At 56.1% G+C, this 115,343-nt stretch carries 99 protein-coding genes and 2 tRNA genes (2 of these 101 running past the window's edge); 59 read left to right on the top strand and 42 right to left on the bottom strand.

The features are described from left to right. Positions 1 to 842, bottom strand: the 5' end (the start) of a protein-coding gene (locus IE099_RS08975; protein ID WP_189569579.1) for a PilV family protein. 2,926 nt of this gene lie to the left of the window's left edge; only the first 842 of its 3,768 coding nucleotides appear in the window; its start codon is at positions 840 to 842; its stop codon lies beyond the left edge, outside the window. A 553-nt stretch (positions 843 to 1,395) separates the two neighbouring features. Between IE099_RS08975 and IE099_RS08970 the strand changes: the two genes are divergently transcribed. From IE099_RS08970 to IE099_RS08930, 9 genes are all read left to right on the top strand, one after another. Continuing rightward, the gene (locus IE099_RS08970; protein WP_189569578.1) at positions 1,396 to 4,719 is read left to right on the top strand and encodes a LamG-like jellyroll fold domain-containing protein; all 3,324 of its coding nucleotides are present in this window, start codon (positions 1,396 to 1,398) and stop codon (positions 4,717 to 4,719) included. 235 nt (positions 4,720 to 4,954) lie between these two features. Continuing rightward, complete coding sequence (locus IE099_RS08965) at positions 4,955 to 7,615, top strand: hypothetical protein (protein WP_189569577.1); 2,661 nt, start codon at positions 4,955 to 4,957, stop codon at positions 7,613 to 7,615. A 4-nt stretch (positions 7,616 to 7,619) separates the two neighbouring features. Next, positions 7,620 to 8,291, top strand: a complete 672-nt coding sequence (locus IE099_RS08960; RefSeq protein WP_189569576.1) for a hypothetical protein — start codon at positions 7,620 to 7,622, stop codon at positions 8,289 to 8,291. Beyond that, positions 8,288 to 9,271, top strand: a complete 984-nt coding sequence (locus IE099_RS08955) for a prenyltransferase/squalene oxidase repeat-containing protein (protein ID WP_189569575.1) — start codon at positions 8,288 to 8,290, stop codon at positions 9,269 to 9,271. Before IE099_RS08960 ends, IE099_RS08955 begins: the two co-directional genes overlap by 4 nt. A 3-nt stretch (positions 9,272 to 9,274) precedes the next feature. Next, complete coding sequence (locus IE099_RS08950) at positions 9,275 to 10,858, top strand: hypothetical protein (protein ID WP_189569574.1); 1,584 nt, start codon at positions 9,275 to 9,277, stop codon at positions 10,856 to 10,858. Next, the gene (locus IE099_RS08945) at positions 10,845 to 12,383 is read left to right on the top strand and encodes a hypothetical protein (protein ID WP_189569573.1); all 1,539 of its coding nucleotides are present in this window, start codon (positions 10,845 to 10,847) and stop codon (positions 12,381 to 12,383) included. The genes IE099_RS08950 and IE099_RS08945 overlap by 14 nt, the downstream gene beginning before the upstream one ends. Beyond that, entirely contained in the window at positions 12,380 to 13,747 is a 1,368-nt protein-coding gene (locus IE099_RS08940) for a hypothetical protein (protein WP_189569572.1), read from the top strand. Before IE099_RS08945 ends, IE099_RS08940 begins: the two co-directional genes overlap by 4 nt. A gap of 117 nt (positions 13,748 to 13,864) precedes the next feature. Next, entirely contained in the window at positions 13,865 to 15,079 is a 1,215-nt protein-coding gene (locus tag IE099_RS08935) for an aminotransferase class V-fold PLP-dependent enzyme (RefSeq protein ID WP_189569571.1), read from the top strand. 100 nt (positions 15,080 to 15,179) lie between these two features. Next, the gene (locus IE099_RS08930) at positions 15,180 to 15,596 is read left to right on the top strand and encodes a SufE family protein (RefSeq protein WP_189569570.1); all 417 of its coding nucleotides are present in this window, start codon (positions 15,180 to 15,182) and stop codon (positions 15,594 to 15,596) included. A gap of 7 nt (positions 15,597 to 15,603) precedes the next feature. Here the strand turns inward: IE099_RS08930 and IE099_RS08925 are convergent, their stop codons facing one another. Then, the gene (locus IE099_RS08925; RefSeq protein WP_189569569.1) at positions 15,604 to 16,173 is read right to left on the bottom strand and encodes a DUF937 domain-containing protein; all 570 of its coding nucleotides are present in this window, start codon (positions 16,171 to 16,173) and stop codon (positions 15,604 to 15,606) included. A gap of 159 nt (positions 16,174 to 16,332) precedes the next feature. On the opposite strand from IE099_RS08925, the gene rplI reads away from it, so the two are divergent. Continuing rightward, the gene (rplI, locus tag IE099_RS08920; protein ID WP_189569568.1) at positions 16,333 to 16,797 is read left to right on the top strand and encodes a 50S ribosomal protein L9; all 465 of its coding nucleotides are present in this window, start codon (positions 16,333 to 16,335) and stop codon (positions 16,795 to 16,797) included. Between the two features lie 127 nt (positions 16,798 to 16,924). Here the strand turns inward: rplI and IE099_RS08915 are convergent, their stop codons facing one another. The 3 genes from IE099_RS08915 to hisA are packed head-to-tail and all read right to left on the bottom strand — an operon-like array spanning position 16,925 to position 19,628. Continuing rightward, positions 16,925 to 18,508, bottom strand: a complete 1,584-nt coding sequence (locus IE099_RS08915; protein WP_189569567.1) for an NAD(P)/FAD-dependent oxidoreductase — start codon at positions 18,506 to 18,508, stop codon at positions 16,925 to 16,927. After that, positions 18,505 to 18,858: an acyl-CoA thioesterase gene (locus tag IE099_RS08910; RefSeq protein ID WP_189569566.1), complete on the bottom strand. Its 354-nt coding sequence runs from the start codon at positions 18,856 to 18,858 to the stop codon at positions 18,505 to 18,507. Before IE099_RS08910 ends, IE099_RS08915 begins: the two co-directional genes overlap by 4 nt. Then, positions 18,855 to 19,628, bottom strand: a complete 774-nt coding sequence (gene hisA, locus IE099_RS08905) for a phosphoribosylformimino-5-aminoimidazole carboxamide ribotide isomerase (protein WP_189569612.1) — start codon at positions 19,626 to 19,628, stop codon at positions 18,855 to 18,857. Before hisA ends, IE099_RS08910 begins: the two co-directional genes overlap by 4 nt. Before the next feature lie 76 nt (positions 19,629 to 19,704). Here hisA and IE099_RS08900 point away from each other — a divergent pair, with 76 nt between their 5' ends. From IE099_RS08900 to IE099_RS08870, 7 genes are all read left to right on the top strand, one after another. Next, on the top strand, positions 19,705 to 20,787 hold the full coding sequence (locus IE099_RS08900) for a formylglycine-generating enzyme family protein (RefSeq protein WP_229809449.1): 1,083 nt from the start codon (positions 19,705 to 19,707) through the stop codon (positions 20,785 to 20,787). 122 nt (positions 20,788 to 20,909) lie between these two features. Continuing rightward, positions 20,910 to 22,181: a porin gene (locus IE099_RS08895; RefSeq protein WP_189569564.1), complete on the top strand. Its 1,272-nt coding sequence runs from the start codon at positions 20,910 to 20,912 to the stop codon at positions 22,179 to 22,181. 99 nt (positions 22,182 to 22,280) lie between these two features. Next, complete coding sequence (locus tag IE099_RS08890; RefSeq protein WP_189569563.1) at positions 22,281 to 22,787, top strand: FMN-binding protein; 507 nt, start codon at positions 22,281 to 22,283, stop codon at positions 22,785 to 22,787. After that, entirely contained in the window at positions 22,784 to 23,530 is a 747-nt protein-coding gene (locus tag IE099_RS08885; protein ID WP_189569562.1) for a PepSY domain-containing protein, read from the top strand. The genes IE099_RS08890 and IE099_RS08885 overlap by 4 nt, the downstream gene beginning before the upstream one ends. Continuing rightward, entirely contained in the window at positions 23,527 to 24,396 is an 870-nt protein-coding gene (locus IE099_RS08880) for an FAD:protein FMN transferase (RefSeq protein ID WP_189569561.1), read from the top strand. Before IE099_RS08885 ends, IE099_RS08880 begins: the two co-directional genes overlap by 4 nt. 86 nt (positions 24,397 to 24,482) lie before the next feature. After that, positions 24,483 to 27,836, top strand: coding sequence for a hypothetical protein (locus IE099_RS08875; protein ID WP_189569560.1), 3,354 nt, complete (start codon positions 24,483 to 24,485; stop codon positions 27,834 to 27,836). A 20-nt stretch (positions 27,837 to 27,856) separates the two neighbouring features. Continuing rightward, on the top strand, positions 27,857 to 31,387 hold the full coding sequence (locus tag IE099_RS08870) for a hypothetical protein (RefSeq protein ID WP_189569559.1): 3,531 nt from the start codon (positions 27,857 to 27,859) through the stop codon (positions 31,385 to 31,387). Positions 31,388 to 31,419: 32 nt separating this feature from the next. Here the strand turns inward: IE099_RS08870 and IE099_RS08865 are convergent, their stop codons facing one another. Then, the gene (locus tag IE099_RS08865) at positions 31,420 to 32,394 is read right to left on the bottom strand and encodes an AEC family transporter (protein WP_189569558.1); all 975 of its coding nucleotides are present in this window, start codon (positions 32,392 to 32,394) and stop codon (positions 31,420 to 31,422) included. Positions 32,395 to 32,447: 53 nt separating this feature from the next. After that, on the bottom strand, positions 32,448 to 33,779 hold the full coding sequence (locus IE099_RS08860; protein WP_189569557.1) for a DUF1552 domain-containing protein: 1,332 nt from the start codon (positions 33,777 to 33,779) through the stop codon (positions 32,448 to 32,450). Positions 33,780 to 33,897: 118 nt separating this feature from the next. Here IE099_RS08860 and IE099_RS08855 point away from each other — a divergent pair, with 118 nt between their 5' ends. After that, positions 33,898 to 34,341 carry a LysM peptidoglycan-binding domain-containing protein gene (locus IE099_RS08855; protein ID WP_189569556.1) on the top strand — a complete coding sequence of 148 codons (444 nt, stop codon included), beginning with the start codon at positions 33,898 to 33,900 and terminating at the stop codon, positions 34,339 to 34,341. Between the two features lie 146 nt (positions 34,342 to 34,487). Continuing rightward, complete coding sequence (locus IE099_RS08850) at positions 34,488 to 35,222, top strand: BlaI/MecI/CopY family transcriptional regulator (RefSeq protein ID WP_189569555.1); 735 nt, start codon at positions 34,488 to 34,490, stop codon at positions 35,220 to 35,222. Positions 35,223 to 35,402: 180 nt separating this feature from the next. On the opposite strand, the gene IE099_RS08845 is transcribed toward IE099_RS08850, so the two are convergent. Then, positions 35,403 to 35,561 carry a hypothetical protein gene (locus tag IE099_RS08845; RefSeq protein WP_189569554.1) on the bottom strand — a complete coding sequence of 53 codons (159 nt, stop codon included), beginning with the start codon at positions 35,559 to 35,561 and terminating at the stop codon, positions 35,403 to 35,405. Between the two features lie 47 nt (positions 35,562 to 35,608). On the opposite strand from IE099_RS08845, the gene IE099_RS08840 reads away from it, so the two are divergent. From IE099_RS08840 to IE099_RS08830, 3 genes are all read left to right on the top strand, one after another. Then, positions 35,609 to 35,683: transfer RNA gene (locus IE099_RS08840), tRNA-Glu, on the top strand. 204 nt (positions 35,684 to 35,887) lie between these two features. Next, complete coding sequence (locus IE099_RS08835) at positions 35,888 to 37,744, top strand: cation:proton antiporter (RefSeq protein ID WP_189569553.1); 1,857 nt, start codon at positions 35,888 to 35,890, stop codon at positions 37,742 to 37,744. A gap of 30 nt (positions 37,745 to 37,774) precedes the next feature. After that, positions 37,775 to 38,170 carry a VanZ family protein gene (locus IE099_RS08830; RefSeq protein ID WP_189569552.1) on the top strand — a complete coding sequence of 132 codons (396 nt, stop codon included), beginning with the start codon at positions 37,775 to 37,777 and terminating at the stop codon, positions 38,168 to 38,170. A 51-nt stretch (positions 38,171 to 38,221) separates the two neighbouring features. On the opposite strand, the gene dnaB is transcribed toward IE099_RS08830, so the two are convergent. Then, a complete protein-coding gene (gene dnaB, locus IE099_RS08825; protein ID WP_189569551.1) occupies positions 38,222 to 39,676 on the bottom strand; it encodes a replicative DNA helicase in 1,455 nt (484 codons plus the stop codon). Between the two features lie 207 nt (positions 39,677 to 39,883). On the opposite strand from dnaB, the gene IE099_RS08820 reads away from it, so the two are divergent. The 3 genes from IE099_RS08820 (at position 39,884) to trmD (ending at position 43,176) form a co-directional block, all read left to right on the top strand. Then, on the top strand, positions 39,884 to 41,866 hold the full coding sequence (locus IE099_RS08820) for a c-type cytochrome (RefSeq protein WP_189569550.1): 1,983 nt from the start codon (positions 39,884 to 39,886) through the stop codon (positions 41,864 to 41,866). A 109-nt stretch (positions 41,867 to 41,975) separates the two neighbouring features. Next, complete coding sequence (locus tag IE099_RS08815) at positions 41,976 to 42,449, top strand: type II secretion system protein (protein WP_189569549.1); 474 nt, start codon at positions 41,976 to 41,978, stop codon at positions 42,447 to 42,449. Between the two features lie 55 nt (positions 42,450 to 42,504). Then, positions 42,505 to 43,176: a tRNA (guanosine(37)-N1)-methyltransferase TrmD gene (gene trmD, locus IE099_RS08810; RefSeq protein WP_189569548.1), complete on the top strand. Its 672-nt coding sequence runs from the start codon at positions 42,505 to 42,507 to the stop codon at positions 43,174 to 43,176. A gap of 7 nt (positions 43,177 to 43,183) precedes the next feature. Here the strand turns inward: trmD and fmt are convergent, their stop codons facing one another. The 3 genes from fmt to IE099_RS08795 form a co-directional block, all read right to left on the bottom strand. Next, positions 43,184 to 44,119 (bottom strand): methionyl-tRNA formyltransferase, encoded by a 936-nt coding sequence (gene fmt, locus IE099_RS08805; protein WP_189569547.1) that lies wholly within the window; start codon positions 44,117 to 44,119, stop codon positions 43,184 to 43,186. 9 nt (positions 44,120 to 44,128) lie between these two features. After that, positions 44,129 to 44,755, bottom strand: coding sequence for an adenylate kinase family protein (locus IE099_RS08800; protein WP_189569546.1), 627 nt, complete (start codon positions 44,753 to 44,755; stop codon positions 44,129 to 44,131). Between the two features lie 66 nt (positions 44,756 to 44,821). Next, complete coding sequence (locus IE099_RS08795) at positions 44,822 to 45,502, bottom strand: YiiX/YebB-like N1pC/P60 family cysteine hydrolase (protein WP_189569545.1); 681 nt, start codon at positions 45,500 to 45,502, stop codon at positions 44,822 to 44,824. 120 nt (positions 45,503 to 45,622) lie between these two features. Between IE099_RS08795 and IE099_RS08790 the strand changes: the two genes are divergently transcribed. Then, positions 45,623 to 46,474, top strand: a complete 852-nt coding sequence (locus tag IE099_RS08790) for a TerC family protein (RefSeq protein WP_189569544.1) — start codon at positions 45,623 to 45,625, stop codon at positions 46,472 to 46,474. Between the two features lie 224 nt (positions 46,475 to 46,698). On the opposite strand, the gene sucB is transcribed toward IE099_RS08790, so the two are convergent. From sucB to IE099_RS08770, 4 genes are all read right to left on the bottom strand, one after another. Continuing rightward, positions 46,699 to 48,147 carry a dihydrolipoyllysine-residue succinyltransferase gene (sucB, locus tag IE099_RS08785; protein ID WP_189569543.1) on the bottom strand — a complete coding sequence of 483 codons (1,449 nt, stop codon included), beginning with the start codon at positions 48,145 to 48,147 and terminating at the stop codon, positions 46,699 to 46,701. A 12-nt stretch (positions 48,148 to 48,159) separates the two neighbouring features. Continuing rightward, entirely contained in the window at positions 48,160 to 50,961 is a 2,802-nt protein-coding gene (locus IE099_RS08780; protein ID WP_189569542.1) for a 2-oxoglutarate dehydrogenase E1 component, read from the bottom strand. 130 nt (positions 50,962 to 51,091) lie between these two features. Further along, a complete protein-coding gene (locus IE099_RS08775; RefSeq protein ID WP_189569541.1) occupies positions 51,092 to 51,589 on the bottom strand; it encodes a GumC domain-containing protein in 498 nt (165 codons plus the stop codon). A 201-nt stretch (positions 51,590 to 51,790) separates the two neighbouring features. Then, complete coding sequence (locus tag IE099_RS08770; protein WP_194598380.1) at positions 51,791 to 52,084, bottom strand: hypothetical protein; 294 nt, start codon at positions 52,082 to 52,084, stop codon at positions 51,791 to 51,793. 120 nt (positions 52,085 to 52,204) lie between these two features. Between IE099_RS08770 and msrA the strand changes: the two genes are divergently transcribed. Together msrA and IE099_RS08760 are read left to right on the top strand one after the other, a co-directional pair. Continuing rightward, positions 52,205 to 52,855: a peptide-methionine (S)-S-oxide reductase MsrA gene (gene msrA, locus IE099_RS08765; protein WP_189569539.1), complete on the top strand. Its 651-nt coding sequence runs from the start codon at positions 52,205 to 52,207 to the stop codon at positions 52,853 to 52,855. Positions 52,856 to 52,874: 19 nt separating this feature from the next. Then, positions 52,875 to 53,123, top strand: coding sequence for a hypothetical protein (locus IE099_RS08760; RefSeq protein WP_189569538.1), 249 nt, complete (start codon positions 52,875 to 52,877; stop codon positions 53,121 to 53,123). A 5-nt stretch (positions 53,124 to 53,128) separates the two neighbouring features. On the opposite strand, the gene IE099_RS08755 is transcribed toward IE099_RS08760, so the two are convergent. After that, on the bottom strand, positions 53,129 to 53,608 hold the full coding sequence (locus IE099_RS08755; RefSeq protein ID WP_189569537.1) for a YehS family protein: 480 nt from the start codon (positions 53,606 to 53,608) through the stop codon (positions 53,129 to 53,131). Between the two features lie 339 nt (positions 53,609 to 53,947). On the opposite strand from IE099_RS08755, the gene IE099_RS08750 reads away from it, so the two are divergent. Next, positions 53,948 to 55,003 carry a PA14 domain-containing protein gene (locus IE099_RS08750; protein WP_189569536.1) on the top strand — a complete coding sequence of 352 codons (1,056 nt, stop codon included), beginning with the start codon at positions 53,948 to 53,950 and terminating at the stop codon, positions 55,001 to 55,003. Positions 55,004 to 55,233: 230 nt separating this feature from the next. Here IE099_RS08750 and IE099_RS08745 read toward each other — a convergent pair. Next, positions 55,234 to 55,308: transfer RNA gene (locus tag IE099_RS08745), tRNA-Gly, on the bottom strand. 127 nt (positions 55,309 to 55,435) lie between these two features. Between IE099_RS08745 and trpC the strand changes: the two genes are divergently transcribed. Next, on the top strand, positions 55,436 to 56,239 hold the full coding sequence (gene trpC, locus IE099_RS08740) for an indole-3-glycerol phosphate synthase TrpC (protein WP_189569535.1): 804 nt from the start codon (positions 55,436 to 55,438) through the stop codon (positions 56,237 to 56,239). Next, on the top strand, positions 56,240 to 56,704 hold the full coding sequence (locus IE099_RS08735; protein WP_189569534.1) for a hypothetical protein: 465 nt from the start codon (positions 56,240 to 56,242) through the stop codon (positions 56,702 to 56,704). A gap of 14 nt (positions 56,705 to 56,718) precedes the next feature. On the opposite strand, the gene IE099_RS08730 is transcribed toward IE099_RS08735, so the two are convergent. Together IE099_RS08730 and IE099_RS08725 are read right to left on the bottom strand one after the other, a co-directional pair. Continuing rightward, the gene (locus IE099_RS08730; protein ID WP_189569533.1) at positions 56,719 to 57,435 is read right to left on the bottom strand and encodes a hypothetical protein; all 717 of its coding nucleotides are present in this window, start codon (positions 57,433 to 57,435) and stop codon (positions 56,719 to 56,721) included. A gap of 39 nt (positions 57,436 to 57,474) precedes the next feature. After that, the gene (locus IE099_RS08725) at positions 57,475 to 58,263 is read right to left on the bottom strand and encodes a DUF1194 domain-containing protein (protein ID WP_189569532.1); all 789 of its coding nucleotides are present in this window, start codon (positions 58,261 to 58,263) and stop codon (positions 57,475 to 57,477) included. Positions 58,264 to 58,441: 178 nt separating this feature from the next. Between IE099_RS08725 and IE099_RS08720 the strand changes: the two genes are divergently transcribed. From IE099_RS08720 to IE099_RS08705, 4 genes are all read left to right on the top strand, one after another. Continuing rightward, the gene (locus IE099_RS08720) at positions 58,442 to 59,089 is read left to right on the top strand and encodes a hypothetical protein (RefSeq protein ID WP_189569531.1); all 648 of its coding nucleotides are present in this window, start codon (positions 58,442 to 58,444) and stop codon (positions 59,087 to 59,089) included. Positions 59,090 to 59,093: 4 nt separating this feature from the next. Then, on the top strand, positions 59,094 to 59,627 hold the full coding sequence (locus tag IE099_RS08715) for a YbjN domain-containing protein (protein WP_189569530.1): 534 nt from the start codon (positions 59,094 to 59,096) through the stop codon (positions 59,625 to 59,627). A 447-nt stretch (positions 59,628 to 60,074) separates the two neighbouring features. Further along, positions 60,075 to 62,558, top strand: coding sequence for a DEAD/DEAH box helicase (locus tag IE099_RS08710; RefSeq protein ID WP_229809448.1), 2,484 nt, complete (start codon positions 60,075 to 60,077; stop codon positions 62,556 to 62,558). Between the two features lie 6 nt (positions 62,559 to 62,564). Then, the gene (locus IE099_RS08705) at positions 62,565 to 63,311 is read left to right on the top strand and encodes a carbohydrate-binding family 9-like protein (protein ID WP_189569528.1); all 747 of its coding nucleotides are present in this window, start codon (positions 62,565 to 62,567) and stop codon (positions 63,309 to 63,311) included. A gap of 674 nt (positions 63,312 to 63,985) precedes the next feature. Here the strand turns inward: IE099_RS08705 and IE099_RS08700 are convergent. Both IE099_RS08700 and clpB read right to left on the bottom strand, forming a co-directional pair. Next, a complete protein-coding gene (locus tag IE099_RS08700) occupies positions 63,986 to 64,258 on the bottom strand; it encodes a Precorrin-3B methylase (RefSeq protein ID WP_189569527.1) in 273 nt (90 codons plus the stop codon). 93 nt (positions 64,259 to 64,351) lie between these two features. Beyond that, positions 64,352 to 66,928 (bottom strand): ATP-dependent chaperone ClpB, encoded by a 2,577-nt coding sequence (gene clpB, locus IE099_RS08695; RefSeq protein ID WP_189569526.1) that lies wholly within the window; start codon positions 66,926 to 66,928, stop codon positions 64,352 to 64,354. A 216-nt stretch (positions 66,929 to 67,144) separates the two neighbouring features. On the opposite strand from clpB, the gene IE099_RS08690 reads away from it, so the two are divergent. Next, complete coding sequence (locus IE099_RS08690; RefSeq protein ID WP_189569525.1) at positions 67,145 to 67,894, top strand: hypothetical protein; 750 nt, start codon at positions 67,145 to 67,147, stop codon at positions 67,892 to 67,894. 3 nt (positions 67,895 to 67,897) lie between these two features. On the opposite strand, the gene IE099_RS08685 is transcribed toward IE099_RS08690, so the two are convergent. From IE099_RS08685 to IE099_RS08675, 3 genes are read right to left on the bottom strand one after another with little or no spacing between them, the layout of a single operon-like run. Further along, positions 67,898 to 68,284, bottom strand: a complete 387-nt coding sequence (locus IE099_RS08685) for a gamma-glutamylcyclotransferase family protein (RefSeq protein ID WP_189569524.1) — start codon at positions 68,282 to 68,284, stop codon at positions 67,898 to 67,900. 3 nt (positions 68,285 to 68,287) lie between these two features. Then, entirely contained in the window at positions 68,288 to 69,367 is a 1,080-nt protein-coding gene (obgE, locus tag IE099_RS08680) for a GTPase ObgE (protein ID WP_189569523.1), read from the bottom strand. A 49-nt stretch (positions 69,368 to 69,416) separates the two neighbouring features. Further along, positions 69,417 to 70,799 (bottom strand): hypothetical protein, encoded by a 1,383-nt coding sequence (locus IE099_RS08675; RefSeq protein ID WP_189569522.1) that lies wholly within the window; start codon positions 70,797 to 70,799, stop codon positions 69,417 to 69,419. Between the two features lie 127 nt (positions 70,800 to 70,926). Here IE099_RS08675 and moeB point away from each other — a divergent pair, with 127 nt between their 5' ends. Continuing rightward, positions 70,927 to 72,012, top strand: a complete 1,086-nt coding sequence (moeB, locus tag IE099_RS08670) for a molybdopterin-synthase adenylyltransferase MoeB (RefSeq protein ID WP_189569521.1) — start codon at positions 70,927 to 70,929, stop codon at positions 72,010 to 72,012. 4 nt (positions 72,013 to 72,016) lie between these two features. Here moeB and IE099_RS08665 read toward each other — a convergent pair whose 3' ends face one another. The 9 genes from IE099_RS08665 to IE099_RS08625 form a co-directional block, all read right to left on the bottom strand. Then, positions 72,017 to 72,541 carry a DUF3592 domain-containing protein gene (locus IE099_RS08665; protein ID WP_189569520.1) on the bottom strand — a complete coding sequence of 175 codons (525 nt, stop codon included), beginning with the start codon at positions 72,539 to 72,541 and terminating at the stop codon, positions 72,017 to 72,019. 76 nt (positions 72,542 to 72,617) lie between these two features. After that, positions 72,618 to 73,721, bottom strand: a complete 1,104-nt coding sequence (locus tag IE099_RS08660; protein WP_189569519.1) for an aminopeptidase — start codon at positions 73,719 to 73,721, stop codon at positions 72,618 to 72,620. Continuing rightward, positions 73,718 to 73,909, bottom strand: coding sequence for a hypothetical protein (locus tag IE099_RS08655; protein WP_189569518.1), 192 nt, complete (start codon positions 73,907 to 73,909; stop codon positions 73,718 to 73,720). The genes IE099_RS08660 and IE099_RS08655 overlap by 4 nt, the downstream gene beginning before the upstream one ends. 58 nt (positions 73,910 to 73,967) lie before the next feature. Then, positions 73,968 to 75,275: a DUF58 domain-containing protein gene (locus IE099_RS08650; RefSeq protein ID WP_189569517.1), complete on the bottom strand. Its 1,308-nt coding sequence runs from the start codon at positions 75,273 to 75,275 to the stop codon at positions 73,968 to 73,970. Between the two features lie 2 nt (positions 75,276 to 75,277). Beyond that, a complete protein-coding gene (locus tag IE099_RS08645; RefSeq protein ID WP_189569516.1) occupies positions 75,278 to 76,324 on the bottom strand; it encodes an AAA family ATPase in 1,047 nt (348 codons plus the stop codon). Continuing rightward, on the bottom strand, positions 76,321 to 77,472 hold the full coding sequence (locus IE099_RS08640) for a DUF4350 domain-containing protein (RefSeq protein ID WP_189569515.1): 1,152 nt from the start codon (positions 77,470 to 77,472) through the stop codon (positions 76,321 to 76,323). The genes IE099_RS08645 and IE099_RS08640 overlap by 4 nt, the downstream gene beginning before the upstream one ends. Continuing rightward, positions 77,469 to 79,055, bottom strand: a complete 1,587-nt coding sequence (locus tag IE099_RS08635; RefSeq protein ID WP_189569514.1) for a hypothetical protein — start codon at positions 79,053 to 79,055, stop codon at positions 77,469 to 77,471. The genes IE099_RS08640 and IE099_RS08635 overlap by 4 nt, the downstream gene beginning before the upstream one ends. Beyond that, positions 79,042 to 79,989 carry a stage II sporulation protein M gene (locus tag IE099_RS08630; RefSeq protein ID WP_189569513.1) on the bottom strand — a complete coding sequence of 316 codons (948 nt, stop codon included), beginning with the start codon at positions 79,987 to 79,989 and terminating at the stop codon, positions 79,042 to 79,044. The genes IE099_RS08635 and IE099_RS08630 overlap by 14 nt, the downstream gene beginning before the upstream one ends. A 23-nt stretch (positions 79,990 to 80,012) precedes the next feature. After that, positions 80,013 to 80,726 (bottom strand): RDD family protein, encoded by a 714-nt coding sequence (locus IE099_RS08625; RefSeq protein ID WP_189569512.1) that lies wholly within the window; start codon positions 80,724 to 80,726, stop codon positions 80,013 to 80,015. 93 nt (positions 80,727 to 80,819) lie between these two features. On the opposite strand from IE099_RS08625, the gene IE099_RS08620 reads away from it, so the two are divergent. After that, a complete protein-coding gene (locus tag IE099_RS08620) occupies positions 80,820 to 81,260 on the top strand; it encodes a DUF805 domain-containing protein (protein ID WP_189569511.1) in 441 nt (146 codons plus the stop codon). A 13-nt stretch (positions 81,261 to 81,273) separates the two neighbouring features. Here IE099_RS08620 and IE099_RS08615 read toward each other — a convergent pair whose 3' ends face one another. Further along, entirely contained in the window at positions 81,274 to 83,982 is a 2,709-nt protein-coding gene (locus tag IE099_RS08615; RefSeq protein ID WP_189569510.1) for a PVC-type heme-binding CxxCH protein, read from the bottom strand. 142 nt (positions 83,983 to 84,124) lie between these two features. Between IE099_RS08615 and IE099_RS08610 the strand changes: the two genes are divergently transcribed. From IE099_RS08610 to IE099_RS08590, 5 genes are all read left to right on the top strand, one after another. After that, on the top strand, positions 84,125 to 84,520 hold the full coding sequence (locus IE099_RS08610) for a TM2 domain-containing protein (protein WP_189569509.1): 396 nt from the start codon (positions 84,125 to 84,127) through the stop codon (positions 84,518 to 84,520). Between the two features lie 85 nt (positions 84,521 to 84,605). Then, a complete protein-coding gene (locus tag IE099_RS08605) occupies positions 84,606 to 86,030 on the top strand; it encodes a Fic family protein (RefSeq protein ID WP_189569508.1) in 1,425 nt (474 codons plus the stop codon). Positions 86,031 to 86,151: 121 nt separating this feature from the next. Next, the gene (locus IE099_RS08600; protein ID WP_189569507.1) at positions 86,152 to 87,378 is read left to right on the top strand and encodes a saccharopine dehydrogenase family protein; all 1,227 of its coding nucleotides are present in this window, start codon (positions 86,152 to 86,154) and stop codon (positions 87,376 to 87,378) included. Between the two features lie 227 nt (positions 87,379 to 87,605). Further along, on the top strand, positions 87,606 to 89,186 hold the full coding sequence (locus IE099_RS08595; RefSeq protein ID WP_189569506.1) for a hypothetical protein: 1,581 nt from the start codon (positions 87,606 to 87,608) through the stop codon (positions 89,184 to 89,186). An 8-nt stretch (positions 89,187 to 89,194) separates the two neighbouring features. Continuing rightward, positions 89,195 to 89,764, top strand: coding sequence for a glycine cleavage system transcriptional repressor (locus IE099_RS08590; RefSeq protein ID WP_189569505.1), 570 nt, complete (start codon positions 89,195 to 89,197; stop codon positions 89,762 to 89,764). A 756-nt stretch (positions 89,765 to 90,520) separates the two neighbouring features. Here the strand turns inward: IE099_RS08590 and dnaN are convergent. Further along, on the bottom strand, positions 90,521 to 91,618 hold the full coding sequence (gene dnaN, locus IE099_RS08585; protein ID WP_189569504.1) for a DNA polymerase III subunit beta: 1,098 nt from the start codon (positions 91,616 to 91,618) through the stop codon (positions 90,521 to 90,523). 99 nt (positions 91,619 to 91,717) lie between these two features. Beyond that, on the bottom strand, positions 91,718 to 93,202 hold the full coding sequence (dnaA, locus tag IE099_RS08580; protein ID WP_189569503.1) for a chromosomal replication initiator protein DnaA: 1,485 nt from the start codon (positions 93,200 to 93,202) through the stop codon (positions 91,718 to 91,720). A gap of 535 nt (positions 93,203 to 93,737) precedes the next feature. Between dnaA and IE099_RS08575 the strand changes: the two genes are divergently transcribed. The 11 genes from IE099_RS08575 to IE099_RS08525 all read left to right on the top strand — a co-directional run bounded on the left by IE099_RS08575 (position 93,738) and on the right by IE099_RS08525 (position 107,910). Beyond that, on the top strand, positions 93,738 to 95,054 hold the full coding sequence (locus tag IE099_RS08575; protein WP_189569502.1) for a hypothetical protein: 1,317 nt from the start codon (positions 93,738 to 93,740) through the stop codon (positions 95,052 to 95,054). Then, positions 95,051 to 96,412 carry a hypothetical protein gene (locus IE099_RS08570; RefSeq protein WP_189569501.1) on the top strand — a complete coding sequence of 454 codons (1,362 nt, stop codon included), beginning with the start codon at positions 95,051 to 95,053 and terminating at the stop codon, positions 96,410 to 96,412. The genes IE099_RS08575 and IE099_RS08570 overlap by 4 nt, the downstream gene beginning before the upstream one ends. A 130-nt stretch (positions 96,413 to 96,542) precedes the next feature. Further along, on the top strand, positions 96,543 to 97,535 hold the full coding sequence (locus tag IE099_RS08565) for an AAA family ATPase (RefSeq protein WP_189569500.1): 993 nt from the start codon (positions 96,543 to 96,545) through the stop codon (positions 97,533 to 97,535). 64 nt (positions 97,536 to 97,599) lie between these two features. Continuing rightward, on the top strand, positions 97,600 to 98,448 hold the full coding sequence (locus IE099_RS08560; protein ID WP_189569499.1) for a DUF58 domain-containing protein: 849 nt from the start codon (positions 97,600 to 97,602) through the stop codon (positions 98,446 to 98,448). Continuing rightward, on the top strand, positions 98,445 to 99,224 hold the full coding sequence (locus tag IE099_RS08555; RefSeq protein ID WP_189569498.1) for a hypothetical protein: 780 nt from the start codon (positions 98,445 to 98,447) through the stop codon (positions 99,222 to 99,224). The genes IE099_RS08560 and IE099_RS08555 overlap by 4 nt, the downstream gene beginning before the upstream one ends. A 3-nt stretch (positions 99,225 to 99,227) precedes the next feature. Continuing rightward, positions 99,228 to 100,142 (top strand): vWA domain-containing protein, encoded by a 915-nt coding sequence (locus IE099_RS08550; protein ID WP_189569497.1) that lies wholly within the window; start codon positions 99,228 to 99,230, stop codon positions 100,140 to 100,142. Between the two features lies 1 nt (position 100,143). Further along, on the top strand, positions 100,144 to 101,097 hold the full coding sequence (locus IE099_RS08545) for a VWA domain-containing protein (RefSeq protein ID WP_189569496.1): 954 nt from the start codon (positions 100,144 to 100,146) through the stop codon (positions 101,095 to 101,097). Positions 101,098 to 101,136: 39 nt separating this feature from the next. Further along, the gene (locus IE099_RS08540; RefSeq protein ID WP_189569495.1) at positions 101,137 to 101,721 is read left to right on the top strand and encodes an outer membrane protein assembly factor BamD; all 585 of its coding nucleotides are present in this window, start codon (positions 101,137 to 101,139) and stop codon (positions 101,719 to 101,721) included. A 152-nt stretch (positions 101,722 to 101,873) separates the two neighbouring features. Beyond that, positions 101,874 to 105,581 carry a hypothetical protein gene (locus IE099_RS08535; protein WP_189569494.1) on the top strand — a complete coding sequence of 1,236 codons (3,708 nt, stop codon included), beginning with the start codon at positions 101,874 to 101,876 and terminating at the stop codon, positions 105,579 to 105,581. A gap of 50 nt (positions 105,582 to 105,631) precedes the next feature. Next, positions 105,632 to 106,699, top strand: coding sequence for a PEP-CTERM sorting domain-containing protein (locus IE099_RS08530; RefSeq protein WP_189569493.1), 1,068 nt, complete (start codon positions 105,632 to 105,634; stop codon positions 106,697 to 106,699). Between the two features lie 143 nt (positions 106,700 to 106,842). Further along, positions 106,843 to 107,910, top strand: coding sequence for a PEP-CTERM sorting domain-containing protein (locus tag IE099_RS08525; RefSeq protein ID WP_189569492.1), 1,068 nt, complete (start codon positions 106,843 to 106,845; stop codon positions 107,908 to 107,910). Positions 107,911 to 107,938: 28 nt separating this feature from the next. Here the strand turns inward: IE099_RS08525 and IE099_RS08520 are convergent, their stop codons facing one another. After that, positions 107,939 to 108,415 (bottom strand): hypothetical protein, encoded by a 477-nt coding sequence (locus tag IE099_RS08520; RefSeq protein WP_194598379.1) that lies wholly within the window; start codon positions 108,413 to 108,415, stop codon positions 107,939 to 107,941. A 296-nt stretch (positions 108,416 to 108,711) separates the two neighbouring features. Here IE099_RS08520 and purN point away from each other — a divergent pair, with 296 nt between their 5' ends. Further along, positions 108,712 to 109,329, top strand: a complete 618-nt coding sequence (purN, locus tag IE099_RS08515; protein WP_189569611.1) for a phosphoribosylglycinamide formyltransferase — start codon at positions 108,712 to 108,714, stop codon at positions 109,327 to 109,329. Here purN and IE099_RS08510 read toward each other — a convergent pair. The 4 genes from IE099_RS08510 to IE099_RS08495 form a co-directional block, all read right to left on the bottom strand. Then, complete coding sequence (locus IE099_RS08510; RefSeq protein WP_189569610.1) at positions 109,277 to 109,966, bottom strand: SanA/YdcF family protein; 690 nt, start codon at positions 109,964 to 109,966, stop codon at positions 109,277 to 109,279. The two genes, purN and IE099_RS08510, sit on opposite strands and share 53 nt — an antisense overlap. Positions 109,967 to 109,989: 23 nt before the next feature. Next, complete coding sequence (locus tag IE099_RS08505; protein ID WP_189569490.1) at positions 109,990 to 110,940, bottom strand: diacylglycerol/lipid kinase family protein; 951 nt, start codon at positions 110,938 to 110,940, stop codon at positions 109,990 to 109,992. Then, positions 110,937 to 111,494: a Maf family protein gene (locus IE099_RS08500; protein WP_189569489.1), complete on the bottom strand. Its 558-nt coding sequence runs from the start codon at positions 111,492 to 111,494 to the stop codon at positions 110,937 to 110,939. The genes IE099_RS08505 and IE099_RS08500 overlap by 4 nt, the downstream gene beginning before the upstream one ends. Positions 111,495 to 111,566: 72 nt before the next feature. Next, positions 111,567 to 112,055: an EVE domain-containing protein gene (locus IE099_RS08495; protein ID WP_189569488.1), complete on the bottom strand. Its 489-nt coding sequence runs from the start codon at positions 112,053 to 112,055 to the stop codon at positions 111,567 to 111,569. 139 nt (positions 112,056 to 112,194) lie between these two features. Here IE099_RS08495 and IE099_RS08490 point away from each other — a divergent pair, with 139 nt between their 5' ends. From IE099_RS08490 to IE099_RS08475, 4 genes are all read left to right on the top strand, one after another. Continuing rightward, the gene (locus IE099_RS08490) at positions 112,195 to 112,569 is read left to right on the top strand and encodes a hypothetical protein (RefSeq protein WP_189569487.1); all 375 of its coding nucleotides are present in this window, start codon (positions 112,195 to 112,197) and stop codon (positions 112,567 to 112,569) included. 170 nt (positions 112,570 to 112,739) lie between these two features. Further along, positions 112,740 to 113,975, top strand: coding sequence for a TolC family protein (locus IE099_RS08485; protein WP_189569486.1), 1,236 nt, complete (start codon positions 112,740 to 112,742; stop codon positions 113,973 to 113,975). 16 nt (positions 113,976 to 113,991) lie between these two features. Continuing rightward, the gene (locus IE099_RS08480; RefSeq protein WP_189569485.1) at positions 113,992 to 115,149 is read left to right on the top strand and encodes an efflux RND transporter periplasmic adaptor subunit; all 1,158 of its coding nucleotides are present in this window, start codon (positions 113,992 to 113,994) and stop codon (positions 115,147 to 115,149) included. Beyond that, positions 115,142 to 115,343, top strand: partial view of an efflux RND transporter permease subunit gene (locus IE099_RS08475; protein ID WP_189569484.1) — the 5' portion only. The gene runs 2,957 nt beyond the window's last position; only the first 202 of its 3,159 coding nucleotides appear in the window; the start codon lies at positions 115,142 to 115,144; its stop codon lies off the right edge, out of view. The genes IE099_RS08480 and IE099_RS08475 overlap by 8 nt, the downstream gene beginning before the upstream one ends.

Raw genomic sequence — 115,343 nt, 5'->3', positions numbered from 1 at the left:
GCAAGGTCATGATAATACTCCTCGAGAACATCCTTGGAGATTTGTGACGCCAATGGGGTCGTGCCGATGGTGAAAACCTTGTTGGTGGTCTCCGAGTTCGACTCCCAATCCAGCTCTTCAATGGCATCCAATCCATATACCCCGGGGGTGCCGGAACGAATGAGGTGATCGCCGACCTTAATCTCGGGACGATTGCCCGTCTGGTCACCCGCAGTGGCCCAGTCACGCACACCTAGGGAAACCTTGGAGCCATTCTCGCTCACCCACCACGCGTAGCTTCCCCCTTCTTTCTCTCCATTCTTCTCGATGGGCACTCGACCCGCCTTAACCTGGCGGTCAGGGTCACTTCCAACTGTTCCGTCCGCCACCATAGCAATGGTATTGTTCAAAGAACTTCGGTCGAAGAAGCCTTCTTGCTCCAACGCCTTGTCATCGGAATTGGAAACCAACCAGCGGCGAAAGGCCCCCTGGCTCTCATAGTCAATCTTCTTCCCGAGGCCATCCGCAGACCCTAATTCGCGAGGATCCTCCCTCGCCTCCCACACGCCAGTGTAGTGACGGGAGGTTTCCAGTGAATCATCAAAGATCCCTGCCGGCGCCGTGATGAAGCGATCACGACCGACGGTCTTTTGAAGTTCGCCAATCGCGATCATGAGGCCCAATCTGGCATTCGCTTCGGCCTCCTGACGGGAGCTCCCTGCCTGACTACTCCGAATCGTGGCTGCAGACAGCGTTAAGAGACCGACTGAAATCAAGGAAAGCAACACCAGCATAGTGACTGTTGCGATGAGAGAAAAACCTTGCTGAGACCGTCTAGGTTTATGGCCGCTACGTGAGTTCATAATGGGTTGAAATGGTTTCATGAGCGCATTCGGCTCGTGAGATTACAATGTAACTGCAAGCTAGATACAAAAGTGGACATTTTTTTTTCGGCCTCTTTGAATTCAACACGAAATACCGGATGGTCTGACTGGTTACTGCTTTCCGACGAAACCTTTGCCCTATTTTTCTGGTCAAAATGTTTAAAAAGCTCCGGCCCTTCTCCAAATCGAAGTTCCGCAAGGCATTTTCGGCCAGAAACAAAACGATCTCTTCCGCTCGAGACCACTTTCTCAGCGAAGCTTCCCGCCCCTTCACGATCTCAGGTCAGCCCTACTCCCGAGCCGCCTGCATCTAACATTCCCTTTCTTCGCAATCCTAGAAATTTGGAGACATACCCATTTTTAAGATTGAAATGCGTCCAATCTGTTGGCGGTGCGGCAGTAACAACCTAGCCGCTCTGCCGAAGGACTAATTTGCGTAATTTCGTGATCTTACCCAATTAGTCTCGAAGCATTTGGAAAAGAGCGAGTTGAGAAAATTGGCAGTCCGACTGTCACATACACGACAAAAACCATGAAACCTAAACGAACCTCAGCTGTCACAATGGCAGTCCTCGGCGCTTTCGCGTCATCATTTACTCAAACCATTGCCGCACCCATTGATGATTTGGTCGGCTATTGGAATTTTAACCAAGTTGACGGGGACTTCGAGGTCCCGAACCTGGCAACGGGAACGGCGGGCACAGCAGGAACTGCAGAATACGTCTCATCCGGAGACCCCACTTGGGAGCTTGGGCCCCTGTGCGGTCATGTCAGCCTCAGTGGGGCGACCGAAGACTACTTCAGCATCCCCAGCTTGGGAAGCGGCATTGAGGGCTCCAACGCCATCACCATTATGGCATGGTTCCGGGTCGATAGTGATGCCGCTACTGGCGAGCCGCGTGGCATCATGGTGACTCGCGATACCAACGACGGCAATGGCAACAATCGCCTCTACGGAATCGAGCACGATCTCAATCGCTTCGACGGCCGAATCAGCGGCGATTCCACAAAGAGCGCAGACGGTAGCGTAGCGGTGGGAACATGGTACCACGGCGCGGTCGTCTACGATGGCGTCAATCGAACAGTCTACCTCGACGGCGTGGAAGTGAACTCCGACGTACAGGGAGGCGCTCTGGATACCATCACCACTTCGGGAGAATGGCTGGTCGGCTTCGACCCAGCGACCTCGGACCGCCAGTTCGTGGGTGATATCGACGAAGTCGCCGTTTTTAATAGCGCGATCGACGCTTCTACGATTGCCAGCATCGCGACAAAGGATTTGGACGGCAACCCTGCCAACGACCTCGCCTTCACGATTGATCCCACCTATGCTTCGATCGCCAACCCCGACAGTGATGGCGATGGAATGTGTGATACTTGGGAGGAACTTTTGTTGGGTGATCTGACCCAGAACGGGACCGACGACTTCGATAGCGACAATCTGTCAAACGCCAATGAGATGAATGTTCATTTCACGGATCCCGGCATTAATGACACCGATGAAGACAATCTTCTGGATGGCGAAGAAGTGACCGGGAGCCTCAACCCATTCCCAATCGGCTCGCCCAATGCGGCAACCGATCCCCTCAACCCCGATAGTGACGGTGACGGCTTGTCGGACGGCTCCGAGCTTCTTGATACAATCGATTCCACCTTTGTCACCGACCCGAATTCCGCCGACACTGACGGAGACGGATTCAACGACTTGGATGAGTTCAACATCGGAACAGATCCCACTGATAGCGCTGATTTCCCTGACTTTTATCCCAACTTGATCGGATACTGGCCTCTGGACAATGCCAACGGGACAGTGGCTGTCGACAAGTCGGGTCAGGTCCCAGACGGACCAATCCAAAACGCCAACGGCCTGACCTGGAAGCTCTCCACAGGCGCGGGAGACGGAATCTGTGGATACGCGGACCTTGCGGGAGAAAATAATACCTTCTTCAAAATCGATCCCATCGCTGGACTGGAAAGCTCTTCTCCCCAGTTTACGATTATGGGGTGGATTAAGCCCCGTCAGGCAGGTTACCTCGGAATCTTTATGACCCGCGAGGTGACTGATAACAACGGCACCGGACGCAACTATGGCTTGGGAATCGATGGCTCCCCCAACCGGGCTCTGGAAGCACGGATTTCCGGTCAAGCACTGGATTCCGGCACCAACGATTTGACCTTGGGCCAATGGCATCATGTCGCGGTCACTTTTGACGGCTCCACTGCCACCACTTATCTCAACGGCAATCAACTCGCATCGAGCGCCTTCAACGGCGTTTCGGAGATCACCGACTCCAATGCCTGGGGCCTGGGTGCGGACGGCACCAACGGCAGCCGCCGCGTCAACGCCTGCTTGGACGATTTCGCCATGTTCAACGCAGCCCTTCCCTCCGGCCTCATCAATGGCATCTATGAATCAGGAATCGCCGGAAACAACCTTCTTACCAACTTCACCTCGGCTCCAGAGAGCCTGAAGGTGGACGACACCGATGGTGATGGGGTTTGCGACCAGTGGGAACTGGACCTCATCGGCAACTTGGATAGTGACTTCACCTCGGGGTCTGATATCGACGGAGATGGAATTGACGACGTCGACGAGCTCGATTTGTCCTTCACCAATCCAAATGACCCCGATTCAGATGATGACGGAGTCTCCGACGGGGATGAGTATTTTGGCGACGCCAATGGCGCTTTCGGCAATGAGCCCACCGACCCTAATGATCCAGATTCCGACAATGACGGAATTTCCGACGGTGTCGAAATGGGAGTGGAAGGCGTAACCAGCAACGGCTTTATCACCGACCCGAACTCCCGGGACACTGACATGGACGGAGTTTCCGACCCCAATGAGATTACTGCCGGGACGGACCCGGACAACGCGGCTAGTGTGAATTTGCCGACTATCAGCGGAACTCTGCTTTCCTATTATAGCTTCGACGAGGGAGAAGGAATCATCGCGGCTGACACCGCTCCGGCACCCGCGTCGACCGCGCAGGAAACAGCCAACCAAATCGGTTCCATTGCCTGGGACACCTCTACACCACTGATCGGCAACGCCTCCTTGAGCCTGCCAAACACCGGCGCACCGGACACCAGCATGGTTGTGGAAGATCCTTACGATAGCTCCACTACCGCCTTCACCATCTCGATTTGGGTCAACGCCAACTCTCTTGGCAATGGCGCTCGCGGAGGCATCATCAACCATCGCGGGACCACGGGAACCGAGTTCTGGGGAATTTCCAACAAGGCAGATGGAGGCTCTGATTATCGCATTGCCAACAATGGAAGCTCCGTCTCTCAGGGCACGTTCAAGACCGGCGTCTGGCAGCACGTGGCCATCACATGGGATGGAACAACCGGCAGCGCGCAGACTTATGTTGATGGCGCCCTTCAGAATGAGCGGACTGGAGTTTCCTCGACCTTCGAGGCAACCACAGCTCTGTGGACAATCGGTGACGATCCTTGTTGCGGTGACCGCGAATTCCGTGGGCGCATGGACGACTTGGCCTTCTTTGGTGAGGTTCTCAGTGCCACCGACATCGAGGCGCTCGCTGATGGAGGTCGGGCCGGTTACTCCGCTCTCGAGATGCTCAATGGCGTGGTTGCCCCTGCTGGCGACATCGAGATTGTCAGTGTAAGTGCCAACGTCCCGGCCGCCGATGACGCGACCATCACTTGGAACTCTGCGGGCGGCGCTGCCTCCTACAACGTGATTTCGACAACCGATCTCTCGCTTCCTTACGCGAGCTGGACAGTCGAAAACGCCAACATTGCCAATGGCGGAGCAACCACCAGTTTCACCGACACCGGAGTGCTGGGAGGAACTACGAAAAAGTTCTACGTCATTCGCGAAAACTAGATTTTTCTAACTGAAATCAGAAAAACACTGCAAATGGCCTCTGGAGGAAACTCCAGGGGCCATTTTTTTCGGGCTCAGCCCAGAACTTCAACTGTGTTCGCATCTAGAAAACGAGCTGCATTTTCGACAAGAGGTGCGATGATGAGTCGTAGTCAGTTTTTCAGGGATCTTGTTCACCCAATTTTCCCGCTGGCGCACGCTTTGCTTCTCTGAGAACCTAACTGCATTCTTCCCTATGTCTGAACCCACCGGAACCGATCAGCTCGCCGCGGAAATTCCGCCCGAATTGCACAAGCAATTGCAGGAATTCCGGCGTCATCTCTGGCGCGCCAAGATGGTCGAAGCGATTCTAGCTGGCTTCTTCGGCCTGCTCCTTTCTTTCCTGGTCGTTTTTGCTCTGGATCGCCTGATGCCGACTCCGGGCTGGCTTCGACTGGTCATTCTCATTGCCGGCACCTCACTTTTCGCCTTTTTCGCACCTTATTGGATCCACCGTTGGGTTTTGAAGAACAGGCGGGAGAATCAGTTGGCCCGTCTGATTTCCCAAAAGTTTCCGCGCCTCGGTGATCGCTTGCTCGGGGTTCTCGAGCTTTCTGGTCAATCGGAATCCGCAGCCTCCCTCTCCCCCGCTCTCCGCGCCGCTGCCACCCGCGATGTCGCCGCCGCAGCTGCCAAGCGCGACTTTTCGGAAGCGCTCCCCAGTAACCGGAACCGCACGGGTCTGATTGTCGTCTCCGCCCTGATTCTCTTGGCTGCGGGAGCCTTCGTGACCCTCCCCAAAGCGGGTCTCAATGCCCTGCAACGCTGGTTGATGCCCCTTTCGGACACTCCTCGCTACACCTTAACAAAGTTCGATTCCAAGCTTCCCAATCAAATCGTCGTCCCTCTCGGCGAGCCATTCGAGCTTGAGGTTGGACTCGCCAAAGACTCGGAGAAAAAGCCAGCCAATGCCCGCGCCCGCTTGAGCGGCCAGTCGTGGCTGGAAAGCACTCGTGATGAAAATCGCTATCGCTTCGAATTTTCGGGCCAGCAGAAGGAAAGCAGCATTTCACTTTCTGCCGGCGATGCCCGGGCGCGGGTGAAAGTCATTCCCACTCTCCCTCCAACCTTGGAATCCGTGGACGCCATGATCGCCCTCCCCGAGTATCTCGAGCTCCCCGACCGCCAGATCGATGTTCGTTCGGGCACTCTCGCGATTTTGCAAGGCAGCTCTGTCAGCTTGCACGCGAATGCCTCTCGCGACTTGGCCTCGGGTCAGCTGGAGGTCCGCGACCTCCCCTCGGCTGCTCAGCCCGCTGAGGAGGAATCCGCCCCTGAACCCGCACAACCGGTCAAGATGTCGGCCAACGCCAAGGGCCGTCGCGCCAGCTATCCCGCCCTGGACATTGCAGAGAACATCCGCGAAGTGCGTCTTTCTTGGGTCGACAAATTGGGATTAGCTGGAACGGAAACCTTTCGCCTGCGATTGGAGCCCCTGACGGATGAGGCCCCCACGGTCTATATTCAAGGAGCCCAAAGACAAATCGCCATTCTTCCTGAGGAAACCCTAGAATTCGAAGTCACCGCCCAGGACGACTATGGACTGAAAACCTTCGGTCTCGAGTGGCAGGGCGAGTTCACCAAGCCCAGCCCGGACAGTCCGGCGAAGGGCGAAATGGAATTGGCTCCCGGCGGGCCTGCCGAGAGCCAGCTCGTCGCGCCTGCGGCCTTTTCCCCCGTGGTCTTCGGCATCGAACCGCAGAAGCTGACCCTGCGAGCCTTTACCGAGGACTATCTCCCCGACCGCGAGCGTTCCTATTCCCAACCCATCGAAATCTATATCCTGACCCGCGATGAGCATGCCCAGATGCTGAAGGATCGTTTCGACCGGGCGATTGGCGAGCTGGAAGATGCCGCGCGCGAAGAACAGAATAACCTGGACGAGAACAAACGCATCGAGCGTCTCAGCGACGAGGACCTGCAAGCACCTGAGAATCAAGACCGCCTGGAAAAGCAGCGTGCAGCCGAGCAGGAAAATGTGGAAAAGATGGAGAAGCTCAATGAGGAGATGGAGAAGCTTTTCCAAGACGCTCTCCGCAACGGCGAAATCGAACCAGAGACCATGAAAAAGCTCTCCGAGACCGGACAGCAACTCAAGGAACTCTCCGAGGAAGACCTTCCCGAAGTGGAAGAACAGCTCAAAAAGGCTCAGGACCAACGCTCAACGCCGGAACAATCCAAGAAGGACCTCAAGGAGGCCACCGAGAAACAAGAGGAAGCACTTAAAAAAATGCGGGAGACCTTGGAGAAAGCGAACGAAGCCAACCGGGACTTCGAAGCCGCAACCTTTGTCAACCGCCTGAAGCGAGCAGCGAACGACCATGATGGCATTGCCAACGCCATGACTGGTTCGATCGACAAACTGATCGGCCTGCGCACCACCGAGATCGACCCCGTGGAAGAACGTCTTCTCGGCGAGCTGGCCTTGCAGCAAAAAAGAACCGCTTCCGATGTGCGTTGGATCCGCGAAGACCTCGGCCACTTTTACTCCCGCACGGAGAAAGAAATTCACAAGGAGCTCTTGGAAAAAATGGAAGCTTCCAAAATCGACGAAGGCCTGGAATTCAACCGCGAACGATTGGCGCGCAACCTCACCTTCCGCAGCATCGTCTTCTCGAAAAAGTGGGCCGAGCAATTACGCGAATGGGCCAAGCTGTTAGAAGGCGAACAAGAGAATGGAGAAGGCGGTGGTGGCGGCGGCGGCGGCGGTTCAATGGAAGATCAGGATTTCGAGTTTATGTTGAAAGTGATGCGCATGATTCAATCGGAGCAAGACATCCGTGCCCGCACCCGCGCTATCGAACAACTGCGCCGCTCATCCCAACCCAAGCCTTTCCAACGTCCTCAATTTCCATAACGAGATGAAAAACTATCTAATACCCCTTCTTCCCATTGCCCTGCTTGCTCCCGGCGCCATGGCCCAACAGGGAGCTCTTCCTGATCTGAAGGATATTCCTCCCAAGGATGTCGCAGCCCGGATTCTGGAAAGCTCCGAAGAGCTCGCAGAGGTTCAGGACGAGTTGTCAGCCGATGTGATGGAACTCGTGGAGAGCCAAACCGTTCCCCAGGTCATCGAACTGTTGGAAGAGGTCGAGAAGATCATGGCCGAAGTGACCGACGATTTGGTCGAAGGCGAAACCGGCGGTCCCACCATGGCGGCCCAGACCGAAATCATTGAAAAGATTCTCGCTGCAGCCAAAAAGAAGCAGGAATCGTCTGGCGAGTCCTCGCCCGAATCACAAGAGAGCATGGGTGCCATGCTGGACATGATGGAGAGAATGATGGGCAAAGAGCCCGGCGACCAACAAGGTCCACCCAAGGAAGGTGAGACCCCGAGTGACAAGGGAGACGGAGGCGGATCCACGGGCGACTCCGACTCCAGCAATCAACAGCAAAATGGCGCCGGCGGCGAGAATGATGAAGTCCGCGTGATCCCCAAAGGAAGCGCGCCATCCGGCCGCGGCTTGCCCAACGAATTCCGCAAGTTGTTAGATGCTTACAACCGCAACGATACCGACGCTCCCAGCAAATGAAGTTTTTTCTCTCCACCCTCCTCGCCCTGTCTCTCGTCCCGGCCTTGGGGCAAAGCCTTCCCCGCCGGGAGGCCAATCCCATTTCTCCGCAGGTCGAGGCCATGTATGCAAAAGGCTTGAGATTCTTGGCCACCGAGCAGCAGGCCAACGGGGCCTGGATTGGACGATATAGTGGCGAACCGGGCGTGGTGGGACTTTGCGTGCTCGCCTTTCTGGCACATGGCGAAGACCCCAACCACGGTCCTTACGCCCAGAATATCTCCAAGGCTCTCAATTACATTCTCGACAAGCAAAAGGCCTCCAACGGTTACATCGGCAACAGCATGTATAACCATGGCTTTGCCACCCTCGCCTTGGCCGAATCCTATGGAGTCGTCGATGATCCCCGCCTGGCTCCGGCCCTTTCGCAAGCAGTTGAACTCATTCTTTCCGCTCAAAAGAGAAACCGGTTCGATGCCTGGCGCTACACTCCGGACAGCCACGATGCCGACACAACCGTAGCCGGCTGCCAAATTGTAGCTCTCCTAGCCGCCCGCAACGCCGGTCTGGCAGTTCCAGATGAAGCCATCGAAAAAGGCCTCGCCTACCTGAAACGCTGTCGCTCCGCACAGGGAGGGATTGGTTACACCTCACCATCGGGCGAAAAGCCAACCCTTACCGCTATCGGAGTCACCTGCTTTGCTCTCGCCAAAAAGAAAGAAGGCAAGGGTTTCGCCACCAGCGTGGAGTATCTGCGCGAGAACTTGAACTATCGGGACAAATACTACCCCTATTACTTTGAGTATTATATGTCCCAAGCCCTTTTTCATGCTGATGAAGAACTCTGGGAAAACTGGAATGCGAAGAACATTCGCTACCTCGGAGCATCCCAAGGCAGAGACGGCTCTTGGCCGGACAGCAAGGGCAAACACTTTGCAACCGCGGGCGCCCTGCTCTCGATGGCCCTCAACTATCGCTTCCTTCCCATCTACGAAAAGTAATCCGTGAATTCACCTCTCCTTCTGCTCACCCTGCTTGGCGCTGCTTCAATTGCGGCGGAGACCGAGCCAGCGTTAGATTTTCTCCGCTTCACAAACGGCGATACCTTGCACGGTCATTATCTTGGCTTGGACGAGGGACCTCTCGTCCAGTGGCAAAGTACGGAATCACCCGATCAGTCAGCCTACCGAACCGAGAACCTTCGAAAACTGAGCTTGAACAATGGCCGAGCCAAAGAGCAAATCACCAGCTCTGGAATGGTCGAATTGAGCAATGGCGACCTCGTCCCGGGAGATCTGATCGCCATGGGTAGCGATTCCGTCAGCGTGCAAACGCAGTTTGCCGGACTCCTGACCATTCCTCGAGAGCACGTCCGCATCATCATGCCAAACCGGCATGGCGGTGACGTCATCTATGCCGGTCCTCTCAACGACCTCGATTGGAGCATCCCCGGCGCCGACCCTGAGGCGGAGGAAGCCGAGGAGGCCGGAGATGAACAAGGCGATGAAGACAAAAAGAAAGTCACTCTTCCCGAGACCTGGACTCACGGCGGAGGGGCTTGGTCCAGCAATTCATCCGACATTCTCCGACTCGATAAGGAGCTACCGGATCGGGTCTCCATCCGGTTTCACCTCACTTGGCAGGCTCCACTCAATACCAACATTGCCATCTTCACTGACTTTCAGAAGCCATTCCGGCAAGAAAACGTGAGAGTTCGTCGGGTGCCGGATGGGAACAAACAGAAGAACGAAAAAGAGGAAGAAGCCGAGGCCATTGAAGAAGACGCCGAGGGAGAAGAAGAAGAGCCCGCTCCCGAAATGCTGGATATCATGGAGGTGGGTCCCGGCAACAGTGACTCGGAATCCTACGGTTCCGGCTACCTGATGTCGATTCTCTCAAGCTATTCCCGCCTGCAGAGACTGAGCTTCGACGACAAGAAAATGCCCCGCAAATCCTCTTTTCCCAATTCAGGAGGCCGCTTGAATTTGGGGGACTTTTATTCAGCTGAATTCGAAATCCGCGCCAATCGCGAGGAAGGAACAGTCGCCCTCTTCGTCAACGGAGAGTTTTATTCAGAGTGGCAAGATCTTGCCACCCCGTTGGAAGAGACCTCCCGTTATTTTGCAATCGCGGCGGGCAGCAAAAGTCGCATCCGCATTAGCGACGTGGTGGTAGCCAAATGGAATGGGATGCCCGATTCCGCCCGCAGCATGGAAACCGAGGAGCGCGATGTCATTCTCCTCACCAATGGCACCGACCGACTCTCTGGCGACTTGCTCACTCTGGAAGAAGATAGGTTCCGGATTGAGTCCAAGTATGGAGAATTCCAAATCCCGGCCCAAGAAATCACGGACATCCGGCTCGCAACCAACAGTATCGTAGAGGGGCCGGAACCACAGTCCGGAGAGATTCTCGTTAACATGCAACCAAAGGGTCTTCTCACTTTTTTACCAAAAGAAGGGAACGGAAGCCGCTTGAAAGGAAGCCACCCTATTCTCGGCGATCTAACCTTGGACTTGAATTACGCCTATCTTCTTGAGTTCGATCCGATAAGCTCCATTTTTGACAACTGGGATGATGATTTTTAGACCCTTATTTCTTTTTCTAACAGCCTCGGCAGCTTCTGCGGAAATCATCACTCTGAAGAGTGATGACCGCTTTCATGGCGAACTCCTTCAAATCTCTCCCGAAGAAGGGTTAGTGATCCAGAGTCCGCGCTCCCCGGAACCGATCCACTTTCGGGCAGACTCCTTTTCCCATCTTGACCTAGAAAACACGGCCGAGATTGACCCCACCCAGACCGAGCGTCTGGTTCTGACCAATGGAGACATTCTCCCGGGCAGACTGACCTCGCTGGATGAGGAGCAATTGCGCTACAAAGGCTTGGCGGGAGGTGACATCACGGTTCCCCGCAAGCTGGTCAGCACTCTCCGCTTCGGGATTAAACCTCAAGCCCTGAGCTACGAAGGACCTGCTCCCCTGGAGAAATGGACTGGCTCAGGGGTCAACAATTGGGTCTTGAGCGAGGATACCGCCGACGGACTCTTGATGTTGGAACCCGGTGAAATGCAGCAGGACGTCGGCCTGGGCAAACAGTTCATCCTGCAGTTTGACCTGAAGTGGCAGGAGCGTCCCTCTATTCGACTCTATTTCTGCGACGACCTCTCGGACAAAGCCGAGAAAGACCGCTACTACATCGACATTAACAGTGGCGGCATCCAGATTCGCCGCGAGTCCCTCGAGCCGCGTTGGCACACCCTGCTTTCCCTTAGCCAGATTGAGTCCTTCGACGACAACCAGATTTCGGTCGAACTCCGCGTCAATCGACTGGTTGGCTCCATCGAATTGTTTTTGGATGGAAAGCTGATTCGCATCATGCGCGATACCGCCAAGCCGACCCAAGGCGACGGGCTGGTCATCGTGCGCAGCCGCAGTGACAACTCGGCCTCTTACCTTTCCAACCTCAAGGCCTATACTTGGGATGCGGTTTCCCAGTTGGAGCTTCTGGAAGAACCTGCCTCCGAAGATGTGGACAGTTTGGTCAACGCCGAAGGCGAGCGCATGTCTGGCGCCTTGCTTGGCCTGGAACGCGAAGAGCCAGCCCCTCAAGCCCCGGTTGAAGAATCCGAAAATTTGCAGGAAGAACCAACTGCGAAGGAAGCCCCTGAGGACGAGGAACCGGTCGAAGAAAACAAGAAGGCTGCCACCGAAGAAGCTAAGAACGAGACTACCAGCGAGGACCAAGCCGCCGAGGAAGATAGCACGCCAGAGTCTCCAGCCGAGGAAGCTGCGCCCTCTCCCCAGGTTGCAACCACCCAGGAAAGGCCCTCTTTCTTTCTTTTAAAGAGCCCCTTTGCCGATGAGTTGAAAAAGATTCCGGCAAACGACGCGCGCATTATTTATTTCAGCCAATCGGGTGAAGCCAGCCAAGAGAATGTGTTTCCCAAGTATGAGCTCGACCTCACCAACGACGGGCTTGTTTCGGCCCGCTCAATCACCCTCAACGGCGATCAGCTGATGCTGGAACACCATCTGTTAGGCTCCATCACGGTTCCCCGTTCGGCGGTGAAGGCCATCCGGTATTTGAACGAATTATCCAACGACGACGAATGAAGGCGCTATCATCCAGCCTTTTGGCAATCTCCCTGTTGCAACTACTCTCCGCAGAAGAGCAAGCCACCCAAGGCCAGCTCGTATTTCCTGACGGCGACTCCATCCCGGGACTCCCTGCCGGGGTCGATGCCGAGGGACACCTTCTGTGGCAAAGCCAGCTCTTTACCAAGGACTCGGTGCCTTTCCTCACTCGGAAAGTGGACTCAATCCTTCTCGATGGACCTCCCGTCCCAGCGGAGCAGAGCACCGTGGCAACGATTTCTTTCCAGACTCACACCGACAAGATGTTCGATGTGATGAAGGCGGAACTTCTTGGATTCGACGACAAGACGGTGAAGCTTCGCACCTGGTATGCTGGCGAACTGACCTTGAAGCGCTCCATGCTTCATTCCATTGAGGTCTCGAACGAGTCCCCGGCCATCATCAACGGCCCCGGGCGAATCGAAGATTGGCAGCCCATTGAAAGTCCGGATGCCTGGCGAATCGAGGGCACCAATCTGATTTCAGAAGCACGGGGCTCCATCGCGCGCGAACTCAACGATCTCCCCGACAAGGTCCTCCTCGAGTTCGACTTGGCTTATGAATACGCGCCCTATCTCCGGCTCCACTTTTTTGCGGACTCGGGCGAGGAGCTCATCCCCCGCACCGGCTATTCCATCTCCATCCAGCGCGGCTCCATGAATTTCCTTAAGAAAGTCGACAACCGCAGCCAGCCCCTACAGATGAATATCTTTGGTCAAAGGCACGACTTCCAAGAGGAAGACGTCACTCAGGTCGCTATCTATATTGACCGCAAGAAAGGCTCTTTCTCACTCTATATCGATGGCAACGTCATCAGTTCGGCCGTGGATCCTGAGCCTTTGTTAGAAAACAACTGGTGGCATCTATCAACCCTGCATGGAAGAGAGCAGACGCTTTCCAATTTTGCCATTCGCCCTTGGGACGGTAACCTTCCCGAGCGCAAGGATTACCTCTCTTACCGTCAGGAACTGCCGGTCGAAGGCGAGCAAGTCGAACTCCAGAACGGAGATACCATCGTGGGGAAAGCCACTGCGATTGAGTCGGGCAAACTCGCGATTGAGACCGAGTACGTTCCCGTTGCCGTTCCCATCTCTCGCCTCAGCTCCTTCCAAATCACCTCTCCGGAAGAGCGCGAAGAGCCACGAATCTATGCCTCTGATGTCCGGGCTTACTTCCGAGACGGAGGCCACGTGACCCTACGACTGTCCGAGTTCACCCCGACGACCATCAGCGGCTACTCCCAGGTCTTTGGCGATGCGACCTTTGACCTCCGCGCTTTCACCCATATTGAGTTCAATCCCTACGATCTGGAATTCCGCGAACGTCGGGGGCAGCCGTATTAGGACCGCCTGTTGCTACACGAGGGCGGAATCTTCGGGTTCTTGCCATTGGATGCGCTGGCTGCCTCTTGCATCGGAGGGACTCCCCCCCTAAGGTCCCGCCTCTCCGCGTCCCACACCATGCCCTTCGATCCACATTCCATCCGCGACCAGTTTCCGATCCTTGCCAGCGAGGTCAACGGCCAGCCCCTCGTCTACCTCGACAACGCGGCTACGGTGCAAAAGCCCCGCGTCGTGCTGGAGACTTCGCTCGCCTATTACGAGGAGACCAACGCCAATATCCACCGCGGGACTCATCATCTTTCCCAAAAAGCGACTGCCGCCCACGAAGCTGCTCGCGATCGTATCGCGCATCATCTCAACGCCGCTTCCCCGGACGAAATCATCTTCACCTCCGGCACCACCGACGGAATCAACCTTGTCGCCAACATCCTGACCGGCTCCATCTCCGCCGAAGATGAAATCCTCATCTCGGCTCTGGAACATCACTCCAATATCGTTCCCTGGCAGATGCTGGCTCAACGAACCGGCGCCACGCTGCGGGTCATCCCCGTGTTGGAGGACGGAACCTTGGACTTCGGCGCTTTTCAGGACCTGCTTTCTCCAAAGACCAAGCTCTTGGCTATCACCCAAGTTTCCAACGCCTTCGGAACCCCCGTCCCAGTCAAAGACTACATCTCGGCAGCCCATGCGGTTGGCTCGCTGGTCCTTGTGGACGCGGCGCAGTCTGTCGCTCACAAGGTCATCGACGTTCAGGACCTCGATGCGGATTTCCTCGTGTTCTCGGGGCACAAGATCTACGCCCCGACCGGCATTGGTATTCTTTATGGAAAGACCAGTAGTTTGGAAAACCTGCCTCCTTGGCGAGGAGGGGGCGAAATGATTAAAGAGGTCACCTACGAGAGCTCTACCTACAACGAGCTCCCCTTTCGCTACGAAGCGGGAACGCCCAACATCGAGGGCGGAATCGCTCTCGCCAAGGCCATGGATTGGCTATCGGACCTGGGCTTGCCATCCGTTGCGGCACACGAGCAGCTTCTCATCGAAACGGCGGCGGCTTCCCTCGCGGACGTCGAAGGACTCCGATTTTACGGCCCATCCCATCGCCAAGGCTCTCTTTCGTTCAACATCGCTGGGATTCATCACTACGATCTCGGGACGTTGATCGACCAGATGGGAGTCGCGGTCCGGACCGGCCATCACTGTTGCCAGCCCCTGATGAACCGCTTAGGAACAACCGGAACCGTGCGGGCATCCTTCGCGGCCTACAACACGATGGAAGAAGTCGAAAAGTTGGTCAACGCCGTCAAAAAGGCCGCCATGATGCTCGCCTGAGCCTTCTCCGGGCCCAGCGCGGGGAGAAAGCGAGAAACTCTTTGAGTTCTCTCCTCTGCTAGTGTTGAGTCCCGCCCAGAAGCCAACCCTCTCCTTACCTGTGACTATTGCCGAAAAACAACAGCAACTCCTAGACGAACTGAACCTTTTTCAAGACTGGACCGAGCGCTATCAATACGTAATCGATCTTGGCAAGAAGCTGGCCCCCATGCCAGAAGATCTCCAGACGCCGGACCGACTGATTAAGGGCTGCCAGTCCCAGGTCTGGCTCGATTCCAGCTTCGCGGACGGAAAGGTCAACTACGCCGCCGACTCCGACAGCCTGATCACCAAAGGCATGATTGCCCTCTTCGTGCGCGTTCTCGATGGGCAAACGCCTGATGACATCCTCCAAGCTGACATGTCCTTCATCGACCAGACCGGCCTGAAAGAACACCTTGCCCCCACCCGGGCCAATGCCTTGACCCTGATGGCGGGACAGATGAAACAGCATGCCATTGCCTTTGCCGGAAAATAGGCAAACGCTACTTTCTGCTGAAAAAGGCCAGAATCATCGCCAGGATTCCACCTTTGCCCTGCCGCCCGGCTTGGCTCGCGAGGACCATTCCGGCGATATCATCCAGAATCTTTCCGTCACCATCTCGATCCAGGATAGCCCCAATCCCGCCCTTGCGGTCGGGCGTTCCCGAATCCTGAGTTCCTTTGCGCATTAGATAGGCCAGCACCAAAGGAACAAGCATGGGCAAGACCTTGCGCGCCAAATCCACGCCGATCCCCGTCTTCTTGGCGATCGCTTCTGCGGCTTGCTCGCCTTTTTCCAGCCCCAAGACCCCGCCTGCCCCCAAATCCAGATTGGAGCCACCTTCAAAGAATCCGCCGGGATTATCCAGCGCCTCTTCCTTGGCCCCCAACCCACTCATCAGATCTTCCAAATCGACGCCCTCTTCCTTCTTCCTCTTGAGCCCTCCTAAAATAACGGGAGCCAAGCCTTCCAGAATTCCTTTGGACTGAGCTTCGTTCAACCCCTCGCGCTTGCCCAGCTGCTCGGCAACTGGTCCGCCCATCTCCTTCATTAGTTCATCGAGAAAACTCATCGCCCTAGAAGACCTATTTCGAGCCCAAAAAGCCACTTTATTCCCGATCCGAGCCGTCATCCTGGGAGAAATGCCAAAATTCACCCATATTCCCTCTTCAAAATCCTTGACCCCGTCCATCCCAGTCACTAAACCCTGCGCCCTTCAACTTTTTTCACCATGGCCACCACTGAAGTCATTCTCCGCACAAAAATCCACAATCTCGGCGCTGAAGCCGACGTTGTGAAAGTCAAATCCGGTTTCGCACGCAATTACCTTGTTCCTCAAGGTAAAGCCTACGAAGCCACCGAGGCCAATAAGCAGCATCTCGAAGAACTCGCCGCAGCCCGCGCCAAGCGTGAGACTGAAGAGCTCAATCAAGCTGAAAAGGTAGCAGCCAAGATCAAGAAGTTGAAGCCTGTCTTCACTCTCGAAACTGGAGCGACTGGCAAATCTTTTGGTTCCGTGACCAGCATGGACATTCACAAGAAGCTCGAGGAGTCAGGCATCGAAATCGATCGCCACTCCATCAAGCTCGACAAGCCCATCAAGACCAGCGGCAGCCACGAAGTTGACATCAAGCTTCACAGCGACCTCAGCGTCTTCCTTCGCCTCGAGGTGCAAGGCACTGAGGAGGAAGCCTAAGCGCTCCAAGACCCCTTTTAAAAAAGCCGCCGGAGGAATCCTGCGGCTTTTTTCATGCCGAGGCCCCAGCGCCCGCGCCATGAATGCCGCTCCGCCAGCGCCAGCTGCTCCAAGGGAGCAGTCTCTCTTATTTATCCCTTTCAATGCGAGCAGCCACCGCCTCGGCCACCTTCATCCCGTCGAGAGCGGCCGAAACAATTCCGCCCGCGTAGCCCGCACCTTCGCCACAGGGATAGAGCTTCGCAACGTCGGGGTGCTCGAGGGTTTCATCCTCACGGGGCACTCTTACCGGACAGCTGGTTCGCGTCTCGAAGCCAATCATGAGGGCGTCCTCGATCAGATAGCCCCTCATCCGATTGCCGAACTTCTTGAGCCCGACTTTCATGCGGCGGGTGATGAAGTCAGGAAGAATCTGGTCCAAGCGCGCACTCTTCAAACCGGGAAAGTAGCTGGTCTCGGGCAAATCCTTGGAAAGGCGGCCCGCCAAAAAGTCGACAACGCGCTGGGCAGGAGCGATCTGCCCAAGTTCATTGTCCCCGTTGCCAGCCTTCTTCGCCGCCCGCTCCAGCTCCTTCTGAAACGCCAGCCCCCGCAATACATCTTCACCCGGGATATCGGAAGGATCGACCCCCACCACCATTCCGGTATTTGCGAAGGGCGAGTCGCGGCGAGCCAAGCTCATTCCATTGACCACCACCTCGTCGTTCTCAGTTGCGGCGGGAACGATGAAGCCGCCCGGGCACATGCAGAAAGAATGCACCCCACGCCCGTCGACCTCACAAGCCAAGGCATAGCGCGCCGCGGGCAGTTCGCGAGGTCGTTCCTGGCCCTGCTGGTAATGATACTGAATGCTATCGATGAGTGGCTGGGGATGCTCGATTCGAACCCCGACCGCGAAGGCCTTTGCCTCCATCGCAATGTTCTCCTTCTGCAACATCGCGAGGACATCACGGGCCGAATGACCGGTAGCCAGAATCACTGCCGCCCCCAGTAGCTCTTCGCCCTCCTGATTGACGACCCCTTCCATGGAGCCGTCAGCAGCGCGGAGGAGGTCGGTCACTTTCCATCCAAAACGGACCTCTCCCCCTCGCTCCCGGATGCTTTCCCGCATGGCCATCACCACCTTCGGAAGCAAGTTCGAGCCGATGTGCGGATGGGCATCTACTAGAATTTCCGTAGGTGCTCCGTGGGCCACGAGAGTCTCATACACTTGCTTCACCGGGCCGCGCTTGGTCGCCCGGGTATACAGCTTGCCATCGGAGTAAGTCCCCGCGCCTCCTTCTCCGAAACAGTAATTCGAGTCCTCAATCACCGTCCCCTTGCGCAGAAGCGGAGCGAGATCAAAACGGCGCGCGGAAGCATCCTTACCCCGCTCCACCACGATGGGCTTCAGCCCCAATTCCAGACAACGAAGGGCCGCGAACATTCCAGCCGGACCACAGCCCACAATGACAACCACCGGCGCATCATCCCCAACTTGGGGAGCCTCGTAGCGCGGAGCAACTTCGGCGGGAAGGCCTTCATTGATCCCGACGAGGAGACGCAGCTGAAACTTAACGGGAGATTTGCGCGCGTCGATAGACTCCTTCACAACCCGCATTTCGCGAATCGCCTTGGGATGGCACTTCAGCTTTCGCGCCGCAGGTTTCAACCAGGCGGACTGCTCGTTGCGATTTTCCACCGCGACCACGATATCGACTGTTTCAATCATGAGTGTTTCAAAGCTTGCTTCTGACCGTCGTCGTCCACATTGACAAACGAAACATGGGTCGAAAATATCACGGCCCCTTCACTCTCGCGGCCACGGGTCACCTTCACTTGATAGGTTGCTGAGGTTCGGCCTTCCCGCACCCTTTCTGACTCAATGGCCAGGATCGTGCCTTCACGAACCGAGTGCTTGAAGCTGACGGCCTCCATCCCAATCGTGACAAATTGACAATTGGGATAGTCCAAGCTCGCGGCAATCCACGAAGCCTCGTCGACCCAACTCAGCAAGCGCCCTCCGAACAAGAACCCGAATTGATTGAGGTCCTCGGGCAATACAAGCCGGTGAGTCTTCATGAGCAATTCTCCTCTCTCTGGTTCCAAGCAACCAGCTCTCGGTAGGAGACCCCCTGGCCTCCGAAAATATCCAGCGCACTGCCGACCGTCACATCGACCCTTCCCCCGCTGCGTTCCTGCACGAGCTCCAGGTCGGTCATAGTCCCGACCCCACCCGCATAGGTCATGGGACGCCCCGACCAAGTGCCCAACAGCTCGACGAGGTCAGCGTCGACTCCTCCGCACTTGCCCTCCACATCCGCGGCATGAATCAAGAATTCCCCACACCACTCCCCCAACGCGTCCAAGACGGCAGTCGTGACAGGGAGATCCGTCAACGTCTGCCAACGGTTCATTGCCACCTGCCAGCCATCAGCCGAGCGTCGACAGCTCAGATCCACGACGAGATTCTCCGGCCCAATCTCACGGGCAAGCTGCGCTAGATTTTCCTTTAAAAAATGACCCTCCTTGTCGAACAAGTAAGACGTCACGATCACCTCGCTCGCGCCAGCCGACAGCCAGTCGGCGGCGTTCTCGAGATTCACCCCACCCCCCAATTGCAAGCCTCCCGGCCAACTTGCCAAGGCCTCCTGCGCGGCATTCCGGTTGCCTGGCCCCAGCTGAATCACGTGGCCCCCTCGCAGGTCGTCCCGCCGAAACATCTCCGCGAAGTGAGCCGCTCCCTCGCTCGCGACAAAATTCTCTACCGCACCCTCATCAGTGAGACTCCCGCCCACAATCTGTTTCACCCTGCCCTCGTGCAAATCAATGCAGGGACGAAATTTCGTTATCGCCATCGACGTAAAAGTAACCACGATTTTACAAAACAAAAGACTTGGTCGCAGGTCGCTCACCCTAATGACATTCATGAAATTTCGCCCACTCCTCTCTCTCACCCTCGCCAGCGCTCTTCTGCCTGCCGCCCTTTTTGCTGAAGAAAAGCTTGCTGCACCGGAGGGCATGGTCTTCATTCCCGGCGGGACCTACACCCGGGGCGAGGATCGGAGCTTGGGAGGCACCGCGCGATATCCCGAGGAAAAACCCGTGCATCAGGTCACGGTCTCGTCCTTTTTCATCGATCAAACTGAGGTCACCAATGCCCAGTTCGCAAAGTTCGTCGAGGAGACCGGTTATCAGACCCAAGCCGAACGCGGCTTTACCAAAGAAGACTTTGCAAATGCCCCCGAAGACCAGCTGAAAGCAGGTGCTCTTGTTTTCAAAGCCCCCGATGGCGATGTAGAGAAGTGGCAACCTGGCGCGGAATGGCAATGGTGGCAGTTCATCCCGGGTGCGGACTGGCGTCACCCGCTCGGCCCGGATAGCAATATCGATGATAAAATGGACCATCCCGTGGTCAACGTCACCAAGGAAGACGCCGAGGCCTATTGCAAATGGGCGGGCAAGCGTCTTCCGACCGAAGCGGAATGGGAACGCGCCGCTCGTGGCGAAAAGGACCACACCCTCTTTGTCTGGGGTGACAAGCCCAAGCCCGATGCCGACAACTGGCCAGCCAACACCTTCCAAGGCGAATTTCCCCAGAAGAACACTGCCCTTGATGGCCATGCCGGATCGGCGGCGGTGAAGAGCTATCCTGCAAATGACTTTGGGCTCTACGACATGGCTGGGAACGTGTGGGAAATCTGCTCCGATGTCTTTCGCCCGGATTACTACCAGAAATTCATCGAGAATCCCGTGGATGATCCCAAAGGTCCACCTCTCGAACAAGCCATCACCCAACCGGAGACGCAGCAATTCGCCAACGGTCAGCCCATCCCCGACGAAGTTGAGGTCTTCCACCCCCTGGCCCGTCTATGGGTTACCAAGGGTGGCTCTTTTCTCTGCCATCACACCTACTGCCTGCGCTATCGCCCGGCTGCGCGGCACTACGCGGAGTCACTTTCCCCCACCAACCACACCGGTTTTCGCTGTGTGAAGGACATCCCGCAGTAGGAGCTCCGGTTTCGCCCCACTACGTTTTCACGCGAGATCCGCATGATTCTTCAGTCACAACCTCGAAAAACTGATTTTTCGCTTGATTTTGAGACTGAGTCTCAATAGCGAAGTGCTTGTCTATGAAAGACCTATCCCGAACCACAATCGCCGCTCTGATCACGACGTCCATGCCGCTTTCCGCATTGACGATGGAGGAACTCGCTGCCCGCTTGGAGAAGTTGGAAAACAAGGTTGAAGCCTACGAGACCAAATACGGTCCGTTGGAGTCGCCCTCTGCTCGCCCTGCAGCGAAAAGTACTCCCGCCAAAGCGCCGTCTTCCGACGACGATATTGATGCACTTTATGACAATCGGGGATTCGAGGACTCGACCGTAGACTCCAGCGCCCTGGCATGGGCGGCCAACACCCAGATTGGTGGATATGGCGAGCTTCACTTCAATCGTGACCTCGGTGGCGGGGGTGACAACACCGTCGACTTTCATCGCTGGGTTCTCTTCCTCAACCACTCTTTCTCGGACCGAATCAAACTCTACTCCGAGTTCGAGTTGGAACACTCTTTGGCTGGCGATGGTGCACCGGGAGAAGTCGAATTGGAACAGGCTTACATCGACTTCACGCTGGATCACGGCTTGAACGCCAAAGCTGGTCTTTTCTTGCTTCCGCTCGGCCTATTGAATGAGACCCACGAGCCCGACACCTTTTTCGGTGTTGAGCGCAACCGGGTGGAAAGCAACATCATCCCGACCACTTGGTGGGAAGCGGGGGTTGGAGCGACCCAGACCCTGGACAACGGCCTGGGCTGGGACTTGGCAATTCACTCCGGACTGAACCTTCCGACCTCGGGAAGCAATGCCTTCCGGATTCGTTCGGGAAGACAGAAAGTGGCCGAAGCTGCCGCTGAGGATCCCGCAGTCACCGCCCGCGTGCGCTACAACGGCGTGCCCGGTCTTTCTCTTTCCGCCTTTGCGCAATACCAGAACGACGTCACCCAGACGACTTCCGACGAAGACAACTCCGCCTTCCTCGTAGGCGGCACCGCTGTCTATCAGGCTGGCGGATTCGGACTGAAAGCGCTCATCGCTTCTTGGAACATCGACGGTCAATCTTTCGAAGACAACGGCGCGGATCACCAGTGGGGTGGCTATCTGGAACCCTCCTACACCTGGACCATCGGGACCGACCAACGCCTGGGTGTCTTTGCCCGCTACAGTCACTATGAGTATGCGCGCGGCATCGGCAATGTCGGTGGCGGCACCTTCGACCAATATGATGTCGGGGTGAACTACTGGCCCATCGACAACGTTGTGCTGAAGGCTGACTACAGCCACATCGTTGACGAAGACGACGAAGTCGAAAGCCTCCTCAACCTTGGTGTTGGCTATAGCTTCTAACAGAAGATTTTTTTTATCATGGCGGCTTATTTTTCGAACTCTTGAAAGATAAGCCGCTGTTTGCTTGGTTCACTTCGACACAACTTAAATTTTACTACCATGTCATTCCTCTTTCGCCTGATGCTCCTAGCTCTTCTGATGCTTTCCACAGTCCAGGGAGGTGAACGTGTTTATCAAAAACCCTCCGAATTCCTTCACACGGTGTTCGGCACCAACCTCCCCGCAACCCAAGCTCTCACTCTCACGTCATCCCATCAATCCCGCATCAAGAGACTTCTTGGCCATCCCTACCGCACGAGCAAAGTGCGCTATTGGAGCGATGGAACGAAGACGGCATGGATTCTGGAAGAAGTCGGAAAGACGGAACCCATTACGACGGGCTTCGTGACCAAGGGAGGAAGCATCCAGGAGGTAAAGGTTCTCATCTATCGCGAGAGCCATGGCTACGAGGTTTCTAGTAGCAACTTTTGCAAGCAGTTTCGAGGTGCGACCTTGAACAACAATCAACTGACCCGGGAGGTTCGAAACATCGCGGGGGCCACGCTCTCGGTCCGGGCCTTGGGAGGATTGGGACGTGTAGCACTCTATCTCGACACCCTGAAGTGAGACGCTTGCGCCACCGTCAATATCATCGCTGGTTGGGGCTCGCGCTAGCGCTGCCACTTCTCTGGCTTTGTGTGACTGGAGTGATTCTGAATCACAGCGCGGAGCTACGGTTGGATCAGCGCACGCTCTCCTCCCCTTTTCTCAATCGTCTCTATCTCGATCTTCCCAAAAGAGATGAAGGGAAGACACTCGCGGTGGGCAAGAGGCAAGTTACCCAATGGGGCGACGACCTCTTTTTGGATGAAGGACTCCTGCCTCTCTCGGGAGAATTGATTGGAGCGATTTCACTCGGTCCCAATCTCCTGCTGGGAACGCGCGATCATCTTTACCTTCTTGGCCCCAATGGCGAGCTCATCGATAGCCTTGGAGAAGCCTCGCTACCGGAGCACCCCCTCAAGGCTCTCATCGCCAATCCTGAAGCCGTTCTGGTAACGGAAGAAGGAAGCTACGCCTTGGACGGAGACCTACTGGACTTCCCTGCGGCCGAGACTCCCGGTGATGCGGAACCAAAGTTTCTTTCGCTTGCTGATTCCGAACAAGACGTTCTCGCCAAAGAACTGGAACTCACCCTCATCGCCCAAAGCCCCGTTTCCTTTTACCGGGTCCTTCTTGATCTGCACAAGTTTGCCTTCTTGGGCGGGCTCGGCAAATGGGTGCTCACTCTTTCCACTCTCGGACTGATCGTTCTCTTGGCCACAGGATTGAAGCTTTTGAAACAGCGCAAAAGGGCGACTCCCTCATGAACCGTCGCCGCCTGCTCGCCCTGATGGCAACCGTGCCTTCATTCTCCGGCTGCCGCAGTCGAAAGAAGGAAGGTTATTGGCAAGGGTCGGTCTTCAATAGCCCGGCGAATATCCGCTACGAAGGCCTATCTGCGGTTCCTCCCGAGATCGAACAGCGCATCGTGCAGCTCTCGGACATTCTATCCCTCTATCAGCCGGATTCCGCGCTTTCGGTCCTGAACCGGGAAGGAAGATTGAGCCACCCGCCCGAAGAACTCGTTCGGCTATTGCAACAATGTCAGGAGCTGCATCAGGCGTCACACGGACTCTTTGATCCCACGATTCAGAGCTATTGGAGATGGCTAAACGAAGAGAATCAAAAAGGCCGCACCCCTCCTGCCGAGGAGAGAGAGAAAGCCCTCGAACTCGTCGATTATAGGCGAGTCGAAGTGAGTGCGGAACAAATTGTTTTGCATGGCACACAACTCACTCTCAATGCTGTTGCCCAGGGATTTGCAACTGACGAAATCACCTCCCTGCTAAAAAAATTGGGAGCACAGAGCGCACTCGTCAATTTGGGAGAGTATCGCGCATTTGGGAAAAAATACGCCATTCAGATTCGCCGCCCGGACTCGCGGCAGCGGGTTCTGCGAACGGTCTCTCTCCGTGATGAAGCGCTGGCCGTCTCTTCAGGTTCAGGACATCGCTTGAGCGCAACAGGACCCGACAACCACATTCTCTCCCCAGGCTCAGGCCAAAGCCCTCCCGCAAGCAGGACCACTGCGGTGGTAGCCCCTACCGCGACCACTGCTGATGGCTGGGCTACGATTCTTTCCCTGAAGCCTGAGCTGGAAAACAAGCTGCCGCCTCATTGCCGTTTGGCTTAAGGAGAACCGCACCGTTTCAGTTTTTTTTTCACCGCCCTGTCAGAACAAGGCCGGCAGCGGGTAGACCCTCGTGAACACAATCTGTGATGAAGGTCTTCTACATATTTCTCGCTTGGATAGTCTGCTTGGGAAGCGGGTATTCACAAACCCGCGCGCCTGAGGATTCGCTCCTATTCCTTGCCGGCACAACCTATACCGAAGGAGGCGACCATGCCTGGTTGCTCTGGCAAGCGCAGGACACCTCCCTCCTGCAAGGGCGCAGCTACGCCATCTTCCGCAAGGACGGCCCCCCTTCTTCCAGTAACAGTTTTTCTCAGGTCGCAATCATTCAACCCACCACTCGTGCAACCTTTCTCGATGCGAGGCTGGATGAACTGCCTGTTCAGTTTGCCAACAAGGACTTCGTTAGCGAGACGATCGACGGACTCTTTGGCGACCTCATGCCGGCACTTGAGCTCTCACTGGAAAGCAAGCTCTCGGCGCTTTTACAAACTGCAGCGCAGGAGCCTGAACTCTTCAACCGGCTCTACTTCCTCTCCCGCACTGAACCTGCCATCGCAGTGGCGATGGGCACAGGAGCGCTTGTTCCAATGCCGGCGACGGTTTCTACTTTCGAGGTCCGGACTCAACCCGATGGAGGCAATTCTCCGGGAGCCGCATTCACCCAAGTGGTGGGCCGCATCACTTTGGACCTCAACAACCCCACCCCCATCACCGCGCCAGGACCTCCGGTGGTGATTCCGGATGACTCACCCAAGGGCCACCTGAATGTCTCTCTTCGCTGGGGAATCCCCGATGATCTCAGGCGGGAAAGCGCGCTAACCTACGGCTATGGGGTGTATCGCATGGCCAAGACCACTGCCGAGACCTTGGGTCATGACGTGACCCCTCCCACTACTGCCCAATTACAAACATATCTCACCAGCCGAGTTCCCCGGGCGGTTCAGGCCAACATGCTACCAGTCCTTCCCACCCAGCTGCTGAGTCCAAGCGAAGCTGCGATGATTCCCTTGGGTGGGCGCACTGATCCGGATTTTGTGGAACCCTATTTTTTCTTGGACGATAATCAGGCTCAGGCCGAAGACCGGACACCTTTCGCCGACGGAGAGCAATTTTACTACTTCATTGCCACTCTCGATCTTCTCGGCCGGCCCGCTGCAATCTCAGAAGGCACGCTGGTCACCTTCTGCCACCGGCACCCTCCTCTTCCGCCGCTCGACGTCTCTGTTAGGAATCAGTTCAACTACAATTCCACCACTGGAAACAGTAACACAAAGCTCGTTGTCAAATGGTCCCCACCGGCTTCGATCCCCACTCCTGATCACTACCTTGTCTACCGTTGGGAAAGCGTTGGTCAGATCAACAGCGCCGAAGCGGGCTCGACCGGCGAGACCGCTCACCTCATCTCCACCCCCATCCCTCATCTTGACGGAGTGACAAGCTATCAGTTCATCGATAGCGGTTCTGGGTCGCCGAGCCTTCCCGCCCAAGCTGGTGTCACCTATTGGTATACCGTTAAGGCAGTTCTTGAAACCAGCTGCGGCGAGTTGCCTTCCGGTCACTCAGCCCCTGGCTGGGGCGTTTTGCGCGACCGGGAAGGCCCAGTCAAACCGGGCGGGACGGTTACCACCTCTCAGTTCTGCCCTCTCATCAAAAGAGTGGGAGAAGTCGAGTTCATCACGCTGAGTGAAAGCCAGCTGGGGCTCTTCTCCGGCACAACCCAAAACCCTCGCTACCTAATCTTCAAAGTCACTGCCATCGACCCCGAGATTGTCGCGCTTTCCATCTCCCTGGTTGCAGTCAGCGATGGAGTCACAATCGGCGAACAAAACATCGGACAGAGCAAAATCAGCCCGGGCAACACCAGCTTTAGCTCCTATCGCAGAGTACCCTTGGATGTCATCGCCAACAACTCTCTAGTCGAAGTGGAGATCTGCGCGAAGAACTCGGCTGGCAAGACCACTTGCACCCGCTTTCCTCTAGCCGGACTGAATTATTCGCCAGTCGACTTTCCCACCGCTTCTCAACTCTGCTTCGAAGTGTGCCAAGAAGAAGTCATTACCGAAGAAGACTTCGACATCACGGGAGGAGGGCGCGGAACTCACAATCCCACCAATCCGGATGGAAGTCCCAACCCCATAGAATTCACCTTCGTCGCCACCCCGGAGACGGATGAATACAAGCTCTATGAGCGCGTCGACAACGGACCTTTGACAATGATTGAGCAAGGCACAGTCACGCCTGGAAGCGAGGTGACTGTCGCGGACTACGAGCACCCGGCGCTCGCTTCTGTAGTCTGCTATTTTCTCCAGTTTTTCGATCGCCACGGCAACCCCTCTCCCATGTCACTCGTACGCTGCCTCCGAATGTCCAGCCGGGTTGAGATGCCCGTCCCTCTTCTCGCCCAAGTCGATCACGCGGGAGACCCAAGCAATCCCCAGGGACTTCTTCGGTGGAGCTGTGAACCCAACGGAGTGGAACGCTTTCTCATCGGAATCGGAGACGGATTATCCAGTATCGAAATGGAGTATTCTCCCGACCTAACAGCTCATGAGCAGATCGTTCGCTACTTCAATGATTTCTTGGGAAGTGGCGGCATCATCCCGATCTATGAACAAACCGGAGATCTGATCAACGGAGTCCAACACCACGAATTTGAGACAGGCCGAGTCGGAGGAAACTTCGGCAATCCTGCCTTGCCCGGCCAATATGAAATCCTTCTGAACCTTCAACCGGGTCGTGAATACCACTTCTATGTCAAAAGCCTGTCCCCTGCTGGCGATGTCAGCGCAGCCAGCAACATTGTCGCCTTCACTTGGACGGAATCAGGCCCTCCCACGGGTCCGCAAGTGCCTTGGCCTGCCCGTTCTCTGCCTCCTGTCGACGAGGATTTTATTGATGGGGTAAAAGCTCAGATGATTCAGATCGACAGCGGCTTCGTTGGTCCTTCCGCCATGATCAAAATCGGCACCGTTGACTATGTGGAATACAGTGACCTTGAACCCGGAAGAGTAGTCGCCGACAATGGCCCATATTTCACCCCCACCAAAATTCCTGATTCTCCGAGTTACTCCTACAATGTCTACACCACCCCGGAAGGCGAATCGCTTCTGCCCTTTGCCCTCTACCGTTACCAAGTCCCCAACATCTACTTCCCCACCGTCTCGGGCGATGTTGCTCAGGTCTCTCCCCTCGTGGAAAAACTTCGTCTCCACGAAGCGTCCGAGAACAATGTCGATTATGTCCAAATTCAAGATCCCCTCATCACCATTGCGAGAGACCCAGACAACGCAAAGGAAGTCGGCATCTACCTGATCGATTCCCAAGGCGTAGTCGAAGGTTCGAATTATATCTACCTGCTTGTTCGCTTCAAAGAGGATGGCGAAGTGGATCGAACTATCCCGACCAACAGCCTGTTTGTCCCTTTTTACCAAGACTAACTCATCGAAAGACCAAAGAAATGCCACCCGTCCTGTTCCTACTCTCGACCTGCCTTTCGCTCCAAGCGGTCACCCCTTGGCAGGTCATCGTAACGCCCGACGAAATCACCGGGTATGGTGACTTTGATGCTGATGGCCGCCTCGACGCGGTCATTGCAGAGCGGGCCACCGGGCTTTATCGAGTAGCCTTCCAACAAGCGGACGGCACCGTGCAGTGGAGTGAATCCCGTCCATCCGGAATGACGTCCATAGACGCCTTGACCTGCGGCCCTATTCGCGTGGCAGGAAAGGATGCGGTCGTTTTGTCCGGCCGCTTGGCCAACCAACTGGTCATCCTCGAACCTACGCGATCGGCAGCGACCACCAATACCGAGCAAATCTTTCCCTCCGGGATCGGACCTCATGCAATTGCGGCGATCGATCTGCCCGTAGCTGGCAATGACCCGAACCTACTCGACCTTGTGGTCTACACCGGCGAGAACAATTCTCCCGACCCAAATCAAAGGCACATCTTTCAGTCCTTGGCTGGCTCTACCGATGAAGCTCTAACAGCCGTTCCTCTTTTCCCAACCGAACGAGCCACTCGAGTTCGCCATTCGGAGACGGGGTCCGATTATCTCGCCGCCATCCTGCGCGGAACTACGGATCGCTTGCGGATTTTTCGAACAACCACCACTGCCCTTCCCAATAAACAGACTTTGACCGGATTGCGATCCGGGTCCGAATTTCTCGTCGGTCCCTTCAGCGGCTCATCCCGCATTCACGCCCTCATCTACTTGCCTGGAGATCCGGATTTGCAAGTCAGCTTGAGCAACGGATCGGCTCTCCTTTCGCCGTCGTCATATACTTTGGATGCCGCGATAGAGACGATCTCACCCGTCGGCTCAGGCTCCTTCTTCGTTGCTTTCGAAGGAGCCACCCAGGGCCGTCTCTACACTCTTGATGCCTCAGGGACACCTCTCCCTGGGCAGGCATTCTCCGCGCCCGAAGGCAATCGCTTGGCTGGCGCGATTGGCTTTGACGACCTCCGTATGTCTTTGCTCAGCGGACCACTTGCGGGAGGCCCTACAACGACTTCTACCGACTTCACCTATGACGGAACCAAGTGGCAACAGACGGGGGAGACTCCTCTTCCGGCCTCCGGCAGCCAAGTCGCCCTCACCAATGTCCTGCTTTACGATGGCGAACCCTTGATCGACGCGGGAGCCAGACTGCTGGAGACCATCCAAGTCCCCGATTGGACCAGTGGCATTTCCATCACTTCCGGTGGCAACGTGGAAGTCACGCCTGAACTCTACAGCACCCAAGACACAGGCCTGATCGCGGGAAGCAGCATCATCCTCAATCCCAAGAGCGCTCCAACCCATGCGCTGGGCAACCAGCAGGAGGATGCCGTCTCCCTCATCAGCCAACAAACCTTCGTCGGCATTCTTCCTCCCCAAGTCTCGGTCTCACCTCTTCCTGGAAAGTTTACCTCCGCCGTCACGCCCATTCTGAGCACGCCGGACCCGGGCACGACGATTTCCTATCGCTTCTCGGGTGAGGCCGATTGGCGCACGGCCATCTCGGGTTCTTCTCTCACTCCCTCCGGCGACACGCTTTCACCATTCGTCTTGGAATACTTCGCCGCAAGTAGCACGGGCACGCGCTCGCCAATCTATCAAGCGGTCTACTCCTACTTCGGTGCTCCCGGCCAGATCGACTCCGACGGAGACGGGGTGCCTGACTTCGTTGAGCTCTCCCTGGGACTCGACCCCTCAGCGGGGAAAGATCAGGACCTCGATGCCGTGGATGACCTCTACGAAGTCCTTCTTGATACGGACCCGAACGACGCCTCCAGCTCTCCGCCCCTTCCGCTCACCCTGAACCTCCAGAACTCTTTCGATCTCGCAATCCTACCAGTCTCCCCGACCAGTCTCACCACTTTTGCACGCCCCTATCCCGAAGGCGGGGCCGAAGCCCCGACCGATGTTTACCTCCATTCGCTTGATGGGACATTGCTCGCCCATGAGGTCACCCGCGACGTATCGGGCTTTCTATATCCCACCGCTTATTTTGAGAAAGCCCCCGCCACCGACCGGGACCTTTTCCTGATCGTATCAACCAGCGCTACCTTTCCCATCCAGTCTACAGCCAACCCCAAATTTGGACGAGAACTGGTCGGCCTCATTCCCGTCCCCCACCAGAGTGTCGGTGAATTCGAGTTTACCTATGATGGGGTGAGCTCCACTGCTGATGCTGCAACCGAATGGATCGCTGCCGCCCAGCAGCACTACCTCTCCCTCACGCGACCGGTCATCAGTGAAGTCCTGAGCCCTGGCGATAGCCTCTCTCTTCTGCTATTCGAGCGACTTTGCAATGAGTATCTGCACGCTCGCAATCCAGCTCTACCCAGCTCAAGCTTTCTCAGTTTGACCGGGTTTCGAGATCCGGTGGCACCTCGTCCCTTGGAAGCCGCGGTCGGGGGACAGCCCTTCTCGGCCAGTGAAGAACAACTCCGGGAACTCCAAGACTGGCTCACATCCGATGATCCCGGCCATCTCCTCCATGACACCTATGCCAGCCTGCTGAAAATCATTCAACTGACCCCGACCACAGAAATGATGGCGATGAAAGAGCTGTCCGATCAAATCGCCTACTATTCCGATTTTCTCAATGTCAACGTGAGCCCCGGACTCTATCCCAATCCCTTCGATACCTTGCGATCGGTGGTGACCCAACTGGCCGCCAAAGGGAATCAAGTCGACGGGACCATCTCTCTGCCCGGAGAAACCAACAACGTGGGGTATGCTCGAAGTGTCAGTCTCACTCCCACCGAGATTGCGGCCGCCGACTCCCTTTTGGTCGGACTACTGGATTCCATCTCCGACCGTGACCCCATCTCTCTCACATTGGAAGTCGGCGGAGATTCTTTTCGCGAAGGTCAGGTTCCCATTCTCTATGATGGCAACGGATTGCCCTACGAACTCTACCGTAGTGATGGCACTCCCTATCTGTTCCAAGAGCCTTTGCCTGTCGGTGCACAACTTGAAGTGGTGGCCTTTGCAGATCGAACACACCTCCCCTCCTACCTCGGAACGTCCTTGGACGTCATTTCCGCCCAACTCAGCCTCGTTCCTCAACCAGACTTCATCGACCGTGATCAAAATGCCTTGGATGATGAGTGGGAGCTCTTTTTCTTCGGACAATCAACCGACCCCTTCGCCGATGCGGATGGAGACGGCTACTCGAATTTGCAGGAACTCTTGGAAGAGACCAACCCCACCTCGCCTGCCAGCGTGCCTTCCACCACAGCCCTGCCGCCGGGCCCTCCCCCAATTGACATCTATCAGCTCCCCGATGGCAGCCTGGCTCTCGAGACCGACTTTCCCTCCCTCTACAGCGAACACATCACCTTCGCGCTATTGACTCAAACCGACCTGGCGCTCACCTTCCAGCCGGTCCCCGGCTCGCTCGCCGATGATGCCGGCAATGACCTTTACCGATTGGAAATTAGTCCGCCCTCGGACGAAAAAAGATTCTTCAAATTGCGCCTGCAACTGAAGCCTTGAGAACTCATCTCTTCCAAAGTGTGCCGTCACTGCTAGAGCGCCCATGCCACTCCCCACGCGACCACGAACGGTATGGTCAAAAGGGAGAGAATGCTCGTTGCGATGACGACCTGAACTGCAACTTGAGGTTGCCCGCCATAGATTCGGGTAAGAATAATCGGAGTCACCGCCGCCGGCATCGCCGCCTGCACCACGAGGACCTGTTTCAATTCAGGAATAACCGGCAACCATTTTGCCAAACAAAGAATGAAGAAAGCCATTACCACGTTGCGCACCAACACTCCTCCGGTTGCAACTTTCCAATCAATTTTCTCTTTCCCCAGAAGGTCATCCACCGTGGCACCGATAAGCAGAAGAGCCATTGGAAAAGCGCAGGCTCCCAGCCAGCTCATCCCCTGCCGAATCGTCATCCCGATGAGAGGACCGTGCTCAGGATCCAAAAGGCGCCATGCCCCAGAGTATGACCCCACCAAACCCAAGACCACCGCCACGATGGGTCCATTGAGCAAAGCCTTGGGAGATTGAATGAGGCGACCCGTTAGAATCATCACCCCCACAATCCAGATCGCGATCTCGACTCCCAGACTGTGCACGAAGAGAATCCCCAGCACCTTGTCATCCGACTTGCTGGTCACGAAAAGAGCCAGCAGAACCGGAATGGCCACATAGCCGAAGTTCTGAACTCCTCCCGCAACGGTGAAGCTACGGCTCCCCGTTCCTTTCTTCATTCCCAAGAGACGGCTGGCCAACCACGACACCGCATAGCCCAGCATCACGATTCCAAATCCGGCTCCGATACCAGAAGCAACCACCGAAGGGATCAGCACCAGGTCGTTGCCGAGAACCTTGTCAAGAATAAGGCAAGGATAGAGAAAGTGGATCACCAGGCGCAGCAGAGCGCCATCGACTTCGGGGGTCAGGACCTTGGTCCGGCGTAATGCCACCCCAGCCCCGACCAAAAGATAAACGGGAATAACGGCCTCCAATACCGTGGCAAAAGAAATCACGGCACAAGGGACACTCTTTTAGTCAAAAGAACAAGACCACTTCACTGCTTTGTCTAAGTCAGTTTGAGAACTCCCGTCGAGTCGCCAAACCTCTCACTCGGCACCCCCATCTCATGAAGCATCCTGAGGTATAAATTGGTAATGGGAGTATCGCTTTGCAGCTTGATATCCTTGCCCGGAGTCAACGAGCCTCCGCCTCCGCCCGCCATGATGATGGGGAGGTCATTGTGAGCATGGCGATTGCCGTCCGCAATTCCACTACCGTAGAGGATCATGGAATTATCGAGAATCGACTTTCCATCGAGGTCTTTCTTCTGGGAAGCCTTTTCCAAGAAGTAGGCCAACTGCTGGGTATAGAAGAGATCGATCTTGGCAATCTTCTCCAACTTGCTCTTCTGGCGATCATGATGAGACAGACTGTGATGCCCCTCGGGCACGCCAATCTCATTGAAGTTGCGATTGCTCCCCTCGTGAGCGAGACCGAAGGTCGCAATGCGCGTCGAATCCGTCTCGAATGCCAAAAGCATCATATCAAACATCAATCGCAAGTGCTCCTCATAGTTGGGAGGAATCCCCGCTGGAACGTTCAAGTGGTCGGTGTCTGGCAAGGTCCACTTCTCGGCCTGCTCAATCCGTCTCTCGATTTCCCTCACGCTTGTTAGATACTCGTCCAACTTCATCTGATCTCCCCGGCCCAACTCCTTCTGGAGCGCCTTTGCATCATCATTTACGAAATCCAGAATGGAACGCTCGCTTGCCAGTCGCCGGGCGCGCCCTTCGACCCGCTCCTTGCCCGTTCCTTTTCCAAACAATCGTTCAAAAAGGAATCGGGGATTGGACTCCGGCGTCATTGGAAGAGTCTCTGAGCGCCAGGAAAGATTGTACTGATAGGCGCAAGAGTATCCGGAATCACAGGCTCCGGATTTACGCACCCCATCGGTCGCCAACTCCAGCGAACGGAATCGGGTCACGCCGCCCAATCGCTCGGCCGCATATTGGTCCACCGACTGCCCGAGCGAAATGTCCGCTCCTGCCGTCTTCTTGGGTCTGACCCCTGTTAGAAACGCCGCGTTACTGCGTGCATGATCACCTCCACCGTCGCCTCCAGAGGTCGCCTTCTCCACTTCCAAGCCTTCGATGACTGAAAAATGTTCGCGCATTTTTTCCAAAGGAGCGAGCGTCTCACGCGATTTCCATTTCTCCACATTGACCCCGTTGGGAACGTAAAGATAGGCCATCCGCAGTGGTGCTCCGGATGCCGTGCTTGCCAGCCCGGGGGCCGCAACAGTTGATGCCATAAGGCTTCGGGTAGATTCAAAGGCGGGCAAACCAACCGATGCACCCAATCCGAGCAAGAAGCGGCGACGTGAAGTAGATTCCTTCATGACCTTAGTTTACGCCGAGTTGAGCAGGGTTCTACCGAAAAATTTAGGGTAATTCACAAGACATACAGACGCACATTCCCATTTTGTGGCGCAAGATTTGCGTTAAAAGAAAAGCCACATGAAATCGCTAATACCACTCTCTCTGACCGCTAGTGCTTCTCTTCTCATCGTTAGCTGCATGGCTCCGCCCGTTCAAAGTGGAAATGCCGGAGGAACTTATCAGGATCCGAACAACCCCTACGCTGTCCCGGGAGTCAGCACCGAAGGCACGATGGCACCCGCCAGCCAAGCCCCTTATCAAGCTCCCACCGCCAGCGCTCCCTATCAGCCAATCCCGAGCGTCTCTCCCAATCCGCCCGCCAGCATCCCGACGTATACACCCCCCACTACCAACACACCCGTCCCGGCATCCGGTGGTGGAGGCAGCCACACTGTCGTAGGTGGTGACACGCTCTGGGGACTCAGTCGCAAATACGGAGTGAGCGTCGACAGCATCCGCCAGGCCAATGGGCTCACCAGCGACACCATCGTGACAGGCCAGACTCTCTCCATCCCCCAATAGGACCAACGACCTACTAGAAATCCCGTAGATGATTCAGAACTTCCTTTTCTATCTTCTCACGGGACAGCTGGCGCCTATTGGTAAAGACATATTAACCTTGTAATCCCCCTTACTTCTAAGGTTAACTTACTAACCCTCTCTTTAACATGAGTAGATCCACAGCCCCTTCCGAACTCGAGTTACAGGCTCTATCTGTGCTCTGGAGTAACGGACCATCCACAGTGAACACTGTGATTGAACTTTTCCCCGATGGCAAAGAGAGAGCTTACACCACCATCCTGTCAGTGCTGCAGAGCCTCGAAAAAAAGAATCTGGTGACATCAACTCGTGATGGACGGGCCAACACCTACTCGGCGGCCAAAGAGCAATCAGTAGTGATGCGGCCTATCGTTCAGGAACTCGTTCAGAATGCTTTTGCAGGCAGCATCGGTGATGCCGCCCGCTCAATCCTCTCCGCCGGCTCTCTCACTCCGGAGGAAAAAGAAGCCCTCGGGCGCGAACTCACAGCACATAAAGCTATGGCGAAAAAGAAAACAGCAAAGAAAACGGCTGCCAAAAAAGCAGTTAAAAAGGTAGCCAAGAAGGCGACCAAGAAAGTAGCGAAAAAGGCCGCCTCCAAAAAGGTAGCCAAGAAAGCAACTAAGAAGGTCGCGAAGAAGGCAACCAAGAAGGTGGCTAAGAAAGCGTCTAAAAAGGCAGCCAAAAAGAAGGTTGCCAAGAAGGCGGTGAAGAAAGTTGCCAAGAAGGCAGCTAAGAAAGTTACCAAGAAGAAGGTTGCCAAAAAGGCTGCAAAGAAAGTCACCAAGAAAAAGGTGGCTAAAAAGGCAGTTAAAAAAGTAGCGAAGAAGGCCGCCAAGAAAAAAGCGGCTAAGAAGAAATAGTCAACTCGTGTCCCGCGCGAGGCCTGCAAGCAAAGCGTGTGTTTGACCGAGGAGTCTGAACTTCTTTATTTAATTCAAAAGAGGGCACCCAAGGGTGCCCTCTTCTGCTTTCCAACATTCAGTCCAGCGAGCGACCTCCTCCCGCTTCACCTCAATTTTCCCCAGTGCGGCAAAATTCTGTTAGAATGCCCCATTCATCCTTTCATCGCCAAGCTCTCCCCTTTCAAAATCCGCCGGCTGCTCCGACTGAAAAAAGTTCTCCCGCCCCCCTTCTTTGGCACCAGGCGCAGGGGTGTTTTCGAGCTTCTGAAATTTTTTTCCTAAATCATCAAAAAACATCTTGCCATCGGCCGATTTTCGGACAATCTTCCCGCCCCCACGAAAGTGACCCGTTCGTCTAATGGTTAGGACTCCAGATTTTCATTCTGGCAATAGGGGTTCGATCCCCCTACGGGTTGCCACTCTTTCTTTCTGAAAGAGTCGGCAACAAGAGGATCGCAACCGCAGCAAATGCTGCGGTTTTTTTGTGCCCATTGGCCTCAACATCTTTGGAAACCCATTCTGAGAAAAGCAGTTGCGGGCTAGCAAAGGGACTGCACCTTCCTCTCGAACTGGCTAGCTTAGTTCTGGCCTCTAACTCTTTCGCTTCTAATATCCCACTAGACATGACCCCCCTCACTTATTTGGCCGCTGTGCTTGCGCTTGGCATTCTAGCCCAGTGGCTAGCTTGGCGCTTCCGCCTCCCTTCCATCCTATTGCTGCTCGCCTTTGGCTTCGGCCTCTCTGCCGCCACTGGCACTCGCATCGATGACTTCATGCCGGAACAGACACTTCTGGCGATTACCGGTCTCTTTGTTTCTATCATCCTGTTTGAAGGCGGACTCACTCTGAAGTTTTCCGAGCTCAAGCAAGCGGGCACCCCAGTGGTTCGGCTTTGCACGTGGGGGGTGCTCATTGCCGGCTTCCTATCCAGCGTTGCAGCCAACCTCGTCTTCGGCTGGGACTGGCGGGTGGCTGCCTTGTTAGGCTCCATTCTAGTAGTTACCGGCCCCACGGTGGTCGGTCCTCTACTGCGCCTGATCAAGCCGACTCGCAAGGTCGCATCCATCGTCAAGTGGGAAGGTATTGTCGTTGACCCCATCGGAGCGGTAGCTGCCGTCCTTGTCTTTCAAGTCGCTATTTCCGCCGGGGTGCAGGATGCCATCGGCGACCTCCTCAAGGCTCTCTTCCTCACCCTCATCGTAGGATTTGGCCTGGCTTTTGTTTTGGGCAAAGTGATCGAACAATTGCTCAAGCATCACCTCATTCCCGACTATCTCGAGTCGGTATTTCTTCTCGCGGTGGTAGGTTCTTCTTTCGCTCTTTCAAACGCAATTCAGGCCGAGTCCGGACTCCTCACCGTGACCCTGTTAGGAATCGCCCTAGCCAACCAGAAGAGCGTCTCCGTGAAGCAAGTCCTGGAGTTCAAGGAGCATCTCAGGGTCTTGATCATCTCCCTGCTCTTCATTCTTCTTTCCGGGCGCATCGAGCTGGCCTCTCTCCAGTCGGTTTTAATCCCGGGTCTCGTGTTCCTCGCTATTCTCATTCTGATCGTTCGCCCCGCGTCCGTTCTTCTTTCGAATCTCGGCTCCAAGCAGACCACCTTTCGGGAGAACCTCTTCCTGGCCGCTCTCGCCCCCCGTGGAATTGTCGCCGCTGCGGTGGCTTCAATCTTCGCGCTGGAGTTTTCCCATGCTGCGGAAGATGGAAAAATGGTTGCGGACATTGCGGAGCAGGCCGACAAACTGGTGCCTGTCACTTTCATCGTGATCATTGGCACCGTTCTGATTTACGGGCTTCTGGCTGTCCCCTTGGCCCGCACGCTGGGAGTAGCCGCCAAGTCAACCCGGGGAGTGCTCTTTGCGGGAGCCGACCGGTGGACCCGCATGCTAGCCAAAGCCCTTCAGGATGATGGCCACCCCGTGCTTTTGCTCGATACCAAATACGAGAACGTGGCCTCCGCCAAGATGGCTGGGCTAAACGCGATTCGAGCAAATATCCTTTCCGAATACGTTGAAGAGAATCTGGAACTCACCGGCATTGGCCAACTGATCGCAGCGACTCCCAACGACGAAATCAACACCATGGCCGCGCAGGAATTCGGACACCTGTTCGGCAAGGCAAACTGCTGGCAGCTCACCCCAAGCGACAGTGACGGCCACCACTCCAAGGCGGTCGACCACCGGCAGCGGGCCCGACTGTGCTTTCTCAATGGACCCAAGTTCCGAGACTTGGAAGCTACAGCTCTGCGCGGCGCCACGCTGAAGAACACCCAGCTGACGGAAGTCTTTACCTTGGAGGATTTCATCTCCAAGCACGGACCTGAGACCCGGGTCCTCTTTCTGAATGATCCGGAAAAAGGACTAATGCCCTTCGAGACTGAAACCAAATCCATCGCCGACGGAACAAAGATCTACGCACTGGTCCCGGAAGAGCAGCCAAGTCTGAAAGAGGACGAGACCGCGCAACCGATGGGCCTGTAGCGAAAGCGAACCAGTCGATAGACCCAAGAGATGCTTCGATTACTCCCAAGCATCCTCTTGGCCGGATTCCTAGCCTTCATGGGGACCGTCGTGGTAATGAGCAATCAGGGTAAGGAAATCGCCCTCTTTCGACTCTTCGCCTGCACTCCCCACTTCGATAAAATTGGCCATTTTCTTCTGATGGGGATCGCAAGCTTTCTTGCCGTCTTCGCCCTCTCTCCCCGATTGAGAACCCCGGTGCGAAAAGGCGCCCTTTTCGTTACAATGGGCGTTGGCCTGCTAGTCTCCATGGAAGAGCTTTCCCAAGTCTTTTTCGCAAGCCGAACGTTCTCACCCGCAGACCTTCTCTGCAGCCTTCTCGGGGTAGCATTCTTTGGAGCCCTCGCCGCCCGCTGGGTTCTTGCCCTAGACAAGAACCCACGATAAATCCGGGTCGGCAATGGCCGGGTCGGTATTGGGACAGCCTGCAGCTCGCTCCTAGCCCTGCTCTTCGTCAGGGAGAAACTCTCTAGGCTCGAATCTCATCAATTCTTTTGTGAAAGTGAGAGGCACATCACCAGTCGGACCGTTCCGGTTTTTGGCCAAAATCAGCTGGGCGAGACCGGCATTGGCCTCACGTTCTTCTTCCGCGTCCTCTTTGGTCGGATCGTTGTAATACTCCTTTCGAAACAGCAGCCCAATCATATCGGCGTCCTGCTCGATGGAACCCGACTCACGCAAGTCGGACATCCGGGGAGTTCCACCCCGTTGCTCGGGTCCACGGTTAAGCTGGGCCAGAACAATGACCGGTATTCCCAGTTCCTTGGCAATGGCTTTAAGCCCGGAAGAAATCTCGGCAATTTCCCGTTCACGAGAGTCACCCGCTTGCTTGGAGTTGGACCGCATCAGCTGAAGGTAGTCCACCGCGATCAACTGGATGTCTTTCTCCCGCTTGAGGCGACGCGCCTTGGCCCGCAGATCGCCGATCGGAAGAGAAGGGGTATCGTCGATGAAGAGTGGAGCCTCGGCGAGTTCCTGCGAAGCCTTCTGAATCCGCTTCAATTCCTCTTTGGTAATCTTGAAGCCCGGCTTCATCTGTGACAACGCGAAGCGGGCACGGGAGAACAAGAGACGCTGCACAATCTGTTGCGAAGACATCTCGCAGGAGAATACGAGGGAAGGCTTGCTCTGATCGATGGCGATATGCTCCACGATATTCATCATGAAGGAGGTCTTTCCCATCGAAGGACGAGCCGCGATAATCATCATCTCACCAGGTTTGAGACCATTGGCCATCTCATCCAGCATTGGGTAGCCCATGGGTATTCCTTCCAACCCTTTTTTCCCCGATGCCAAATCCTCGAAAACATCGAGGACATTTCCAATGAGCTCCTTCATCGTCAGCTCCCCTTTCACCTCGAGGTCTTCTTTAATACCGAAAATGTTGGTTTCGACCGTATCGAGAAAGCCCGCCACCTCGGGAGGGTTTCCATAGGCCTCCTCAATCGCCTCATTCGCGTTTTCAATAATGGCGCGCAAAACGTATTTGTCCCGGATCACTCCGAGATAGTATTCGAAGTGAGCGGCTGAGCTGGCCGCATTCGAGAGGTCCACGAGAGCGGAAGGTCCTCCTACGGAATCCAATTGACCCCGGTCCATCAAGGTCTGGTGAAGGATGACAACATCAATGGGTTGCCCGGCATCGAAGCGCTCGAGCAAAAGTTCATACAACAACTGATGGGACGGGAGGTAGAGATATTGGGGGCGCAATCCCAGCTCGACGGCCTGCCCGATTCGGTCAATGGGATCCTGAATCATGGAGGACAAAACCGCACGCTCCGCCTCCAGAGCATTGGGAATTGCCCGGGCATCTTTTAGCCCATCTTCCGGAACCACCTGGAGCCTGGGCATCGCCCCTTTTTTGCCCTTTTTATCTGACTTGTTCTTATCCATCGCGCGGCGGCGAGGATAGGACGGCGGAGGTTTTAGGGAAACAAGCTTTTTGTCGGTTAGAAAAATACACCCCCCAAAAGAGTAGTAAAAATCGTCAAAATGTTCCTAACGCTTTCATTTTACTTCACTATTATTCAGAATCGAAATGACACTTATCGAAACTTTCGCCTCATCCCAGCGGTAAACCCACACCACGACTCAGCCTTGATGAATTTCTCGCAACCTCATCCCCAACTCGCAGCCCTTTGCCTCCTCTTCGGAACCTCCGTGTCGCACGCGGAGCTCCTGGCCACTTACACTCAGGGAGAATCGACAGACTCGCATCTCGTTCGCCTTCCCGCTCTCCATGTGCCCGCCGACACTCCGGCGACCCCTCTTCTCGAGGCCGCGCCCTTCACGGTAACTTGGACGGGTAAATTAGTGGTGGAGAAAAGACAGCGCCTCTACTTTTCCTTTGCGGGAAATGGAAGCGCCAGCCTTTCAGTGGCAGGTGAGGAAGTTCTTAGCGAAGAGGGCGAATTGGGTGGTGAGAAATCCGAACGCCTGCGGCTGAACTCGGGCGAACACGAGATCTCACTCACTTATACCGCCCCCGAAGAAGGCGAATCCCGCTTCCAGCTCCTTTGGGAGGAGAGAGCATTCCCAACCGAACCCATCCCGCCCAACGCCTTTGCCAAAATTGATCCCTCGCTTGCAAAGGATGCCTTGGCCTACCAAGGCCGCGAAATCTTTGGACGTCAGCTCTGCATCAAGTGCCACGTTTCCACGCAAGGCTTCGGGCCCAATGGCATGCCCGAACTGGCCCACGTTCCGCCCATTCTCGGCCTCACCGGAGACCGACTGAAACAAGACTGGCTGGCTCGTTGGATTGCAGACCCCTCATTCTATCGTCCCGATACCAACATGCCTCGCTTGGTGGAGGACAACGACGAAGGGCGCCAGCAGGCCGCTGACTTGGCCGCCTACCTGATGAGTATGAAATCGGGAGCTGAACCTGTGCAAGTGGAGGGCGACAGCCAGGATGGCGGAGCAGTTTTTCATAAACTGGCATGCGTGACCTGTCATGGCCTCCCTACCGAAGGGGCTCCCTCAGACAATCGAGTTCCCCTCATCCATCTTGCGGAGAAGTTTCAACCATCCGCCCTGCGCGACTTTCTTCTCAATCCATCGCAACTTTCTCCCCACACCCGGATGCCAAACTTCCGGCTCAGCGAGGAAGAAGCGACCAACCTGACCAGCTACCTTCAGGAAGCATCGGCCAAGGCGGAGAAACCAGAGCTCGTCTTTCCCGAAGGTGACGCCTCCAAGGGTGCCGGGCACTCGCTGTCCATGCAATGCGGAGCCTGCCACGCCGGCCTCCCCTACGACCCCTCCAAGCTTCCTTCGTTCGAGACCATTGTTCAAAAGCCGTGGGACCAGGCAGCCTGTTACGACTCCCCTGGCAGTCACCTCAATCTACCTCCGCAGGCCGGTGCTGCTCTGGAAGCCTTGCGCAGCGAACATCTCGAATCACTGAAAAACGATACCGCCGCATCATTGGCCGAGCGCCAATTGCGGACACTGCGGTGCGATGCCTGCCACACTCGTGACGAGGTTCCCGCCCTATTAGGCTCCCTGCACTCGCAAACCTCCGCGCTGGCAGCCCATCTCCATGTGGAAGAGAAGCTTGATCAAAGCCTACCGCGCCTCACCCACACCGGGGCCATGCTCCACACAGATTATCTGACGAACATACTCAAGGGTGAAGCGGAGCCGCGGCCACGTCCATGGCTGGATGCCCGCATGCCCGGATTCGCCAATCATTCACCAGAATCTTTTGCCATTGGTTTGGCCCAACAACACGGTTTGGCCCCTTCGAAACAGAATAAGGAAGAGCCAAACCAAGAATTGGCCACCCTTGGTGAAGAAATTATTGGCTCGGACACTGGATTCGGCTGCACCACCTGCCATGGAGTAGGCGACCAGGACCCGACTGCGGCCTTCGAGGTAATGGGTATCAACTTCGATCAGACCAAACACCGCCTCCGCGAGAGCTTCTTTTTCCAATGGATGCACGACCCAACCCGCATCACTCCCGATACTAAAATGCCTCGCTACGCAGATGAAAGTGGCAAGACCCCCTTGCCCGTGCTCAACAATGACAGTGAGAAGCAGTTCGAAGCGATTTGGGAATTTTTGAAGAGCCAATAGCTCCCAAAGGGTCATTCCTAAAAAAATGAGAGCTAAAGTCATTTTTTTATAAAGTTTTTGATTAGATTGTGTTAAATACCTCCTGCACCTGATTATTAATCCCATACAAATGACCCTCCCCTTCCCATCCCCCAAAACCGGACAACGTGGCATGACCTTGATTGAGCTCACCGTTGTGATGCTCGTCATGCTCGGACTGATTGCTGTCGTTTTCATTGGGGCCGGAGCGTGGAAACGAGGCAGCGACCGGACCATGGCAATTCTTCTCATTCGGAGTGCTCAACAGGGTCTCCGCTCCCATATCCAGATCGAAGGCTACCGCGAGGCAGCGTATCCCGACCTTCCCGACCAGCTTTTCGGCGCGGAGAAATATATTGCAAACGGAACCGACCGCTCGACAGGTTTGCCCAAGGGAGTAGGCGAACTTCCCGACCATCCGTCTGCCAGCCATAGCTTTGACTTTGTCGCCGGTGACGGAGACATCGTCCCCCCTATCGGCACCCTTTACATCTGCACGGGAGGTGGCGGGAGTGTGACGGACCTCAGTTACAATCCGGATCCATCGTCCTACACTCAATGGTAGTCTTTCCGCAGTGAAGGATTGCACCTTGCTGCCAGTGTGACGAAGCTCGCCGCCCATGCGCATCGATATCATCACACTCTTTCCCGAGATCGCACTCGCCCCGCTCTCGGAAAGCATCATCAAGCGCGCCCGGGAGGCTGGAATCGCCGAAGTCAAAGCCCATCAACTACGCGACTGGGCTACTGGCAAACATCGCAAGACAGATGAGTATCTTTGCGGCGGCGGTCAGGGAATGCTGCTCAAACCCGAACCTCTCTTTGCCGCCATCGAAGAGCTGCGAACAGAAAGCTCGAAAGTCATCCTTCTCACTCCCCAGGGCCAAGTTCTCAAACAAGCCACGGTGCGCGAACTCTCAAGCGAAGACCATCTCATCCTCATCTGCGGGCACTATGAGGGAGTGGACCACCGGGTGATTACGGAGCTGGTCGATCTGGAACTTTCGATTGGCGACTACGTGCTCACCAACGGCGCCCTCGCGGCTGCCGTTCTCTGCGACAGCATCATTCGACTTCTCCCCGGCGCTCTGGGCGACGCCCGCTCACCTGAGGACGAATCCTTTTCGGACCCGAACATGCTGGAAGCTCCCGCCTACACCAAACCCATCGAATTCCGTGGCCTTAAGGTCCCGGAAGTCCTGCTTTCCGGCCATCACGCGAAAATCGATGAATGGAAAAAGGCACAAGCTCTCCAGCGCACGCGCGAGAACCGCCCGGACCTGTTAGACTAATCTTGGGCTAACCCAACTGGTCCACCGCATTGCCTCGCAGGAACTCTTGCGCTGACATCCGCTTGGCTCCCTCGGGCTGAACTTCACCTAAAACCAAGGAGCCTGCGCCGCAGGCTACGCGAACCTCGTGGCTTTCCGAATCGACCTGAACGGCCCCCGGCTGCCCGGACTCCTTGCTGAGTTGAACTTGAGGAAAAACCTTCAGCCGCTTCTCCTTTCTTTTCCCATCGACAAAAGTTGTGAAGGTGCCGGGCCAGGTGTGAAAGGCTCGAATCTGGCGCTCAATTTCTGCGGCCGGGCGCGACCAGTCAAGACGACCATCCTCACGCTCAAGCTTCGGAGCATAACAAGTGAGCTTCTCATCTTGGGGAGTCCGACGATCAGAACCAGACGCAATCTCCTCCAAAGCGGACAGCAAAGATTCCGGCCCAGCTTCCGCCAAGCGGTCGTGCAAACTTTCTCCGGTCTCGTCTTTTGCAATCGCCATCGGACGGGCTTCAATGATATCGCCGGCATCGAGCGCCTTCACGACATGCATCACAGTCCATCCCGTCTCAGCATCATCATTGAGAATGGCTGACTGGATACAACTTGCCCCACGATATTTTGGCAGCAGTGAAGCATGCAAATTGATGATCGCCTTGCTCGGCATCTCGATGAGCTTTTGGGGCAGGATCTGACCATAAGCCATCACCACCATCACCTCCGCTGATAAAGCAGCCAACTCTGCCAAAGCCTCGGGACTTTTGATTCGCTCGGGCTGCAGAACAGGAATTCCAGCCTCTTGGGCGATCACCTTGATTGCAGGAGGCTGTGGCTCCGAACGACGACCGACCGGTTTATCCGGCTGGGTCACCAAGGCCGCAACCCGATGCTCGGACTCCAGAAGCGCGCGAAAAGTTGGGATGGCAATCTCCCCTGTGCCAAGAAATACGATGTTCATAGTAGCGGACTAGGCCTTCTTGCCTGCCATATCCTTGTAAATTTGCAACTGCATCAATCGCTCGATGACATCGTAGAGCACCTTCACCGGCGTGCCAGTCGCGTCAATATCAGCCACCATCTTGGGACCGTAAAACTCTAGAATCGGCTTTGTCTCTTCCTCGTAAGTGCGGATTCGTTGCTCAATGACGGCATCATTTGCGTCGTCATAGCGGTTTTCTTTCAAAGCCCGCTTCCGCATCCGGCGAGCCAGCTCGGAGCGCTCGGGACAAGAGAGATGAATCACCTGATGGATGATGAGACTTTCCTCCATAATCTCAGCTTGCCTAACATTGCGGGGAATGCCGTCCAAAATCAGTAAATCAATGTCGGGCTTGTAAACGTGGGTATCAGCCCAGTTGCGCATCTGGGTGCGCCACAATTCCACGGTCAACTCATCTGGCACAAGTTCGCCACTTGAGGAATAGCGCACGAACTCCTGCCCAATACGGGTCCGGGTATCCAAGGAACGGAAGACATCTCCACAAGCACAGTGAAAGAACCGCGGGATCGCCCCCAAAGTTTTTCCCAGCGTTCCCTTCCCTGCTCCTGGTGCTCCCAGAAGCAGAATGGCAGACATCTTCGGCTTTTCGCTCATAGAGAGGAGCCTTTACACAACCGTTCCACAATTGGCAACTGTGATGCCTGTCGATCCTTTTCGACTCTACTTCCCTCCTTGGGAAAGACCGTTCTCGAGCACCAGCTCCAGCTGCTCTGCTCCTGCCAAGTCTCTCGGCGTAATCATTTCCCGCTCCAGAGGGATCTCGGTCGTTCCCTCAATCTCCTGAATGACCTTGCGATACTTTTCCCACTTCAGGTCGCCCAGCTTCACCACCTTACCCATATTCTCTCCAGTCAACTTTTTCCAAGCATCGAAGGGGAGCTCTGAACAGTAGATTTCCTCATCACTCATCCGGTAGCGAAAGTCGTAGGGCAACCCCATCTGGTTCCTCATCTCCTTGATCCAAGCCGGAATCATCAGCCGTCGAGCCTCCTTTAGTCGATAAGCGGCAAATCGTCCCTTCCCTCGCTGGATCCAACGACCGTAAGGAACCTCCTGCACGGTTGGAACCATCGCCTCGAGGACAAACCACTCGCCGTTCTTCTTCACCACCACCCCGCAGTGAGAGAAGGGACACTCGGTGGAACCTTCGATCGCGTCGATCACATCCAACCCGGGACCACTCGGCAGGGACTGGAACAAAACATCTCCCTCCACGGGTTGATAGGTCACCTTTGCCGCCACCGCCCAACCGCAATTCCAAAGAAGCAAGGACATGGCAACCATAGCAAGAAGGGTCACCCGCAAACGCGAGGAACGGGATTTGGGAAAAAGAGTCATCATCGGAAGTTAAGAGAAAGAGGACCTTCGACAAAGGATCAACGCCCGCCGGCTGAACTTTTGTCTGACAAGACAGTCAATCCCCCCGCTTGCCTAGTGGCGGCTTTTTCCTAGGCTGACGATATGGAATACGTGATTACCCTCTTTCTGCTCATCTTGCTGCAGGCTGTTCTCGGCTTCGACAACCTCCTTTATATTTCGCTCGAGTCGAAAAGGGTGGCTCCGGAAAAGCAGGCCTACGTCCGCCGCTTGGGCATCGGCCTCGCGGTGGGCTTTCGCATCGCTTTACTTTTTATCGTGGTGGCCTTGGTCGAGAACTTCAAAGATCCGCTCTTCCACCTTCAGTTTGGCAGCGAGATGGAACCGAAGAATTTCCATGGCGCCGAAAGTACAGGAACCATTTCCAGCATTGTCGATGGCGAGTTTAATCTCCATGCCATCATCGTCCTCGTGGGTGGAGCCTTCATTCTCTACACTGCGGTGAAAGAGATTTTCCACATGATCGGCGAGCATCAGATTGGGCATGGCGACCACAAGCCAGCCTCGGTGGCCAAGACTGTCTCCCTGATCGTAGCGATGAACGTCATCTTCTCCTTCGACTCCATTCTCTCAGCCATGGCTCTAGCCAAGGATGAAGACAGTGGCGAACAGCGCATCAGTCTCATCATTATCGCCATTGTCATCAGCGGTATTCTCATGATTTGGCTCGCCGACAAAGTCGCATCCTTCCTGCAGAAAAACCGGATGTATGAGGTCCTCGGTCTCTTCGTTCTCTTCATCGTCGGTGTGATGCTGATAACCGAAGGCGGTCACCTCTCCCACCTGCACATCGCCGGGAACGAGATCGTGCCGATGACCAAGACTACTTTCTACTTCGTGATCGCAGTCCTCGTCCTGACCGACATCGTACAGGGTCGTTACCAGAAGAAGCTTCTCGCCAAGCAAGAAGCTGCGCTGAGTCATCCCAACCACTAGCCGGAACATCCTCCCGCTTCGCGGTCCCAACAGAAATTGAAACACAGGGTCATTCGTGGCCCGGTTTTTTTGCCTCGAGTTAGGCGAAGAGCGCACGCTCTTTTCTGCAAACACACAGGGAGAAAAAAAAACAGCGGCCATTGCCGCTGTCCTAACTTCCCGAAGGCAAACGCCTCTCGGACTAAAGCAACAGGGCGGCGCGTAGCCGCCCTGCTATTTTTAAATTAACACTCCAACAACAAGCGCGCTGGATTTTCCAAGCTATTCTTGATGCTGATGAGGAAGGTCACCGCTTCCTTACCATCGACAATGCGGTGGTCGTAGCTGAGGGCGAGATACATCATGGGACGAATCTCCACCTTACCATCAACCGCAACAGGCCGCTGCTGGATGGTGTGCATTCCGAGAATACCACTCTGAGGGGGATTCAGAATCGGAGTGCTCAACAATGAACCGTAAACTCCTCCGTTGGAGATGGTGAAGACGCCGCCCTGCAAATCCTCGATTTGCATCGTGCCGTCCTTGGCTTTGCCTGCCGCTTCCGCAATGGCCTTTTCGATATCGGCGAAACTCTTCTGATCACAATCACGGATGACCGGCACAACCAGCCCCTTGTCCGTTCCAACTGCAACTCCGATATCGTAGAAATCGTTCTCGATAATCTCATTCCCATCGATAAAGGAGCGAATACCGGGAGTCTCCTTCAGAGCATGCACCACTGCCTTGGTGAAAAGAGACATGAAGCCCAACTTGACTCCGTGCTTCGAGACGAACTCTTCCTGCACCTCTTTGCGCAGCTTCATAATCGCGCTCATATCCACCTCGTTGAAGGTCGAAAGAATCGCGGCTGTTTGCTGGGCATTGACAAGGTGCTGGGCAATCTTGCGACGCAGCATGCTCATCTTTTTCCGAGTGCTTCGTCCTTCCTGCACTCCGGCCGAAGAAGCCGGGGAAGAATTGGAAGGAGGAGCAGAAGTACTCAAACTGGGTTTGATTCGAGCGGTTTCGGCCGCAGCCGAGGCCAGAGCAGTCTTCGCCTTTTCGGGAGCCGCCTCCGCAGGCTGGGCTTCGGTCTTTGCAGGCTGGGAGGGAGCGGAAGCAGAGGAACCACCGGCTCCTTCAGTCAATCGTGCGATGACTGTGCCAATCTCAACCTCTTCACCCTCTTCCACTAAAATCTCGATCAAACCAGAGTAATCAGCTTCGAGATCTTGGGAGACCTTGTCGCTCTCGAGAGAAATCAAAGTGTCCCCTTTCTCGACAAAATCGCCGGACTGAACCTTCCAAGCCGCGAGGCTGGCAGTAGCAATCGACTCGCCGAAGGGAGGAATCTTGATGTCATGGACTTCGCCTGAGCCAGCCTCCGCAGAGCCTGCCTCGCCACCTGCCTCGGAAGGCGCAGCCTCGGCCCCACTACTGGAGGAGCCCGATGCGTTGGCAGTGGTATCAATCTCGGCGATTACAGCCCCGACTTCCACCTCTTCATCCTCTTCGACGAGAATTTTAATCACTCCATCCGCATCCGCATCCAAATCTTGGGAGACCTTGTCCGTTTCCAATGAAACCAAGGTGTCCCCTTTTTTTACGAAGTCTCCGTCGGACACATGCCAACGGGAAACATTTGCGGTGGTAATCGACTCGCCGAAGGGCGGTATTTTCACTTCCTCTGCCATCTGATTGATTCGTTAAACTTGGAAAGCCTCCTCCACGAGCATTGCTTGCTCGCGCTTATGCATAGCCTTGGAGCCGGCGGCGGGGCTCGAGGCACGGTCGCGACCCGCGTAACGGATGCGATGATCGAAAGTATCTTCCAGACGAGGCCCGATAAAGGTCCAGGCTCCCATATTGAGAGGCTCTTCCTGACACCAGACATACTTGGAGTTGTTGGTGTAGGCCTTGGTCGCATTCAGGATGGACTCCTCGTCATAAGGGTAGATTTGCTCCACCCGAACGATCGCGGCATTGTCGATTCCATTCGCCGCGCGATATTCGATGAGGTCGTAATAGACCTTTCCTGAACAGAAAATGATACGCTCGACCTCGGCGGCCTTGGCCTCCATCTCGGAATCGCCAATGACCTCATGGAACGAGGTGCCTTCGGCCAGTTCTGCCAAGCTGGATACTGCCTCGGGCTTGGTCAGGAGACTCTTGGGAGTCATCAGGATCAAAGGCTTGCGGAAGCTTCGCAACTTCTGCCTTCTCAAAGCGTGGAAATATTGCGCAGGGGTAGTGAAGTTGCCGACGACCATGTTCTTCTCCGCACACAGTTGCAGGAAGCGTTCCAAACGTGCGCTAGAGTGCTCCGGCCCCATACCCTCGTAACCGTGAGGCAAGAGCATTACCAAATCGGTTGGGGTCTGCCACTTGGATTCAGCGGAAGCAATGAACTGGTCGATGATGACTTGGGCTCCGTTGCCAAAGTCACCAAACTGAGCTTCCCACAGAATCAGCATGTTCTCACATCCCAGAGAGTAACCGTAGTCAAAGCCGAGCACAGCTGCCTCCGACAAGAGACTATTGTAAACGCAGAACTTCGCCTGGTTCCCATCAATATTCTTCAAGGGAGTGTAGCGCTCTCTGGTGTTGTGGTCGTAGAAAACCGCGTGGCGCTGACTGAAGGTTCCCCGGCGGCAATCCTGACCGGATAGACGCACGGGATACCCGTCCAAAAGCAAGGTTCCAAAGGCCAGAGCCTCAGCCAAGGCCCAGTCAATCCCTTGTCCTTCGGCCATGGCCTGAGCACGGCGTGGGACAAATCGCTTCTTCAGAGTGGGGTGCAAGCTAAAGTCGACCGGGATGTCGGTTAAAGCGTTGCCCACCTTGCGGAGCTTGTCTTCGCCTACTCCGGTGATGACTGTGTCGTGCTTGTAAGCTTCCTGCTCCACTGCGGTCGAACCGCTAAAGACCGTGCGCTCCCCTTCTTCTTCGAGACGGCGCATGTCTTCATAACCAGCCTCGAGACGAGCCCAAATCTTGGCGTGAAGTTCGTCAGCCTTATCCTTGTTCACCACCTTGGACGCGGCGAGTTCCTCTCGATAGAGTTGGCCCGCAGTCTTGCGCTCATCGAGCTTACGATAAATGTGTGGCTGGGTGAAGGCAGCTTGATCGGTCTCGTTGTGGCCTTGGCGACGATAGCAATACATGTCGATCACGATGTCACGTCCCCACTGCTGGCGGAACTCGATCGCGAACTGCGCGGCCCACCAGAGTTCCTCCGGCTTCTCGCCATTGACGTGCAGAATTGGTGCCTCAATCATTTTGGCCACATCCGTCGCGTAGCTCGATGAACGGGCATCCGCAGGCATGGTGGTGAAGCCGATTTGATTGTTGATGATGAGATGGATCGTGCCACCAGTGCGGTAGCCTGGTAGCTGGGAAAGGTTGAGCACCTCCGCGACGGAACCTTGACCAGCGAAAGCGGCGTCTCCATGGAGAAGAAGCGGCAGAACTTGTTTGCGATCCGTCTTGACCCCATCATCACCGATGACGCGCTGGCGCGCCCGGGCTTTCCCCTCGACGACCGCGTTGACAGCCTCCAAGTGACTGGGATTGGCCGCAAGATTGACCCTGACTTTGCCATCCTTGACCTCCCGCATGCTCTCGTAACCCAAGTGATACTTCACATCGCCATCACCAGCGACCAGATCCGGGACGTAGTTGGGAGTGAACTCATAGAGAAGAGTGCGAATGCTCTTCCTCACAAAGTTGGCCAGCACGTTGAGGCGACCACGGTGGGCCATACCCATCTCGATCTCCTTCACCCCGAGCGAGGGGCAAAGTTGCAAAACTCGATTGAGGAGGACCATCACGCCCTCTCCCCCTTCCAGGGAAAATCTTTTCTCTCCAAGAAATCGCTTGCCAACGAACTGCTCGAAGATCTCTGCCTCGAAAAGCCAGCGCAAAGCCTGCGCCTGCTGCTCCTCATCCATACCCTCACGCTCGTTGCGATGCTCGACGCGCTCGCGGATCCAGTTGCGAACCTCGGTGTTGTGGATGTGCATGAACTCGAAGCCAATCGAGCCCGAGTAGGTCTCCTTCAAGAGGGCCACCATCTCACGAAGGGTCATTTCCTCCCCTTTACGGAAAAATTGGGTAGCGGTCGGCCGGTCCAACTCCTCTTCCGTAAATCCAAAACGGTCCAACTCCAAACGGGGGTTGACCGGAGCAACCTCTTCCAATGGATTGATATGAGCCTGGGTGTGCCCGAGAGTCCGGTAATTATATACCAGACTGACTACACGTCCGAGAAAGTTGAGATTATGATCGCCCGTCAGCCCCGCACCAACAGTGGCGGCGCCGGAATCAGTTGCGGGAGCGGACTTGGCGGGCTCGGCTTGGCCCTTGGGCTTCGCTTGCACGACTCCAAGTTCAAAACCTTCGAAAAATGCGGCCCAAGTGCCGTCTACCGAACGAGGATCGGCAAGCCAGCGCTCGTAATTCTCGTCTAAGAGATTGGCGTTCAGTCGCGCCGATACAGAGGAACTCATGTTTGGGTGGAAGAAGTCTTCTTATCCAGCGAACTGATGCCCGCCGGAAGCGGCGTATAGGTAAGGGCCGCAAGCGTTTTAGTCAATCACGCTCGTAAACTTCTACGACTGCAATTTCCAGACCCCACTTTTAACCCCTGATCGAGCCCCCATCGCGAGCCTCCCACATCCTTCTGCCAGTCGCTTTTTCTAGGGAATCCAGCGCTCTCCGCTTCTCCTCGACTCGCTTTTCTTGCTCGGCAATTTTTTCGTTCAACGCTTTCAAAAACCTCTCAGCGTCTTCCTGAGCACGCAAATTTCCCTGCTGTTGATATTCAAAAGCCAACTCCGCAGCGATTTCGCGCGTGAGTTCCGCATTGGGAGCGCGCACGGTGAGAGCTACCCGGGAGACCTCTTCTTCATTCCCTAATGAAGTCACCTCCGTCCGCTCCCGCAAAGACAACACGGCTTGCTCGGCGGTCACCGACCACTCGTCAGCCAAGCGCAAACGCTCGACGACTGGTTGCAGAACGGAGTCCGAAACCATGGCCTCCATCTCACGGGCCATATAGCTCGAACCAAGTTCAGGAGTCGCGATCAAAGGTGAAGCCAGCCGCAATACCGCCGTGCTTTCATATTGCGGCTCCATCGCTCGAGCCGACTGCAATTGCCAACACAGCAACCCGCCAAGGAATGCTAGGAAAAAAAACAGCGCGACCGTCCGCCACCCTTTGCTCGATTGATTTACTCTGGCGTCCATCGCTCCAACTTTCCCAGCGAAGCGAGAACACCTGTTGGTTCAAATACCTTACCTACCCCTTTGTCATCGCTGATGGAAAATTGAAAAATTTCACAGCGGATAGCGCCCATCCTCATCCTCGCCTTCCCAGCCTAGCTTTCGAAAGGCTGCCACGATTGCGAGACTCAGGTCCTCTTCCCCCTCGGCCTCCTCAATGGTAGCCGAGCTGGTCAATCCCCGGTTCGATTCAATGGAAACAACAGTCTCCGCCGCCTCAAATACCAGCCAGTCCCCCCAATTCTTCTTGTCATGGCGGACCGACAGCTTCTGCGCCTGCAGAGCCAAAACCACTTCCTTGATCGTCGCCGGGGCTTCCCCTTCCGGCAAGAGCACTCTTGTTTCCATCCCGCTTCCTTTTGCGATGACGACGACGGGCTCAAGAAGATTCAGCTCCAATTCACCCTTCCATGACAAAAAATCACTTTCCCTGCGGAAGATGTGTCGTAATTTTTCGTCAGTAGAACAATGAAAGCAATTTTCACCCAATTTCTGGCGGCCCTCGCCCTTCTCTCCATCGCCTCCTGTGAACCCAAGACCCAAGCTGCCGCCCCACCAGCCAACGTGAAGCTGAAAGCCAGCATCGATGATAAAGAAGGGGTCCCCGAAGGCTTTCAAACGATCACCCTCGGCGGAGGATGCTACTGGTGTGTGGAAGCCGTTTTCCAGCAATTGGAAGGAGTTCACTCGGTTGTTTCCGGCTTCACCGGTGGTCACGTTTCGGACCCCACATACGAAGAGGTCTGCGGGAAACAAACCGGTCATATTGAAGTCATTCGCGTGGTTTATGATCCCGACAAGCTTTCCTTGGGCGACGCCTTGGCATGGTTCTGGGCCTCTCACGACCCCACCTCCAAGGATCAACAAGGGAACGACAAAGGCCCTCAATACGCCTCCGCGATTTTCTATCACAATGATGAAGACAAAGCGGTCATCACAGCCTCTCTTGCCAATGCTCAGAAGCAGTTCGACAAGCCTATCGTGACCCAAGTGCGCAAGGCTGAGAAATTCTATCTCGCTCCCGAAGAACACCAGGACTACTACTTCCAGAACAAGAATGCGGGCTACTGCCAATACGTCATTAAGCCCAAACTGGAGAAGCTGAAGCTGAAAAAGTAAGAAGTCTCTCTTTCCAACAGTGGAAACACCTGGCGACGAAAGCCAGACCGTTCTAACAGCGCTCACAGTCGACAAATATTCTCCTGGCGACGGTCGACGAGATTCGCTCTCGCTGGAATCCTACAAATTCCCCAAGGCATGGATCTTCAAGGGCATCCATCGGGCAAAGGTTGACGCCAGCGTTTGCGAAGACTGTGGATACGTGATGCTCTTCGCGGATCCAGTCGGAGTGAGAGAACTCAAGGAAGGCCTCAACCAAGAGGGCTAAACCGGTCAGGATTTTTCCTCTTCGGGCTGCCCCACTCCTTTGCTCAGCCCTTGTAAAAACTTCCGCAACACCTGCTCGGGGCACTTGCGATAATTGCGATGGCCCTCTTTGCGAAAGAAGGAACTCAGCTCAGCTTTGGTAACGACGAATTCCACCCGCTCAAAGACCTTGTTCATATCTTCGTCTCGATACTCGAAGGCGATACGAAGCTTTCGCAGCACTTCGTTGTTTGAAAGAAACTCGAGCGGAGCCGCTACTGAACCGTCGGGGCGAGGACCCCGCTTCTGAATGATGAGCCCATCCAGAAACCGACACAGCATCCGGTCGGACAGCTCTTCATAGCCCTTATCAGTCTCCCCCTTCGTCCAAGCCGACACTTGAGCCGCCTCCACTTTTTCACCAGTGAGCCCGATAATTTCGGCCATTTGACCATCATTGATTTGGAGTGCATATCGCAAGCGGCGGAGGATGTCGTTTTTGGTCATAGGGTGTGGTCTCGCAAAAGAGAAAGACCAGACCCGTGTCCTTGCACAGACAATTAGAAAGAATCTTTCGCCCTCTCCTATTCGAGCACCCTTCGAATCTGGCTCTCCCTTGCCTCCGTTTAGCGGTCATTTGCAAAAATAAATAAACATTCATTTTTCAACTAATAGAATTCGCCCCCAATAGTTACCAAGGACATGAGCATGCATGTCGAACTCAGTCCACAAGCCTCTTTGGAACTTCAACGGATGCGGTTCCGCTCCGTGATATCTTCACTTCTCATCGCATTGTTAGCTATTATTCTTTGTGGTTCAGTGCTATTCTTTTGGATTCTTCCCAGCATGAAGTTAACCACTCCCGACCTCGTTGCCTACCGGGGAAAGACTCAGACCTCACAACCTCCCACGAAGCCGACTCTCCCATCCATCTCACGCCAACCCAGCGCACCGCCCACAGCGTCATCACGCTCCATCGCAGCGATGACCACTGCGCCCGTCTCCATTCCCGTCCCCGAAGAAGCGCCGGCCGTCCCCTCCTTGGATATCGGCTTTAGTGACGACTTCGGAGCAGGCTTTGGCGGCACCGGCAGTGGTCCGGGAAGTGGCTCCGGATTCGGAAGTAGAGGAAGCTTGGATAGCGCCCTTGCAGGCCGTCTTTACGACTTCAAACAGCGAGCGGGAGGAACGCCTAACACTGACTATCCTACCGACAAAGCTGCCATCTCCCGGGGCGATGAGTATGTTAAAATCATAACCGAACTTCATGACAGAAAGTTCCCGGACTCGATGCTCAACGATTACTTTCGGGCACCCTTTGAGCTATCTCTCACCCATCTCGCCATTCCTTACTCGAATGCCGCTGAGGGCCCCCGATACTTTGGCGCGGAAGAAGAAATCAAACCGAGCGGATGGATGGCTCAATACAATGGAACAGTTATCGTTCCAGAAAGCGGAAGATATCGATTCGTTGGCGCTGCGGACGACTATCTGAGCGTCACCATCAACGGTAAAGTCCGGCTCTATGCCTGCTGGCCAAGTATCCAACAAAGAATCGCAGGCGATTGGGACAAAAAGAAGAAGAGCGGAGAATGGGACTCCCCCTTGGCCAACGCCCGCCTCATCGCCGGAGATTGGATCAACCTGCGAGCGGGACAGAAGATTGAGATGGAGCTCGCCATTGGAGAGCGCCCCGGCGGTATGGTTGGCTTCCTCCTGCAGGTCGAGAAGGCGAACGAAAACTACCGCAAAGACCCCAATGGTCGCCCAATTCTTCCCCTCTTCACGACCCAAGCCTTGGACCCAGCCACTCAACAGGATATCAAGTCCAAATTCGGTTCCTATGAATTCGAGTGGGAAAAGGTGCCCGTGTTCCGCAGCGCCAAGACCTCAAAGCGATAGCCTAGAATTCTCGAAGATTCCAATTCAGCGGCCCTGAGGATTCACCCTGTGAGTTCTCGGGGCTGATCTTTGGCGACGGACTTTTCACAATCGCTTCAAGATCTAACAACCTTCTCTAACAGAGAAAAATCCGGATCAGAAACGCATTTCAAAACCTGGGAAGGAAAGCGAACAAACCAAAATCTAGCCCTCTTCCAGCGCAGCCCTTTCGGGCAAAAAGGAAGGAAAAATGGAGCGGGTGATGAGATTCGAACTCACGACATCGACCTTGGCAAGGTCGCGCTCTACCACTGAGCTACACCCGCTTTTTCCTGCGCGGACGCGGACGATACTAAAATTCCGGAGGCCCGCAAGAGAAAACTCACACATAATGACAAAAAGTCACTCGACCTGACGCTCTCTTTGTCAGAGAACCCTTTCAACCCGCTTGATATGGACAAACTCGCTGAAATCATCGCCCACAAACAAACTGAGGTGGAAGCCCTCCTCCCCCGAGCCGACCTCTTGAAGGCCGCTGCCCTGCAAAGAAACGACTTTCGCGGTTTCCGGTCTGCATTGGACAGAGGCCCCCATCAACTGGGGGTGATTGCCGAAATCAAAAAGGCCTCCCCCTCCGCAGGAGTGATCGATCCGGACTTCGATCCTATCCGGCAAGCCGACCGCTACATCGATGGTGGCGCATCCTGCATGTCCATTCTAACAGATGAAAAATACTTTCAGGGCTCCCTCGCCTATCTGAGCCGAATCGCGGAAAAGCCGACCTGCCCCCTCCTTCGCAAAGACTTCACCATCCACGAGCTTCAAATTCATGAAGCCATCATTTCCGGAGCCGACGCCATCCTCCTCATCGTCGCCGCCCTCAATCAGGAAGACTTGGTGAGGCTCTACGAAACCGCCCGCGGCCTCCAGCTGGATGTCCTCGTGGAAGTTCACAATCTCCCCGAGATGGAACGCGCTCTGGAGCTGGACCGCATTGACCTGTTAGGAATCAATAACCGGAACCTGAAAACCTTCCAGACAGACCTCAAGACCACCGAACAACTTGCCGAAGAAGCTCCCGACGATGTCATTCTGGTCTCGGAATCAGGAATTCGCGATGCCAAGGACGCCCTGCAGGTGCTGGAGTATGGCGCAAATGCCATTCTCGTAGGCGAAACCCTGATGCGCTCCCACATTCCTGCCGACACCATCCAAGAGTTTCTCTCTCTCACCCTGGAAGAACCTGAAACAGCCTAAATGGTCTCTAACCCCGAGAAGGAAATTCGCTTCACGCGCTCGGCTCAAGCCCTGCGCTTTGCGCTGGCGGGAGCAATTTTCGTTGGTCTAACCGCCACCCTGTATGCCACGGCCCGCTGGGGAACAGGTTCGCCGGTTCGCTATTGGCACATGATTCCCGGAATCCTTCTTGCCGCCGGCTCCTTTTGGCTCGCCTATCGATGTGCGAAACACGCCTTTCTCATCTTGAGTCCAGTCGGGGTCGAGTTCTTCCCCTTTTTCAAACCTGCTACAAACTTCCGGCTCTGGTCATGGTCAGAATTTCACCACGCCGAAGTAGTCGGCAAGCGCCTCTACCTCCACTTCAACGAGGAGGAAACCGGAGGCGCGGTTCTCTCCCTTGCCCCGATGAGTGAAGAATCAATTCGCCTCCTCGACGTTGCCATCGAAGGCAGAATGGAAGAACGATTTCAAGACGGCGACTAGAAACGCCGCGCAGGCTAAAACTCCTCGTCGTAAGGCTCCGGCGAGGCCTCCTCGGGCTCCATCTCAACCGACTTGTCAATAGTCGCGACCAGCCAGCTAGGGGCTTGCTTTCCCATCATGGTCTGGACTCCGAAATACCCCCCCAAGGAAATCAGACAAACGGCGGTGAGCCCCAAGGCCTGACTGTAACTGACCCGCCCCACAATCAATTTTCCCAGTGCAAAAAACAACACCGGCGAAAGCTGGAGAAAGGCCGAGACAACGACCAATGGCAACAAGCCCGGCCACCAGCGGGAATCGGGCCCCATCGCCAGAAGCGCCAGGAACAGACCGACCCCACTCACTGAAAGCAAGATTTGCCAGAACAGAAAGTCCCACATCAAGGAGAAACGCTTTCGCCAGACAATCCGAGTCTGGAAGTGAGACTCCGGCGCTCCAGCTGTCAGCTTTCTCAATTCCAAAGCACGCGCTTTGGACTCTTTCCAATTCAAATTTTCCGCCAACGCTTCCGCCCGCAACTTGGCGTAGAGACTCAGCGCCGAGTCTTTGGTTCGGCCCCCTCCCGCCAAGGCCTTCGCCCAACATTCAGGATCCAGACGTTGAGCCAGGACCTCATCCCCCACCACCCGATAGGCTCCTTCGGGAATGGCCTCTTCGGCATCCTTTGGGTCATCGAGCGTGAAGAGGGTCAGCTGACCTTCGTCTATCTTCTGGGCTGTTCCTTTTCTCATATTGGGTTTATGAATTTGTGCGTTTATTCAGAACCTCGCCTAACAGCGTCTCCGATTGAAAAAGAAGAAGCCCGACACTCCGCAAAAAAGAATCACACTGGGCTCCGGCACGACTGACAAGGAGCCCGAGAGGCTACTGGCCAAACTCTGCTGCAGAGCGATTTGATCCACATTACCTGGATCAACGAGTGCGAGACTCGGCACAGTCTCACCGCTCGAGCCCAGAACATTGTCCTCATAGTAAGATTGAAACTGCGGATTTCTCGTATTGAGCAGCACCGCCGAAACCTCATCAACCCCGGCTGCGATCGCTCCATCACGAGCATCTCGAATCCGAGCCTCACGGTTGCCACGCCCGGGAGTATTGTTGTCCTGACCATCCCCGAAGAAAGAAATGGCTTGAAATGACGACTCAAATCCATTGGCCAACGAACCTGTCTCAGTCCCAAAGAGCCCCGCACCATAGGCGATTGCCGAACCAATTGCAGATTGACCGGAGAACGGACGACTAGCGGAACGCACTGCGGCAGCAAATTGGGCAGCGGAACTCAAGTCGCTCACCTCCAGCCAGGACACTGCCGTCAACTGCTCATTGCTGCCTGACCAAAACACCAGAGAAGCCGCGATTGAACCAATTGCGCCATCGCCAATCACATCCAGCACCGGCCCACTCTCAAACGAGCGAGCAATCCCCTCCATCACATTGTCGAATTCGCGATTACCAATCGAGCGAGTAGTGTCCACCAGGATCAACAACTCGGTGTCCACTTCAACGGAAAAAGCAGGCACAGCGGAGGCTATCCCCAACACCAAAGCAGACGCTTTCATGTGCCGAGAACGCACGGTTAAAAAGGGTGATGTCATGAACAGAAACAAGTAGCAGCAAGGAAACATTAGTTAATAAACCTTGAATTGTAAACAACTTTAAGTAATTTCTTGCACAGCTACTTTTGTGTGTGGGGACCGCCTTCACGGGATGCGTTCTCGCACCTATTCCTTCACATCCATGACTAAGAAAACTTCCTTCCCCACGGAGAATGTTGATCGCATCAGCGCGCGCTTAAGCCTCACTCTGGCCGCTCTCATCCCCCTGGTCGCAATTGGCCTCACCCATTTCTATTCCGAAAACTACGGAAAGAAAAAAAGCTCTCAAACGACCTCAGCGAAAAACTACGGCAGCGACAATCGACTCGCTGAATTCTGCTCCAAGAACGTGAAAGACAATCGCGCATTCGTCCTCTTCAAGTATGGGACCTGCGTGGTCATTGAAGGCAAGAAAGATACGGCTACGATTAAAAACGAGGCATTGCGCATCCTCTCAAAGACCGCCACCCCGGACGCCCGCTTCGTTTGCACCCCGGTGGAAGACAACAACCTGATCGTCAGCTACACCGAACCAGTCTTTCATCTCCGCTTCGGAGAGGACATGAACAACAACCGCGAACAAATCGAGTCCGACTTCCGCCGCTTTCTCACCGAGAGCGAGCTCGCGGACATTACTCCCTCCTGGGAGCCTCCTTTTCACGCTAAGGTCGGGCTTCGCTCCCGTGCCCGCTTGCTGAAAGACGCCCAAAACCCCGTCATCAGCCACATCATCGCCCCTCGCGGAACAGAAAAGACTAGCGCAAGCGAGACCGCTTCGGTTTCCTTCTGAGCCCATGCTCGCACCCTCCATTCAGTTCAACTCCGTTATCGATGCTTTCGGCCAGAATGGCTGGCAACACGAAGTCATCGAAGGCCGCGAGGTCTTGCAGACCCAGTTCGAGGCCCATCACACCCGCGTTCACCTGCTCGCGCAGAGTTTTACCAACCTGAATGCCCTCGCCATCGTCGGCGAGACCCCGATTCAGCCCGCCGAGACTCACCTCACAGCCTTTTTGGAGCTGGTGATGCGCGCCAACAAACAGCTCACCTTGGGCGGCTTCGAATATGATTTCGATCGCCAACTCTTGGTCTTTCGAATCACCAACTTGTTCGAGAAAGAGAAGTATGATGCCGACATCATCGCGACCATGGTTCATGCCGTAATCGCGGAATTGGATCGTCTGGTCCCCCTCGCGAACGTGCTTCTGAAAACAAAGACCGACGTCCTTCCCGACCTTTCCATCGAGATGCTCCTTCTCCGCGAAGACTTGCTACCACCAATTCCCGACGAAGACGGCGAATGGGACGGCGAGGAAGAGGAGTTGTAGAAGAACAGCCCCAAAGAGTTCTAACGCCTTCTCGGAGTGCGGACAGCTTGCTTCCGCTTTGCGGTGGATAGACTCTGTTAGAGGACGTTCCCGGGACGAGCAAAGCTTGCTTGCTCGGATCACCTTTACCCTTCGAAGAAGAGAAGGAAGTTCGCGATAAAGCCCAGTAACGGCGTAGTATCATTCTCCCGCCGAACATCGACTGATACTTCAGCACCCTGAGCCTTGAGGATGGGCAACCGTCCCGCAAATCGAAGGTCTTTCCTGCTCCGGACAAGCAAGCTTTGTCCGTCACGGGAACAGTGTCCGTGAAAAATTCATCCGACTCCATAGCGAAAGCAAGCTGTCCGCACTCCGAGAAAGTCCGAGATGGAAAATGAGCCTTTTAGACAAAAAACTTCCCCGATCGAAGTTGGACCTTGCGCGCGAGATGTTCACACTGCCCCCGTGCCTGCCTTGACCAAGCCTGACTCCCCCATCACCTCGGAAGAGGCGTTGGAGAACTTTCTCAACTACCTCATCGAATCCGGCATCGAGCCTTACGACCACCAGGAGAACGCCATTCTGGAGCTCTTCGAAGGCAAGAATGTGATTCTCAATACCCCCACCGGATCGGGAAAATCGCTTGTCGCCTCCGCCCTCCACTACCGGGGACTTTGTCTGGGCCGCATCAGCTACTACACCGTGCCCATCAAGGCGCTGGCCAACGAAAAATTTCTGTCCCTCTGCAAAACCTTCGGCCCCGAGAACGTCGGCCTCGTCACCGGAGACGCCACCGTCAATCCCGACGCCCCCATCATTTGCTGCACCTCGGAGATCCTCGCCAACATGGCCCTGCGTGATGGCGAGACTGCGCCAGTGCACGATGTCATCATCGACGAGTTCCACTACTACTCCGATCATTCGCGCGGATGGGCCTGGCAGGTCCCTTTGCTGACCTTGCCCCAAAGTCGTTTCCTCCTGATGTCGGCCACCATCGGCAGCCCGGAGTTTTTCATTAAGGAACTCGAGGATCTCACTGGCGCCCCCACCGCTCTCATTCAATCCGAACAGCGCCCCGTCCCCCTCGAGTTCGAATACTCCACCACCACCATGGAGGAACGAATCGCGGAGCTGGTGGAAGCCAATCGAGCCCCCATCTATCTGGTCCACTTCACTCAACTCGCCGCCGCCCGCACGGCCCAGAGCCTCCTGTCGCAGAACTTCTGCAGCAAAGAGGAGAAAAAGGAAATTAGCGCCGCCCTGGTGGATGGCGACTTTCGCTCGCCCTACGGCAAGGAGATGGCGCGCTTTCTTCGCCATGGAGTGGGACTTCACCATGCGGGGCTGCTGCCAAAGTATCGCCTCCTGGTGGAAAAGCTCACTCAGCGTGGCCTCTTGAAAGTGATCTGCGGAACCGACACTCTTGGAGTCGGGGTCAATGTGCCCATCCGCACCGTGGTCTTTACCCAGCTGTGCAAATACGATGGCAAAGGGACTGGCATCCTGCCGGTGCGCGACTTCAAGCAAATCGCAGGCCGCGCCGGTCGCCGGGGGTTTGACGACATTGGCTACGTCGTTGCGCAAGCTCCCGAGCATGTCGTGGAAAACCTCAAGCTGGAAGCCAAAGCTGCTGCCAATGCGGGCAAGAAAAAGAAGTTCGTCAAAAAGACTCCGCCCGACCGGGGTTACGTGCATTGGGATGACACGACCTACAACAAGCTGATGGACTCAAAACCCGAGCCCCTGCAATCCTCCTTCAAAGTCAGTCTGTCCCTCATCCTACACGTCCTGTCACGCCAACACGAAGACGGCTGCCTCGCCCTACGCGACATCATCAACCGCAGTCACGAGTCCGAGGCCAAAAAGAAGAAGCATCGCATTGCGGCGCGGAAACTCTTCTTCAATCTGGTGCGCGGGAACATTCTGGAAATCATCCCACCCGAGCAACGCTCTGGTCCCCAGAAGGTGCGATTGAATATCGATCTGCAACAAGACTTCTCCCTCAACCAAGCCTTGGGTCTCTACCTGCTGGACACCATTCCCAAGCTCGACAAGGAAGATCCCAAGCATGCCCTGAACGTGCTTTCGCTGATTGAATCCATCCTCGAGAACCCCGACCAAGTACTCCGGGCCCAAGTCAAAATCGCCAAAGACGAAGCCATGGCGGAGATGAAAGAGGACGGGCTGAACTACGACCAGCGCATGGAGGAGTTGGAGAAAATCGAATACCCCAAACCCGGCTCAGACTTTATCTATCAGACCTTCAACGAATACGCTGCCACCCACCCCTATCTCGATAGCGAGAACATTCGCCCCAAGTCCATCGCACGCGAAATCTACGAGACCTATAGTAGTTTCGAAGATTACATTAAGACCTACAAGCTGGAGAAATCCGAGGCCATCCTGCTGCGGCATCTTTCTGAAGTCTACAAGGTCCTTTCCCAGACCGTGCCCCCTGCCGAAAAAACGGAGGAGCTCGAGGCTGCAGAGGAGCATCTGGAGAGTCTCGTACGCAACACCGACTCCTCGCTGTTAGACGAATGGCAGGCATTAAAGGACGGTCCGGTGGCGACCTCGGATGAAAGCAAGAAAGCCGAAACTCCCCCACCCGCCCCCAAGCTGCCGACTGCCCATCAGCGAATCTGGACCTTCCTCAAGGCAGTTTCCGACAACCGGATGGAGGATGCCGTGGCCGAAATTGCGCCCACTGACGACGCTGGGGAAGCCTGGAATGTCCCCCGCCTGAATGAACTCTTCGATGGCTTCTTCGAGGAATTCCGCCATCTCAGACTCGACCCCGAAGCCCGCAACAAGAAGCATCTGCGGCAGGACGGTGAGAACTACGAGCAGTCTCTCCTCAATGACGAATCTGAACCCGTGGCGATGGTCCGCTTCCGTTTTCACCGGAAGGAAAACAGCCTGCACTTGGAAGACCTCACCCTATTCTAACAGCCCATGAACCACTGGAACGAATCCCACCGCCGCCACTATCGCTGCCAGCGCCTGAACAACCAACAGGACTGGGCCACCATTCCCTGGAGCGAGGACTTCGTCGACATCACCGGCGACCCCGCACTGGCGCCCCGCTTTCGCACCCGGGTCAAGATGGCTTGGGACGATGAGTTCTTCTACTTCCTCGCTGAAATGGAGGAACCCCATGTCTGGGGCACGATTACCCAGCAGAATGAGGTCATGTTTCACGACAACGACATCGAGATTTTTATCGATCCCGATTGCGATGGCCTGAACTACTATGAGTTCGAGATGAACGCGCTGGGCACGATTTGGGAGCTCTCATTGCCAAAGCCCTACGGCGAAGGAGGAGTCCCGATTCTAGGCTGCAATATCACAGGATTGCAGCGTGAGGTGATCGTCAGGGGCAAGCTCAACAACCCTACCAGCGAGGACCAGGGATGGGAGGCACGAGTCGCGATTCCTTGGTCCGGACTGGCCAAGTATCATCAGGAAAGGGCCGCTCCGCCCCAGCGCGGGGACCGCTGGCGAATCAATTACTCACGCGTCCAGTGGCAGCATGAAATCGTCGAGGGCCAGTATGTTCGTATTCCGCCCCACGGCACTCCCTTGGCTGAGAGCCTGAACCCCGAGGAGCAAGAGCACCCTGAGGACAACTGGGTCTGGAGCCCGCAGGGAGCCGTCAACATGCACCTGCCCCTTCGCTGGGGAGAGGTGGAGTTTTGTTGAGTTAGGGTCCTTTTGACAAAAGGACTGCGAGAGTTCAGAGGCCTTCGAAGGGTTCTCCCGCAGACGACGGCCGGAGGCCTGGGGACCTTCCCCAAACATTCGCGGCTGTTTTGGCACAACAGCCCTACCGACGGAGCAGGGGCATTCCTGTCCCTGAGACGGTCCGTCCACATCAAACCGTCCGCACCGAATCCGTCTCGACGAAGGCTCTGACACCCCGGGGCTCTGCTCATGGACAGGAATGTCCATGCTCCCGTAGCGTCCTTTTGATAAAAGGACCACGTGAGTTCAAGAGTCTTCGAAGGGTTCTTTCGCGGACGACGGCCGGATGCCTGGGGACCTTCCCCAAACATTCGCGGCTGTTTTGGCAAAACAGCCCTACCGACGGAGCAGGGACATTCCTGTCCCTGGGACGGTCCGTCCGCATCAAACCGTCCACATCAAACCGTCCGAACCGAACCCGTCTCCAACGAAGGCTCTGACACCCCGGGGCTCTGCTCATGGACAGGAATGTCCATGCTCCGGTAGGGTCCTTTTGATAAAAGGACCGCGAGAGTTCCGGGATGTTCGAAAGGTTCTCCCGCGGACGACGGCCGGAGGCCTGGGGACCTTCCCCGAACATTCGCAGCTGTTTTGGCAAAACAGCCCTACCGTCGAAAAATTCGTGAGGTGGCCTACCCCTTCGAGTTCGCACCGTTCCCATTCCGGCCTTCGCCGAAGTATTTTTCACTGCGGTAGCGCAACCACACGCGTAGGGTCTGAGGAACTTTTTCTTTCTCCGCCTCGCTCAAAGTTTCGTAAAGCTTCAAGGCCCGGAGACGTTCCCGCCGACAAGCGGCATTGTTGTGCGCATCCCACTGGGTCCGCGCCAAGCGAATGCGACGGTTCACCTCTTTGACCAAGGCATTGCCGACCAGAGGCTTGTTCTTCTTTTTCTTGGCAGGCATAGCCGAATCCTAAGCGACCTTCCCTCTTCTGTCGAAAAAAAGAAACCCCGGCAGGTTCGTAAGTTCCTACCGGGGCTGGTGAATTTGATTCTATTATGCCTTTGTGAAGACCACTTTGCCGGAAACGACATCGGCCTTGATGACATCGCCAGGGACGAAGTTGCCTTCCAGCACCTGCAGACTCAACTCGTCCAGAAGATGCTTCTGAATCGCCCGCTTGAGTGGCCGCGCTCCGTAGACCGGGTCGTAACCTTGATTGCCGATATACTCTTTGGCCTCCTCGCTAAGCGCCAAGCCCAGTCCTTGCTTGGCCAAACGCTTGCGCACGCGCTCCAATTGAATGTCCACAATGGTGGTCAACTCGCTGCGCTCGAGGCGGTCGAAGATGACGGTCTCGTCGATGCGGTTGAGGAACTCGGGGCGGAAGTGAGCACGCAGGGCCTCGGTCACCTTGGCCTCCCGCTGCTCGGCATTGCTCTCGTCCATGATGAACTGGCTGCCGATATTGGAAGTCATGATGAGCACGGTATTGCGGAAGTCCACCGTCCGGCCCTGGCCATCGGTGATGCGTCCATCGTCGAGAACCTGCAGAAGCACGTTGAAGACGTCGGGGTGAGCCTTCTCAATCTCATCGAAAAGAACCACCGAGTAAGGCTTGCGACGGACGTGCTCGCTGAGCTGCCCACCCTCTTCGTAGCCCACGTATCCCGGAGGTGCTCCAATCAGGCGCGAGACAGCGTGCTTCTCCATGTATTCCGACATGTCGATGCGCACCATCGCGTTCTCGTCATCAAAGAGGAACTCGGCTAGCGCCTTCGAGAGCTCAGTCTTACCAACCCCGGTCGGCCCTAGGAAAAGAAACGAACCTATGGGCCGGTTCTCATCCTGCAATCCAGCCCGAGCGCGACGGACGGCATTGGATACCGCGTCAATCGCTTGCCGCTGTCCTATGACGCGTTCGCCGAGGCGAGACTCCATCTTGACCAGCTTGGCACGTTCTCCTTCTTGCAGGCGGCTCACCGGAATCCCCGTCCACGCGGCAACCACGCGGGCAATGTCTTCTTCGGTGACCTCCTCTTTCAGAAGCCCAGAGCTTCCCTGCAATTCGGCGAGACGTTCCTTGGCTTCCTCCAGTTCCTTTTCGGCATCCGGAATCTGACCATACATGATTTCGGACGCTCGGCTGAGGTCACCTATTCGTTGTGCCTGCTCGATGTCGGTTCGCAAGGTATCCAGTCGTTCCTGCACCTCGCGCACCGCGTCGATCACTTCCTTCTCATTGCGCCACCGCGCCATCAGGCCAGACGACTCCTCTTTGAGGTCCGCCATCTCGGCTTCCACTTTCTCGAGGCGAGCCTTGCTTGCCGAATCCGTTTCTTTGGCGAGAGCCTGTCGCTCCATCTCCAACTGCATGATCTGACGCTCAATCTGGTCAATCTCGGTGGGCATGGAATCGAGCTCAATCTTGAGCCGGCTGGCGGCCTCATCAATTAAGTCCACTGCCTTGTCTGGCAAAAATCGGTCTGTGATGTAGCGGTCACTCAGGGTCGCAGCAGCGACAATCGCACCATCCTGAATGCGCACTCCGTGGTGAACCTCGTAACGCTCCTTCAGTCCCCGCAAAATCGCGATGGTATCCTCCGCACTCGGCTCGCCCACTTTCACGGGCTGGAAGCGGCGCTCGAGGGCGGCATCTTTCTCGATATACTTGCGATACTCGTCGAGGGTGGTGGCTCCGATAGTGCGGAGTTCACCCCGGGCAAGCTGAGGTTTCAAAAGGTTGGAGGCATCGACCGCGCCTTCGCTGGCGCCGGCCCCCACGATGGTGTGGAGCTCGTCGATGAAGAGAATGATTTCCCCATTGGAGGAGGTCACCTCTTTGAGGAAAGCCTTGAGGCGCTCCTCGAACTCACCGCGATACTTCGCCCCCGCCAACATGCTTCCCAAGTCGAGGGAAACCACCCGCTTGTTCTTCATGCCATCCGGCACGTCGCCGCTGACGATACGCCGCGCGAGACCTTCCACGATGGCGGTCTTACCGACTCCAGGCTCTCCGATGAGCACGGGGTTGTTCTTGGTTCGGCGCGAGAGAACCTGCAGCACCCGTCGGATTTCCTCGTCGCGGCCAATCACAGGGTCGATCTTCCCTTCCCGGGCTCGGGCGGTGAGGTCGGTGCCGTATTTTTCCAGCGCCTCGTATTTACCCTCAGGGTCGTCGTCAGTTACTTTCTGCGCGCCACGAATCTCCTTCAAGGCGACATCAAAGTTTTCTTGGGTGAGCCCCGCTTCTTTCAATAGTTTTCCCGCCGGCGAGTCCGACTTGAGCGAGCCCGCCAAGAAGTGTTCGACGCTGAGGTAGTCATCATCCATGGCTTCGCGAACCTCGTCCGCGGCGTCCAAACTACTACGCAAGCCGTAGCTAATCTGCGGCTGACTACCGGAGCCTTGCACGCGCGGCTCTTTGTCGAGCGCGGTAGCCACGGAGGCTTTCAAGCGCGAGACATCGACGCCTGCTTTTTCTAAAATTGGCACTACGATTCCGCCTTCCTGAGTGAGGAGGGCGAGAAGAACGTGATTGCTCTTCAACTCGGGGTGAGCCGACTTGGAGGCTGTTCGTTGCGCCTGTTGCAGCGCTTCCTGAAGTTTTGCTGTTAATTTATCTAATCCCATAACTTCTTATTTGCAGTTCACTAGCCAAGTCCAAGGAACGCCAATCCCCCCAGTTATCAAGGGATAATGAAATCTGCCCCCAGCGGCTGCGACAAATTGACGCCAATATCCGCGCAGTGGGCGGTCGGATTGGCGCAGTTGGCGGCTGGGAGATGACGAGTTGAAGACCAGCTAAAGCCTCGCGGTCGAGAAGCGAAACCTTTAGCTTTTCAACCCATGAGCAAGTTAGCAGTGGCCCTGGCAATCATCTCTCTCCTTTTCGGAGGGATGGTGGGATACTCTTTGGCCTATAGCCGGATTTACCAAGACCTGAAGGCGCAACGACAAGTCGCTCCTCCCGCCCCGGTAGAGAAAAAAACGCCCCCGCTGCCAACCGGCACCTCGCCTTTCGCACAGGTAATCGAGCAGGCCAGCGGGCAACGGGTTCTTCCTCTGGACAGTGTTTGCGAGCCTGTGCTCGATGCCATTGCGCAGGCTGCCGATTCCACGATGCAAAAGCTCAACGAGCCCACCTCCCCCCTCATCGGTCTGCGGCGCATCAACGAGGCTTCGCGCTTTTTCGAAGACTCTTTGTTGGAACTGTTAGACAGCCATCCGGACCTCCGTTGCCAAATTCCACTCACCCAAGAAGGCAATGCCCAACGTTCCGGCTATCCGGACCTGATGCTCACCCACGAGCCCACGGGACGGGTCTACTATCTGGATCCCAAGCTCTACGAAGCCTCTTCGCAAGAATCCAGTCTCCGCACCTTCTACTTCACCCCGCGAAGCAAGACCTCGAAAATCCTGAAAAATGGCCACCACCTTCTCATTGGATTTGCTCACGATGGCAAAGACGGCCAGTGGCAATTCCAGTCCTGGCGATTAGTCGACCTGTCGCAAATCAGCCTCACTCTCAAGTCCGAATACAACGCCTCTAACAAGGAGCTCTATCAGGAGGGCCAAGTGGTTCGAAAGAGCCCGTAGGACCTAACGGCTGGCAGCGACCGTCAGCCAGTCACCATTGGCCACCACCTCATAGGCCTCCACCCCGAGTTGCCACTCGTAGATTTGACAGGACAGAAGCGTGCCGTCGTCCAAACGCACGGTGGCTTCTACCCGGCGGTATTCGTCGTTTCGAGTGTCCTCCACTCCAATTCCCTCGAACTCATCGAGTTCGCGCAGAGTCTGTTCGTCGACCTGATAGACTTCGCCCTGCACGAGGGCATCTCCACCCAGAACCAGCCCGGGATACCAGTCCACTTTAACGAGAGTCCCCGCGCCAGTGGCTTTCCCGACGAAGGAAGCGCGTTCCATCCGCCAAGCGTTCGATGCTCCCTGGCGCAAGGCGCCATAAACAAAGACCGGCACCTTCATCGCTTATTCCTCTTCTTTAGGTTTAGCTACAACGGTGTCCTTGGGCTGCTGGCCGACCTCTTCGCAGAGACGCTTTTTGAGCGCGTCGAGGCCATCGCCTTCTTGCGCGGAAATCGGAATCACTTCGATTTTGGGGAAGCGCTGCTTGAGGTATTCCAAATTCTGGGCCGACTCAGGCAAGTCCATTTTGTTGGCGAGAATCTTCCAAGGGAATTTGGCCAACTCCTCATCATACTCCTTGATCTCGGTGCGTAGAATCTGCAAATCCTCGATCGGGTCGCGCCCTTCCAAGCCCGACATATCGACCACGAACAGCAACAAATGACAGCGGGTAATGTGGCGCAAGAATTCGTGCCCCAGCCCGCGGTTTTCATGCGCGCCTTCGATGAGTCCGGGAATGTCGGCGATGGTGCAGCGCTTGAAGCCCGGGAATTCAATCACCCCGACCGAAGGCGTCAAAGTGGTAAAGGGATAAGAGCCAATCTTCGGCTTATTGGCGGAAAGAGCACCCACCAAAGTCGACTTGCCCGCATTGGGAAAGCCCACCAAACCCACGTCCGCAATGCGACGCAGCTCGAGGAAAAAGACTCCCTGTTCGCCCTCGGTGCCGAGTTCGCGTTCTTCGGGCGTTTGATTGGTAGCACTGCGGAAGTGCCAGTTTCCGCGGCCTCCCTTGCCCGGGGTGCAAAGAGTGATTCGGTCTCCCGCATTGGTGAGGTCCGCAATGGGTTCCACATCGATTCCCTCGCCATGCTCCATCTCGACCGCCTCTTTAACGGTCAGCGCGGAGGTGCGGTAGACGACGGTTCCGGGTGGGACCTTACCCACCGCAGGACGACCACGTTTACCGCTTTTCTTATACTTCTGTCCGGCGCCGCCATCCTGAGCGACTAGCTTCGGGTTATAGGAAAAGGCCTTGAGGTTATCAACATGCTCGCTGACCTCCAAAACGACTTCTCCCCCATCGGCTCCATCGCCCCCATCGGGGCCACCCTCAGGGACAAATTTCTCGCGGCGGAAGGAAATGGCGCCATTTCCCCCGTCACCAGCCTTGGCAAAAATACGAATCCGGTCAACGAACATGCTCTTCCATGCGCCAAGAATGCCCGAGATGCAAATCCGATCTCAGTCGCTACTCCTCCTCTTCCGCAGGAACTTCTTCCATCGCCTCGCCAACCGACGCACCGATCACGGCTCCAACAGCTGCGCCGACACTGCTTTCTTGACTAATCATCGCGGCTTCCTCAGCGGGCAATTGGGTCTTCCACTGGTCAGCGGCCGCTTGGTCCTCCTCCTTCCAGGATTGATAGAGGCGGTCGTAGTTCACCCGACGGTCGTCATCGTCGATGATTTGCTCAAACCATTCGGCCGAACGTTCATACTCGCCGCTGTTGATTAAGCCGTGACCCGCATCGCGAAAGACGGAATCCGTTTTGAACTCATCCCCCTGGCTCGCCAACCATTGGGCGGCCTCGGCCTCATCCTGCCCGACCCATTGGCCGAAAGAACTGGAGATTTTCTCGCCAGCATCAGGTTGCCCCTTGAGCTCCTCCCCGAGCCACTCAACAGCCCCAGCAGGGTCAGTGTGCGACCACATAGAGGTGGCGTTGTCGACCAATTCATCACGAAGGTCATCTCTGGGATTCTCACTTTCGATAAAGTCGATTGCGGCTTGGGGATCCTGCCAAGCCATCTGCTGAACGATGCTGCGACGGGCGTCATGAAGGAGGTCGGGATCGTCTTTGGACTTCAGATAATCCAACAGTTCTGACCTCCGCTCGGGATCCATCCCCGCCGACTGGGCCAGCTGCTGAATGACCGCCTTTTGCGTCTTGGACTCCATGCCATCCAGTTTGGCCATGGTGCCATCGAAGTCGGTCTTCGCCATGTTGGCAAAGTACATGGCCTCGATTTGCTCCTTGCCCATCCCCATGGCACTACCACCCAGGCGATCCCCGTTTTCCTTGAACCACGCATAGGCTTGGTCGGGTTCGGAGCGCATCCAGCCCAACATCGCCCCCGTCGCCCCAATCATCTGCATCATACCCTTTTCTCCTTCAAAGACACTTTCCATCGCGGCCGGGCCATCCTTTGCGGCCCATCGATTGAGCAACATCATACGCACCGCCAACATCTCCTGGCCGCCCCCCATTTCGTCCAATTCCGCCATCAGACTCTGGAGCTCATAGGCATCCAGATACTGCACCATATCCCAAATCCCAAAGAGCGCCTCGAAGTCCATTTGAGCCATGGGTGACTGGCGCAGCTCTTCCAAAAGGGTCTCCAAACCTTGCCGGGGATTCTTCGAGAGTTCGTAACCCCGCAGATTCGGCTGCACCGTTCCGGTGCCTCCGTTGCTCTGGGTCGAGGTGGTCTGACTCAGCGTGGACTTGGTGGGAAGGCTCGCCTCCTCATCGCCGCCCCCCGAAGATCCGGCTCCTTTACCCACGAAAAAACCTCCCACACCGGTCAGAGCGGCGAAGGTGACAGCGATTGCAATTCCCGACGATTTCATACCATCGAATCATGGCCCATTTCCTGACCTCTCGCCAATTCCAAAACAGGCCACATTTTCCACCTGAGCGCGCACTCAGAACTGGGGTTGTTTTGCCGCCCGTTTTGGTATCAAGTCGGCCTTTCCCATGACCTCTGCCCAGCACGATCGTTATCTCCGCCACACCCTGCTTCCCCAAGTCGGAGAGGAAGGCCAAGAGCGTTTGCTCGACTCCTCGGTGCTCATCATCGGTTGCGGCGGACTGGGCTCTCCGGCTGCTCTTTATTTGGCCGCAGCGGGAGTGGGAAGAATCGGCTTGGTCGACCCGGACACTGTCGAGCGCTCCAACTTGCAGCGGCAGGTTCTTTTCAGCGAAAGTCAGGTCGGGGAAGCCAAGGTCACGGCGGCGGCCAAGCGATTGCAGGAGTTGAATCCCGAGCTGCGCATCGACCTTCATCGCGAGCGCCTGACGGTTGCCAATGCCCTCGACCTCGCAAAAGACTACGACCTGATTCTCGATGGCTCGGACAATTTCCCCACCCGCTACCTCACCAATGACTGTGCCTTTTTTCTGAAAAAGCCGCTCATCTATGGGTCCATCTTCCAGTTCGACGGTCAGGTCACCGTTTTCGCCCCACATCGCGAAGGTCCCTGCTACCGCTGCCTTCTGCCCGACGCCCCCGCCGCCGATGCGGTTCCCAATTGCGCGGAGGCTGGTGTGCTGGGAGCCTTGCCGGGGGTCATTGGTTCGCTCCAGGCCATGGAAGCGCTCAAGGTGCTGTTAGGAATCGGAGAAGCGCCCCACGGCAAGCTCATCTGCTATGACGCTTTACGAAGCTCCTTCCGCACCATCAAGTTGCGCAAGAATCCCGACTGCATCCTCTGTGGCGAAAATCCCAGTCTTGAAACTCTCCGCCACGAAGGGCATAGCTGTCCCGTGAACGCGCCCTACTCCGAAATCACCCCTGACGAATTCCGCGAAATGTTAGCCCAAGGATGGGATGGCGTTCTTCTCGACGTCCGCACGCCCGAGGAATACGCGGAGCGCGCGATTGAGGGCTCCTACTTTTTGCCTTTGCAGGAAATTCCCGCCCGCATGGCGGAAATCCCCAAGGACAAGCCGCTCGTGATTCACTGCAAAGCCGGCATGCGCTCTGCCCGGGCCTGCATGTTTCTGGCGGAAAACGGCTACAACGACTTGACCAATTTGGCCGGCGGCATCGACGCCTGGTAGTCGGCTAGCCGGGCTGTTCGCTTTTGGTAGCCGTAGCTTTGGCGCGGACGAGATTCCAGATCGCCTTCACCACAATTCCCAGCCCTCCTACGAAGAAGAGGATCGGGAACCAGATCGAGTAGCCCGGAGCCTTGGTCTCTTTCTTGAGCACCGCCTGCTCAGGATTGTCGGGATTGACCCAACAGGTCTGCTGCGTGCCCGCCGGATAGTTGTTGATGAGAGCTTGGATTCGGGTGGCATCTTTCACCCAAGCATTCCCGCGCAAATCAAAATGTTCGGAGCTATAAGGCTCATCATCGAACTCGTAGCCATAGAGTAATCCGAAGCTGTAGTCAGTCGGCACCTCGGGGCCGATCTTGCGCTCGCGCATCTCGGATTCCAGAATCAGACAGGGAGACTCTTTCCAATGATCCATGTCCCGCGCCCGTCCAAAACTCGCCCCTAACAACCAAGTGAAGACCGCCCCCGAGAGGGCCAGCATCAATCCGATTCCGATAAGATAAAAACTCCCCGCGCTCCCTTGCTTCACGCGCGGAGGCTAGCGCGGTTTTGTGGAGCTGAATAGGGAGAAGTCGCGTGTTGTTCCAAGTCCAAGCAAAGGAAACCTACCAATTCAATTTCGCCAGAGACTTCGCCAGGAACTTGCCGTTCTTGCGGATGACTTTGCCGTCGAAGATCACTTCGCCGCCGCCGTAGTCGGGTCGCTGGATATTGACGAGGTCCCAGTGAACTTGCGAGCGGTTGCCGTTGTCGGCTTCCTCGTAAGCTTGCCCGGGGGTGAAGTGGAAGGAACCCGCAATCTTTTCGTCGAACAAAATGTCGCGCATGGGTTCTTTGATCTCGGGATTGAACCCGAGGGCAAACTCCCCGATGTATCGAGCGCCAGGATCGGAATCGAGAATCTTGTTGAGCTCCTTCGTCTTGCCACCCGCAGCGGTCGCTTTCACGATCTTGCCTTGGGAGAACTCGAACTTGACCCCATCAAAAGGAATCCCGCGATAGATGCTCGGCGCGTTATAAGAGAGAACCCCTTCCACCGAATTCTTAACCGGAGCGGTGAAAACCTCACCGTCGGGAATGTTGTAATTTCCTCCGCAGACGATGGCCGGGATGTCTTTAATCGAAAAAGTCAGGTCCGTTCCCGGGCCCTTGAGCTGGACATCGCTCGTCTTGTCCATCAGACGCTTGAGCGCATTCATGGCGGGAAGGAGCGCCTTGTAGTCGAGGAGGCAGACTTTGAAGTAAAAGTCCTCAAAAGCTTCCGTGCTCATCCCTGCCTGCTGGGCCATTGCGGGATGGGGCCAGCGAAGAACGCACCACTTGGTCTTCTTCACCCGATGGTCAATGACCTTGCGCATGTGGCTCATGGCCAATTCCATCTTGGCAGCGGGAACATCGCTTTGTTCGGCGATGTTGTGAGCACCACGCACCGCGATGTAGGCGTCCATGTCCTTCATCTCATTGAGGAGATGCTTGGCGATGGTCTTATACTGAGTCTCGCTCGCGCCGAGTAAAAGCTCGCGGGAAATGCCCGCGCTGTGAAGACGAACCAGCGGATCAGCCCCGCGACGACGGGCCTCGCGAATCAGTTCGATCGCAAAGCTCTCGGGGACATCATAGAGGTCGAGAAGAACGGACTCCCCTTTTTTCAACTGAGTGGAGTAGGCCGTCAGCTGACGGGCCAGTTCGGTAAAGCGGGGATCTCTCATTCGCGCTCCCTCCATTCCTCAAAGCTGCGAGCACCGTCGATGCTATCCTCGGGCAAAGAAGTATTGGAGTCGAGAGCTTGACCGACATGCGAGTCGTCGAAAGCACCTCCGCCGGCCTGATGCTGGTGAACAGGAGTGCAAGAGACCGCACAGAACATGAGAGCGAGAACGCTAAGGGTAATCTTCACCCAAGAGTTATTCCCCTTTTCCTATGGGATGACAAGCGCAAGGGTGACCATGACAGCACTAAAAGCGTCCGGAATTCCGCAAATCCAGAAATTGATTGGCGAGGGCGATGGGAAAATTGTTGAGGGACTCGTGCACCGCGCTGAATCCCCTCCCGCGTGCTTCCACCACCAGCTTCTCGATATCTTCCTCGTAGGCCAAGGCGCCCAGATAGCGGCTGGCATCCTTCACCGTTTCCAGCTCCTCGCTGAGTGCTCGTTCCACCGCAGTCTCCCTCACGGAGGCTAACAGAACGAGGTGCTGCTTGGTGAGCAATTGCAATGCACCTAGGGAACCAAACTGATCTTCGGTGCGCAGATTGGTGAGCACAACCACCAGACAGCGCTTGGTTTGCATGCGCAGAATCCGGGTGGTGAGCTCGGCATAATCACCATAGCTGCGAGTGGGTTGATAGTTGTAAAGATGATCGAGAATGCGCGACATGCCGTGCGCCCCTTTGACCGGAGAAAGATAACGATCCTCTCCCCCGAAAGACAACACCCCCACCTTGTCCCCCTGCCCGAGAGCAATGTAGGATAGCAGAATGGCGGCGTTGAGCAGATGATCCAGAATCGGCAGTTCACCATCAATGGCCCGGGTGCGGATGCTGCAATCCGGCACGAGAAGAATCGTCTGGTCCCGCTCCTCCTGATACTCACGGGTAATCAGCCGGTTGAAGCGCGAGGTCGCCTTCCAGTCCACTTGCGAGACGCTGTCGGCCTCATTGTAGTCGCGCAGCTGATGGAACTCTTTGCTCATCCCGCGATTGCGCGGCTTCACAATGCCCATCAATTCGGCGCGGTCGGCGGTTGCCAGGAGCCCATAGTTCAGCGCGGGAACGTAGTTGGGATAGACTTTGGCAATCGCCTCTTCACCCACCCGACGACTCCGCCACCAGAGCCCCAGCAAGGATCGCACCTCCAGATAACTAGGCGCTATACGCAAATCTCCTCGATGGAGGAAAGTGACCCGATAACTGGATTGCACATGCTGCCTCGGGGCCAGCTTTGGCAAAATGAAAGGCAGCGACTGGTAGGAGCACTCCTCGGGCAAGCCATCAAAGAACCGCAAGCGCAGCGAGACCTTGCCGTGATTCTGGAGCACGTAGGGCACCTCGGTCTCTTGTTTGAGCGCAAAGCGGCTGGGCAAGTCGCGCCGAAAGGCCACCTCCCCTTGAAGGGAAAGCAAGATGATATCCAGCAAAACCACGAACCCAAAGAGAGCCGCCAACAGGAGAAAAACCATCTGCAGACTGCTGACAAAGACCACCACAATGGCCAGCACGAGGAGCGCGGCCGAGAGGGAGACTAACTGGACGGTGGGACGCATGCTTATTGGCGGGGAGCTTCCACCGAATTGATGATGGCGGCCACAGTTTCGTCCACCGTCTGCCCCGAGATGGCGACCTCGGGAGTCAATCGAATGCGATGGCGAAGAACCTGCAGGGCACAACCCTTCACGTCATCCGGGACCACGTAATCACGCTCGCGTAGCATGGCGAAACCTTTGGCGGCCTGCACGAGGGAAATACTGGCGCGCGGACTGGCCCCGTAGGAGGTCATCTCCGAACTGCGGGTGGCCTGAACGAGTTGAACCGCGTAACGAATCACTGAGGGCGAAATCGTGATGCTGGTCAGGCTCTCGCGCAGTTGCTCGATGTCTTCCGGCGAACACACCGTATCGATCTGCTCCGGTGCCAAGGACTCCATCCCCGAACGCGTGGCTCGCGTGGCAATTAGAATCTCGTCTTCCAGCCCCGGCTCGTCGACTAACAGTTTCATCATGAATCGGTCGAGCTGAGCCTCCGGCAACGGATAAGTGCCGTCCTGCTCCACTGGGTTCTGGGTGGCTAGAACCATGAATGGCTTGGGCAAAGGATAGGACACCCCATCAATGGTCGCCTGCCGCTCCTGCATCACCTCCAACAGCGCGGATTGCGTCTTGGCCGGAGCGCGGTTGACCTCGTCGGCCAAGAGCAAGTTCGTAAAGACCGGTCCCTGCTTGACCTGAAAGGACTGCTTCGCCATGTCAAAAATGCTGTGCCCCGTGACATCGGAAGGCATTAGATCGGGGGTGAACTGAATCCGCTTGAAAACCCCGTGAAAGGTCTCGGCCAGAGAAAGAACGAGGTGCGTTTTTCCCAATCCGGGATGACCTTCAATCAGGACGTGCCCCCCGCTCACAAAAGCGACCAAAACGTATTCCACCAACTTTTCCTGACCCACAAAAACGCGCTCAATCTGCTTACGGATTTGAGTCAGCATCGCAAAACTCGGGTCAGGAGTCGGAAGCTCAGGCATCGAGGGAGGAACTTCGCTTAACGGGGTCGTCGGCGGCAATTCAGCAGGACGGGGAAAAGTTGGATCGTCGGAGCTCATAATTTTTTATCGAGAGTCTTAAGGGTTTGTAGAGTAGACAGGAGAGACTTGTTGGTGGTGGAAGAGGTCAGGGCAGTCACTTCACTTTCAGCCAAGACCCCTTGCGCTCGGGCGGCGGTGAGAAGCTCTTCCTGACTGGCATTGAAAGGCTGGTTGGTTGCACGGGCTAGGCGGTGAAAGAGTTTTTCCCGGAGACGGGACACCACCACCCCTTCGGCCTTGTGCTTGAGGAAAAACGCCCCACTGGCCTCCAGGTGCTCGTCCAGCTTGGCCGACGGATTGGTTCCCCTCACAAATCGCGGGCCCACTCCCTTCGCCGCCCACCAGACTAACAAGGCCAGAGTCACCAAAGAGAAAATGAGCGCCTCGGGTGCGCGCCGCCAAAGAAGGGAGAAGAACGAAACCCGCGTGGAATGAACAAACCAGACCGTGTCCCCTTCCCCCACTGTTAAAATATCCCAGAGCAGGGTGGCGTGCTCGGCCTTTCCCAAATGCTTGTTGGTGAACAATTCAGCCGAACCCAAAACGGTGAGGTGGCCCAAGCCGTAGTCATAGGACTGGAAGGCCGAAGCCTCATCCTCTGCATAATCCAAATCGGTCAGCAGGTAGGGACTGTGGTAGTCGGTCTGATAGGAGTCCTCCCGAACGAAATCGACCCATTCAATCTTCTCCCCCCACACGCGCTCGGACTTGCCGGACTCTCCTTCCTCACGGGAAATGATGCGCATGGGCTGCTTGTCGAAGTCGAGGGCGAAGTAATCGAGAAAGGCTTGGAAGGGAGGTTCCTGCGCCGTGCCAGAAAAGATATCGCGGGCCTCATTTTGCAGAGTCAGGTAGACGATGAGGTTGCCCCCTTGGTCGACCCAATCGGAGATTTCCTCCAGGATCCCCTCACTTTGCAGACTCGCCGCGGGAAGCACCAACACCGTCCCATAGGGTGGCGGCAAGACCGGTGCGCCCGCATAGCTGGAGGCTTTCAAACCCATCTGCGTGGCCATGCGCTCGGCGGCCAAGAGATGATTGATGCGCGCGAGTCCCTTGTAACCAACCTCCCGCTCACGCTCTTCATACTTGCCACATCCTGCTAACAGAAAGGCAGTCACCAGCAGGAGCAGGACGCGCTTTAGGGTGAATAGAAGAGTCCTCAAATGGACCTCCCTTCAAACGGCCAACTAGCGCACAAATTCTCGAAGTCACCGGGAGCGACCTCTTCCTTGGAGTAAGCAATCTTCATCCACTGCTTGGAAAGTTGTCGAAAGTATCTCGCTTGCAGATTGGGGGCCACGTTCTCCACTTGGTTCAGGCATTCCATCTCGGTATCGGAGCTCTCGATGGCCACTGCCTGCTCGGTAATCAACTTCGTCAATGCTCCCCGATAAAGCAGCGACAAGGCCAATCGCGGCTCCCCGCTTGCCCAGTGATGTCGCGCCTGCCCTAACAGGTCATCGGGCAAAGACTCGGGAGTCACCTCCATTCCCATCACCACGGTGGGCAGGGCCCGCTTTCGCTTTCCGTTCTTATCTTCCGGAAGGTTACTAATCCGCCGGCCCTTCACGAGGTTCACGATCAGAACAATCAAAGCAACGACCAGAAGAGAAAGGGCCAGAATTCCGATCAATTTGAAAATCCCGTCCACTGCCCCAGCGGCTCCTGGCGCTCCTGACCCACCGCCCCAATTGGGACCCCGGTCGGACTCGGGCTTTTCCTCCTTTTTCTTGTTCGGCACCCACTCCTGATACTTTTCGATGTGATTCTTAAAGGCCTCATCAGCAAGCACCTCTTCAATCACCACTTGCGGATCGGCCTGCGCTCTCGCTTCCGGCGCGCTAAACAAGGCCAACAACCCCAACGATATCGCCAGGGCCAGAGAACGGTCCGAGCCTACAAACTGAAAGCGGGGCCCCGAGGTTGGCTTCTCAGGCTCGCTCGGTTCCGGCGTCGCGGCATCTGATTCCATTTCGGAAGTCAGGCGCGTTTTCGAGACTCGGGCAGCAAGCTCCCGGAAGCGAAGCTCCACATCCCAAGCCTCCTGACCCGTCCGACTATTGAGATAGAGCGCAAAGCCTCCCGCCAAATAGAAGGGCTCTAACAAGATAACCAAAATTCCGTAGCCCAGCCCGAAGAAGAGCACTAACAGAGTCTGCACCGCCCCGCCGCGACCGAACCACACCACCATCGCGTCCCAGCTCATCTCTTGCCCCTGCGGGATGAACAGCCGCGCCATCACGAATATCGAAAGCAGTCCAAGAGCTTCTAACAGCACCCCTCCCACAGTAATGAGAAAAGCCGGCCCTCCCCCGTTCCGCGAGATGACCCCGCAGCGCTGCGAACGGGCACTGCCCTCCAGGCCTTCGAGGTCCATCACCGGCATCGATTGGCTCCGACTCCACGAAAATCTGCGCCACGTAAGCAGGGAAAAACTGCCCTTAAACAGCAGCCTTTTCCACTCCCCCAAAGTCTCCTTCACCGACACCTCTTGCCCAAAGATACGGCGACTCAGGTAGTAGAGATAAAAGCGGTCCATGAGCGGCTTGCACCACCAGATGACAAGCGGAAGCAGGAACGGCAACTTCCAGCACAGCATGGCCACGAACACATAGAAGGGCCCGAAACTCTTGAAGCCCATCTTGAACAGATCCCGGTAATAGCGCTTGGCCAAGGCGGTGCCGAGGTCTACCGACTCCCAGCTGGAGCGTGGGCGCAGTTCAATCGTCAGGTCACGGACGTTCATACCACTCCTTCCTACCTGACATCAGATAGAGAATCGTGAGCACCCAGAAGAAGATTCCGACTCCAAATTTGAGCGCAGGCGGATTGGGATGGGCGGACCAGAATCCTTCGATGAAGGCCGCGAAGAAAGTGAGCACCGCAGCGCCGCCTAACAGCACGAGCGACTCCTGGGCATTCTTAATCAAAGCCGCCATTCGGGTGAGCTGCCCCGGGCGAATCAGTCCCCATCCGAGGCGCAGCCCCGCCATGGAGGAGATGTGCAAGCCCACCAGCTCGAACGCCGAGTGTCCTGAAACGAAGGTCCAGAATTTCATGGGGTCACCCGTCTCGTGCACATAGCCCGCCGCCGCCCCAATCGCCAAGCCATTGAAGATGGTGAAAAAGAGCGTGCCGATGCCATAGAAGATTCCTCCCGCAAAGGTGCGGAAGTCGATGCTCACATTATTCTGCACATAATGGCCGAACATCATGAAGTCACTGCCATGCGTCGCCCGTCCGTGAGCCAAGGCATCACCGTCCTTGCCATACATCGCGTCCATCCCTTGCATTCCTTCGGGCCCGAGAATGGACTGAATCCACACCAACCCCCATTGCCCCGAAAAGGCTAACAAAAAGAATGGCAACCAAAAGAGAACCACGCTGACCCAAAAGAAACCGAGGTTGTGCTTGAAGGCCCCAGGAAAAGTTCGCGTCAAAAACCTGATCGGCTGAAAGCGCGCCCGGCTGCGATGCAAATGGCGGAAGCCCCCCATCACCAAGCCGTTGAGACGACTGGAAAGAGCCAAACCATAAAGCCGCTCCCCAGCCAGACCGAGGTCCTGGCACACCTTGCGAAAGCTGGCCGGCATCTCGCGAGCTTCCTCCGGAGTCAGCTTGTCGCGACCATCCAACTTCGCGATCTGACGCTCGCTTTCCAGCCAGCGCCCCTCATTCATTTGTTGAAATTGTTTACGCGAAATCATTTTTCCTGATGAGAAAGCCAGCGGGCCACCCCGAGGGCGAAGCTGGTGGTCGTGGGGCTCTTGCGCGCGGCTTCCAAGGCTGCCAGCGGGGCGGTGATTTCGTTTTGGCGGGCCGGACTCAATCTATCCAGACGATCCGCGAACTCGATAAAGGCCAGTTGCTCTTCCCGTTGCAAAAGAACTCCGGGCCGAACGGCCGGCGCATTGATCGACTCCACCTCCGGCACCCGGGGCGGGCTGCGATAGACGACGAGAGTATCGGCCACCATATCACCCAAGCGCTGGGAGTTGCGGGAAGCGAGAATAGACACCATCCCCACCGTTCCCAAGGCAGGCAAAAAATCGATCCAAAAAAGGAGACAGCGAAGAAAACCCGAAGCAAAGCCCACTGGAGCCCCCGAGCGCCGCACCACTTTCAACTTCATCGCCATCTTTCCCGGCGTGGCGGAGGCCTTGCTGGCTTCAAAGAAAGGGTCATAAAACCACACCATCACAAAAGCCAACAGCATTAAAAATCCCTGCGAAGCTTCATCTCCTATCAACCACCCCGAGAGACTCAGCACGACAGAAAGCACGATGAAGATCAAGAGCCAGATCGCGCCGTCAATGAACCGGGCCATCAGGCGGGGAAAAAGCCCCGCTGGCCGCAGATGAATATGGACACCTTCCGCCAGTTCAATCTCGCGACGATTATCGAGTTTGCTGGCCACAGTCATTTCTCTAAGAAGAAGGAAGCTATTGCAACAAGATATAATGTCGCCAAGAATTTGCCCTGTTGCTGATAATCGACGCTCATCCCAATCATGTCCGACAACCCCTATCAAGCACCGCGCGCGGAGTTAAAACCTCCGGACTACCCGGAACCGACTCTCCTCCAAAAGCTTCTTAGCTTTCGCGGCCGCTTCAGCCGGAGCCAATATTGGCTCTACACCGTGGGCAGCTGCTTGCTCATTTTCATCGTGTTGCTGGCTTTGGATTCAATCCTCGCCGAGTTCTCAGAGCCCTCCTCACCCCTCGCTTCACTTAGCGGGGAGCTCATCAGCTTGATTTTCGGAATTGCCATCATCTGGATTAACTTTGCCGGCCTATCCAAACGGTTTCATGATCGAGGAAAATCAGGCTTAATGATTTTGGTTTGGTTGATCCCTTACATTGGCAGCCTCTGGCTCCTCATTGAGTGTGGCTGCTTGCAAGGGACATCGGGACCGAATCGATATGGCCCCGACCCCTTGCGAAACCACTAACAGAAAAGCCCAGTTACTCGTAGACCTTCAAAAACGCGACGATGTCGGCAACGTCCTGCGCAGTCAGCCCGAGTTGGTCGGAGGAGAGCATGAGTGAGCGCTTCAGGTCTTTTTGGGACTTGATCATCTTCTTCGGAATCATCTGCTCCACTCCACCAGTGGAAACAATCATCAGGGGATTTCCCGGACTGGTGACCAATCCGTGTACGGTCTCCCCCTTCTTGGTTTCGACGATTGAGCCCTTGAATCCGTGGGAAATATCGAAGGAGGGCTCCACGATGGAGCGCGCGATCACTTCACGCGGTTGCCCTTTCCCCCACCCCGCCAGATTGGGACCGTAGGACACACCGACGCCGTTGATCTGGTGACACATCACACATCCCATGGCCTTGGCTTTTCCCTTTTCGGCATCTCCTGTTAGAGCGAGAACATCGGCTGTTGAATACTGATTCTTCTTGGGTGGAGCAGGCACTGTTACCGAGGTCACGGTAATGGAGTTGGGATCGTAAATCCCCCGCTTCTTCAACTCAGGTAAAACGTCGTATTTAGCCCACTCCCCAGTGCCCCTGCGAAAGAGCCAGTCCATAGCCGCCCGCCGACTGGGTGAACCCTGGTCGGCGAGACTCAGCATCGCTTCCACGGAATCCGTATGGTCGATGAACGCAATCGACTCGACCGCGAAGGCCCGCTCCTCGGGAGTCAACTCCGTCGCGAGAGCGCGCGCTTTCAAATCCGCCACCGCCGACACCGGCCAGAGGCGCCAGGTCAATTTGGCGAAACGTTCATCCCATTTCAGGGGGTCGGTCGCCCCCATCTCTTGACGGAGATGCTGCCAAATTTCGTCCTCTTGCAAAGCAGCCCCAAGACCGATGGCTTCCACCGAGTTCTTGTCCGTGAACTCCACTTGCTGGGCCAAGGTGGCGAAAATTTCTTTGGTTTGAGCCGCAGGCAAATCCCGTAGCGCCAGCGCCACATCGCGCCGAACTCCGGGGTCAGAATCGCCCGCGAGTGCTTTTGCATGTGGAAGAATATCCTGTCCCGAACGAAGCAATGCACGCAAAGCGGCAATGCGGTTTTGAGGATTCTCGTCCTGCAAGACCTCTTCGCAAACAGCCACTCCCTGCTCCCCCAACTGAGGCAAGAGCCAGATTCCACGAGCAGCCACGAAGGGATTCTCCTCCGTTTTAATCAGCTCTTTCACCGCCGCCAAAGCCTCCTCACCTTTCTCCTGCAATCCCCGGTAACCCAAGTAACGAACGTTCACTGCCGGTGAACGCAGAGCAGTGATAGCGCCCTCGATGGTGCTGGCATCGAACTGGGGAACGGAAGGAGTAAATCCTTTCGGAGCAATGCGGTAGATCGTTCCCGAGCAGCTATCATCCAAGTCGCCATGCCCTCCAACCCGGGCGTCATACCAATCCGACACATAGAGAGCGCCATCCGGTCCGACCGCGATATCAGAAGGGCGAAAGAGAAGATGGTCTTCGAATTCATCCTGCTTCTTCCCTCTTGTACCCCCGACGAAATCACTGCCCAAGAATTCGTTCGTGGTGTTGGAGGTCATGAAATCCGAGCGATCCAGCTTGAAGGTCCCTTTTTCAGGCTCGGGCTGATAGCTGAAGATGACATTGCGGCCAGGCTCGCACGCCAAAAGGGTTCCTACAAAATCCTCACCCATGGCTCCGTTTTCATAAAAGGCCACTCCCGTCGGCGAACCTCCGCCATAGACATCGCCGGCATCCATCGTGCCGGGATCGTCCTGGCGCCAGTGATTGCGCCAATGCTCCTGGTTGGGACGCTTTTCCGCGCGGTAACCGCGCCGACCATCCCGCGAAAAGTAACCCGCGCAGCCATACTCCAAGATATAGGAAACGCGACAGGCCGGCGGATCATCATTGTCGTTCTGAAACATGTCCCCAAAGGAAGTCAGAGTCTGCTCGTAGGAATTGCGGTAACCATGCCCGACGACTTCCACCTCGGAGCCATCTTCGTTCATGCGGAAGGTTGCGCCCGCGGTCCAGACATGTCCGTCGGCCGACTTCTCGCCTCCACGCTTTTCATTTTCCACAAAATACTGCCCCCCACCGCCGCGATAAGGACCGCCAATCACAAACTCGCGGTCGTCTTTGTCCTTAAAGATCGCCCCGCAGTTTCCCACATTGAAGTAGAACTTCCCATCCGGCCCCATCGTCACCGAGTGCAACGAGTGATCGTGATTACGCGCATTGAACCCCGTCAAGATGACCTCGCGGGTATCAGTGCCCTCATCGAACACCAGGTTGCGGTTCACATCGGTGTAGACAATCAATTCCGGCGGTTGGGCGACGAAGACCTTGTTGTCGAAGACCCCAATCCCCAGCGGCGCAATGAGAGCTTTTTCCTGCACGAAGGTGTGGGACGAATCCGCCTTTCCATCGCCATCAGTATCTTTCATCACCACCACCCGGTCTCCCGCTGGCTGACGCTTGACATGACTCCGGTAGCGCACTCCTTCACAGGCCCAAATGCGCCCCTTGGCATCGATGTCAATATTGGTCGGGTTGAACAGTTGCGGAGTGGAAGCCCAAACCGTCACCTCGAAGCCCTCAGGAACCTGAAAAAGTTCTGCCTCGACCTTGCGGGGAGGAAGATTGGGACCGATGGCATTAGCCTCGTCATTCTTGACGACTTCGGTCTGAGCAACAGCTACGGCCGGGAAGAGGAAAAATAGAGAGCGGATCATTTGTTGAAAGTGAGACTGGGAAAGTAAACGGGACATCGGAAGGCCATTTTACGGCAAATAATGAACAAGCAAATTCAGGGCAGTGCAAAAATGGCAGAAACCTGCAATCGCACGAGTGAACTTCCACTCCTAAGCTGCTGGCATGGAAACGAACGACACTCACTCGAAGACTATTGGCTACCTGCTCTGGATTTTCGGATTCACCGGCTCCCACCGTTTTTATTACGGACGCCCAATCACCGGGGTCATCTGGCTCCTCACCGGCGGACTCTTTCTGATCGGTTGGATCGTCGACCTCTTTCTCATTCCCTCGATGGACCGCGCTGCCGACCATCGTTATGTCAAAGGACGCTACGATTACGACATTTCGTGGATCCTGCTCACCTTCCTCGGTCTCTTTGGAGTTCATCGCTTCTATCTGGGCAAGTGGGGAACAGGACTGCTCTGGCTTTTCACCGGCGGACTCTTCGGAATTGGTTGGGCCTACGACTTCTGCACCTTGAATGGCAAGATTGACGAATTGAATCGTGCCAGTTAAGTCGGAAAATCGTGCCAAAGCTACCTTTGCGATAGCTGTTTCTGCTTGAAGTCGGCACGATAAAGGCTAATATTGGCGCGAAACCATGAGTAATCATGCCAAATCGACCCAGCAGAACGAAATTAAGGACGTCTTGGCCCGAGGTGGTGGCGCGATGCCGATTCGTGAGCTTTTGGAGCAACCGGAGCTGAGCGGCATTGCCAAGCGAACCCTACAAAGGCGTCTCGACGAACTCGTGGCGAAAGGTGACGTCTCCACCTCCGGCGCGGGCCGAGGTTTCAGATACCACTTGGTCGAAGAGCACCGTTCGGTCTCGAAGCCCAAGCCCTACTCGTTTCTAGCCGAGCCCGAGGAAATCTATCGTGTTCCCGAGCGCGACAGTCCGAAAGGAGACTGGCTCTCCCCCGCCGCCAAGGAGCTGCGGGCAGCCGTCACGCGTCCCGTGGCCGAGCGAAAGCCAGCGCCCTATGATGACCAGTTTCTTAAGGCTTATCAGCCCAACATCACCGAATACATTCCCGTCGAGCTACGGGCCGAATTGGCCAAGATGGGTCGAGTCGGGATGACCGCCCATCCGGCGGGAACCTATCTTCGCAAAGTGATGGACCGGCTCATCATCGACCTCTCTTGGAACTCCAGTCGCCTGGAGGGCAACACCTATTCCATTCTCGAGACCCAACGGCTCTTCGAGATGGGAGAGAGCGCCGATGGCAAGTCTTTGGCGGAGGCGCAAATGATCCTCAATCACAAGACCGCAATCGAAATTCTCGCCGAGCAGTCGGAAGAGATTGGCTTCAATCGTTACACCCTCTTCAACCTTCACGCCGCTTTGGCGGAAGCGCTCTTGCCCTATGAGGAAGCCAGCGGACGTCTGCGGCACGAGCCCGTTGGGGTCACCGGAACCTCCTTCAAGCCCCTGTTGGACCCTCCCCGCATTGCGGAAAACTTCGAACGGTTTTTGGAAAAGGCCTCCGCCATCTCCGACCCCTTCGAGCAATCCTTCTTTGCGATGGTCCATCTGCCCTATCTGCAACCCTTCATCGACGTCAACAAGCGGGTTTCGCGTCTGGCGGCCAATATCCCCATGATGCTCTACAACCTGTGCCCCTTGTCTTTCGTCGGGGTTCCCCGTGAGGATTATCTGCAAGCCACCCTTGCGGTCTACGAGCTGCAGCGGGTGGACTACTTGCGGGACGTCTTTGTGGCAGCTTATCGAAAGTCTTGCGACCTCTACTCCGCCATCCGTCAGGTCATCGGCGACCCCGATCCCCTGCATGTGCGGTATCGGCAGGACGTCCATCGCTATGTGCAGTTCATCGTAGGCAACGGCCTCGATAAGAAGGCCGCCATCGCCTGGATCAACGACCAAAGCACTCGCGAAATCGCGCCGGAGAACAAAGCGGCTTTTGTGGAGCTGGTGGAGAACGTTCTTTCCAGCCTCCATGAAGGCAACATTGCCCGCTACCGCCTGCGCCTGCCGGTCTTCCGTGAGTGGTTCGCCCAATGGTAAAGAGCTGGAGAAAAACACCGGGAAGCAAGACCCTGCGACGTGGGACAGGCTAAGAAATAAAATGTCTGTCCTCCCGCTGATCGGTCTTGCTTCCCTTCATTTGCCGTTTGATTCTCGCGCCATGAAACACGTTCTCATCATTGGTGCCGGTGGAGTTGGTCACGTCGTGGCGCACAAGTGTGCGATGGTTCCGGAGACCTTCGGCACCATCACCCTGGCTTCCCGAACAGTCTCGAAATGCGAGGCCATCGCCACTTCGGTCAAAGAGCGCACCGGCCGCGACATCGCCACCCGTCAGATCGACGCCGACAACGTGGCGGAGACCACAGCCTTGCTCGAGGAACTGAAGCCCGACCTGCTGCTCAATGTCGCCCTGCCCTATCAGGACTTGCCCCTCATGGACGCCTGTCTTGCAGCAGGAGTCGATTACCTCGATACCGCCAACTACGAACCACCCCATGAAGCCAAATTCGAATACTCGCACCAGTGGGCTTACCAAGACCGCTTTGTGGAAAAAGACCTGAGCGCACTCTTGGGCTCAGGATTCGATCCCGGGGTCACCGGAGTTTTCACGGCCTATGCCTTGAAGCACCACTTCTCTGAGATTCACACGCTCGACATCGTGGACGTCAATGGCGGCGACCACGGACACGCCTTCGCCACCAACTTCAACCCCGAGATCAACATTCGTGAGGTCACCGCACCCTGCCGTCACTGGGAAAATGGAGAGTTTGTGGAAACGCCCGCCATGTCGGAGCACCAGAGCTTCACTTGCCCCGAAGAAGTCGGCACCTACGAGATCTATCGCATGTATCACGAAGAGCTCGAGTCCATCGCGAAACACATCCCCACCATCAAGCGGGCCCAGTTCTGGATGAGCTTCTCCCCCAACTACCTCAAACACCTCGAGGTCTTGCAGAATGTCGGCATGACCCGAATCGATCCCGTGACCTACAACGGCCAGGAAATCATTCCGCTGCAATTCCTCAAAGCGGTCCTCCCCAATCCCGGCGATTTGGGCGAACGCACCAAGGGACGCACTTGCATCGGAAACATCATGACCGGTCTCGATAAGGAAGGAAAAGAAACCGCGCTCTATATCTATAACATCTGCGACCACGAAGAGTGCTTCGCCGAGGTGGGCTCGCAGGCCATTTCCTATACCACCGGTGTGCCCGCGATGATTGGGGCCAAGCAAATGCTTTCCGGCGAGTGGCGCAAGCCCGGGGTCTGGAACATCGAACAACACGATCCCGACGCCTTCATGGCCGACCTCAACGAACACGGCCTTCCCTGGACCATGAAGGTCCTGTCCATGGAGCAAGCCAAGGCCCTGACTCCGGCCTAACTTCCCCTCTCCCTCTCTCCAGGCCGCGAAGAAGCGAAACCAGAGGCACCCATTTATGGGTTCCCCTCTTTCGCTAATTTTGCGGCCTTTTTCTTTCTGAAAGCAAGGCCTTCAAAGCCTTAGCTCAAGCGCTGTAGTGTTTCGAACGACTATCCAGCCAAAATAGATGGCATATCTTTTCAAATTCCCTAGGCTGCTTCGTTAATCCTTTGAGCCCTTTGTTTCTTATGAAGATCATACTATCACTTTCAGCAGCATTTAGCATCTACCCGTTTTTTGTGCTGGGAGCGGAGGACTTTGATTACGAAGAAACGCTGGCTGACATTCGAGCGGAGAGACCAGAAGTCGAAATCGATGAGGAAATGCTGGCTGAAGCCATGAAGAATGCCACCCCCGAGCAGCTCGCTTCTCTTCTGGGCGACGACTTGGAGGCGCTCAAAGTCGGGGCCGCGACCGAACTCGGTCGCCGGGGCCACCCTGCGGTCTGCCTCTTTCTGCGGGCCGGCAGTCATCGGGTGAGAGCAGCCGCAGGCCGGGGAATTCTAGACGACCCAGTCGTCGAAGAAGGACTTCTCCCTTTGGCCCAAACTCTTGCTTGGATTCCGAGCGACCGTCTTTGCTCGGAGGTGGCTATTGCCGCCAATACGAGACTTGGGGGAGCCGCCGAGGCGGAACGCCTTTTTGCCTACGCAACCGACCAGAGAACGCCGTCCGAATTCCGAACCACGGCTCTGAAGCGGCTCAGGTATTTCAAAGAACTTTCACCCGAATTGATTGCAAGTATGGATCAACGCCTGGGAAAATTTCTGCTCTCCCCGAAGAGCAGCTTTACTGGCGACTTCCTGACGGAAGCCCTCGTTCTCAGCAAGCGAATCGAACACCCTATCACGGACATCGAGCTGACCTCCATCTTCTACCACAATGGTCTGGATGCACATACCCGCGGCGTGGCACTCCTCGAGCTCATGAACAACGGTGCGGATTGGGAGAAACTGATTCAAGGGGCGCAAGAACCCGACGTTTGGTTCACCGTCTTGGAGAATTGGTATCGCGACAACCCGGATGCCACCCTCGCCAGTATTCGCAGAGACTTTGGCTTCGACTTTCCCTTCTCCCAATCTCTGGGAATCGGCTCGCTTCCCATGGCCCAGAAAACCCTTCTTTTCTTGGCCTCTCTGGAAACAGACAGCGCGGACAGTCTTTTGGAAGAAATCATCAACGAACCTCAGGGCAGCATCGCCTTGCATCCCGAGCTCTGGCTCGAAATTGAAGAAGTCCTCGCGCTCCGTGGCGATGCTTTTAGCGAAGATACCCACCGAAATTTTGCCAAACTAACTGCCCCCTCGAAGAAAGGCCCCCATCCGGAAGACGCCTTTCCCGAACTGCTCATGGGCGGGGATATGAACGAGGGCCTTCTGGTGTTGGTGAGCCAAAAAGCGGGCTGTCTGAATTGTCATAGCCACTGGGCGTCGACCGAGGACTTCGACGACACGGGTGAGATCATACTGCCGTTCTTTAGCAGAAGTTCTAAAGACAATCTACGAGCCATCATCGCCCCCAATCACGATCTCCGAAATGGTTACGGTTACATGGTGGTGGAACTCACCAACGGTACCTTTCATAAAGGAACTCCGACCCTACAGACCGCTGACTCCCTCGAAATTCTTCTGGAAGGCACGACCCAGAAGCTGAAAATTGAACGCAAGGATATCGCAAAAATTACCAGTATCTCTCCCATGCCCTCAGTGCTGGGCACCTTGAGCAAACGCGAAATCCGAGACTTGGTCGCCTACCTGTCCGAGGGATAGGCCTCGGGATGAAAGAGAAAGTCTCTTCCTCCATGGACGAACGGAAGAAAGTCGTTCATGTTTACTGCATGCAAGAGACGCTGGTATTGACGGTTTTGGGTCCGGATCGGACTGGTATTGTAGATTCCCTCGCATCCGCGGTGAACGAACACGGCGGCAGTTGGCAGGAATCCCAGATGGCTCGATTGGCCGGCCAGTTCGCAGGGTTGGTTCGGGTGACGTGCCCTGCTGATGCCGCGGCAGGACTCACCACCGCCTTGGAGAACCTCTCTTCAGCCAACTTGCGCATCTCCGTCGTTCAGGAAACGTCGGCCGACGATTCCGAAGTCCGCTCAAGCTACCATCTCGATGTTTTGGGTAATGACCGTCCCGGTATACTCTCGGAAGTTTCCCGCGTTCTTCGTTCCCAGAACGCCAACATTGTCGAGATGGAAACCCGTCTGGAACCTGCGCCCGAGTCAGGCCAGGCGATCTTCCATACCATCGCCTCAGTCACCCTGATTCAGAACGCCTCCCCGGAGGATCTGGCCCACGCCTTGGAGGAACTGTCCCCTGACCTCCAAGTATCCTTGTCCTAAAGGTAAGAAACGTTTTCGGCAATCCTATCCACCCCGCGGCAATAGCCGGGTGGTCGTTTGATTGCTTGAATCAATGATGGAGTCCTGAGGCTCGACGAGGAAAGCAGTCCTACCGAGTCATCTCTAACAGACGCCCAAGAAAGGGCGGGGAAACTAGTTGTATCAATACAAACCTGTTAACCTAACAGGCCAGAATCCCTATCAGTCAATGAGAACTCCTCTGCACGTTCATACTGGGTCGCGGTCTGGAGGTATCAAGGGTCTCTGACTCTACCAGCACAATCGCAAACCAAATAAGGAGAGCTTTCGCTGCTATTAAGAAAAAGAGGAACAAGTAATTTTTCATCTCGGTTGAAGGCGTGGGAAAAATACAGATAGCTCGAACTTTTTCTACCTTTTTCTTAACATTACGTAATTAAAAACATCTTTACAATCGCGACTAACGATAAACGAAAATATCAACGGACCCCCGAAAATAGGATACCGAATCAAAAAGACAACAAAGACATATATTACTGACACACCAAAAAGAGCGGGAACCCTCTGATTTTCAGTAATCGAGCGGAATTGAGCCCGAACACCCCATCCTCTTTTAGCTACAACCATTCGGCGCGGGGACAGATAGATTTATTTTATATAAAATCAAGCGAGAGGAAACCCCATCTTTTGAGCCCCGCAGACCTTGCCACAGGTCCCCAAAAAAAGACCTCCCGTAGGAGGCCTTTCAAGTTCAGTTCCAATTGCGTTTTCGAAGAGTTAATTCGTCACCCGCATCGGCATGAGAACGTAAAGGAAGTTGCCTGCAGCTCTCAAAACACCAGGGCTCATCTCATCAATCAGGTCGAGATGAAGTTCTTCCTCCTCCAGATTCCGGAGTGGAGCCATGAGAAAGTCGGGGTTGAAAGCGATGGCGAAAGTCGGACCGCTGTATTTAACGGCCATGGACTCTTTCGCCTCACCAATTTCAGGCGAGTTGGCGGTCACATCCAAGTTGTCGGGCCCGAAGACCAACTTCACCGAATTCGACTTTTCCGATGACAGAAGCGATACCCGCCGGACGGTCTCGAAAAAGGACTCGCGATTCAGGTCCAAGCGCTCCTTTTTCTCTCCGGGAATCACCTGTCGGTAGTTGGGATAATTTCCTTCAATGAGCTTGCTTACGATGATGCTGTCGCCAATCGCAAAGGAGATCTGATTGGACTGGAGTTTGACAATGACATCCCCTTCCAAGCTGGTGAGACGTGCCAACTCTTGGATGGCCTTGGTGGGAACGATGATTTCAGTTTCGTGGGTGGCGGGGAATTCCAATTCGTTTTCCACCATCGCCAGGCGACGTCCATCGGTCGCGACGAGAGTCATCTTACCCTCTTTGAAAGAAATGAAGATACCGTTGAGAACATACCGGGTCTCATCGGTTGAGATCGCATAAGCAGTCTTTTTCAGCCCCTCTTTGAACATGATCTGCGGAATGCGGTATTCCTTCGCATCGTCGAAGTCGGGAAGCGGAGGGAACTCATCGTTGGGGAGTCCAATAATCTTGAAGAAACTCGGCCCGCTCGTGATGTTGGCAACATTCTTGGCATCGATGGAGATCTCGATTTCGGCAGAAGGAAGCTCGCGAATAATGCTGACCAAGCGCTTGGCCGGTAAAGTGGTCGCGCCTTCCTTCAACACTTCGGCCTCGACTGACCCGCTGACCCCGACATCAAGGTCGGTTGTAGTCAATCGGAGCTGATTGTCTTTGGCCTCAATGAGGACGTTGGAGAGAATTGGCAGAGTAGTGCGCGTGCTCACCACGTGCTGGACCTGCTGCAAACCATCCAGAAAGGCTTCCTTTGCGATACGAAACTTCATAAGGGTACACCCGAAGGCTGCCTAAGAATTCTAAGAAGTTCGAATCATTGCAAGCCCTCATCGGGTTATGACCTGATGCGTCTTGCGGATCAGTGGGTCCTAGCGATTGAGACAAGCGGCCAAATGGTCCACGGCCTCCCGGGTTTCTTCCTCGGATTCCACAAGGGACTTCACCTTCTTGACCGCGTGAATGATGGTTCCGTGGTCCCGCCCTCCGAAGGCCTCTCCAATCTCCATCAAAGAATTTTTCGTCAATTCGCGGCTCAAATACATCGCAACCTGCCGGGCATGGGCGATATTCTTGGGTCGGCGCCGTCCTGTCATGTCAGCAACCCGCAGGTCGAAGTAGTCGGCGACCGCGCGCTGGATTGAGTCGATGGTCACCTTGCGCGTGGATTCCTCGCGCAGAATGTCCTTCAGCAAAGACTCTGCCCGGGCGATGGAGAGGTCTCCGCTCCCCAATGAGGAGTAAGTGGCAACCCTCACGAGGGCCCCTTCGAGACGACGGACACTGCTGCGAACCCGTTCCGCGATGAAAACGAGAATCTCGTGGGGAATCTTCGCTTTCCACTCCTCCATTTTTTTCTGCAAAATGGCGACCCGCATCTCCAGGGAAGGCGGCTCAAGAGCGACTGTCAGACCGCTTTCAAAGCGAGTCATAAGGCGAGATTCAAGGCTCTGAATCTCACAAGCCGGCCGATCCGAGGTCAGGATGATCTGGGCCTGAAGATCGAGGAGGGCGTTGAAGGTGTGGAAGAACTCATCACCTGTTTTTTCCTTCCCTTTGAGAAACTGAACATCGTCGACGATGAGGACCTCCGCCTTACGGTAATTCGCACGAAAACGAGTCAGGCTCCCCTTCTGCACCGCGTCGATGAACTCGTTGGTGAACTGCTCGCAGGTCAAATAGACCACCTTGGTCTTCGGTCGGTTGCGGATGAACTCCTGACCCAATGCCTGTGCGAGGTGGGTCTTTCCCATCCCCGAACCTCCGTGGATGAAAAGGGGGTTGTAGGCCTGCCCCTTCCCCTGTGCGACCGCCAAACAAGCAGCATGCGCAAATTCGTTACTACTCCCCACCACGAAGCGGTCAAAGGTGTTGGCGGGATTGAGACGGGCCCGCTTGACCAAGCGCTTCAGGTTGCTGTCAGCATCACTGCTGGTTGCGATTTCAGCGAAAAGCTCGCGCTCACCCCGCTGACTGTCCTCCGCTTCATCGGTCTCGACAGTAGGAACGGCATCTTCCGCCCGCACCCGGACCTGGCCGGCCTCTGCGGGATCCAGAACAGTTCCCAGGGAGGCGCAAAGCTCGGGCATGAAATTCGTTTCGATCCAGAGACAGTGAGTGTCGCTAGGAACCGTCAATACCCAGGTGCCATCTTCGTCGTGGTCGAGCCTCGCGTCCGCAAACCAACGCTCGAAGACATTCTCACGAACCAAGGACTTCAATTCGGGAGCAATCTGCGCCCAAAGCTTTTTCGGTTCGACTACCGAACCGCGTTCGGAGGAAAGACCTGACTCAGGCAGGTCACTTGGAGTTTCGTTTGAGAATGAATCATTGGGGGGGAATTCTGGGCTAGGCATCGGATTTTTGAGAAGACTCTCTCCAGCAACAACAAGGCTACCACTGAGGCTGACCACGTTCTCGTTGTCGCTGACGAGGCCGAAGTTCTAGGAGAGAATTCCTAACTTCGCCAAGTGTTAGAATCAGTCTTTCGCGGGGAACTTTTTTCTCCCCTTAAAACCATGCGTTCCACACCAAAATTTTCATCGGGCTTGACTCCAGAATCATTTAACGAGGGCAAATAATCATGTCACAGATTCGTCACCTTTGCCGAAAATTGCATTTCTATTTTAGAAGTAAAATTAGTTCACAATAAACTCATTAAAAACCACTTAAAGATACTAACTCTCTGAAGAAAAGGAAGGCCATTTAAGAGATCTCAACAGCCACGACTTCCCAACCACTTTTTTAAAAACCTTCCTAACCCCCCCACTTTCAAGGCTTTGTCAATGGCTCAACTCCAACAAGTCACGGACCTAATAATGAGCTCCTTGCAACGGACACCCATCCCTATTCTCGACAGAGCCTCATCCCTTCCCCAATCTGGGTCTAGTCATGAAGTTCGCCCTTCCGGTTCTCGCGCTAGGAATTTACCTCCTCGCCTTTTTCATTCGCCAGAATCACCGGCACGGAATTCAGCTTCGCAATGCCGACTTGCAGGCGGCCATCGCGAAACACGAAGAGCTTCACCCCTCGGCCCCGAGTTCACCGCAGAACTCATCCCGCAATAAAACCGTCCGGGTGCCATCGGTCCTGCCCGCCGGGACGACGGGTTTTCTCCAGCTTTCCGACGAAGATTTGCGCAAGCTCGTCCAAGCAGATTCTCGAGGCGAAATGTCCGACATGCGAACCAGCGTCGTCTTCCGCAAACTCTTGCTCGAGGCTACGGAGGAGGAACTTTGTGAGCTCTTGGACCGAGCCCCCACCCTGCCCCTGAGTGCCGATGACTACGAAAGCCTCGTGGAAAACGTCATCACCCGATTGGGCCAGGTCGCTCCCGAAACCGCTCTCAATCGAGCTTTTTCCCAAGCACACTATGACGCCATCCTTTATAGCTGGCATCTCAATGACATCTTTTCGCTTTGGTCCAGCAGCGAGCCGAAGGAAGCAGTCGCTTGGTTGGATGCACGCATTGCCGACGGTTCCCTTCAGCCCAAGTCCTTGACCGCGAATGACCAGACTCGAGTTCAATTCGAAAGTGCGGCCTTCTTCTCCCTCCTTCAATCCGATACCCAGTCCGCCCGGGGCCGCCTCCTCTCACTCTCCCCCGACCTTCGACTGCAGACGCTTTCTGCGAACACCTCCTCCTTTCTCGATCTTCAGAAAGAGTCCGAATTTACTGAGTTGGCGACACTCATTCGGGAAGCGCTGCCCGAGGAGCAGCAATACGAGGTTTTGAACCATATGGGTGGCATTCTGGCCGGAATCAAATTGGAAGGGACCGAGACCTTTCTCAATGCAATCGCATCCTCCCAGTTCGAGGTCGCTCCCATCGCCCTGGCTGCGATCAACGAGCGCATCGAGAACAGCAGATGGTATGAACCTCTTCCTCTAGAAACCGAATTGCAGTCCACCCGCGAGTTCATCGCCCGATACAGCCCTGCGGATCAGGCCCGCGTGATGGGCAAAACCCTGGCGATTCGGCTGGAGCACGAGGACTCCGATTTGGCGCGCACCCTTTCGCTTTTGGAGAAAGAGTACCAGCAATACCCGGACGACGAGCTGATCGACAGCTTTCTCACCCACGGCGCCGACCAACTCGCCAACCGCGCGGAAAGCTCTGGCCCAGCTATCCAACTCCTCATCGCCAAAATCAAAGATCCCATCCTGCGAGAACGCTGGGAGAGCGGTCAGCAAGATGACATGCCATGAAAAAGCCCCACCTCTACACGGTCCTAATTGTGGCGGCCACCGCCCCGTTGCTGTTTCTCCAAGAGAGGCAAATTGCACGTGATCGAGAGACCCAATCGCAACTGATGACGCAGGCACGAGCTCTCGGCATCCCGACCGATGGCACCCGCCGGACAAAATCCCTTTCAGGAACGAGCCTTCGAGACCACGAACAGTCGCAGCGTCCCATAGCGCAGACCGCAGCTCAGGATTACGCAAAAGAACTTCTCCACTTGGCCAAACAAGCACGGACGTCCAACGACTTTTCTCCCGAATTCGAAATGGAGTTGATGTCCTTTTTCTCCGATCTCTTTGAGCAAGATCCCAGCGTGCTCATCCAGCTCTTCGAACTCCTTTGGGACAGCGAGGAACTCACTGAAGACGAGCGTCCCCAAGTGATGGAACCAATTTTGACGACTCTCATCCAATCGTATCCCGAGGATGGCCTCGCGCTTCTGAGCGACCTCAAGCCGAAGCTCGCACTAAGATACCCTGCCTACGAGAACGGCGAGTTCCCTGAACTCATCATGATGGCGCTCACCGAGTGGACCGCATTCGACCCGCAGGCTGCAAAAGAGTGGCTGACGAACAACCCCGACCTCGCTTCCGAAGAGGCCTTGCGGGCGGTGCAGATTGGTATTCTGGAGAACGAATTCTCCCGGGACTTCTCTCAAGCCCTTCCCCTCTTTGCAGCCATGAATGAAGCTGATATCGAGGAGTTCTTTTCCAACTGGGAGCTCGATCTCTCTTCGCAAGAGCGAAAACTCAGCCTCCTCGATTTCATCGCCGGGGAACTCAGTAAAAAGGTCGGACCAAATCAAGACTCTCGAGAACCTTACCGGTATCTCCTCCTGCAAGGTGAACTCTACAATCGGCTCGGTACGGTTCTGGCAACGGAAGGACCCGAGGCAAGCGAGACACTCTTTGTAAATTCTGACCTCGGCGCGGAAGAGAGGGAAATCATCGCCACCCAGATCACAGTGTCCGACCCAAGGGACCCTGCGGCCTGGCTACCCTTCTTCTCAAAACACCTCACGAACAAATCACGAGAATACGCGATCCGAAACACCATCGAAAACTGGACCCTATCCGACTTCCGCGCGACCGCGCAGTGGATCGGCGAACAACCCGCGGGCGATCTCAAGGAACTGGCCACTTTCTCTTTTGCCGAGACCATTATGCCCCACGAGCCATCCTCTGCGGCGGACTGGGCGGAAACCCTTTCCCCGAGTCCCCAGCGCCACGCCCTGATGGTCGACATCCTCTACGGCTGGAAAGAAAAGGACCCGGAGGCGGCACAAGCATTTGCCGCAAGACATCATCTGAAGGTCCCTGAGTAAGAGCCCGCCGAATGACAGTTTTGTTCATTTCGTAAACAAGCTTCCCATCCTGCGACATTAAAGTTAGAGATCCTTCTGTTCTCTTTCCTATGAGCTGCGGCTGATTGCGGAAGTTTCTCTATCCTTAGTTATGAGCGCACCTCACCCTTCTTCCGGGGCCACTTCGACGTGGCTCCAATCGATTCGCGACCGCACTGGCGAAATTGTTGTCGGGCAAGACATCGTCGTCGAACGAACCCTCATCGCCCTGCTCACCTCGGGCCACCTCCTGTTAGAGGGCATGCCCGGTCTGGCCAAGACCCTCTTGGTCAATACGGTCTCGAAAGCCCTGCACCTGGATTTTCGCCGCATTCAGTTCACCATCGACCTTCTGCCCTCCGACATTGTGGGCACTGAGATTCTCGATGAAAAGACCGGCGGCTTCCGCACCCACAAGGGACCCATCTTCACCAACCTGCTGCTGGCCGACGAGATCAACCGCGCGGCGCCCAAGGTTCAGGGTGCGCTGTTAGAAGCGATGCAGGAGCGCAAAGTGACCCTGGGCGCGGAGACCTATTCCCTCCCCACCCCCTTTCTCGTCATTGCCACCCAAAACCCCATCGAGCAGTCCGGCACCTTCGAGCTCCCGGAGGCTCAGCTCGACCGCTTCATGCTTTGCCACCGCCTCTCCTATCCCACCCCGGAGGAAGAAGAGGAAATTCTCCGTCGCAACATGCGCCTCGGAGTCAACAAGAAGGACGGCGGCGCGGTGGCCAAGACGGAATTCGACCTCATCGGAGGCGATGCCGTTGGCACTACCGAAGACCTCGTTGCCGCCACCGAGGCGGTCCATGGTATTCACGTCTCGGATGTCTTTCTCAAGCACGTCATCGATGTGGTCGAGCGCACCCGCCAGCACCCTGACCTCGAGCTGGGTTGCTCGCCGCGCGCCGGGATCTCGTTGCTCAAGGCCTCCCGCGCCCGCGCCCTCATTCACGGACGCGACTACGTGATTCCCGAAGACCTCTTTGCCTTGGCCGAGGACGTGTGCTTGCACCGGATTCGCCTGAGCTACGAAGCCCTCGCGGAAGGCAAGACTCCCAAGGGAATTTTGAACGAAATTCTGGAAGCCTCGGTGAGCTAACTTTTCGAAAAACGAAAGCCCGGGATTCGCGTCTTTGGTGGCCTTCGTGGTAAAAAATCAGTTCATGCCCTCCCTGCAACAGACCGATCCCCTTGACTCGCGGCAATTCGTGATCGCTATCAAACGGCTCGCCGACTCCCTCAGTTACGGCACCGATCGCAGTCCTTTCCTCGGTTCGGGCTTGGAATACGTGCAATCGCGTCCCTACGTCCCCGGCGACCCGGTGAAGACCATCGACTGGCGGGTCACGGCCCGCACGGGAGTGCCGCACATCAAGGAATACGAAACACCTAAACAACTGCCGGTCTGGTTCGTGGTCGATAGCTCGGCCTCCATGACCCTCAGCTCGACCAAGCTCTCCAAGTATCAACTGGCAGTGCAAATCGCCGGGGGCCTGGCCCTGGCCTGTCTCGATCGGGTTTCTCCAGTGGGATTAATGGCGGCGGGTTCGCGCGACCTCAAGATCTCGCCTTCGCTCTCACGCGAAACCCTCCTCCTCTGGCTCCATCAACTGCGCCACTTTGACTTTGTGGAAAAGACCCAGCTGGGTGAAAAGCTCCTCGCGCTCAATCCCTCCCTCAAGCAGCGCTCACTCATCTTCGTCCTTTCCGACCTCCACGACCCGGAAGCGATTCCGGCGCTGAAGCTCGTCAACGGCCGACACGATCTAGTCACCATCCTTCTCCGCGACCCGGCGGAAGACGGCTTGGCCGGAGCCGGAATCCTTCGCGCCCGCGATGCGGAAAGCGCCCGCACGGTGACCGCCCCCGCAAAGCATCAATTCGCCAGCACCGCAGACGCCGTCGCCGACCTACAAGGCGCCTCCATCGACCACTTTCTGCTCCGCACGGACCAACCCTTTCTCGCCGCTCTCCGGCTCTTTCTCCAATCCCGCAACCTGCTTTCGCGATGAAGAACTGGCTCCTCGCATTCTTAGCTTTCCTCTTTGCCACCACCCACCTGTTAGGCGAAACGCCCACCCAACGCGTCGGCCTGCCGCTCCTGTTAGAGGATCTGTATTTGAAGGGCCCTTTGCTGGAACCCGTCCCGCGCACCACTCGAGAAATCCCCTTAATGCTGCGGATGGTCGAGGTGAAGCCGGCCCAAGACGGCTTCCGCTACACCATCGAGGTCCAGGGCCTCGATGCGGGAGATTACAACTTGGGAGAGTTTCTACGCGAAGCGCAAAGCGAATCCGGGCACTCGTCCCACCAAGTACCAATCACCATCACCACCGCCTTGCCACCCGGCCTCCCCCGCCCCGCCGAACTGCAGCCCAAGCCTCTCCCGCGGGTGGGTGGCTACCGCGCTCTTCTTTGGGTACTTGGACTTGTTTGGGTTTCGGGTTTGGTTTGGGTTCTTTTTGCGGGACGCAAGAATGCAAACTCTACCGCAACCATCACCCCGGAACCCACTTTGGCCGAACGGCTGGAACCTCTTTTGAAAAAGGCTTCTCAAGAGGAACTCAATACCGACGAACGAGCCCGTTTGGAACGACTGGTTTTGGGACATTGGCGGAAGAAAGTGCCGGAAGTCGCCAACCTCCCGACTTCCGAGTCCCTGGCTCATCTGCGCAAACATCCCGAAGCCTCCCCGCTTCTTCTGCAACTGGAACGCTGGCTGCACAGCCGTGACTCCGCCGTCAGCGATGAAGAAATCCAAGAACTCCTGACCCCCTACCGCAGCTGACCCATGCTTTTGGCCCACCCATTTGTTCTGCTACTTCTCGCGATCCCCATTGGGCTTCTCGTCTTTCAGTATCGCCACAAGGGTCAGGCCGTCGCCCTCCCCAGTGACCATCACCCCCACAAACGCCGCCGCCTGCTGACGCTCCTGTTAGATTTCGCCGGCACCCTGCCCGCCTTCCTTCTCGCGCTCGCCATCGTCCTCTTGGCCGGTCCCCGCAAGTTCGAGCAACCCCGCTCCGAACGCGAGATGACCAACATCCAATTTTGCATCGATGTCTCGGGTTCCATGACAGCACCCTTCGGTGATGGTGACCGCTTCGATGCCGCCATGGAGGCCGTCAATGGCTTCATCGACTACCGCAAGGGCGACTCCTTTGGGCTCACGATTTTTGGAAACAGTTTCATGCACTGGGTCCCGCTCACCACTGATGTTTCCGCTTTTCGGTGCGCTCCGCCCTTTCTCCATCCCACCAAACTCCCCAGCTGGTTCGGCGGCACCGAGATAGGCAAAGCGGTCCGCGCCTGCGAGGATGTGCTGGTCTCGCGCGAGGAAGGCGACCGCATGATCCTCCTCATCACCGATGGCCAATCCTTTGACCTCTCTAATGGCAAGGATGTCGAAATCGCGAATTCGCTGAAGGACAATGGCATCGTCCTTTACGGCGTGCACGTGGCCGATGGCGGTCCTCCGCCCGAGGTCTCCGTGATGGCCTCCATCACCGGCGGGCAATATTTTTCGGCTGGAGACCCCGCAGCCCTCGATGCCGTCTTCAAGCAAATCGACACCATGAAGCAGTCCCGCATCAAGCGCCTGACGCCCGACCCCGTCGACAACTTCACGCCCTTCATTTTCGCCTGCTTCGCAGTCACCGGACTGCACCTCCTCACCCTCTTTGGCCTGCGCTACAACCCTTGGTAAGATGACCACGCCTATCCTCGTCGCTCTCGCTACTACGATTCTCGTAGTGGTCGCCGAGTTCGTGCACGCGCGGCGCGTCGCACTCGTCCAGCCCCTGATGCCGCAAGTTCCGCGCGCTCTCTTTGTGGTCGCCCCCTTGGTTCGGGTGCTGACCCTCACGGCCCTAGCCTGGGCCCTGACGACTCTTTTCCTCCTCCCACCCAAGGCCCACCGCTCCAAGATGAAGTCCATCGAGCCCAAGGAACGCGAGCACCTCCTTCTCGTCCTTGATGTCTCGCCCTCCATGCGACTCCAGGATGCGGGCGAAGTGGGCAAAGACTCACGAAGCCGACGGGCCTCCTCGCTCGTCAGCTCGCTGTTAGAACGGGTCTCGGACGAGAAAATGCACTTCACCGTCATCGCGACCTATAGCGGAGCCAAGCCGGTAGTGAAAGAATCCCGCGACCGCGAGGTGCTGCTCAATATCCTCAACGACTTGAATATGCAGTATGCCTTCGAGGTCGGCAAAACGCGCCTCTTCGCGGGTTTGGAAGAAGCGGCCAAAATCGCGAAAGACTGGCGACCGGACAGCGCCACCCTGGTTCTCATTTCCGATGGAGACACCGTCCCCCCCTCCGGAATGCCGCGCATGCCCTCCTCAGTGGGCGGAGCCCTGGTCGTAGGCGTGGGCGACCCGATGAAAGGCACCCTCATCGACGGTCGCCAGTCGCGACAGGATGTTTCCACCCTGCGCGAGATCGCCAATCGTCTGGGGGGCGAGTATCACGATGGCAACCTCAAGCACGTCCCCACCGCCACCCTCCGCAGTCTCGGCAGCTTGAAAGTCTCCGCCGAAAAACAACAACTCACCCTGCGCGAATACGCGCTGTTTGCCATCGCGCTGGCCTCTTTCCTGCTCGCTTCTTTACCTCTCATTCTCTATCTCCTAACTGATCGAAAAAAATTGTCTCCGTGAGACGCTCTACTCGACAAGAACTCCAAGATCCAATCCAACATGAAAATCGCCCTCACCACCCTCTGGCTCCTTGTGCCTCTCGCCTTCGCGGCCTGGCACTTCGGGCCCGGGCAAGATCAGCTCAAACTCGATGATGCCCAGTCCCTCATCGCCAAGGCCGACAACGCGCTCAAGGAAGAGGACTACGCCTCCGCAATCAAAAACTGGGAGGAAGCCATGAGCAAACTTCCCAAAGAAGAAGTGACTCTCGGCCGCCGGCTCGAACTGGAAATCGCGAAGGCCAAGATGCTCAATAGCAAACTCCCCGAAGCTCGCGATGAACTCGTCGAACTGATGCTCGTGCTCGACACCGATCCGGATGCCGACCCCGGCTTGCGGGACGAAACCCGCGCCGCTCTGGCCAATGCCCGCTACTACATGACCTATCTCATGAAACTGGAAGGCCTGCCCGACGCCATGTGGGAACCCGAAATCGAAGCCGCTCGCCAAGAGTATAAGTTACTCGCGGAAAACGCCAGCGACCGCTCCTTGGCGAAAACATCCGCTGACGATTTGGAAGCCGTCATTCGCCTCGCGCGCATGGACCCGGCCGAGCTCTACGGACTCCCCATCCCCAACCAATGACAGGGATGCTCTTCGGGCGGTCGCCCGAAATCGAAACCCGGCTCCAACCCTGGCAAAAAGCCACAAGATGCTCGTGGTGCGGGAGCAGGACCTCCCCCTGACGGCTCCGGCAGTTAACCCACCTTTACCTACTTCCTATTGTTCTCTTTTCCATGAAATCCACCCTGGTTCCGCTTCTATTTCTCTCCACCCTCAACGGGCAAGTCACCATTGGCGAAAGTCGCATCGAAATGCCCGTCTTTCATGGCGATTCGAATGGAGAAGCTCAACAAGCGCAAATCCAAGCTGCGGCCGCGAACCCAAGCAGCAATCAAAAAGAGCCGGAAGCTTTTCGAAAAGAGATTCTGGGCAAGCTGAAGTTCGATCGGAGTCCCTCGGGCATTCTTCAGGAAGAGAGCCTTAGCCGTCACCCGGAAGACAGCCCGCCCAAAGCAGCTCCCCCTTCCGAAGCCCCAGATGAGCAGAAGCTGCTGCGCGAGAAATACCAGCAAGAAGCCCAGGAGTATCGCCGCAATGTGGTGCTGGGCAATTGGGATGAAGTCAGAAGCTATTTGGAAAACCTCCCCGAGGACTTGGGGGCAGCAACCTACCTGCGACTGCTTCAGGAACTGGGCAAGCCCGTCCCAGTCATACTCCGCCCCGAGGCAATGGCGATGGGGGCACGTCCTCACAACCAGGCCAATTATTTCAGCACCGCGGACATCCTCGCCCTCGCCGATGTCCCCCCAAAAGCGCCGGACAAACAGGCCATTCAAGCCTTGGCAAAGCTGCTGCCCGAGGATCCACCGACGAACTTTCTCGCCACTCTCGCAAAAGGAACCCGCTACTTTGGAAATGATGACCCCAGCGCCCAACTTCGCACCTCCGAGCTTCTTCTCGAGGGTGGCCTCACGGAAGCGGCCTCTGATTTTCTTCCCGACCTGGACACCGCGCGCAGCTTCGAACAAACCAAAGCACTTAATATTCTCTCGCGATATCACGCCGAGGCGCACCGCCAGGCTCTCGGCTCCAGCCACCTCCCATTGGCTTGGGAGCTTTCACTGGAAGTCATGTCCCTCAAGAAGGCGGAAATGCCCGAACGGCTTGAAGCTCTCTATCGAGCGCTCTCTCTGGTGCCTGAATTGGATGAGGGCACCGGTCAAAACTGGCTGAAAGAGACTTTCTCCGATCCAGCTGGGGAAGGCTTCGAGATTCTTGCCGCAGCCGGAACCCTCGGCTCGCAATCGCAACAGATTCGCGATGCCAGCATCCGCCAGCAGCAGATCCAACTGCAGAAAAGCGCGGCTGAGGCTCTTCTGGGGACCAAGGGCATCGACCTCTCTGAATGGGAAGAAATCTTTTCCATCTACGCCCTCAACTGGCTGCAAGAGGCCAAGGTCACCCTGCAATTCGACCGCTCGACCTCCAGCCGACCAGAGATGCAAGTCGACAACTACGGGAACGTTTTCTACGGCCCCCGGAACTACTACGCCAACAATGACCGCAAGGGTCCCAATCCCATTCCAACCGGCGACTTGCTGGAACTGGTTCCCTCCGAAAAGTGGATTGCGGCAGTCGACGAGACCGTGGCCCAGCAACTGTTAGAGCAGATTCCACGTCTCTACTTGAAGGTCAAAGAACATCAGAAAGCATTTCCTCTCATTGAGAAACTAGCCGAGTCCCGCCCCAAGACCGCGAAAGAGCTTGTCCGCAATCTGATCTCAGTCTGGGCCGAGAACCACAATCCGAACCTCAACAACCGCTATCGCTCCCGCTACTCCTATTTCTACGGCTACAACAATCATGCCGAGACCATTCCTCTCACCCGCTCGAAGCAAGAGCGCAATTTGAAGGAGCTTGCCGGCCTCGTAACCGAGGTCCGCGAGCTGGAACTTGATGAAGCATTCGATGAGGAATTCGCCAACGCCTTCATCACCGTTCATTCCCAGGCAGAAGTCTGGCGTTTGGAGGCTTTGCAGAAAGTGTTCGGCGAGCTCGAGGCTCTCGATAGCGAGGTCATCGCCTCCCTGATTGAGAGAATGCGCATCAACTTGGCCGCGCTCTGGCCGAACCCCAAGGTTCAGGAAGCTGCGGGCACCAAGCGCCGTGACAAAGAGCTCCACCAACAGGTCCTGGATGGCTACGAGATGGCTCGCGAAGTGACGGCCAAGGCCTGGGGCAACGACATTGGGTCCTCCCAACTGCTCACCCAACTCGCCGCAATCGTCTACGAGGAGTCCAACTATCTTTCCAATCTCCAACCCCAAGCGACTCACTCCAGCACGAAGCGCACGGCCTTGGACGACTTCGCGGAAGCGGCCAGACTTTACGCCGCGACCTTGCCAATGGAGGACAAGAGCGAGGAGAACACGGCGGTGTATGAAACTTGGTTTTACGCGGCCTTGGGTTCCCCTTTACTGGAGGCGTTGAAGGCCCATCACATGCCGGTGCAATCCGAATTTGTAAAAATCAAAGGCGCCCTCGACTCCCTTCCGGAACCTATCCGCGAGCGTCACTACGCCATGCTGGCGACCACGCTGAACAATCGGCTGGCCAACGTCGCGCCGGATCTCAAGTTCCGCTACCTGCAAGCGGCAATCGATGTCGTGGGACGGCACGAGAAGATTGGAAGCGCGGCCGAAGTCTACGATTACTACAAGGATCTGGTCACCGAGATCGAACTCATCGCCACCCTCGATGGGCCCGCCGAGGTCGGCACCGAACCCTTTGGCCTCTTCGTCAACCTTCACCACACCAAAGAGATCGAGAGAGAGTCCGGTGGCTTTCAACGCTACTTGCAGAACCAGAACAATGTCTCGTATTCATACAACTTCGGCCGCCCCACCGAAGACTATCGCGATAAATTCGAGAAGGCTGCCCGAACCGCTTTGGAGGAAAACTTCGAAGTCGTCTCGCTGACTTTTCACACCGACAAGATCGACTCCCGCACTTCTTCCCGCTTGGGATGGCGGACCACGCCATACGCCTATTTTCTCCTGAAAGCGAAGGGCCCTCAAATCGACAACATCCCTCCCCTCAAAATTGACTTGGACTTTCTCGACACCTCCGGACACGTGGTGCTGCCGGTCAGCTCGGCCAACGTCCCCCTCGTCGCCACCGCGGACTCAACCGCCCGCCCCGTGCGAGACCTCAAGGTGACCATGACCCTCGACGAACGAAATGCGGAGGAAAAGGGCGAATGGAACCTGGAGGTAAAGACTGCGGGCAAAGGGCTGGTTGCGTCGTTGCAGGAATTAGTCGATCTCCCGCCCAAAGGCTTTGAAGTCGTCGCTACCGAGGACCGTGAACTTCAGGTCGAAGAGCTGACGACAGACACAGACGACGGCGCACCCCTATCGACCCACGAGTATCGCCTGACCCTGAAACCCGAAGGCGATTCACCCAAGCAATTTGCCTTTCCCACCCTCACCGCCTTCGCCATGAAGTCACTCGCCGAAGAAAACGGAGTCCTGCGCCAACGGTATCAGGATGTAGACCTCATCCCCGTGGACGAATTGGTGGAATTGGAAGAGTCATCCAGCTCTCCTCTTTGGTATTGGCTGTCAGCGGTCATTCTCGCGCTCATCGCCTTCTTCGGTTGGAAGTGGTCTCGCAAAAGCGAACAGAGTCCCGGCTCCGATGTCGAGGGAGGTCCGGCCTTGCCGAGCACCTTGACCGCGGTGAGCTTGCTCCACTGGTTGAAAAACCTCAAAGGACATGTCCCAGCCGAACAGGCCAAGGACCTCAGTAGTGAGATTCAACAGCTGGAACGCCACGCTTTTTCAGCCGGAGGTAAAGAGCTCAATTTGGAAGAGATTGCCAGGCACTGGAAATCGTTTTGCTCAAAAAACCCTCAAGAGCCAACCAAAAGACCTGCTTAATTCATATATTAAACTTGATATCACCTCCTTGACTCACTAATAGTCAACGAATGTTAAATAAGAGAGCGCTCGCAGCGGCATCCATCGCCGCTTCCACGACTGCCTTTGGATTCGATATTCGTCTGGACTTCACTCACGACGACTACTTCACGAATTCTTCGAATCCCTACGGGTCGACCGGGCAGGCAGCTCTCCAAGCTGCGGCTGACGAGCTGTCGACCCTCATCCAAAATCAACTTTCTCCAATCGCTACCAACTTCGTCAGTGGTACCAGCGGCTCCACTACCACGCAGATGCTGACGAATTATTCTGTGGTGGATCCCTCAACCGGAACCACGAACCTCTCAGTCTCCCCAGTGGGGTTGGGTGACGAAATTGTTGTCTATATCGGAGCACACAGTATGGGAGCTTTCACCTTTGCGGAAGCTTCCCCTGGAGTCCCCTCCCTTCAGCTTGGCGGAAGCGGCCTGGGCCCCGAATGGCCTGCCGCGATGGCCAGCGCTGAGTCCCAGATGAACACTTTGTTCGGTCGCAGCAGCGCCCCTCTTCAGCGACTCACCGGAGCAGCGAGCCTGGGAGGAGTAGAGGCCAACTACAACCTGGAGTTCGGCCCCGTGATGGGAAGCATGTGGTTCAACGATTCACCCGGCGATTCCTCACCCGGACGCGAGTCTTGGGAAGAGAACAATGCATATTGGCACTTTGACCACACCACTCCAGTAGGGACTGGTAAGATCGACCTCTATAGCTTGGCTCTTCACGAGTTGGTCCACATTCTGGGATATGGAACCGGTGACAATTGGAACGACTTCGTCAGCGGCCAGAACTGGAGCGGACCAGAAGCAACTGCATTGTTGGGAACGGGAGAAGGCGTCTTGGACGACGATGGCTTTCACATTTTGACCGGCCTCCAAAGCACGGGATACCTCGATGGACAGACACGGCAAACGGTGATGAACGGTTCCCCTCAGGTCGGGCAGCGTGACCAACTCACCCTGCTGGACCTCGCCTTTCTTTCCGACATGGGTTACCAGATCAGCCCGATTCCCGAACCCTCTACTTCCGTCCTTCTCGCGATGCTCACCCTCTCGAGCCTAACCCGGAGAAGCCGCAGCTAAGAGAGCCGGCTTTTGCAAATTTGAGGCCCTTTCCCAACCTCTCGAAAATGCGGCGAAGCGAGACCGCAGGCATTGGCACGCAGACAAACTTCCCCCTATCCGTTCGTTTTTGTGGATGATAAGGTTTTCTTAACAACTTCGCTATGTCTGGAAAAATTCTGAGCTTGGGGCTAGCCGCTGCCCTCCTTCCTTCGTCGGGACTAGGTTTCAATATCACCCTGGACTTTACCTACGACGACTTCTTCTCCAATCCTGCCAATCCCTACGGCTCCACAGGACAAGCCGCCCTGCAAGCCGCCGCAGACGAGATCTCTTCTGTCCTCGGAAATTCTCTCTCAGCCATCACCACCGACCTTGTATCCGGAAGTAGTGGTGGCGGAGTCGCTCAGGTCCTCACGACCTATAACCTCGTCGATCCGCGCGACGGAGTCTCAACGATTCAAAGATCGCCCGCTGGAATTGGCACCGACGAGATCGTCATCTACGTTGGTGCCCGCAGCATGGGTGCCTTCACCTTCGCCGAGGCCTCCCCGGGTTCTCCTTCCGTTCAGATCGGTCTAAACTCCAACGCCAATTGGCCTGCCGCATTGGACAACGCCGAAGCGGTCATGAACACGATGTATGGCCGCGGGATGACTCCATTGCAACGGGTCGCCAACACCTTGACCCACGCGGAGCAGACCTCGTCCTACGAACTGAATTTCGGCCCCGTTATGGGCAGCATGTGGTTCAATGATTCACCCGCCGATATCTCCGATGGTCGCGAATCCTGGGAGGTGAATAATGATTACTGGCACTTCGACCACACCACCCCGGTCGGCACAGGCAAGCTGGATATCTACAGCATCGCTCTCCATGAAATCATTCATGTCCTGGGATATGGCACCGGAGACAATTGGAACGATTTCGTAAGCGGAATGGACTGGACCGGCCCCGAGGCAATCGCCCTCCTCGGCACGGGTGAGGACACTCTCCACGAGGACGGATACCACATCGAATCGGGGCTCGAAAGCCCGGGCTATCAGGACGGCATCATGCGCCAGACAGTTATGAATCGCTCTCCTCTCGTTGGCCAACGCGACCAACTCACCCTATTGGACTTGGCCTTTTTGAAAGATTCTGGCTATGAAATCGCGGTCATTCCAGAACCCTCGACCGCCAGCCTGATCGCCCTACTTGGCTTGACTGGCACCTTCTTCCGTCGAAGATAATCGAACAAGGCGCCCCCCTCAGCAGGCTCTAACGAAAGAATGCACCAAAACGTGGATTCTTCTTTGCCTTGGCACTACTTGAAGGCGGCTGCCAAGTCTGCACCGCCGAATGAGCGGACACGGGCTCCAACACCTCCACCGCAGCCTCAACTGCTTCAACTGGCTCGAAAATTGATTTGGACTCCTCTTCCTCAGGCTCGTGCTCCGGAGCCTCGAATTGAGGGGCCTCTTCTTCGATCACTTCCTCAACCTCTTCAGGAACCGCAAAATCCTGAATCTCGGACGCGGGAAAAACTTCGCTAAAAACCTCTACCCCCTCTTCCAATTCGGCAGCCTCTTCGGGAGTGAACTGGAGATTCTCCGGAGTCGGATCCATAGGGACCAAACGGTCGCCTTCGGGAGCGTCCTCGGGACCATCTTCTTCTGCCATCAGGGACGAAACCAATTCCGCCAATGGGGTCAACTCCTTGACCGGTGGCGCCGGCTCCAATTCGGTTGCCTTCATGAATGGAGTTTCTACTGGAATCACCTCCTGATCCCCCGAACTAGCGGACGCAACCACCTCGGGTACGAAAACTGAAACCGGCTCATCCACCGCAAGCTGGGTTGCTTCGGGTTCAGGCAAGAGCTGAATAGGAGGAATCGGAAACGGCTCGAGTTGGATTGGAACTTTTCCCGGGCGGGGCGTCACTGACTGGAACATGACACAGATAAAACCTAAAATGTCACAATATGTCAATATTTTGTCTTTCTTTCGAAAATCCTCTAAAATCGGACTTGTCCGAAGCTCGCTAGCGAGTGATGACCAAGGCGATGATTTCCCTCGGTATTCTAGGCTCGGGTTCGGGCTCCAACATGCAGGCGATTATGGACGCCATAGCCTCCGAACAGCTCAACGCCCGGATTGTCATCGTTCTATCTGACAACCCCGACGCCTATATTCTGGAGCGAGCGGCGAAAAATGGCATTCCCACCCGAATCATCGATTGCGGCGACTACCGCACCCGTTTCCCGGAAGAAGCACAGAGGGAGACCGCCAGACAACTAAAGGAGGCCGGGGTCGGACTCGTCTGCCTCGCTGGCTTCATGCGCTTGGTCAAAGCGCCGCTACTGGAAGCTTTTCCCTCACGCATTCTCAATATTCACCCCTCCCTGCTCCCCGCCTACCCGGGAATGATGGCTTGGGAACAGGCTGTCACCGATGGCGCGACGGAAAGCGGCTGCACCGTCCATCTGGTCGATGAAGGAATGGATACGGGACCGATCCTGGCACAGGCCCGGGTTCCTGTCCTCCCTGACGACACCGCTGCGACGCTGCACCAACGGATTCAAGTGGAAGAGCATCGCCTCTACCCGGAAACGATTGCTAATCACGCGGCGACTCTTGAACCGCAACTTCCTCCAGAGGGTGGCCGGTGATAGGGAGATATTCCCACTTGCCCAGATGCTTCGGCCCCGTCCCCAGAATTCGGACATCCAACCACATCTTGACCCGGGCCCCAACTTCCCGCAGCCGGGTCTTTAGCCCCGCTCCCCCTTCCAAGTCGCGGGCATTGTAGCCGACAAACTCGAGCCCTTCATTCTTCGCAATGTAAGCTGCCCGCTCATTGTGAAATTGCTGCGAGATCAGAATGACAGATGGCGCCCGGAAGATTTCCTTGGCCCGAACCACGGTATCGAGAGTTCGCAATCCCGCAAAATCCCGCACGATGACCTCCTTGGGAACCCCCCTTTCGATCAGTGCGTCACGCATCTTGTTCGGCTCGTTGTAATACCGTTCCCGGTTGTCGCCGGAGACGAGGAGACACTGAACTTTGCCAGCTTCCCACAGCTCCACGGCGGCATCGATTCGGTGAACGAAATAGAGATTATCCCGCTCACCAATCTTATCGGTGGTCCCAAACAAGAGCCCTACCGGCTGCTCCGGCACTTTTTCCACATCATCGAACAGTCGTCCCTCTCCCGCTCTTTTGGCTGCCAGATTGGCGTAAATCACGAAAGAGAATCCAAGCACGCAACTCACGAGGCCGGTCTTCCAAAACCAACTCCATACCATTGCCACTCTGGATTTGCCTACACTCATTTGTTCGGCGTCCAAGGCGATAGCGCCCGCAACATTTCCTCCCACTTGGGCATCGCCGCATCCTTCGGAGCCAGCACCTTCAACTTCTCGGGGATGTTCTCGAATACCGCCACCCGCGTCTTTCCCCACAGTTCCCCATCGACTTCGACGGGGATATCACGGTCACACTCAACCCGGAGCCCACTGGACTGATAGTAACCTACCGTATCCATATTTTCATCAAATCCCCCACGGGCAAGACCAGCGAGGGTATCGGTGACCACCTTGTAGCCAGATTCTTTGAAGATCAAAACATCCAGCAAATCATCAGCATTGTCAGCCTTACCAAAGAGACGGACCTGTCCCCCGTAGAGCGAACCGTTGCCGACCAGAACGGCGACTCCTTCCTCCACATGCCCCTCGTCGAAGTGCACGGTCATCTTGGGCGGGGTATCGCCCAGAACCTTCATTGCAGAGACCAGATAGGCCAACGGACCCAGAGCCTTCTTCGCCTCCCACTTCGTCTCTTCAATCACCTGGGCATCGAACCCAACTCCGGCCATTTGAACGAATGGAGCACCGTTCATGGAAAACAGATCCACGTCGACCGTCTCCCCCTTGTCGATGACCTCAAAAGCTCGCTTCAACTGGTCAACCGGCAGCCCCAGCTCGCGGGCGAACACGTTCATCGTCCCGGTGGGCAAAATTCCGAGCGCGGTTTTCTTGCCCGACAATCCCTTCACCACCGCGTTCAAGGTCCCGTCTCCACCAGCCGCAACGACCACCGGTTCCTCACTGGCGGCAAAGATTGCCGCCAACTCCTCGGCTTCCTCTGCTGAATTGGAGGCGAAAATCGCAAAGCGCCCCGCGTGATCCATGATGAACCGCCGGGCTCCATCCGCTTTCTCGCTGCGGGCCTTGGGATTGAGAATGAGGGGGTAGCGTTTGCCGTGACTGGTTTTAATCATAAGGGAAATTTCTGAAGCTCGGAAACAACCCGTCCGACGGGCAATCCCATGACATTATCAGCGCAACCATCCACTTCTGCAATGATGCGTTCGCCTCCATCTTGGATCGCATAGCCTCCTGCCTTGTCGAGGACTTCAACCCGGGCGTGATAATCCGTAATATCTTCCTCCGAGAGGTCCTTGAAACGCACCCGGGTGGTCTCATGGAAGATCTCCTCCCGCTCGCCAGACAACAGGGCCACCCCAGTGACGACCTCGTGCCAACGCCCCGCCAGGGCCCGCAGCATCTCCCGCCCTTCGTCCAAATCTTTGGGTTTCCCCAAAGTTCGCTCATCAACGACAACCACCGTGTCCGACCCTAGCACCAAGTCATCGCAATGGCTGCGAAAGATATCCCGTGCTTTCAAAAGAGCATTTTCCCGCGCCAAACTGATAGGCTCCATTGCTCCCGGAGCCAATTCATCAACCGGGGACGGCTTGACGGTAAAGGAGATCCCCTCGCGAGCGAGCAATTCACTGCGTCGAGGAGAGCCTGATGCCAAAATCAAATTCACATCTGATTCTTGGACCACGAGCTCTCACCATGCAAGGGGTCCCCGCGACTGTGCCGGAAAAAGGGCCAACCCTCACTTGTCCAAATCAGTCACCTTCTGAATTCCCCCCATTTTACAGACGACTGTGAAGTGCTTCTTCTCCAAGGGCATGACAGACAAGCGGTTCCCTTTCCGCAAAGTAAGCATCCCCTCCAGCTTTCCCTCAGCCTCACTCTTCAGCTCGTCGAGGCTCACGTACTTCGGCATCTCGCAAACGAACTCGAAGTCCACCAGCAACCAGCGCGGATTGTCTTCCTTGGATTTCTCATCGTAGTACTTCGACTTCTTATCGAACTGGGTCGGGTCCGGATAGCACTTGCTCGCGACCTTCACCACTCCGGCCACTCCGGGAGGTTTCGTATTGGAGTGGTAGAACAAGGCCAGGTCCCCAATCTCCATTTCATCCCGCATAAAGTTGCGCGCCTGATAATTGCGAATCCCATCCCAGGGCTCGGTCCCCGCCGCCTTCATCTCCTCAATGCCAAAGACATCGGGCTCCGACTTGATCAACCAATAGTTCATACCCCTGACGCTAGCTCCGAACTCTCTGCCGCCAAGCCCTCTTTGCCATACTGACACCTCCCGATTGTGACATTCCCTCGACGGCCGAAAAATCTCAATTGCAATCGGGAATAAATTGGATACTTTGACGTTCTTAACGATGTTGAAACCAGTTGGAGTCATCTTTCTGATCCTGTCCCTCTTTGCTTCCGCAATGGGTCAACAGGTGCATCGTTGTGGTTTCAGTGGAGACTGCTCTCCGGTCGCGAGCGAAGATTGTTCTGACTGTCAGCATCATCACTCCGACGAGGTTTCGCCCCCTGCAAATCCTTCTGATGAGGACGACCATCCGGATGACGAGTCCGGCCACCCTCACGACCATCACCACGGTTGCCAGTCAGCCAGTCCTTCCATTCTGCCGAACAGTCCGGTGAGCCTAAAGGTGCCCGACCTGTACCAAAGTCCCTTCGTCTTTTTGCAAGCGAGGCCCTCTGATGCGCCTCCTTATGAGCTGGAGCAACCGCCTCGAGCGTAAGCCCGCAGTTGGGATAACCGTGCCGACTCTTCTGAGTCCTTGCCACGCCCGACCGCCAATCCTCCTGTAGTCGTCCCGCGCCCTCGTGTTGCGCCGGGATGCTTCTATTGAACGCGCCCTCCTGCCGTTCGCTCCTCATCGCCTTGTTCGAGGCGGCAAAAATACGAACCATGAAATTTTCCATAAAACTACTCCTGCTGACCCTTGCCCTGCAATCCAGCCTTGGAGCCCAAAGCAAACTGTCCGGCCTCATCGTGGGCCTCGATACCATCCCGCAACGCGTGCGGGCCAACAACCCCTCCCTCGCGGCTGCCCGTTGGCGCATCGCCGAGGCCGAAGCCCGCTTGCAGGGTGCCGGCCTGCGGGACAATCCCGAGCTCGAAGTCGGCTTCGAGCACAACTCGACCCTACGCGAAGGTCGCATCGAGGTCGGTCTCTCCCAACGCTTCCCCGTCACCGACCGCCTCTCGTTAGAAAAAAAGGTCTCAGCCACCGAGGTTTTGCAAGCCCGAGCCGAGGTGGAAAACGTCGAACGCACCCTCATCGTCGAGGCCCGCGCCCTCCTCATCGAAGTGATCGGCCTTCGAAAGCAACAATCCCTCCGCGCCGAGCAAGCGCAAGTGGCCGCGAGTCTGGCCGAGTTCATCACCAAAGCAGCCAGCAAAGGTGAACTCTCCCCTCTGGATGCAGGACAGGCCAAGCTGGACTCTGCCAAACTGAAAGCCGAGATCCCCAGTCTGAAAGCCGCCGAATTGGCCGCCACCGGAAAGCTCAAGCCTCTGTTGGGAATGCGCCCCGCCGACACTCTGCACATCGCAGGGAACGAGTTGCCCTCCCCCCGCTTTGCCAAGAACGCGGTTCAGCTGAATGCCCGCCCCGACTATCAGGCGGCGCAACTGGCAGCCCAGGCCTCGGCGCAATCTATCGCTCTGGAAGAGGCCAAGCGCTATGACGACATCGAAGTCGGAGTGGTGGCCGGACTGGAGCGCAGCGAAGACGCCCCCGAAGGCTACGAGAGCGAGGGGGTGATTGGCCTGAGAGTCAAACTGGCCCTGCCCTTCTGGCAAAAGAACGAAGGAGCGATTCAAGAAGCCCGGGCCCGCACCACCCGCAAACAGTTGGAGACCGCGGCCCTCGAGGAAGAGATCAAACATGAGGCAGAAGCGGCCTATCAAGAGATGCTCGAATGGGCATCCCTAGTTCGCAGCCTCGATCAAGACCTCCTTCCCCAAGCCGCAGAGCAGGCCTCCCAAAGCGAGAAGGCCTATCGCGAAGGATTGGGAGACCTCCAGGCCATCCTGCGCGCACGCGAACAGCAACTTCAACTCGCTGATTCGCAAATTGAAACCCTGAAACAATTCCACCTCGCCCGCGTGCGCTACGAAGCAGTCACCGGCCAAAACTAATCTTCCAAGCTTCATCATGAAAACTATTCCCTTTTGCTACTATCTTCTTAGTAGCTCCCTCCTCCTTGCCGAAGACGCTGCCGACCCGGCGCGGGCAGCCAACACCATCATCCTCGATGAGCAAGCGGTGCAGAACCTCGGCATCGAGACTGTCGTCGCGGAGGAAACAACCTTCGAATCCACCGTCTTCGCCATTGGACGAATCGAAGAAATCCCATCCCGACGATCGGTCCTTTCCTCCCGCATTCCCGGTCGAGTCGTTTCCATCGATGTCTTCGAGGGCGACACCGTGGAGGAAGGACAGGTCCTCGCCCGCATCGAGAGCCGCCAGCCCGGCAGCCCTCCACCCATCATCAAATTACTTGCGCCCCGCAGTGGTCTGGTAGTCGAATCCAATGCCCGTCCCGGCCAACCGGTGGAGCCCTCCAATGAGCTGTTAGACATTAGCGACCGCAGCGTCCTTTGGGCGGTCGCCCGCATCCCCGAACAAGAAGCGGCACAGTTGAGCATCGGCAGCAAGGCCCACCTCAAAATCCCTGCGATTCCCGGGAAAGGGTTCGAAGCCAGCCTCACGCGCTATGGCCTGGAGGCCGATCGCGATGCGGGTTCGGTCTCGGGCATCTTTGAGATTCAGAATCCCGAGGGACTCTTGCAGCCGGGAATGCGCGTCGAGTTCTCGCTTGTGACCGCGCAGCGGGACAATGTTCTCACCATTCCACGGAGTGCCGTGCAAGGCAGCCAGACGGAGAGAGTGATCTTCATCAAAGACTTCGAACTCGAGAACGCCTACATCAAATCCCCCGTCACCCTCGGGGAATGGAATGACGAGTCAGTCGAGGTCATCAGTGGTCTCTTCCCGGGAGACGAGGTGGTGACCGAGGGCTCCTACTCGCTCAGCTTTGCCGGCGGCGGCAGTGGTCTTTCCCTGAAGGAAGCGCTCGATGCCGCTCATGGACACGAGCACAACGAGGATGGCTCCCTGATGACGGACGAGCAAAAGGCGGCCCAATCCGCCGAGTCTGGACACGACGAAGGGCACGACGACCATGACACCGGGGGTGGGAAAGCCAGCCCCCTCCTCTTGGGCTGGGCCATCACCGCCACCGTGCTTTTCCTTCTAACAGCACAAACGCTCTGGAACAAAAACAGAAAGGAGAAACGCAGCGATGCTTAATCACCTCATCCGCTTTTCACTGGCGCAACGGGGGCTGATTCTCATCCTCGCGCTCGTCGCTCTTTCCCTCGGGGTCCGCCAGGCCACCCAATTGCCAGTCGACGTCCTGCCCGACTTGACCAAACCCACGGTCACCATCCTCACCGAATCCCCGGGCTTTGCCCCGGAGGAGGTCGAGACTCTCATCACTGTCC

It is taken from the genome of Roseibacillus persicicus (assembly GCF_014651675.1).
Lineage (GTDB): Bacteria > Verrucomicrobiota > Verrucomicrobiia > Verrucomicrobiales > Akkermansiaceae > Roseibacillus > Roseibacillus persicicus.
Note: the sequence above shows the minus strand (reverse complement) of the source record. Positions and strands in the feature narration are given on the sequence as shown.

What these genes read in the sequence shown, in the direction of transcription:
- IE099_RS08705 (WP_189569528.1), top strand. Translation starts at nt 62,565, where the DNA reads ATGAACCACTGGAACGAATCCCACCGCCGCCACTATCGCTGCCAGCGC.
- trpC (WP_189569535.1), top strand. Translation starts at nt 55,436, where the DNA reads ATGGACAAACTCGCTGAAATCATCGCCCACAAACAAACTGAGGTGGAA.
- IE099_RS08800 (WP_189569546.1), bottom strand. Translation starts at nt 44,755, where the DNA reads ATGAGCGAAAAGCCGAAGATGTCTGCCATTCTGCTTCTGGGAGCACCA.
- IE099_RS08970 (WP_189569578.1), top strand. Translation starts at nt 1,396, where the DNA reads ATGAAACCTAAACGAACCTCAGCTGTCACAATGGCAGTCCTCGGCGCT.
- IE099_RS08830 (WP_189569552.1), top strand. Translation starts at nt 37,775, where the DNA reads ATGCTTCGATTACTCCCAAGCATCCTCTTGGCCGGATTCCTAGCCTTC.
- IE099_RS08835 (WP_189569553.1), top strand. Translation starts at nt 35,888, where the DNA reads ATGACCCCCCTCACTTATTTGGCCGCTGTGCTTGCGCTTGGCATTCTA.
- IE099_RS08540 (WP_189569495.1), top strand. Translation starts at nt 101,137, where the DNA reads ATGAAAATCGCCCTCACCACCCTCTGGCTCCTTGTGCCTCTCGCCTTC.
- IE099_RS08550 (WP_189569497.1), top strand. Translation starts at nt 99,228, where the DNA reads ATGCTTTTGGCCCACCCATTTGTTCTGCTACTTCTCGCGATCCCCATT.
- IE099_RS08645 (WP_189569516.1), bottom strand. Translation starts at nt 76,324, where the DNA reads ATGAGCTCCGACGATCCAACTTTTCCCCGTCCTGCTGAATTGCCGCCG.
- IE099_RS08715 (WP_189569530.1), top strand. Translation starts at nt 59,094, where the DNA reads ATGCTCGCACCCTCCATTCAGTTCAACTCCGTTATCGATGCTTTCGGC.
- IE099_RS08965 (WP_189569577.1), top strand. Translation starts at nt 4,955, where the DNA reads ATGTCTGAACCCACCGGAACCGATCAGCTCGCCGCGGAAATTCCGCCC.
- IE099_RS08615 (WP_189569510.1), bottom strand. Translation starts at nt 83,982, where the DNA reads ATGATCCGCTCTCTATTTTTCCTCTTCCCGGCCGTAGCTGTTGCTCAG.
- dnaA (WP_189569503.1), bottom strand. Translation starts at nt 93,202, where the DNA reads ATGCCTAGCCCAGAATTCCCCCCCAATGATTCATTCTCAAACGAAACT.
- IE099_RS08945 (WP_189569573.1), top strand. Translation starts at nt 10,845, where the DNA reads ATGATGATTTTTAGACCCTTATTTCTTTTTCTAACAGCCTCGGCAGCT.
- IE099_RS08660 (WP_189569519.1), bottom strand. Translation starts at nt 73,721, where the DNA reads ATGAGAGATCCCCGCTTTACCGAACTGGCCCGTCAGCTGACGGCCTAC.
- IE099_RS08755 (WP_189569537.1), bottom strand. Translation starts at nt 53,608, where the DNA reads ATGACCAAAAACGACATCCTCCGCCGCTTGCGATATGCACTCCAAATC.
- IE099_RS08555 (WP_189569498.1), top strand. Translation starts at nt 98,445, where the DNA reads ATGAAGAACTGGCTCCTCGCATTCTTAGCTTTCCTCTTTGCCACCACC.
- IE099_RS08600 (WP_189569507.1), top strand. Translation starts at nt 86,152, where the DNA reads ATGAAACACGTTCTCATCATTGGTGCCGGTGGAGTTGGTCACGTCGTG.
- IE099_RS08925 (WP_189569569.1), bottom strand. Translation starts at nt 16,173, where the DNA reads ATGAGTTTTCTCGATGAACTAATGAAGGAGATGGGCGGACCAGTTGCC.
- IE099_RS08730 (WP_189569533.1), bottom strand. Translation starts at nt 57,435, where the DNA reads ATGAGAAAAGGAACAGCCCAGAAGATAGACGAAGGTCAGCTGACCCTC.
- IE099_RS08940 (WP_189569572.1), top strand. Translation starts at nt 12,380, where the DNA reads ATGAAGGCGCTATCATCCAGCCTTTTGGCAATCTCCCTGTTGCAACTA.
- IE099_RS08490 (WP_189569487.1), top strand. Translation starts at nt 112,195, where the DNA reads ATGTTGAAACCAGTTGGAGTCATCTTTCTGATCCTGTCCCTCTTTGCT.
- msrA (WP_189569539.1), top strand. Translation starts at nt 52,205, where the DNA reads ATGAAAGCAATTTTCACCCAATTTCTGGCGGCCCTCGCCCTTCTCTCC.
- clpB (WP_189569526.1), bottom strand. Translation starts at nt 66,928, where the DNA reads ATGGGATTAGATAAATTAACAGCAAAACTTCAGGAAGCGCTGCAACAG.
- IE099_RS08900 (WP_229809449.1), top strand. Translation starts at nt 19,705, where the DNA reads ATGAAATTTCGCCCACTCCTCTCTCTCACCCTCGCCAGCGCTCTTCTG.
- IE099_RS08820 (WP_189569550.1), top strand. Translation starts at nt 39,884, where the DNA reads ATGAATTTCTCGCAACCTCATCCCCAACTCGCAGCCCTTTGCCTCCTC.
- IE099_RS08525 (WP_189569492.1), top strand. Translation starts at nt 106,843, where the DNA reads ATGTCTGGAAAAATTCTGAGCTTGGGGCTAGCCGCTGCCCTCCTTCCT.
- IE099_RS08955 (WP_189569575.1), top strand. Translation starts at nt 8,288, where the DNA reads ATGAAGTTTTTTCTCTCCACCCTCCTCGCCCTGTCTCTCGTCCCGGCC.
- IE099_RS08735 (WP_189569534.1), top strand. Translation starts at nt 56,240, where the DNA reads ATGGTCTCTAACCCCGAGAAGGAAATTCGCTTCACGCGCTCGGCTCAA.
- IE099_RS08850 (WP_189569555.1), top strand. Translation starts at nt 34,488, where the DNA reads ATGAGTAGATCCACAGCCCCTTCCGAACTCGAGTTACAGGCTCTATCT.
- rplI (WP_189569568.1), top strand. Translation starts at nt 16,333, where the DNA reads ATGGCCACCACTGAAGTCATTCTCCGCACAAAAATCCACAATCTCGGC.
- IE099_RS08535 (WP_189569494.1), top strand. Translation starts at nt 101,874, where the DNA reads ATGAAATCCACCCTGGTTCCGCTTCTATTTCTCTCCACCCTCAACGGG.
- IE099_RS08770 (WP_194598380.1), bottom strand. Translation starts at nt 52,084, where the DNA reads ATGGAAACAAGAGTGCTCTTGCCGGAAGGGGAAGCCCCGGCGACGATC.
- IE099_RS08725 (WP_189569532.1), bottom strand. Translation starts at nt 58,263, where the DNA reads ATGAAAGCGTCTGCTTTGGTGTTGGGGATAGCCTCCGCTGTGCCTGCT.
- IE099_RS08915 (WP_189569567.1), bottom strand. Translation starts at nt 18,508, where the DNA reads ATGATTGAAACAGTCGATATCGTGGTCGCGGTGGAAAATCGCAACGAG.
- fmt (WP_189569547.1), bottom strand. Translation starts at nt 44,119, where the DNA reads ATGAACATCGTATTTCTTGGCACAGGGGAGATTGCCATCCCAACTTTT.
- IE099_RS08895 (WP_189569564.1), top strand. Translation starts at nt 20,910, where the DNA reads ATGAAAGACCTATCCCGAACCACAATCGCCGCTCTGATCACGACGTCC.
- IE099_RS08570 (WP_189569501.1), top strand. Translation starts at nt 95,051, where the DNA reads ATGAAAAAGCCCCACCTCTACACGGTCCTAATTGTGGCGGCCACCGCC.
- IE099_RS08505 (WP_189569490.1), bottom strand. Translation starts at nt 110,940, where the DNA reads ATGATTAAAACCAGTCACGGCAAACGCTACCCCCTCATTCTCAATCCC.
- IE099_RS08700 (WP_189569527.1), bottom strand. Translation starts at nt 64,258, where the DNA reads ATGCCTGCCAAGAAAAAGAAGAACAAGCCTCTGGTCGGCAATGCCTTG.
- IE099_RS08935 (WP_189569571.1), top strand. Translation starts at nt 13,865, where the DNA reads ATGCCCTTCGATCCACATTCCATCCGCGACCAGTTTCCGATCCTTGCC.
- IE099_RS08630 (WP_189569513.1), bottom strand. Translation starts at nt 79,989, where the DNA reads ATGAATGAGGGGCGCTGGCTGGAAAGCGAGCGTCAGATCGCGAAGTTG.
- sucB (WP_189569543.1), bottom strand. Translation starts at nt 48,147, where the DNA reads ATGGCAGAGGAAGTGAAAATACCGCCCTTCGGCGAGTCGATTACCACC.
- moeB (WP_189569521.1), top strand. Translation starts at nt 70,927, where the DNA reads ATGACCTCTGCCCAGCACGATCGTTATCTCCGCCACACCCTGCTTCCC.
- IE099_RS08635 (WP_189569514.1), bottom strand. Translation starts at nt 79,055, where the DNA reads ATGAACGTCCGTGACCTGACGATTGAACTGCGCCCACGCTCCAGCTGG.
- purN (WP_189569611.1), top strand. Translation starts at nt 108,712, where the DNA reads ATGACCAAGGCGATGATTTCCCTCGGTATTCTAGGCTCGGGTTCGGGC.
- IE099_RS08880 (WP_189569561.1), top strand. Translation starts at nt 23,527, where the DNA reads ATGAACCGTCGCCGCCTGCTCGCCCTGATGGCAACCGTGCCTTCATTC.
- IE099_RS08860 (WP_189569557.1), bottom strand. Translation starts at nt 33,779, where the DNA reads ATGAAGGAATCTACTTCACGTCGCCGCTTCTTGCTCGGATTGGGTGCA.
- IE099_RS08750 (WP_189569536.1), top strand. Translation starts at nt 53,948, where the DNA reads ATGAAGTTAACCACTCCCGACCTCGTTGCCTACCGGGGAAAGACTCAG.
- IE099_RS08910 (WP_189569566.1), bottom strand. Translation starts at nt 18,858, where the DNA reads ATGAAGACTCACCGGCTTGTATTGCCCGAGGACCTCAATCAATTCGGG.
- dnaB (WP_189569551.1), bottom strand. Translation starts at nt 39,676, where the DNA reads ATGGATAAGAACAAGTCAGATAAAAAGGGCAAAAAAGGGGCGATGCCC.
- IE099_RS08590 (WP_189569505.1), top strand. Translation starts at nt 89,195, where the DNA reads ATGAAAGAGAAAGTCTCTTCCTCCATGGACGAACGGAAGAAAGTCGTT.
- IE099_RS08675 (WP_189569522.1), bottom strand. Translation starts at nt 70,799, where the DNA reads ATGAAATCGTCGGGAATTGCAATCGCTGTCACCTTCGCCGCTCTGACC.
- IE099_RS08775 (WP_189569541.1), bottom strand. Translation starts at nt 51,589, where the DNA reads ATGGAGCCGCAATATGAAAGCACGGCGGTATTGCGGCTGGCTTCACCT.
- IE099_RS08510 (WP_189569610.1), bottom strand. Translation starts at nt 109,966, where the DNA reads ATGGTATGGAGTTGGTTTTGGAAGACCGGCCTCGTGAGTTGCGTGCTT.
- IE099_RS08815 (WP_189569549.1), top strand. Translation starts at nt 41,976, where the DNA reads ATGACCCTCCCCTTCCCATCCCCCAAAACCGGACAACGTGGCATGACC.
- IE099_RS08530 (WP_189569493.1), top strand. Translation starts at nt 105,632, where the DNA reads ATGTTAAATAAGAGAGCGCTCGCAGCGGCATCCATCGCCGCTTCCACG.
- IE099_RS08790 (WP_189569544.1), top strand. Translation starts at nt 45,623, where the DNA reads ATGGAATACGTGATTACCCTCTTTCTGCTCATCTTGCTGCAGGCTGTT.
- IE099_RS08495 (WP_189569488.1), bottom strand. Translation starts at nt 112,055, where the DNA reads ATGAACTATTGGTTGATCAAGTCGGAGCCCGATGTCTTTGGCATTGAG.
- IE099_RS08685 (WP_189569524.1), bottom strand. Translation starts at nt 68,284, where the DNA reads ATGAAGGTGCCGGTCTTTGTTTATGGCGCCTTGCGCCAGGGAGCATCG.
- IE099_RS08575 (WP_189569502.1), top strand. Translation starts at nt 93,738, where the DNA reads ATGAAGTTCGCCCTTCCGGTTCTCGCGCTAGGAATTTACCTCCTCGCC.
- IE099_RS08870 (WP_189569559.1), top strand. Translation starts at nt 27,857, where the DNA reads ATGCCACCCGTCCTGTTCCTACTCTCGACCTGCCTTTCGCTCCAAGCG.
- IE099_RS08650 (WP_189569517.1), bottom strand. Translation starts at nt 75,275, where the DNA reads ATGCGTCCCACCGTCCAGTTAGTCTCCCTCTCGGCCGCGCTCCTCGTG.
- trmD (WP_189569548.1), top strand. Translation starts at nt 42,505, where the DNA reads ATGCGCATCGATATCATCACACTCTTTCCCGAGATCGCACTCGCCCCG.
- dnaN (WP_189569504.1), bottom strand. Translation starts at nt 91,618, where the DNA reads ATGAAGTTTCGTATCGCAAAGGAAGCCTTTCTGGATGGTTTGCAGCAG.
- IE099_RS08610 (WP_189569509.1), top strand. Translation starts at nt 84,125, where the DNA reads ATGGAAACGAACGACACTCACTCGAAGACTATTGGCTACCTGCTCTGG.
- IE099_RS08485 (WP_189569486.1), top strand. Translation starts at nt 112,740, where the DNA reads ATGAAATTTTCCATAAAACTACTCCTGCTGACCCTTGCCCTGCAATCC.
- IE099_RS08480 (WP_189569485.1), top strand. Translation starts at nt 113,992, where the DNA reads ATGAAAACTATTCCCTTTTGCTACTATCTTCTTAGTAGCTCCCTCCTC.
- obgE (WP_189569523.1), bottom strand. Translation starts at nt 69,367, where the DNA reads ATGTTCGTTGACCGGATTCGTATTTTTGCCAAGGCTGGTGACGGGGGA.
- IE099_RS08620 (WP_189569511.1), top strand. Translation starts at nt 80,820, where the DNA reads ATGTCCGACAACCCCTATCAAGCACCGCGCGCGGAGTTAAAACCTCCG.
- IE099_RS08875 (WP_189569560.1), top strand. Translation starts at nt 24,483, where the DNA reads ATGAAGGTCTTCTACATATTTCTCGCTTGGATAGTCTGCTTGGGAAGC.
- IE099_RS08960 (WP_189569576.1), top strand. Translation starts at nt 7,620, where the DNA reads ATGAAAAACTATCTAATACCCCTTCTTCCCATTGCCCTGCTTGCTCCC.
- IE099_RS08545 (WP_189569496.1), top strand. Translation starts at nt 100,144, where the DNA reads ATGACCACGCCTATCCTCGTCGCTCTCGCTACTACGATTCTCGTAGTG.
- IE099_RS08560 (WP_189569499.1), top strand. Translation starts at nt 97,600, where the DNA reads ATGCCCTCCCTGCAACAGACCGATCCCCTTGACTCGCGGCAATTCGTG.
- IE099_RS08855 (WP_189569556.1), top strand. Translation starts at nt 33,898, where the DNA reads ATGAAATCGCTAATACCACTCTCTCTGACCGCTAGTGCTTCTCTTCTC.
- IE099_RS08605 (WP_189569508.1), top strand. Translation starts at nt 84,606, where the DNA reads ATGAGTAATCATGCCAAATCGACCCAGCAGAACGAAATTAAGGACGTC.
- IE099_RS08565 (WP_189569500.1), top strand. Translation starts at nt 96,543, where the DNA reads ATGAGCGCACCTCACCCTTCTTCCGGGGCCACTTCGACGTGGCTCCAA.
- IE099_RS08780 (WP_189569542.1), bottom strand. Translation starts at nt 50,961, where the DNA reads ATGAGTTCCTCTGTATCGGCGCGACTGAACGCCAATCTCTTAGACGAG.
- IE099_RS08890 (WP_189569563.1), top strand. Translation starts at nt 22,281, where the DNA reads ATGTCATTCCTCTTTCGCCTGATGCTCCTAGCTCTTCTGATGCTTTCC.
- IE099_RS08690 (WP_189569525.1), top strand. Translation starts at nt 67,145, where the DNA reads ATGAGCAAGTTAGCAGTGGCCCTGGCAATCATCTCTCTCCTTTTCGGA.
- IE099_RS08720 (WP_189569531.1), top strand. Translation starts at nt 58,442, where the DNA reads ATGACTAAGAAAACTTCCTTCCCCACGGAGAATGTTGATCGCATCAGC.
- IE099_RS08595 (WP_189569506.1), top strand. Translation starts at nt 87,606, where the DNA reads ATGAAGATCATACTATCACTTTCAGCAGCATTTAGCATCTACCCGTTT.
- IE099_RS08520 (WP_194598379.1), bottom strand. Translation starts at nt 108,415, where the DNA reads ATGAAGGCAACCGAATTGGAGCCGGCGCCACCGGTCAAGGAGTTGACC.
- IE099_RS08795 (WP_189569545.1), bottom strand. Translation starts at nt 45,502, where the DNA reads ATGATGACTCTTTTTCCCAAATCCCGTTCCTCGCGTTTGCGGGTGACC.
- IE099_RS08845 (WP_189569554.1), bottom strand. Translation starts at nt 35,561, where the DNA reads ATGTTTTTTGATGATTTAGGAAAAAAATTTCAGAAGCTCGAAAACACC.